Origin of the sequence: Mycoplana azooxidifex, assembly GCF_014196765.1 — a bacterium.
Lineage (GTDB): Bacteria > Pseudomonadota > Alphaproteobacteria > Rhizobiales > Rhizobiaceae > Mycoplana > Mycoplana azooxidifex.
In genome coordinates, this window is sequence record NZ_JACIEE010000005.1 from 338,286 (window position 1) to 452,036 (window position 113,751).

The following is a 113,751-nucleotide window of genomic DNA, read 5'->3' on the forward strand; positions in this document are numbered from 1 at the left end:
GTTGCCGCAGGCGCGATAGATCGCCAGGTGAAACTCCCGGTCGCAGATCAGAAACCGCATCGGATCGCTGCCGCCGAGCTTCTGCGCCTCCAGCAGGCTCTCGAGCTTGGCCAGCGTCTCGGCGTCGATATGCTCGGCCGCATCGCCAACGACCTTCAACTCGATATGCAGGCGCGCCGCATGGACCGATTCGAGGTCGTAGCTGTCGATGGCGTTGGGCGTGGCGATCGTCACGGTGAGGTTGCCGAGATCGACGTTTGCGACCCGCGTCCTGCTGCCCTGCGAAACCTCCACGATCCCCCGCGCCGCCAGCGACTGGATCGCGCCGCGCACCGTCTCCCGGCTCACATGCAGCACCTGCGCCAGCTCCCGCTCGCCGGGAAGCTCGTCGCCCGGGTGCAGCATGTTGGTGGCGATCAGGACCATCAGCTTCTCGGCGATCACGTCACGCGCGGTGCGGCGGTCGAGGCTGTGCCCGACTTTCGGCATCTGCGTGAGGATCGGACGTCCGCCCATGTACCGTACCCGCTGATAACTGACTACTGGTTGGTCCACCAGATCAGTTGCGATTGAACGGTCAAAAGTATGACTAGTCAATCCAACTTCGTCGCGGCGGCGCACCAAATAACACCGACTTGATTGTGCGCCGCGATAACAGGTGCCGAGCGCGTACCCGGCCGCCGCTGGAAACTGGAGGGTCGAGAGCATCGGCAGCCTCACTTTCGCGCCAGCGCGTCGCGTTGTTCGGCCGTGAGCGGCCTGATACGCTCGCCCCGCAGCATCAGGAACAGCTTGGCGGTCTCCTCCAACTCTTCGGTAGCGTACTGCGCCTCGCGCAACGTCGCGCCGGCCACCACGGGGCCGTGGTTGGCAAGCAGCACCGCGTGGCTGTCGCGCGCCTTCTCTGCCACTGCCCCGGCGAGTGCGGCATCGCCCGGAGGATAGTAGGGAACGAGCGGAAGCCGGCCTACGCGCATGGCGTAGTAGGCGGTCAGCGGCGGAAGCAGGTCGGCCTCGTCCAGTCCCTCGATGATGCTGACGGCGACCGCATGCGTGGAATGCAGGTGCACGACGGCGCCGGCATCCTGCCGCTCGCAGTACATGCACTGATGCAGGAACGCCTCCTTCGTGGGCTTGTCGCCCGACAGGTGCACGCCCTCTGCCGAGAATTTCGATAGTCGCCCCGGATCGAGCGCCCCGAGCGAGGCGTTCGTCGGCGTCATCAGCATCTCGCCGCTCGAGAGCCGCGCGCTGATGTTGCCGGTCGAGCCGAAGGTGAAGAGCCGGTCGAACAGCGACCTGCCGACACCTGCGATTTCGTCGCGCAGGCGCGTCTCTTCCGACAGGATCGCCGTCATGCCAGCACCTTCCAGGCCTTCGAAAAGAAATCGACGCCGCCGAAATTTCCCGACTTCAACGCAAGCGCCACCGGCCGTTCGTCGCCGAGGCTGTGGGTCCAGGGCACGCCGGGGTCGATCTCCGGGCCGATCAGAAGTGCGGAAACGCCGAGTGCGCCGACGACGGCGCCCGAGGTCTCGCCGCCGGCGACGAGGAAACGCGAAAACCCGCGGTCGCGCAGCGATACGGCGACGTCTGCGAGAAAGTGCTCCACCAGTTCGCCGGCGCGCTCGCGGCCGAGCCTTGCCTGCGCCGCGCGGACGCGGTCCGGCTCGGCGCTGGAATAGACGAGCGGCACCCGGTCGGTTTCCGACGCAACCCGATCCACGATCTCCTGCGGCGACACGTTACCGTCGGCGATCGCAAGTGGGTCGATCGTGAACGACGGCGTGCCTGCCGCAATGGCGGCTTCAATCTGGCCGCGCGTTGCAGTCGAGCAGGAGCCTGCGAGCATGACCGCCCGGCCGCCCGGCGCTTCGAACCGGCGGGAGCCGGCGTCGCTGTCGAGCAGGCCGCTGCGGCGGAAATTCTCCGGCAGGCCGAGCGCGATGCCCGAACCGCCGGTGATAAGCCTGAGGTCTGCGATCGCCTCCCCGATCACGCGCAGGTCGTCGTCGGTGATCGCATCGACCACGACCACGCTTTGGCCGCCCGCCCGCGCCCTGGCGAAAGCGTCCCGCACCGCCGCCGGCCCCTTCGCCACCGTGTCGCGGGTTACAAGGCCCACCGGGAGGCGCGTCTGCGCCTGCATCAGCCGCACGAGGCTGGAATCGGTCATCGGCGTCAGCGGATGGTCCTTCATCGGGCTTTCCGACAGGAGCTGGTCCCCGACGAACAGATGCCCGCGATAGACCGTGCGGCCGTTCGTCGGAAAGGCCGGGCAGACGATCGTCAGATCCTCCCCGAGCGCATCGATCAGCGCCTCCGTCACCGGGCCGATATTACCGGCCTGCGTCGAATCGAAGGTCGAGCAGTATTTGAAGACGATCTGTCGGGCGCCGGCGCCTACGAGACATGAAAGGGCGTCCAGCGAGAGCGCCACGGCCTCGGCGGCCGGAATGGTCCGGGACTTGAGCGCCACGACCACGGCATCGATGTCGGTGAAGTCGAAGTCCGCCGGTGGCACGCCGACCGTCTGGACCGTCCGCATCCCTTCGCGCGAAAGCGTCAGGGCGAGGTCGGTCGCACCGGTCAGATCGTCGGCAATCGCCCCTAGAAGCATGACAATCCTCCTGAAACTCCGTTCATGCCGTGGCACCTTCGACGATCTCGAAACCGGTATCGATGATCTGCGGCTCCGCCGGGCGCTCCCGCGCTTCCAGCAGCTTCTCCGCGGCCGTCCGTCCGATCAAGAACCGGTTGGAGCGGATCGTCGACAGCGGCCGCGGCAGCGCCTGGCCGATATCGAGCCCGTTGAAGCCGAACAGCGCCAGCCTTTCGGGGATCGCCAGCCCGGCGCCGAGGCAGTGCATGAAGCCGCCGACCGCCATGTCGTCGTTTGAGAACACGACGGCATCAACGTCGCCACCGCGCCCGAGCAACTGCGCCAGGGCCTCGCGCCCCGCCATCGTCGAACTCGCGCCCTCGAACCGGAACTCGGCGGCAGGCGACAGGCCGGCCTCCTGCAATCCCTGGCGAAAACCCTCGTAGCGGAAATGGGCCCGCCGGTCGGCGCTCCAGTCATGGCCAACATAGCCGATCCGTCGATAGCCGCGGGCGACGAGATGGCGCGCGCTCTCCCGGCCCGCGCCGCGGTGGGAGAGCCCGACGGCGATGTCGATCGGCCGGTCGTCGATGTCCATCAGCTCGGCAATCCGGATCCCGCTCTGCTCCAGCATCCGCCGGCTCGCATCCGTGTGGTCGAACCCGGTGGTGACAATGGCCGCGGGCTGCCAGGCGAGCAGCGAGCCGAGCAATTTCTGTTCCTGCAGGAGATCGTAGTCCGTCACCCCGATCATCGCCTGGTAGGGCGTATCGGCAAGGGCTGCATGAATGCCGCGCAGCACCTCAGGGAACACGATGTTCGACAGCGAAGGCAAGAGGACGCCGATGATGAGCGATGAGGACGAGGCGAGCGCGCCGGCCGCGCGGTTGGGCACGTAGCCGAGGCTATCGATCGCCTCGATGACCCGCTTTCGCGTCTCCTCGGCAATCGGCCCCTTGTTGCGGATGACGCGCGAGACGGTGTTCTCGCTCACCGCCGCCAGCCGCGCCACATGCGCCAGAGTGGGCGCTTCCCGTTGCATCGTCGCTCCATCCTCCCCGAAATTATCTCAGCGCTAACATAAACTCTTGAACCTGGCTAGAGGATATGGTTTGTAAAAGTGTTAGCGCTGAGATTTATCCAAAGGGAGGGAAATCCATGTCCAGCAGCCGCGCTGCCGTTGCCGTGATCGGCCTGGGCTCGATGGGGCTCGGAATGGCCCGCTCCCTCTTGCGCGGGGGCCACGAGGTGCACGGCTTCGACGTCAGCTCTACGGCGCTTGCCGCCCTCGCGGAGGTGGGCGGCAAGGCTTGCGCCAGTCCCGCCGATGCCGCCGCCGCGGCGGAAATCGCGGTGGTCGTGGTGGTCAACGCCGCCCAGACCGAGACCGTCCTGTTCGGCGAAGGCGGCATCGTCGATGCGCTGAAGCCCGGATCGGCGATCATATCCTGCGCCACCATCGCGCCGACCGAGGCAAAGGACTTCGCCCGGCGTGCGGGCGAGCGCGGCATCCACTACGTCGACGGCCCGATCAGCGGCGGCTCGGTCAAGGCCAACAGCGGCGAACTGACCTTCATGGCCTCCGGCTCGCCCGAGGCCTTCGCCGCCGCCCGGCCGGCGCTCGATGCCATGGCCGCCACCGTCTACGAACTGGGAGACCAGCCCGGCATCGGCTCCTCCTTCAAGATCGTCAACCAGTTGCTCGCGGGCGTCCATATCGCCGCCGCCTGCGAGGCGATCACCTTCGCGAGCAGCCTCGATCTCGATATCTCCCGCGTGTTCGAGGTGATCACCAAATCGGCCGGCAACAGCTGGATGTTCGAAAACCGCATCCCACATGTGCTTGCCGGCGACTACACGCCCCACAGCGCCGTATCAATCTTCACCAAGGACCTCGGCATCGTCTCCGATATCGGTCGGAGGCAGAAGTTCCCGCTGCCGATCGCAAGCGCCGCTCTCCAGCTCTTCATCATGACCGAGGCCGCGGGTATGGGGCGTGACGACGACAGTTCCGTCGCGCGCCTTCTCGCAAGGATCGCCGGCATCGATCTGCCGGGCACCGGACAGGACACCTGACATGCCGCGCTTTGCCGCCAACCTCACCATGATGTTCAACGAGCATGCCTTCCTGGATCGCTTCCAGGCCGCGGCCGATGCCGGCTTCACGGCCGTGGAATACTTGTTCCCCTATGACGATCCGGCCGAAACCGTGTCCGGGCGGCTGGAGGCCGCCGGGCTGGAACAGGCGCTCTTCAACATGCCGCCGGGCAACTGGTCCGACGGCGACCGCGGACTTGCCGCCCTGCCCGATCGAGCGCAGGAGTTCCGCGCCTCGGTCGATACCGCCATCCGCTATGCCGAAGTCATCGGCACGCCCCTCCTGCACATGATGGCAGGCCTTGCCGACGCCCGTGATCCGGAAGCGATCCGGTGCTATCGCAATTCGCTCAGATACACCGCCGAACGGACCGGGGAAGCCGGCATCGGTCTCGTGATCGAGCCGATCAACGGGCGCGACATGCCGGGCTACTTCCTCAACGATTTCGATCGTGCGCTCGGTTTCGTCAGGGAACTCGACCTGCCGCATGTCCGGTTGCAGTTCGACATCTATCACCGCCAGATCCTGCATGGCGACGTGACCATGGCGCTGCGCGCGATGATGCCGCATATCGGCCACATCCAGACGGCCTCCGTGCCGCTGCGCAACGAGCCGGGCACCGGCGAACTGGACGACGCCAGGATCTTTGCCGAAATCGATGCGCTCGGCTATGCCGGCTTCGTCGGCTGCGAATATCGCCCGAAAGCGAGCACGGTGGACGGCCTCGGCTGGCTGAAAGCCTTGGGCGGGCGCGCCGCCTGAGGCACGCCGCCTACTCCGCGGCCGCGGGCAGGTATTCGACGTTCGTCGGCACGTCTTCGGCCTCGATCCTGCGCCCGAACACCGAATAGACCATGGGCACGACGAAGAGCGTGAGCAGCGTACCGAACGACATGCCGCCGACGATGACCCAGCCGATCTGCTGGCGGCTCTCCGCACCGGCGCCTGTGGCGAGCGCCAGCGGCACCGCGCCCAGCACCATCGCGCCGGTCGTCATCAGGATCGGCCGAAGACGGAGCACGGCGGAATCGATGACGGCCGACAGCCGCTCCTCTCCCGCCTCCTGCTGCTGGTTGGCGAACTCGACGATCAGGATGCCGTGCTTGGTGATCAGGCCCACCAGCGTCACCAGGCCGATCTGCGAATAGACGTTCAGCGAACCGCCCGCGAGATAGAGCGCCGCCAACGCCCCGGTCATGGAAAGCGGCACCGAGATCATGATGATCAGCGGATCGCGGAAGCTTTCGAACTGGGCGGCGAGAACGAGATAGATGAAGCCGAGCGCCAGGACGAAGACGACGGCAAGGCTCTGGCCGGAGGCAAGGAACTCGCGGCTGGGGCCGGAGACGTCCGTCTGGACGTTCTCGGGAAGGACTTCACCGGCAATGCTCCGCATCTGGGCGAGCACCTCGCCGGTCGAATAGCCCGGCGCGAGATTGGCCGAAACCGTCACCGAACGCATCTGGTTGAAGCGCTTGAGCTCCTGCGGCGCCACTGTCTCCGTGATCTTCACGACATTCGCCAGTTGGACCATCTCGCCGCTGGCGGACCGCAGGAAGATCGTCGACAGCGTCGACGGCGAGGCCCGGTCGGCTGCGGCCAACTGCACGTAGACGTCATACTGTTCGCCGTCGATCTCGAAGCGGGTGACCTGCCGGCTGCCGAGCAGTGTCTCCAGCGTCCGGCCGACGACGGCGACGTCGATGCCCATGTCGGACGCCTTGTCGCGGTCGATCTCGATCGTCATCTCGGGCTTGTTCAGCTTCAGGTCGGTATCGACGTTGGTGACGCCGGGATAGTCGGACAGCTGTTCGAGGAAGGACTTGGTCAGCCGGTCGAGTTCCTCGTAGGTGCCCGAACTCTGCAGCACGAACTCGATCGGACGCGCATTGTTCGAGGTGCCGAGCGACGGCGGGTTGCTGGCGAAGGCGTTCACACCCGCGATGCGGCGGATCTTGGGCAGCAACTCGGCCACCAGTTCCTGCTGCGAACGGCCGCGCTCGTCCCACGCCTTCAACCGTCCCATGACCAGGAAGCGATTGACCTCCGGCATGCCGTTGATGGTCTGGATGCTGCCGACCTCGCTGATCGGCTTGAGCAGGTCTTCGACCTGCCGGGAATAGCGCTCGGTATAGGCAAGCGTCGAGCCTTCCGGCGCCGTGCCCATGACCCGGATCACGCCGCGGTCCTCCACGGGCGCCAGTTCCTGGGGCAGCTGCAGGTAGAAATAGACGCTGCCGAATGCGACGACGGCTGCCAGCATGGCAACGACGGGCCGTATCCGCAGCGATGCGGACAGCAGCCGGCGATATCCCCTCTCGAGCCCGGTCAGGCCGCGCTCGATGAAGGCCGAGACGCGCCCCGGCTTCTCCTGGTGCCTGAGCAGCTTCGAGCACATCATCGGCGTCAGCGTCAGGGCCACGAAGCCCGACACCAGGACGGCGCCCGCAAGCGTCAGCGAGAATTCGAGGAACAGCCGCCCCGTGCGGCCGGCGGCGAAGGCGACCGGCGCATAGACGGCGGCCAGTGTCAGCGTCATGGCGACGACGGCAAAGCCGATTTCGCGCGTGCCCTTGATCGCCGCCGGCACCGGCTTCATGCCGTTTTCGATGTGCCGGAAGATGTTCTCCAGCACCACAATGGCGTCGTCCACGACGAGGCCGATCGCCAGCACCATGGCCAGCAGCGTCAGCGTATTCACGCTGAAGCCGAGCGCATACATGATGGCGCAGGTCGCAATCAGCGAGATCGGGATGGTGACGATCGGGATGATCGACGCCCGGGCGGATCGCAGGAAGAGCACGATCACGATCAGCACCAGCACGATCGCTTCGACGATCGTGTGGTACACGGCGTTGATCGCCTCGTCGATGAACACGGAATTGTCGTTGCCGATGGCGCCGGTCATGCCCTCGGGGAGATTGGCATTGATGTCGGGCAGGATGGCCTGCACGCCGGCCGAGACGTCGAGTGGGTTTGCCACGGCCTGCTTGATGACGCCGACGACGATGGCGCTCTCGCCGTTGAAGCGGCCGGCGCGACGCTCGTCGGCAGCGCCAAGCTCGACACGCGCGACTTCGCCGAGCCGCACCAGCACGCCCTCGCCGCGCTTGACGACGATGTTCTCGAACTGCTCGACATTGCCGAGCGAAGTCTTGGAAAGCACCGTGAACTCCCGATCGGCACTTTCCAGCCGCCCGGCCGGGATCTCGACGTTCTGCGCCTCGAGCGAATCCTCGACGTCCTGCACGGTCAGCCCGAGCGAGGCGAGGCGCTCCCGGTCGATCCAGATGCGCATGGCATAGCGGCGCTCGCCATAGATCTGCACGTCGGCGACACCGTTCACGTTCTTGAATCGGTCGACGATGTTACGGTCGACATAGTCCGTCAGGTCCAGCGGGTTCAGCCGGTCACTGCGGAAGACGACGAACACGACGGGCTGGGCGTCGGCCTCGACCTTGGAGATGACCGGCTCGGTGATCTCGTCCGGTAGCTGCCGGCGCACGCGGCTCACCCGGTCGCGCACGTCGCTGGCCGCCACGTCCGGATCGACCTCGAGACGGAAGCGGACCGTGATGCGGCTCGATTCGGCCCGGCTCGTCGATTCCAGCACGTCGATGCCCGCAATACCGGCGATCGATCCTTCCAGCACCTGCGTCACCTGGCTTTCGATGATGCTCGCCGACGCGCCGGGATAGGAGGTGACGACGGACACGACCGGCTCGTCGATGCTCGGATATTCGCGAACCGTCAGGCGTTCATAGGAAACGACGCCGATCAGCAGCATCAGCAGGCTGAGGACCGTTGCGAAGACCGGCCGCCGGATGCAGAGCTCGGAAATTCCCATCTGCCGCCCCTTAGCCTTCGACCTGCGCGGTCTCGTTGCCGACGATCTCGACGCTCGCACCGTTGCGCAGTCGCGGCTGTCCCGCCGTCACGACGACCGTGCCTGCGGTCACCCCTTCCACTTCCGCCACGCCGATCTTGCGGCCACCGACGGTGACGCGGTTTTCCTGCGCCTTTCCGTCGACGACGGTCCAAACGAAGCGCTCCTGGCCCCGCGCCACGATGGCAGCCTCCGGAACGGTGACGACCTTGCGCTCCTCCAGGCCCCGGACGGTGATGCGCGCGAACAGGCCGGGCCGCAGCGCCAGATCCGCATTCGGCAGGCGTGCGCGAATGCTGATGGCCCGGCCGTTGACGTCCAGCATCGGGTCGATGGCGTAGACCGTGCCCGGGAACGTCCGGTCGGGAATGGCATCGACGGAAACCTCGAGGGTCTGGCCGATCTTCACCTTTTGCAGGTTTGCCTCGGGAATCTTGAAGTCGACCTTCAGGACGTCGATCTTTTCCAGATTGACCAGCGCGGTACCGATGCCGACATAACTGCCGGTCGAGACGCTGCGCAGGCCGACGACGCCGTCGAAGGGAGCGACGACGTCGTGCTTGGAAAGCTGCACGCGTTGCGAATTGAGAAGGGCGGTCGCGGTGTTGCGCTCGGCGATGGCGGAATCGAGGTCGCGCGTCGTGCCCGTGCCGTTTGCCGACATGCGCTGGGCGCGCTCGTAGTTGGTGTTGGCGAGATCGAGGCGAACCTTGACCTCCTCTTCCTCCGCCTTGGCCAACGCATTGTCGAGGCTGACCAGCACCGCGCCCGCCTTGACCGGCTGGCCCTCGTCGAAGCGGATCGCCTCGATCCGGCCGGCGACTTCCGGCGCCAGTTGCACCGACTCGTCGGATTGCAACGTGCCGATCGCGCTGATGTCGACCGTGGCGGACGTTTCCTCGGCGTCGGCGACCTCGACGGGAAAGCTCGAAGGGCCGGAGCGCTGCCGCGCCGGCTCGCTTGCGGTCGCGCTCGCGACCTGCGAGAGGGCATCGAGATCGATCCACCGCCACTGGACCGCCGCCGCCCCCGCCGCACCGGCAAAGACAACAGCCAGGATCACCGCCAACACCCTCATGAAATTCCTCGTATTGCTGCATCGCACCAAACCGCATCATTACGGAACGTTGCGCGGAACAAAAATGAAAATTCTGTAATGTAGGTCACCAACCCTCACATTGTCGTTATCCTCAATGCCCTGCGGATCAGGGCTTTCTGCACCGCGGCGACGAAAGTTCCGGATATGTTCGCAAGCTGCTATGGTCGCCTCGAATCGCACGCAAGATGGAATTCGGCATGACGGCCACCGCCTACCTCGAGAAACTCAACGACCAGCAGCGAATGGCGGTGGAGCATGGGGTCGGGCCGGCGGGCTGTGGCTCGGCCGGGCCGCTCCTGATTATCGCCGGCGCCGGCTCGGGCAAGACCAACACGCTGGCCCACCGGGTCGCCCACCTGATCGTCAACGGCGCCGATCCGCGCCGGATCCTGCTGATGACGTTTTCGCGCCGCGCCGCCTCGGAGATGTCGCGGCGCGTCGAGCGCATCTGCCGCAACGTGCTGGGTGCCAACGCCGCGCTGATGACCGATGCGCTGTCCTGGGCCGGAACCTTCCACGGCATCGGCGCACGGCTCCTGCGCATGTACGCCGAACAGATCGGCCTCAACGTCGACTTCACCATCCACGACCGCGAGGATTCCGCCGACCTGATGAACCTCGTCCGCCACGAACTCGGCTTCTCCAAGACCGAGAGCCGGTTTCCGACCAAGGGCACCTGCCTTTCGATCTATTCGCGGACGGTCAATTCCGAGACGCCGCTGAACGAGGTGCTGCGCAACTGGTATCCCTGGGTCAGCGGCTGGGAGGAGCAGTTGAGGGAGCTCTTCGCCGGCTACGTCGAAGCAAAGCAGGCGCAGAACGTCCTCGACTACGACGACCTGCTTCTCTACTGGGCGCAGATGGTCGGCGATCCGGACCTCGCCGAAGACATCGGCAACCGCTTCGACCATGTGCTCGTCGACGAATACCAGGACACCAACAAGCTGCAGTCTTCAGTGCTGATGGCGCTGAAGCCCGGCGGCCGCGGGCTGACCGTGGTTGGCGACGACGCCCAGTCGATCTATTCCTTCCGTGCGGCGACGGTGCGCAACATCCTCGATTTTCCCCGGCAGTTCACGCCGCAAGCCGACATCGTCACCCTGGACCGCAACTATCGCTCGACGCAGCCGATCCTGGCCGCCGCCAACGCGGTGATCGACCTTGCGCGCGAACGCTTCACCAAGAACCTGTGGACCGAGCGCGAGAGCGCCGAGCGCCCGAAGCTTCTGACGGTGAAGGACGAGAACGACCAGGCGAACTGCATCGTCGACCAGGTGCTGGCCAACCGCGAGGTGGGCATGACGCTGAAGCAGCAGGCCGTGCTGTTCCGGACCTCCAGTCACAGCGGCCCACTGGAAGTGGAACTCACCCGGCGCAACATTCCCTTCGTGAAATTCGGCGGCCTGAAGTTCCTCGACGCGGCCCACGTCAAGGACATGCTGGCCGTGCTCCGGTTCGCGCAGAACCCGCTCGATCGGGTCGCCGGATTCCGGCTGCTGCAGATGCTGCCCGGGGTCGGCCCGCAGACCGCAGGCCGGATCCTCGACACGATCGCCGCCGACCCCGAACCGCTCGTCGCACTCGCCGAGGTCCCGCCGCCGCCCAGGACCGGCGAGGACTGGACCGCCTTCATCGCGCTGATGGCGGGCCTGAGGCGTTCGGGCGGCGACTGGCCGTCGGATCTCGCCCAGGCCCGCACCTGGTACGAGCCGCATCTCGAACGCGTCCACGAGGATGCGGAGACGCGGAAGGCGGACCTCCTGCAACTGGAGCAGATCGCCTCCGGCTATCCGAGCCGCGAACGCTTCCTGACCGAACTGACGCTCGATCCGCCCGACGCGACCAGCGACCAGGCGGGCGTGCCGCTGCTCGACGAGGATTATCTGATCCTGTCGACGATCCACTCCGCCAAGGGCCAGGAGTGGCGTGCGGTGTTTATGCTCAACGTCGTCGACGGCTGCATTCCGTCCGATCTCGGCGTCGGCACCACGCACGAGATCGAGGAGGAGCGACGCCTGCTCTATGTCGGCATGACACGGGCCAGGGACAGCCTGACGCTGCTCACGCCGCAGCGTTTCTTCACCGGCGGCCAGCACGCCCAGGGCGACCGCCATGTCTATGCGTCGCGGACGCGGTTCATCCCGGCCACGCTGCTGCAGTTCTTCGAAACGGCCACCTGGCCGATTGTCGCCCATGCCGCAGGCGAACGAAGCGCAAGGCAGATCCGCATCGACGTCGGCGCACGCATGCGCTCCATGTGGAAATAGCCCTTAGCGGGACTCGCTGGCCAACGCAGCTTGCCGCCGCCGAAGATAGCCGTGCGTCCGTTCGACACCTGGGAGTATTTGCCGAAAGTCTACCGCGGCACGGCCATCGGCGCGCCGGTGACGGGATCGGGCATGACCAAGGCCGAGAGGCCGAATGCCTCCTTCAGATTGCTCTCCGTCAGCACCTCCTGCGGGCTTCCCGTCGAGACGAGCCCGGCGGGCCCGAGCAGCACCAGATGGTCGGAGAAGCGTGCGGCGAGATTGAGGTCGTGCAGGACCGTGATCACGGTGGCGTCGTGCCGGCGGTTGCGCTCCCGCAGCAGGCCCAGCACCTCGATCTGGTGGCTGAGGTCCAGCCACGTCGTCGGCTCGTCGAGGAGCAGGCAGGGCGTGTCCTGGGCGAGCACCAGCGCGATCCAGGCCCGCTGGCGCTGTCCCCCGGAAAGCTCGTCCAGCGGACGATCCATCTGGTCGGTGAGCCCCACCGCCTCGAGCGCTGCCGCGCAGGCGTCCGCATCGGCCTTGCTCCAGGGAGCGAGCAGCCCGCGCCATGGCGTCCGCCCGCGCCTGACCAGGTTCGGCGACGGTGATCCCCTCCGGCGCGCGCGGGGCCTGCGGCAGGATCGCCAGCCGGCGCGCCAGTGCCCGCGTATCCGTTGAAAAGACGTCCGCGCCGCCCAGTGTCACGCTGCCCTTCTGCGGCCGCACCAGCCGCGCCAGCGCCCGCAGCAGGGTCGACTTGCCGCAGCCGTTCGGCCCGAGGATGGTCGTCATCCGCCCTTCCGGAAAGACGAGCGAGAGATCACGAATGACGATGCGTTCGCCGTAGCCCAGCGTCAGCGCTTCGGTCTTGAGTTCGATGCCGGTCAAAGGTCTCCAGCCTCCATTTCACGCGCGAGCAGCCACAGCAGGTAGGGTGCGCCGAAGATGCCCGTCATGACGCCGACGGGCAGTTGCAGCCCCGGGACCAGCGACCGTGCGGCGAGATCCGCCAGCACCGTGATCGCAGCACCCGCGGCGGCGGCGGCAAGGATGCGCGCTGCAGGGCCGCGCGCTCCGGTCAGCCGGGCGCCGAGCGGCGCGGCCATCAGGGCGACGAAGGGCACCGGCCCGGCCACCGCGACGCCGGCGGCAGCAAACAGCACCCCGGTCGCCGCCAACCGCCGCCTTGCCCGGTCGACCCTGAGGCCGAGCCCGGCTGCGAGTTCGTCGCCCAGTTCCAGCAGCGCCAGGTTCCTGACCTGCAGCGCCAGTGCGAGCGACAGCAGCGCGCCGAACCCGAGCACCTGCGCGGCATGGCCCCAGTTGCGGGCGGCGAGCGAGCCGGTCAGCCAGCGCTGCGCCTCGGCCGCCTGCTCCGGCGGCAGTCGCGTCATCAGGAAGCTGCCGGCGGCGGATGCGAAGAAGGCGACGCCGATGCCGACCAGGATGAGCGTGAGCGTCGCCAGCGATCCGTCGCGGCGCATCGACAGTACCGCCACGATCACGGCGGCGGCGAGGCCGCCCGCCGCCGAAAGCAGCGGCATCGGCACAGTAACGCCCGCGGTGACGCCTAAGAGCACCGCCAGCCCGGCGCTGGAGGTGAACCCCATCACGTCCGGTGCGGCCAGCGGGTTGCGCAGGAGGATCTGGAAGATGGCGCCGGATATTCCGAGCACGGCGCCGAGCCCGAGCGCGGTCAGCGTACTCGGGCCGCGCAGCACGCGCATCGTCAGCGCGCCCGGCCCCGTCCCGCCCCACAGGCCCGCCCAGAGATCGGCGGGCGTCAGCATCACCTGGCCGACCATGAGCGAGAGCAGCACGGCGGACAACAGCACGACGCCGAGAACGAGCCTTCCTCCCTTCATGCCGAAGCTCCCGGCCGCAGGCGGCGGGCGATCAGGACGAAGACCGGCGCGCCGATCAGGGCGGTCATGATGCCGACGCGGATCTCCGCCGGCGCCAGCACCAGCCGTCCCGCCGTGTCGGCGAGAAGCAGGAGCGTCGCGCCGAGCAGGGCGGACAGGAGCAGTTCCACCCGCAGCACGTGGCCACCGATGCGGCGCGCGATCGGCGGCACGATCAGGCCGACGAACACGATCGGCCCGGCCACCGCGACCGCCGCACCCGTCATCAGCGTCACGGCGACGAGCGCGCCGAACTGGACGCGGCCCACACGCGTCCCCAGTCCGCGGGCAAGTGTCGCGCCGAGCGAGAGCGCCTCCAGCCGCGGGGCAATAGCCATCGCCAGCGCCGTACCGAGGACCACGGCCAGGCCCATGGCCGCCAGCGGCCGGGCCCCTGCCTGGGACAGCGAACCGACGACCCAGAACCGCAGAATCTCGAGCGTCTCGCCGCGGACGAGCACGACGGCCGAGACAAGCGACAGAAGCAGCGCATTGATTGCCGTGCCCGAAAGCGTCAGGCGGACGGGACCGGCGTCTCCCCGCAGGCCGCCGCCGAGCGCGAAGACGGCCATTGCGGCGAGCGCTGCTCCGGGAAAGGCCAGCGCGGCCATCAGCCCTGCATCCGAACGGCCGAAGATCAGCGCCCCGAATACGATCGCGAAGGCGGCACCGGAATTGACGCCGAGCAGCCCCGGATCGGCGAGCGGATTGCGCGTCAGCGCCTGCATCACCGTGCCGGCCATGCCGAGTGCCGCCCCGGCGATGATCCCGGCCACAAGCCGCGGCAGCCGGATCGACCCGACAGCGACATGGACGGGATCGGCCGGATCGAAAGCGGTCAGCGCCTGCCAGATCTCGGTGAGGCTCGCAGGCCGCACGCCGACGCCGAGCGTCAGGGCCGCTGCCGCCATCAGCACCAGAGCGACGCCGGCGACCGCTCTCACGGCGCCAGTCCCGCCGCGGCGGCCGATTTCACCATGGTCGCCGGATCTCCGTCGAGCGCCAGCGCGATGTCGGCTTCGAGTTGCTCCAGCGCGAACGGCAGTGACAGCACGCTGCCGAAGGACAGGGCGCCGGCGACGAGCGCCCCCGCCAGCACTTCGCGGCCCTCCTTGTGCGCCCGCAACGTGCGCCGCATCGGCAGCGCGACGATATCGGAAACGACGTCCGAGGACGAAATCCAGACCAGCAGGTCCGCATCGAGCGGCGACAGGTCTTCCGGCGAGAGCGGCGTGTAGAAGACGTTCGGGTCTGCAAGCTCGGTGAGCGCCTGCGGCGGGCGGAAGCCAAGTTCCGCAAGGAAACTGGCGCGCGTGTCGAAGCCGCTGAAGGCGCCGGTCTCGCCGCCGTAGTTGTAGGCGCAGACGGCGGTCTGCCCGGCCCACCCGGGATGGCGCGCCCGCGCATCGGCAAATTTCCGGCGGGATGCCGCGATCGCCTCCTCGGCGCGCGCGCTCCTGCCCACGGCGCGGCCGAGCGTTCGTGTCAGTTCGTCCCACGCCATGCCATAGGCCGGCAGGCCGACCGGCTGCATCAGCACCGGCGCGATCTGCGACAGAACCGCATACTCCGCTTCCGAGATGCCCGAGCCGATGCCGACGATCAGGTCGGGCGCGAGCGCGGCGACGACCTCCATCGAGACCTCGCCGGATATCATCGTCGGCTGGGCATCCCCCAGCAGCGGCTGCGCCCACGGCCACACGCCGTGGGGAAAACTGCCGAACCACTGCCGGATCGCGACCGGGCGCACGCCAAGCGCCAGAAGCGGATCCTGTGTCGTATAGCCGAGCGATACCACCCGCTCGGCCGGTTTCGGCAGCGTGGTCTCGCCGAAGGCGTGGACGAAATGCAGGCCCTCGCCCGCCGCGAAAGCCCGCGCGCCGCCCGTCCCCGAAAGGAACGCGCCCGCGGCCATGCCGGCCAGGAACCGGCGACGCGGGAGGCCCCGCCGGTCAGGACAGCTCTGTACGCGATGAACAGCGTCTTCCATGTCATTCCCTTCGTCGCGGCGGCCACTCCCGGCGGCCCGCCCAATGCATCTGCCGGCCCCGAAGGCCGGCAGGATTGCCCTCCGTTGGGGCAAGCTTCGCAAGCCTGCCCCGGTCAAGGCCTCTGTCACCACGTATAGCGCAGCGTCGCCTTCACCGTGCGGCGATCGCCGTACCAGGCGCTGTTGCTCCATGTGTCGACGTGGGTGACGTATTCCTTGTCGAACAGGTTGGTCGCGTTGACCTGAAGCGACGCGTTCTCCGTCACCTTGTAGTTGACCGCCGCATCGAAGACCGTGCGCGACGCCAGTTCGGTCGTGTTGGCGATGTCGCCATAGGTCTTGCCGACGAACCGCGCGCCGAGGCCGAGGGTCACGTCGCCGATCGTGCCGTTGCCCGGGATCGTGTAGTCGGCCCAGATCGAAGCGAGATGGTTGGGCACCCGTTCCGGACGGTTGCCGACCAGAGCCGGGTTGAGATCCTTCTCGATCTTCGGATCCCAGTAGGAATAGGCAAGCGTCAGGTTGGTGCTGTCCGTCACCGCAATCTTGCCCTCCAGCTCGACGCCGCGGACGTTGACCTGGCCGATCTGGATCTGCTCCGTGTAGGTGGGATTCCACTGCGCGACGTTGTTCTGGGTGAGATCGAAGAAGGCGAGCGTGAACAGCGCGTCGATGGCCGTCGGCTGGTACTTCACGCCAATCTCGTACTGTTCGCCTTCCTGCGGCTGCGGCGGGCTCGCAAACGAGACGCGATTGGCGCCGACGGGCTCGAAGGATTCGGAGTAGTTGGCATAGAGCGAGATTTCGCTCGTCGCCTTGTAGGTAAGGCCGACACGCTTGGTGAAGGCCTCGTCCGTTGCACTGTAGGAGCCGGCACTCGACCCGGTGGACGAGTCCACGTGGTCGTAGCGACCACCGAGCGTCAGGATCCAGCGGTCGTCGAGGGTCAGTTCCTCCTGAAGATAGACCGCCTTCGTGGTCATCCCGAAGTCGGAATTGGAGACCGACGCCCAGGTGATGCATTCCACGCCGCAGAAACTGGGATCGTAGATGTCGATGCCGGCGGCAGAGCCGTCGTACCGCGTCTCGTCCGTTGTCGTTCGCGTGTATTCCAGACCGACAAGCGTGCGGCTGTCGAAACGGCCGAAGCTGGCATCGTATTGCAACTGGTTGTCGATCGCGAAACTTTCGAGTTCGCCATAGACGGCAAAGGCAGTGCGCCGCGCCGTCGGATCGGCCGATGCGCCGTAGACCGTCTCGTAGTCGAGGTCGAGATTCGTATGGCGGGCCACCTGTCGGAACTGCAGGCCGTTGGCGAAGTCATGTTCGAACGAATAGCCGATGTTTCGCTCGATCGTGTCCATGTTGTTGAAATCGGGCTCGCCCAGGAAGGTCTTCGTATCCAGGCCCGAACCCAGCGGGATGGAGGTTCCGGGGCTTCCGTCGCGCTTGTTGTAATCGGTCAGGATCGTGAACGTGGTGGCATCCGTCGGATTCCAGGTCAGCGCGGGTGCGATGTAGATCCGGTCGTCGTCGGTGAAGTCGGCGCCATTGTTGCCGTCCTGCCATTTCGCCGTCAGGCGATAACTCCACTCGCCGTTCTCATCGAGAACACCGCCGAAATCGGTGCCGGTTTCGACATGGTCGTCGCCGAGCGTCGTGTAGACTTCGCCGAACGTCGCAGCCTGCGGCCGCTTGGTGATCGCGTTCACAATGCCGCCGGGGCCGTTCAGGCCGAACAGGGTCGATGTGGATCCCTTCAGCACCTCGATCCGCTGCATGCCATAGGGCTCCAGGCGGCTGGTCGTAAAGTTCTGGGTGCGAATCGGCAGGCCGTCGCGATACTTGCTGCCGCCGCTGTAGAAACCGCGGATCAGGTAGAAATCGTAACGGTCGTCGGAGCCATAGATGTCGGTCGAAACGCCTGCCGTGTAGGAAAGAGCCTGATCGAGCGTCTGGACGCCCCGTTCGCGCATTTCCTGTTCGGTCACGACGGACACGGAAGCCGGAAGGTCCAGAAGCGGCGTATTGGTCTTGCTGCCGGTCGAGGTGTCCTTGGCCACGATCGAGGCATCAGGCCCGATGGCGGTCTGCCCGCCGCCCTCGACCGTGATGGTCTCGAGCGTGGTGCCGGAGCCGGTTTCACCGACGGATTGCGCGATGGCCGGAAGCGGCGCCAGAAGCGCCGAACTCGACAGCAGCGCAACCCAAAAATGCCGCGTTCCGCCCGGCTTTCGCTTCGATGCGCCTTTGTCCGGGGAGACAGGAGTGGTCGATCGAAGCACCATGGCGCAATTCCTTTCATGCACGAATATAAGCAATAACGTCTCTGCTAAAATACGGATGGATATAGCATTTCCGGTGCGAGAGAAGATTGGTGACTATTTTTCTCAGGTATTAGGCATAACAAAGTTTCAAGTCAATCATCCGACATATTTTTCCACGCAACACATCACCGTGATCCGGATGACAGGTCGTGGACGGTGACAGCGTGGGGAGTGGGAGCGCGGGTCGTCGCTCAAAAAAGGCCGCGTCTGGTGGAACCCGGTCGACCCCGCCCGCGTTGCAGACCTCTTTGCAACTGCCCTTCCGGCTCTGGGAAAATAATATGCGGGAAATACTCTCCGAACAGATCTTGCGGCAAAACAGGCTCGTCTTCGACAGGATGATCGGCCACCGCTTCGTTGCCCATATCAGGGCGGACCGCCTGCCTCAGCCGGTCTTCGAGCGCTACCTCGTCTTCGAGCGCGCGTTCGCCGACACGGCGATCTCGATCTGTTCCTTTGCCACCGCCCGTGCCGAGACGATCGTGCAGAAGCGATGGCTGATCGGCGTGCTCGATTCGCTCACCAACCGGAAGATGGCCTATTTCGAAAAGGCGTTTGCGGCACGTGGCATCGACCCGGACGCCTACGACACCGATATTCACGAAGTGGGCGATTTCCGCGACGGCATGCTCGCGATCGCCCGCGACGGGGGCTATCTCGACACGATCGCGGCCATGTTTGCGGTCGACTGGATGTACTGGACCTGGTCGAAGGCAGCGTCAGTCGGGACGATCAGCGATCCGTTGCTGAAGGAATGGGTGGAACTGCACACGAGCGACGCGTTCGCCGCGCAGGCCCGCTGGCTGAAGAAAGAGCTGGACCGATTGGGCGAGACGCTGGATGCCCCCGAGCGGCAGCGGCTGAGCGCGGTCTTCGGCAAGGCGCAGGCGCTAGAGATCGCCTTTCACGACGCACCCTATCTCTGTCCTGAGAAAACCGCGATGCTGCCGGGCGGCGGTGGCGATATCCGGCAATTGGCCTGACGCGGTTGCACTGGCAAGGGTGGCCAGCCTCATTCGCGGGGATTGCACTCGTCCCTATCGCGCACTGTCATGCGATGCATATCGAGGACGGTGATCTTCGGCATGAAGGGTGCGGGGACCGGCACGGCGCACCCGGCAAGGCGGGGCCAGGACGGGAGGGGAGCCTTCGGAAACTACTTCCGCCGGCCCTTCTTCGGGGCTGCCGGGGCCTCGGGTGCGGGCTGCGCCAGGCGAAGCGCCCGAAGCTTTTCGGTCTTCTTTTCCCTAGCGACGGTTTCCGCCGCAAGAATCTCCCTTGCGGTGGCATTGGTCTGGTCGGCCTTTGCCTGGGCCGACATCTTCTGTCCCGGCTTGAAGAGGTCTTCCTTTGTGACGGTCATGCCGTTCTCCTCGTCAAAAAAATGCAGCCACGAGGGCTGCACCATCGCAGGCCGCTAAAGCATGTCGCGCAAAAGTGTGCAGTGGTTTTGCGACGACGACATGCGAAAAATCAAAGGGCTAAAGCGGGCGACGCGCTTTAGCGGGTACGCGCGACCTTCTTCTTCGGAGCGGGCAGCAGGCCTTCGCGCTGCGCCTTCTTGCGCGCCAGCTTGCGGGACCGGCGGATCGCGTCGGCCTTCTCGCGCGCACGCTTTTCCGAGGGCTTCTCATAGGCGCTGCGTGTCCGCATCTCCCGGAATAGGCCTTCGCGCTGCATCTTCTTCTTGAGTACGCGAAGCGCCTGCTCGACGTTGTTGTCCCTGACGAGTACCTGCAAAGTGTCTCCTTACGCAGCCTGCGCTGCTATTTTCTTGATCCTGATTGCGTACGAATTGCCCCGGGAAGATCTTTCCGCAGGTGCAACCGGTCGCCGTTTCCGCGACAAGGGAACGAACCCTCCCGCGACATTGGCTGGCAGAACCTGCGCGATCAGGCACATCGGAACATGCCGCACCGGAGACGACGCCTCCTGCTGATCGAAAAACAAAAGGCCGGGACTGCTCCCGACCTTCCTTAGCATTGCCGCCGGCGTGCCAGTACATCCGTGGTCACGGGGGCAATGAAGCTCGTTAGGCGGCCTGCAGGTTGTCGGCCGAGCTCTTGCCCGAACGCTTGTCCTGCACGATGTCGTAACGGATCTTCTGACCTTCGGTCAGGCCACGCATGCCGGCGCGTTCGACGGCAGAAACGTGCACGAAGACGTCCTGGCTGCCGTTATCCGGCTGGATAAAGCCAAAACCCTTGGTGCTGTTGAACCACTTTACGGTTCCAGTATTCATAACGATTCCTTTCAATCGCTTGTGGGCCCGGTCACGATGACCGATCTGAAATATCGACGATGAAGGGATATCTGAAAGCGCCGTTCGGCCGCGGACAAGAGTCGCTAGCAAGGTTCGATAAACATAGAATAGCGGAATACCGGTTCAAAACAAGGGCGGAAATGATTTATTTTCCCGCTCATGGTGCCGGGCGCCCGATGTCGACTATGCAGATCCTGCCCAGTGCAACGAAAATTGTTGTCGCCAGGGCAGAAGATCTTGCGTCGACGTTCGCGCATGCGTCCGAAAACCGCAAACAAAAAAGGTCGGGGCGAAACCGCACCGACCTTCCTCATAATCGCTCATCCACCAGTGCCAGTACATCCGTGGTCAAAGGCAGGCAGCGACTGCGGCAGTTGCGAGCGACAGATGCATTCCAGCGCTCATCAGCAATGCCGATGACCGGTATATAGGGGGCCTTTGTGTTCAAAACAAGTTGGCCCCCTGGGACGAACGAACGACCCTCGCCTGCCTCGCATTGACCTCAATTGTTCGCTTGCTAAGGGGGGTGCATGCGCGCACTGTTGGCGCCTTCGACAGATTGTCTCGGGCGCGGTTGCGTGAAAGCGATGTCTCGCCCCCGTTTGAAAGGAGGGCGCAATGTCTTCCAATGTCCATCACGTCGATTTTCGTACAGGCGACAAGAGCATTTCCGGCGAAATCAGCGCACGCGTGCTGAAGGACATGCTTCACAACGCGGGCTACACGACGGCCAACCTGAAACCGCTCGCTGGTCCCCTTCACCAGGCGTCCCAGTCCGTTCTGCGTCGTTTCCTGACGCTGACCATGCCGGAGCAGGCCCGATGACCGCCGTGGCGAGGCCCACGCCTTACGGGCACCGGCTCGAACCCAACGGAACATGGACCGTGTTCGACACCGGGTCCGGTCGCGCCGAGGGGCAGCGATCCCCCGCCGCCGTCAAACCGTCCGGACTCGACGGCACCAATCCGGCATCGACCTTGAGCAAGGACACCGCCGTCAGCCCGTCGCGCCTGCACCGATATGCCATCCAGGGCCTGCCGGGCAAGCACTGAGCGCTTTGGGGCTGCGGCCGGATGGAGTGCCGTGCCGGTCAGCCGATGCTCTTGCCATAGCGCGCGAGGCTCTCCTGAAGAACGGTCGTGCTGGCTCCGGGCTGCTCGGGCCGCCTGTAGACGCCGTCGCGAACGTCGATCGGCTCTTCGAAATGGTCCTTGATCCACGGGATGTATTCGAGGATCGTCGAGGCAGGGTGCCAGTAGCTCAGGTGCACATGCACCTGGCTCATCTCGCCCGCATGCGGCACCACCGGCAGCCGATGGGCATGGGCGAGGTCGGCGACCTGGATATACTCCGTCACGCCTCCGAGCCGGGTGACGTCGGGCTGCACATAGGCGACCGCCCCCGCTGAGATGAACGCGCTGAACGCATCCACCGTGTAGAGCTGTTCGCCGAGCGCGATCGGGATGGCCGTGCTGCGTGCAAGGGCGGCATGCCCGGCCACGTCGTCGTACCAGAGCGGCTCCTCGAACCAGTATATGTCGAGGTCGCGCGCCTGCATGCAGAATCGCTGGCAGGTCGGCAGGTCCCATTTGCCGTTGCCGTCGATAGCGATCCTGACCGAAGGTCCGACCCGCTTGCGCACGGCCGCGAGCCGCGCGATGTCCGTATTCGGATCGTCGTGCCCCACCTTGATCTTCAGGCGGGTGAACCCGTCCACCTCGACCGCCTTTGCGGCACCGCCGAGCAGGGTTTCCAGCCTGAAGGAAAGCCAGCCGATATCGGTGTTGTAGGCTTCCAGGCTGTTCGTCCGCGCGCCGCCGAGATAGGCCCAGAGCGGCTGGCCAGCCTTTTTCGCCCTCAGGTCCCACAGCGCGACGTCGACGGCTGCCAGAGCCAGCTGCGTGATGCCGGCGCGACCCACCCATTGCAGGGCAGGATGGCGCGCGAGCTTGGTCCACAGCCGCGTATGGTCGTTTGCGTCCTCGCCGATCAGGAGCGGCGCGTAGCAGTCGCGGATGCAGGCCGTGATCAGCCGGTCGGACGGCAGGTGGGCATGCGTCCCGGTGAACCCGTAGCCCACCAGCCCGTCGGTCGTCACGATCTTGGTGCCGACAACGCCCCAATGCGTGATGCTGTGCGTCGAGTCCGAAATCGACTCCGACGTCAGCGGCAAATGCAGAATGAACGGCTCGACGGACGCTATCTTCATCAGGGTTCTCCTCTTCCTCGGCATGCAGTCGTAGCGCAAAGCTCGCGTGTCGAAAAATAAAAAATTTTTTATTTTATTTCTCTTGCCAGTCGGAGGCGGCTGGCGGATTCTCCGGCCATGAACATGATCAGGACCACCCTGGCCGAGCAGGCCTACCAGGAGCTTCGCGAGCGCATCATCAGCGGGCGGCTGCCCGGCGGCCGGCGCCTGCTGCCGAACGATCTCGCCGCCGACCTCGGCATCAGCCCGACGCCGGTGAAGGAAGCGTGCCTCAGGCTGGAAGCCGACGGGCTCGTCGCCACCTCCACCCGGCGCGGCATGGTCGTCCGCAGCTACAGCGAAGAGGACGTCGAGGAACTGTACGCGGCGCGCATCCTGATCGAGAAGGGCGCCGTCGAAGCGGCCTTCGACGCCGGCCGGCTGGACGAAACCGTATGTCACGGCCTGTCGCGGAGCCTGGAGAAGCATCGGCAGTTTGCCGCAGGCACGTCGCTCGACGATCTCGCACAGGCGCTGGTCCACGACCGCGCGTTCCACAGCGCGCTGGTGGAAGCCGCCGGCATTCGCACGATCTCGGAAGCGCACGCCCGCCTCCTCGGACAGACCCATACGCTGTTCGTGTCCGTGCCCGGGGACTATGAAAGGTCCGTCGACGAGCACCGGGCCGTCCTCGACGCCATCATGGCAAGGGACAGGCAGCGGACCGTGCAGGCGCTGGTCCATCATCTGACGCGAAGCCGCGAGAATACGCTGCGGCAGGTACGCATCCTGGCAGAGCAGGCAGCCCAGTCGTAAGGCGCCGGCTACGTTGCGTCGAGGCGCTCCAGATAGGGCAGCGCGTCCGGCGAAATGACGCTCGCGACCGCCTGGATGCGCCTCATGGCCCGCTCCCGCGATATCTGCAGGTGGCGGACCAGCGCTTCCTTTGCCCCACCGATATCGTCGGCGAGAAGCCGGTCGATGACGTCCAGATGCTCCGGCAGGAAGGGTTCGGTGTCGAACAGCTCCGATGTCCACCGGTAGAGGAAGTGATGGGCAACCAGCAGCGCCTGCGGCAGGCTGATCGCCCGCATCAGCGAATCGTTGCCGCAATATCCCAGGAGCTCGACGTGAAGCTCCTGCTCGAGCGCATCCAGCGTCTCCGCCTCTGTCGGGGAAGCAGACGCGATGGCACTTTCGACATGGCTCCGCAGTCGCAGCAGGAGGCCTTCCGGCAGCAGGGGGAATGCCTTCTCCAGCGCGAGCGGTTCGAGCACCCAGCGCAGCTCGTAGAGTTCGTCGATGTGCTTTGCCGTCAGCGCCGGGGCATACCAGCGCCCGCGGTCGTCCTTCCGGGCGATCCCGCGCTGCTGAAGGCGCGCCACGACATCGCGCGCGACCGTCCGGCTGACGCCATGATGCTTGGCGAGCATCGCCTCGTTGATCCGCCAGCCGGCAAGCGAGGTTCGCGAAACGATCTCGATCTCGATCTGGGGGTAGATCAGCTCCCAGCTCGAGAGGAAATGGATCCGAGGGTCCGCCGTCTGCTGCGGGTCGGCCGGGCCTGCTTCCGGTTCCGGTCCTGGCTCAGAACCGGGCGGGCGATCGCCGGCAACCACCTCATATCCCCTCGCCCCTGCCTTGCGCACCAGGCCGAGGCGCTGCAGTTCGGCGAGCGCCTGCCGCGCCGGCGCCCGGCTGATCCCGAAGCGTCCGGCCACGCCGCTTTCGGTCAGGCGCATGCCCGCAGCAAGCGCACCCCCGGCGATCTCGGATGCCAGCGCGTCGCGGGCGCGCTGGTAGAGCTTGGGAGCGATCCCGGATGCACTGCTTCCCATTTCGTCGATCGCTCCCGATTGCGGCCAGTATTCACGAAACCCGAGCGCAGCGCCTGCGGCAGCCCCGCCTGTGCACCAGCGAACGCTCTTCGTTCACGACGGGGATTGCATGGGATCAGACGCATGTCTAGTGTGTACATAGTACATATGACGCCCGGGAGACGTTCCTCATGTTGCATGCCGATGCGCAGGCTCGCGTTTCGCTCGCCGCGCTGGACCGCTTTTGCCGTGACATCTTGAAGGCCACAGGCGCCGACGAGGCGACGGCCGATGCGGCCACGCGCGCCATGCTGCACGGCACCCGCCATGGCGTGGACAGCCATGGCGTCCGCCTGCTGGCCCATTATGCCGCCGGCCTGACCGGCGGGCGGATCAACAGGACGCCCAAGGTGCGCACACTCGGCGGCTTCGGCGCCGTCGAAACACTGGACGCGGATGATGGGCACGGCGCTCTCGCCGCCTATCGGGCGATGGAACGCGCCGTCGACCTTGCCGGCCGTTTCGGCATCGGCGCCGTCGCGATCCGCAACACCTCGCACTTCGGACCCGCCGGCGCCTATGCGCTGGAAGCGGCGCGGCAGGGCTTCATCGGCCTTGCCGTCTGCAATTCCGACAGCATCGTGCGCCTGCATGACGGCGCGACGCGCTTCCACGGAACGAACCCGATATCGGTTGGCGTCCCGGCCCCGGGACAGGATCCATGGCTGCTCGACATGGCGACCAGCGCCGTCCCCTACAACCGCGTCCTGCTCTACCGCAGCCTCGGTACGCCGTTGCCGGATGCCGTCGCGTCGGACCTGAATGGCATCGACACGCCGGACGCCGCAAAGGCCGAGATGCTGGCGCCGCTCGGCGGAGAATTCGGGTTCAAGGGCGCCGGACTGGCGGGGCTCGTCGAGATCCTGAGCGCCGTCCTGACCGGCATGAGGCTGAGCGCCGACATCGCCTCCATGCAGGGGCCCGATTTCTCGACGCCGCGCTGCATGGGCGCCTTTGTGCTGGCGATCAGGCCGGAGGCCTTCGTTGCACGCGAGACCTTCGAGGCGGGCATGACCCGCTACCTGGAGGTCCTGCGCGGATCCGCGGTGCGGGAACAGTGCACGGTCATGGCACCGGGCGACCGGGAGTGGCGGGAAGCCGCACACCGGGAAGCCCATGGGGTCAGCCTCGATCCCGCAACGTTTGCGGCGTTCGGCGAGCTCGCCAGCCGATACGGCGTGGAACTGCCGCATGCAGTGGAAAACGGCGGTTGACTTCAACCGACAATGCTATCTAATGGGAGAAATTGGTAAGGCCACCTTACCAAATACGTGTGCGGGAGGACGCGCACGTCGGGAGGACCAGAATGTTCATGGCATTGGAGCCGCGCCGCCTCTACAGGCAGGTCGCGGACCAGATTCGCACGCTCATCGGAACCGGCGAACTCGTCGTCGGCGAACGGCTGCCGGCCGAGCGCGAGCTTGCGGAACGCTTCGGCATTTCACGTCCGACCGTGCGCGAGGCCCTGATCGTCCTCGAACTGGAGGGCCTGGTCCAGATCCGTATGGGTTCCGGCGTCTACATCATGCGCAAACCGGCCGCCGGCCCTGCCGTGCTGCCGGCCGACGACAGCGACGGCCCGTTCGAGATCCTGCAGGCCCGCTGCATCGTCGAGAGTGCGATTGCCGAGGAAGCCGCCCGGTGTGCCGGCCCGGAATGCATCGCCGCGCTCGACGCGAACCTGGACCTGATGCAGGACGCGCTTGGCGATCCGGATCGTGCCGTCGCCTTGGACTGCGCCTTTCATGGCGCCATCATCGATATCATCGGAAACTCGGCGCTGAAGCGTTTCACCGGTCTCGTCTACGACCGGCGCTCGTCACCCTATTTCGAGAGGCTCGCGAGCTATTTCGAAGGACCGCACACGTGGAAGCTGGCGCTGGACGAGCATCGGGTCATCCGCGACGCCATTGCCGCGGCCGATCCGTCCGCCGCGCGCGAGGCGATGCGGGCGCATCTGACGCTGGCGCAGAAGAGATTCTCTGAAAGCTTCGGGGAGGAGCAGGCAAGGGAAGACTGATCCTGCCGCACGGGATGCGCAGGAGAGGGAAAGAGGAAACTGAGATCAATTCGGGAGGAAAGAATGACATTCAGTTTGAAAGCAGTCCTGGGCGCAACCGCCCTCGTCATGGTGTCCGCCTTCGCGGCCCAGGCAGAGACCGTCCTGAAATGGGCGCATGTCTACGAGACGTCCGAGCCGTTCCACACCGAATCCGTCTGGGCGGCCGAGGAAATCGCCAAGCGGACCGACGGCCGCTACAAGATCGAGGTGTATCCCGCCTCGCAGCTCGGCAAGGAAGCCGACATCAATCAGGGACTGAAGCTCGGCACGGTCGACATCATCATCTCCGGCTCGAGCTTCGCCGCGCGCGACTTCAAGCCGATCGGCGTCACCTATTTCCCCTATATCTTCCGCGATCCGGGCCACCTGATCGCCTACACGAAGAGCGACGTCTTCAAGCGTCTCGCCAAGGGCTATGAGGACAAGACCGGAAACGTCATCGCAGCCGTCAGCTACTACGGCACGCGCCAGACGACGTCGAACACGGCGGTCGAAAAGTGTGCCGACATGGCGGGCGTCAAGATGCGCGTTCCGGACGTGCCGGCCTATCTCGCCATGCCGCGCGCCTGCGGGGCCAACACCGCGCCGATCGCCTTCGCGGAAGTCTACCTCGCCCTGCAGAACGGCACGGTGGATGCGCAGGAAAACCCGCTGACGACCATCGAAGCCAAGAAGTTCTTCGAGGTGCAGAAGAACATCATCCTGACCGGCCACATCGTCGATCACCTCAATACCCTGATCTCCAAGAGCCGTTGGGAGAGCCTGTCGGAAGAGGACAGGAAGATCTTCATCGAGGTCATGCAGGAAGCCGCGGCCCGCACGACGAAGATCATCGAGGAGCGCGAGGTCGCTCTCGTCGAAGACTTCAAGAAGCGCGGTCTCAACGTCGTCGAGGTCGACAAGGCCGATTTCGAGAAGAACGTGCTCGAAAAGGTGACCTTCGAGGAATTCGGCTACGAAAAGGCCGACTGGGAAGCCATCCGCGCCATCAAGTGATTTCGGTAACGGCGCGGCCCGGAGCGGTCGCGCCGTCCACACTTTCGAGACGGGATATTCTTTATGTCTGTGACGCAGGAAATTCACACTCAGGTCACGCCTGAGGAACTTGCCCATACCTTCGACGAAGCACCGGCAGACGTCGACCTGAAGGTGTATGCCTTCGAGGACTGGGTCACGCTGGGGATCTTCTGGCTGATGACGGGCTGCGTATTCCTCCAGTTCTTCACGCGCTACGTGCTGAACAACAGCTATGCCTGGACGGAGGAAATCGCGGTCAACTGCCTGATCGGCGTGGTGTTCCTCGGATCGGTGATGTGCGTGCGCATGTCGCGCCATATCCAGGTGGACGTTCTCTACCATTACCTGCCGGCCAGGGTGACGCGCGTCATGGCGACGATCGTCGACCTCGTGAGGATCGGATTCTTCGCATACGGTTCGTGGCTGATGTGGCGCTACATGGAGATCGTCGCCGACGAGGAAATGGTGACCGTGGCGCTGCCGCGCAACATCGTCTTCTACACCGTGCTCGCAGCCTTCGTCCTGATGTTCCTGCGCTCCATCCAGGTCTTCGTCGCCAACATGCGCCGCGGCTATTCCGTGCTCGAGCGCCCGGAAGCGTTCCAGAACGCAGAGGATTGATCACATGCTGGTTCTGATTGGCTCTTTTCTTCTTTTGATGATCATCGGCCTGCCCGTCGCGATATCGATGGCCGTCTCGTCCGTGCTCTACATCGTCCTCTATGGCGTCGCGCCCGACATCATTGCCGCACAGCGGCTGATCGCCGGCGTCGAGAGCTTCCCGCTGCTCGCCGTTCCCTTCTTCATCCTCGCCGGCAACCTGATGAACGTCGCCGGCGTCACCGGCCGCATCTATTCCTTCGCCGTCGCGCTGGTCGGCTGGATGAAGGGCGGTCTGGCGCAGGTGAACATCATCGGCTCGGTGGTCTTTTCCGGAATGTCCGGCACGGCACTTGCCGATGCGGCCGGCATCGGCACCATCGAGATCAAGGCGATGAAGGATCACGGCTATCCGGTCGAGGCCGCCGTCGGCGTCACCGCAGCCTCGGCCACGCTCGGCCCGATCTTCCCGCCGTCGCTGCCCTTCGTCATCTACGGCATGATGGCCAACGTCTCGATCGGCGCCCTGTTCATGGCCGGCATCGTTCCCGGCGTCGTCATGACCGTCCTGATGATGGTCACGGTCGCGATCTTCGCCTACATCAAGCGCTGGGGTTCGGATACGCCCTTCAGCCTGCGCATGATCTTCGGCGCATCGCTGGAAGTCCTCGTGGTGATGATGGTGCCGATCGGCATCTATCTACTGACCGCCATGGGCCTTTCGCTCAATTACGCCATCCTGGTCGCGCTCATCGTCCTGCTCGCCTGCGACTGGTATTTCGACTTTTCCGCCGTCATGGCGCTGATGACCCCGGTCATCCTGATCGGCGGCATGACCATGGGCTGGTTCACGCCCACCGAAGCCGCCGTCGCTGCGGTCCTCTGGTCGCTCTTCCTGGGCCTCGTGCGCTATCGCACGATGACCTTCCGCTCGCTTGCCAAGGCAACGATGGACACGATCGAAACGACCGCCTCGGTGCTCTTCATCGTCGCGGCGGCCTCGGTCTTCGCCTGGCTGCTCACCGTCAGCCAGACGGCGCAGCTGCTCTCGACGGCCATTACCGGCCTGACGGACAGCAAATGGGTGTTCCTCATCCTGGTCAACCTGCTGATGCTCTTCGTCGGCTGCTTCCTGGATACGATCGCGGCGATCACCATTCTCGTTCCGATCCTGCTGCCGCTGGTGCTGCAGTTCGACATCGACCCGGTGCATTTCGGCCTGATCATGACGCTGAACCTGATGATCGGCCTCCTGCATCCGCCGCTCGGCATGGTGCTGTTCGTGCTCTCGCGTGTCGCCAAACTCTCGGTCGAGCGCACGACGATGGCCATCGTGCCCTGGCTGGTGCCGCTGTTCGTCGCGCTGATCATCATTACCTTCATCCCGGCCGTCACGCTGTGGCTACCGACAGAGATGGGCCTGATCCGCTGATGCAGCCTGCCCGCGCGGGTACATCCGGCGCGGGCTTCCTCCCCAACGAGACCAAGGAAGAAGAGGCATGCTGACACGGGTGGCACGTCTTCACGGAACACGCGATCTGCGGGTCGAGACACAGGAGGTCCGCCAGCCGGGGCCTGGCGAGGTGCTGCTGCGCATGGCCGCCGGCGGCATCTGCGGCTCCGACCTCCACTACTACCAGGATGGCGGCTTCGGCCCCGTGCGGGTCCGCGAGCCGATCATTTCCGGACATGAGGCATCGGGCTATGTCGAAGCGCTGGGCGACGGTGCGGAAACAGGTGCCGGTTCGCTGAGGATCGGCATGCTCGTCGCCGTCAACCCGTCGCAGCCCTGCGGAAAATGCCGCTACTGCGCCATCGACCAGCCTATCCACTGCCTCGAAATGCGCTTCATGGGCAGCGCCATGCGCCTGCCGCACGAGCAGGGCATGTTCCGCGACCGGCTGCTCGTGCCGGCCATCCAGTGCCACCCGGTTGCCGAGGATCTGACGCCGGCGGAAGCCGCCTGCGCCGAGCCGCTCGCCGTCTGCCTGCATGCGGCAGCTCAGGCGGGCCACCTTGAAGGGGCAAGAGTGCTCGTCACCGGTGCAGGCCCGATCGGCCTCCTGACGACCGCCGCTGCGCGCCACGCCGGGGCTTCCGAAATCGTCGTCACCGACCTGACCGATGCCGCCCTTTCGCGCGCGCCGGCGATGGGGGCGACGACGACCGTCAATGTCGCGCAGAACCCCGAGGGGCTGGCGCCCTGGCAGAAGGACAAGGGGACCTTCGACGTCGTCTTCGACTGCTCGGCCGCCGGACCGGCGCTGCGCACGGCCTTCGCCGCCATCAGGCCGCGCGGCACCATCGTCCAGGTCGGGGTCACCGGCGATATCACCATTCCGCTCAATGCGCTGGTCGGCAAGGAAATCGTCTGGCGCGGCTCGCAACGGTTCCACCACGAGTTCGCCCAGGCGGTCGACCTCCTGTCGCGGCGCGTCATCGACGTGCGGCCGATCATTTCCCACGCATTTCCGCTCGAAAAGGCGGTGGAGGCCTTGGAACAGGCCGGCGACCGCACGGTCGCCTGCAAGGTGCAACTTACCTTCGACGGCTCCAACTAAAGCTCAAGGACAAGACGATGAGACACACATGGCGTTGGTTCGGCCCGGTCGACAAGGTGACGGTGCGCGACGCGGCGCAGGCCGGCGCCGAAGGGATCGTCAGCGCCCTGCACCACGTTCCGACGGGGACGGCCTGGACGATCGACGAAATCCGCAAGCGGCAGGATGAGATCGCAGCAGGCGGCCTCGTCTGGGACGTGGTCGAGAGCATCCCCGTTTCCGAAGACATCAAGACGCAGAAGGGCGACTGGCGCGCCCATGTCGCCAACTGGCAGGAAACGCTGCGGCGCCTGTCGGCCTGCGGCATCCGCACCGTTTGCTACAACTTCATGCCGGTGCTCGACTGGACCCGCACCGACCTGCGCTGGGACACGCGCCACGGCGCAAAGGCCATGCGCTTCGATCTCGTCGATTTCGCCGCCTTCGACATCCACATCCTCAAGCGGCCCGAGGCGAAGGCCGACTACCCCGGTTGGCTGATCGAGGACGCCGCCAGGCGACATGCCGAAATGCCGGGCGAGAGGATCGCAGGGCTTGGGCGCAACATCGGCGCCGGCCTGCCGGGCTCGGCCGACGGCTACACGCTCGACCAGCTTCTGGAGAAGCTGCGCTCCTACCAGGGCGTCGACCGGGCAAGGCTGCAGTCGAACCTCGTCGATTTTCTCACCGAGGTGACGCCAGTGGCAGAGGACGTCGGCATCAACATCTGCGCCCATGGCGACGACCCGCCGTGGCCGCTGCTCGGCCTGCCGCGCATTCTTTCGACGGAAGCCGACTACGCGCACATGCTCTCGCAGGTCGACAGCCGGGCGAACGGCGTCACCCTGTGCACCGGCTCGCTCGGCGCGCGCGCCGACAACGACCTGCCCTTCATCGCAAGGCGCTTCGCGGACCGGATCCATTTCGTGCATCTGCGCAACGTCACGCGCGATACCGACACCGTTCCCTGCTCCTTTTTCGAGGACGAGCACCTGGAAGGCGGCACCGACATGATCGCCGTCATCGCAGCCCTGCTGGAAGAGGAAAAGCGGCGGCGCGAACAGGGCCGGGAAGACCACCGCATTCCGATGCGGCCCGACCACGGCCAGGAAATCCTCGACGACCTGACGCGCGGCGCCCAGCCGGGCTATCCCGCCATCGGCCGCCTGAAGGGCCTGGCCGAACTGCGCGGCATCGAACGCACCCTCCTTCACGCCCGCTACGGACTGGCCTGACGCATGGAACGCCTCTCCGCCTCGACCGACCTCCCGCCGTCCGTGGCCCGGCCGGCCTATGACCGGGCAGCACTTCGCCCGGGCATCGTCCACATCGGGCTTGGCGCCTTCCACCGGGCACATCAGGCGGTCTATACGCAACGCGCCCTCTCCGCGAGCTTCGGCCCCTGGGGCATCGTCGCGGTCAACCTGCGCTCGTCCGAGCCGGTCGAGGCATTGCAGAGCCAGGACGGCCTGCACTCCATCGTGGTCCGGGCACCGGAGAAAGACATAGCCGAGGTGATCGGCGCCGCGGTCGACTGGCTCTGCGCGGCACGGGATTGCGAAAAGGTGCTCGCCTATCTCGCAGATCCCGGCGTCCGCGTCGTGACGCTCACGGTTTCCGAAAAGGCCTATGGCCTGCATCCTGCGACAGGAGGCCTCGACACGACCCATCCCGCGGTGGCCGCCGACCTTGCCAATCCGCATGCCCCGACGGGCGTGCTCGGCTTCCTGGTCGAGGGGCTGGCGCTCCGCCGCGCAAGGGGCATCGCGCCCTACACCGTACTGTGCTGCGACAATCTCCCCTCCAACGGCAGGATCCTGCGCCGCCTGGTGCTCGAAATGGCCGAACGCCGCGACCAGGGTCTGACAGACTGGATCGCCGCCAACTGCACCTTTCCCTGCAGCATGGTCGATCGCATCGTTCCCGCGGCCACGGAAGAGACACGATCGATCGCCAAACGCCTGCTCGGCGTCGAAGACAGCCTTGCGCTCGAGACGGAACCTTTCCTGCAATGGGTGATCGAGGACGACTTCGTCTGCGGGCGTCCGGCATGGGAGGCCGGCGGCGCCATCTTCGCCGCCCAGGTCGAACCCTATGAGAAGATGAAGCTCAGGCTCCTCAACGGCTCGCACACCCTGATCGCCCATCTCGGCCTCCTGCACGGGCTGGAATGCGTGCGCGACGTGATGGCCGTGCCGGAGCTCGTCCGCCAGGTGCACCGGCACATGGAAGCCGTCGTCCCGACGCTCGACCCGGTGCCGGGCGTCGATCTCGACGAATACCAGGCCCAACTCCTCGCCCGCTTCGCCAACAAGGCGATCGCCCATCGCAACGTCCAGATCGCCATGGACTGCACGCAGAAGCTGCCACAGCGCATCTTCGCGCCGGCAGTCGAGGCGTTGAGGTCCGACAGCGATGCGGCCGCCTTCGCCCATGTCGTGGCGCTCTGGATCACGGCCGTCCGCAAGCGCATGGAAGCGGACGATCCGCGCCGGGACGAGATTCTGGAGGCCGCCCGGAACCTCGACACCGCGGACCCGTCCGCATCCTTCCTTGCGATCGGCGGACTGTTTCCCCCCGAGCTCGTTGCAGCCCGCGGCTGGCGCGACGCGATCAACGCCGAACTGCAGGCGGCAGCGCCCGGCGCCCTTTAGGCCGAGGCCTGCGGGCCGGCCATGGCCTCAACGGCCCGGCATCGGCGCACCGTTGCGCGGATATTCGATGTTGCCGGAGATCGCCGGACTGGCGTTCTCGACGGAATAATATCCGTATCCGCCGATCTCCACGTGGTTGTTGCTGATCGTCACGCCGGTGATCGGCCCGCCATTGGCGCGACCGTCGACATAGACCGGATAGCCGCTGTCGCCGAGCAGCAGGTTGCCGATCACCTTGACGTTGGCGATCGGGCCGAAGTCGTTCTTGATGAAGACGTCGGAGGTGTCGCGACCGATGACGGTGTTACCTTCGATCAGCACGCCGTTCTGGCCGCCCTGCACCGAGATGCCGTCATAGTGCGGGTCGGAGCCGGCCACCTCGAGGTCGTGGATATAGTTGCCCTTCACCGTACTGGCGCCGCCCTGCAGGACGATGCCGTTCTCCGACTTGGAGATGTCGTTGCCGCTGAAGTTGCCGCTGCCGAGGATGGCGGCGTTGGCGGTGCCGGAATAGCCCGGACCGGTGATGTCGTTGTTCTGGATGGTGACGTTCTTGGCACCTTCGGCATCGATGCCCCAGCTGCCGCTGTACTTGATCACGCTGTTCTTGACCACGACGTTGTCGGCGGTGATGCGCAGCGTGCCGTTGATGATCGCGTTCTCGATCACCGTGCCGGCCTCCGTTATCTCCATCGGGCCGGTGTATTCCTCAAGGTTGATGCCTGGCGGAACGCCGGCGGTCGAGGCGTCCGGGAAGCCGGATGCGACAGCGTCTCTCACCAGGACGATCCCGCTACGTGCGCGTCCGTCTCCTGCGCCACTGGCCTGCGCAACCGAAAGCCAGGGCTCCGCATGCGGCGGCAGTTGATGACTGCCGGCCGGGCCCGGCGCCGCTACGATCAAGGCCACGGCCCCGAAGGATTTCGCAAGGCGCATCGCGGCAAGGCTGCATGACATGGGCATGATCTTCACCCTCCCCCGAAAAGCCCGATTGTGTCGTATCTCTGCCCCGGAGGAAAGTTCGTAAAACACACCGTCGGTTGCGCCTAGCCTTTCAGAACCGGACCGGCTAGCCGGCAAGCCAGCCGGTCACCTGTTCCAGGGTCCTCCGCTCCTGATCCGCTTCCATCGAGAACACCGGGCGAATGTCGGCCTGGGGGGCAAGCGATCCGATGATGTCGAGGCTGTCACCCAATCCGTAGCCGCCATGAGTGATGAACGGATGGACGACCTTGCCGGAAAGGTCGTGTGCCCGCAGGAAGGACCGGATGACGGGCGGCGCCGTCATGCCCCAGATCGGAAAGCCCAGATAGATCGTGTCGTACCGGCGAACGTCGGCCACGAAGTGGGAGAGCCCGGGCAAGGTACCGGCCGCGGTTTCCCGCCGGGCCTGGGCGACGGTCTCTTCGTAGTCCTCGGGATAAAGCGTGGCGGCCTCGATCTCGAAGAGGTCCGCCTCCCTCGCCCTCCGTATCTGGCGGGCAATGACCCGCGTGTTCCCGGTTCGCGAGAAACAGGCGACCAGCGTTCGGTTGGAACCCGTCCGCTCCTCGGATGCCGCGTTGCCTGCAGCGGCCATCAGGCCGGCCGCGGCGAGAGGCACGGCCTTCAGGAGACCACGCCTTGCAATGCCGTTCTGCATTCGGTGGCTCCCTTTGGTTCCGCCAGACGCTTCAATCGGCACCTCAGTCAAGCTGGGAACCCTGATTGTAGTCTTCGTCGGCAACCTTCTCCATCCAGGTCACCACGCTGCCGTTCAGGGCTTCGGCGACGGCGAAATGCGTCATCGGTTCATTGGCCGAAGCGCCATGCCAGTGCTTCACGTGCGGCGGAATCCACACGACATCGCCCGGGCCGACCTTCTCGACCGGCCCGCCCTCCTTCTGGACCCAGCCGCTGCCGGAGACGATGAAGAGCGTTTGCCCCAGCGGGTGCGTGTGCCAGGCCGTACGCGCGCCCGGCGAAAACGAAACCGTCGCCCCGCCGATCCGTGCCGGCGCATCGCCCTTGTAGAAACCGGAGGTCTCCACCCGGCCGGTGAAATACTGCTCCGGGGCGCTCGCCCGGCCTTCATTGGCGCGGATGACCTTCACGTCGCCCGCAGTCGGCTGCGCCGCCGAAGGTTCGGAGGAGGCAGCGCGGGTCTCGAACACGCGCTGCAGTACCGGCACTGCGGACATGGCCCTTGGCCAGCCCGCATAGAAGGCAACATGGGTGACGACCTCGGATGCCTCCGCGCGGCCAAGGCCATTGTCCATGGCGCGATTGGCATGGAAGGGCAGTTGCTCCGGCTGGCCGATGGCGATCAGCGCCGACATCGTCACCAGGCTGCGATCGCGCGCACTGAGATCGGGGCGCTGCCAGAGGTCGCCGAACAGGACGCGGTTGGTGAGGTCTGCAAGCGCCGGAGCCGTGGGCGCCACTGCGGTATCGACCGTTGCCGCACGAGCCGCTTCGGCGGCAGCCTCGAGCTCGATCCGTGCGGCCGCGCTGTCCGTCACCGCGGCGATGCCGCGCTCGTCGAAGACCTTCTTCGTCTCGCTCACCGCCGAGATGGCGTTCGGCCAGCCCGAATAGAAGGCGAGCTGGGTGATCAGTTCGCCGATCTCCGCCGGCTGGACGCCGTTGTCGAGTGCCCTGCGGACATGGCCGCCGATCTGTGCCGTCCTGCCGGTCGAGACGATGGCCGCGACCGTGACGAGGCTGCGGTCGCGCGGGGCGAGCTCCGCCCGCTCCCACACCTCCTCGAAGAGGACGCCGTCGGTGAAATGGCCGAACCCCGGGGCGACGTCATAGACGGCCGGCGGGGCGACACGGGCCCGCCGGTCCTCCGCTTCCGCCACCGTCGCGGCGAGTGCGGAGATGGCGATGCCTGCGGCAATGTTCTTCATGGGACTATCCTCTTTTTCTCAGCTGCTCTTGTCGCGCGGCAGGCCGCAATCCGGGAAAGCGCCTAACCATGCGTCATAAGGTGGGCATTCCGGTTCGCCCGATTAGATGGCGAATTCCGAATGAGCCTATCTTTTCGGTTCATGAAATCGCGCCGCGGCCCGGCCCGCAGCAGGGCGCCTGAACGCGGATGAAAGCGACATCCTGCGAACCTTCGCACAGGATGCCGCCAATCACCTTCAGAGGCGCAGGAGCGTCTTGACCGCGCGCCGTTCATCCATTGCCCGGTAGCCTTCGGCGACATCGGCCAGCGGGAGTTCCAGGTCGAAGACCTTGCCGGGATTGATGGTGCGGTCGAGCACGAGGTCCATCAGGTAGGGCAGGAAGCGGCGAACCGGTGCCGGGCCGCCAAGCAGGCTCTTCTGCTGGAAGAACAGGCTCTGGCCGTCGAACTGGACGCCGTGCGGCACGCCGACGAAGCCGATCTTGCCGCCGGGACGTGCACAATTGATCGCCTGCGTCATCGATTCCTGCGTGCCGACGCATTCGAGCACGGATTCGGCGCCGACGCCGCCGGTCAGGTCCTTGATGCGGGCCACGCCTTCGTCCCCGCGTTCGGAAATGATGTCGGTCGCGCCGAATTCGAGCGCGAGGTCCTGGCGCGTCTTGTGGCGGCTCATGGCGATGATCCGCGCAGCACCCATCTGCTTCGCCGCCAGCACGCCCATCAGGCCCACAGCGCCGTCACCGACGACCACAGCGGTCGAGCCTTCCTGCACGCCGGCCGCATCGGCTGCGTACCAGCCCGTGCCGAGAACGTCCGACGTCGCCAGCAGGCTGGGGATCAGGTCGTCGGACGGAATTTCGTCAGTAGCGACAAGTGTGCCGTCGGCGAGCGGAACGCGGGCAAGCGGCGCCTGCGCGCCGGTCATGAATTCGCGCTGCTCGCAGGAGGACTGGAAGCCGAAGCGGCAGTGCGGGCAGGTGTTGTCGGAAAGGCAGAACGAGCCGACGACGAACTGCCCGGGACGCACGGTCCTGACCGCGCTGCCGACCTCGACGACGATGCCGCAATATTCGTGGCCCATCGCCATCGGCGCCGTCACTTCGTTTGCGCCGCGGAACGGCCACAGGTCGGAACCGCAGATGCAGGTGGCCGACAGCCGGATGATCACGTCGGTCGGTTTCAGGATCTTCGGCTCGTCGACCTCTTCGCATCTGACGTCGCCCGGAGCGTAAAGCATGGTGGCCAACATGGACGTTACCCTTTCATGTCTGGACGTGGAGCCGCAGTGCGGCGGAAAACTGCGCGTCGTGCCGGGGTTCAAAGACCCGTGGTCTTCAGCAGTTGCTCGGGATAGCGCTCGCCCTCGATCCGGATCTCCGCTGCCGCACGCTCGATCTCCGCAAGATCTGCGGCGGTGAGTTCGACGTCGGCGGCTCCCAGATTCTCCTCCAGGCGATGCAGCTTGGTCGTGCCGGGGATCGGGACGATCCATGGCTTTTGCGCCAGAAGCCAGGCAAGCGCGATCTGCGCGGGCGTAGCACGCTTCTCCCCGGCGATGCGCTTGAGGAGATCGATGAGCGCCTGGTTCTTCTCCATGGCTTCGGGGGTGAAGCGCGGCAGGATCTTGCGAAAGTCGTTCTCGCCGATCTTCGTGTCCTTGCCGAAAGTGCCGGTCAGGAACCCCTTGCCGAGCGGACTGTAGGGGACGAGCCCGATGCCGAGTTCCTCGCAGGCGGCGATGATGCCGTTGGTTTCCGGGCCGCGGGTCCACAGCGAGTATTCGTTCTGAAGCGCGCTGACGGGCTGCACCGCATGGGCGCGGCGAACGGTCTGCGCGCCCGGCTCCGAGAGGCCGAAATGCCTGACCTTGCCCTCGGCGATCAGGTCCTTGACCGCACCGGCCACATCCTCGATCGGCACATTGGGGTCGACGCGGTGCTGATAGAAGAGGTCGATGACCTCGACGCCGAGCCGCTTGAGGGAGGCGTCGCAGACGTCGCGGATACGGTCCGGCCGGCTGTCCGGGCCCGCCGTCCTGCCGTCCTCGATCCTGAAGCCGAACTTGGTGGCGATCACCACCTGATCGCGAACCGGTGCCAGGGCCGCACCGACGATCTCCTCGTTGGTGAAGGGGCCATAGACTTCCGCTGTGTCGAAAAAGGTCACGCCGCGATCGACGGCCGCCCGGATGAGGTTGATGCTTTCCTCGTTGCTGAGCGCCTGACCATAGCCGAAGTTCAGCCCCATGCAGCCGAATCCGAGGGCCGAGACTTCCAGGCCGCTCTTTCCAAGTGTGCGCTTTTGCATGTCATTTCTCCATCTTCGGTCGGCGATTGCGACAATCCGCATCCGCCAACGCTCAAGGCGGCAAGCTGGTTTGCGTGCCGGGCGGAACTTAACGCTGGCGAAGGCCATCTTTTAGGTGCTAAATTGCGCATGAACATATCCTCTGGATTCATGAATGAAGCGGGATGAACTTGGCGACCTCGTCGCGTTCCTGGCGGTGGCGGAGGAGCGCAGCTTCACCCGCGCGGCGGCCCAACTCGGCACGTCGCAGTCGGCGCTCAGTCACACCGTGCGCCGGCTTGAGGAGCGCATGGGCGTCCGGCTTCTCACCAGGACGACGCGGAACGTCGTTGCGACGGAAGCCGGAGAGCAACTGGCCGAAACCCTGCGTCCGGCCTTCAACGACATAAGAAGCCGGATCGACTCCCTGAGCGCCATGCGCCAGAGGCCGGGTGGCACGATCCGCATCACCTCCAGCCGCCACGCCGCCGAAACGATCCTGATGCCTGCGGTCAAGGGACTGATGGTGGAGTATCCCGAGATCAATGTCGAGGTCTCGATCGAGCAAAGGCTCGTCGACCTCGTTGCCGAGCGTTTCGACGCGGGCGTGCGGCTGGGCGAGCGTGTCGAAAAGGACATGATCGCCGTCAGGATCGGCCCGGAGTTGCGGATGGTCGTCGCCGGCTCCCCGGGCTACTTCGAGAGGCATCCGAAACCCGTCACCCCGCACGACCTGACGCAGCACAGCTGCATCAACCTGCGCCTGCCGACGCTGGGCGGCCTCTATGCCTGGGAATTCGAGCGTGACGGCCGCCCCCTGAACGTGAGGGTCGAGGGGCAGTTCGTCTGCAACGACGTCCCGATGATCATAGACGCAGCCGTCGGCGGGCTGGGTCTCACCTGCCTGCCGGACGACCATCTCCAGCCGCTGATAGACGAGGGCAAGCTGATCCCGGTCCTTCAGGACTGGTCACCACCCTTTCCCGGCTACCACCTCTACTACCCCAGCCGAAGACTGGCATCGCCGGCATTCGCGCTGCTGGTTGACGCACTGCGCTATCGGTAGGCCGACGGGTCCCGGCTATCGCGTTCCTAGAATGGCCTCGGAAGCTTTTTCCGCGATCATGATCACGGGGGAATTGGTGTTGCCGGAGACGATCTTGGGCATGATCGAGGCGTCGACGACGCGCAGTTTGCCGATCCCGTGCACGCGCAGCTTCGAATCCACGACCGCCATCGGATCGCTGCCCATCTTGCAGGTGCCGACGGGGTGGAAGATCGTCGTGGCGATGTCGCCGGCGCGGCGGATCAGTTCCTCGTCGCTTTCGTATTCCCGGCCGGGCAGCATCTCCTGCGGGCGAAAACGGACGATCGCCCTGGTCTGCATGAGGCTGCGGGCGTGGCGGATGGATTTGGCCGCCAGCAGCCGGTCGCCGGCCGTCGAAAGGTAGTTCGGGCGGATCTCCGGCGCCAGCGCCGCATCGCGCGCGGTGACATGCACCGTGCCGCGGCTTTCCGGCCGCAGGTTGCAGACCGAGACGGTGACCGCCGGATAGCGGTGCAGCGGTTCGCCGAGCCGATCGGTGCTGAGCGGCTGGACATGGTACTCGAGGTCGGCGGTCGCGACCGCCGGATCACTCTTGGCAAAGATGCCGAGCTGGCTGGGGGCCATGGAGAGCGGGCCAGATCGGTTGAGCGCATATTGCAGCCCCATGCCGGCGCGGCTGAAGAGGTTGTGGTAGAGCTGGTTCAGCGTGCACGCGCCTTCGATCCTGAAGACCGTGCGGATCTGCAGGTGATCCTGGAGGTTTTCGCCGACGCCCTGAAGCGCATGACGGACGGGAAGATCGAGCCCGGAGAGAACCTCCGGCCGGCCGATGCCCGACAGCTCCAGGATCTTCGGCGAGTTGATGGCGCCCGCAGACAGCACGACCTCGCGGGACGCACGCGCGATGCAGACCCGCCCGCCGATGCGGAAACGCACGCCGGAGACCGCCTTGCCGTCGAACTCCAGCCTTTCGGTCTCGGCACCGGTCAGCACGCGCAGGTTCCTGCGCTTCATCGCGGGCCGCAGGAAGGCTTTCGTCGTGTTCCAGCGCAGGCCGCCCTTCTGGTTGACCTCGAAGTAACCCGAGCCCTCGTTGTCCCCGCCGTTGAAATCGTCGGTCTTCGCAATGCCGATCTCCTCGGCGGCGTCGCGGAAGGCGTCGAGGATCGGCCAGGAGAGGCGCTGGCGCTCGACGCGCCACTCGCCACCCGTCCCGTGCATGCCGGACTTGCCGCGGTAGTTGTCCTCCGACTTCAGGAAATAGGGCAGAACGTCGTCCCAGCCCCAACCCTCGTTACCGGCCTGCCGCCAGCCGTCATAGTCTGCTGCCTGGCCGCGCATGTAGATCATGCCGTTGATCGACGAGCAGCCGCCGAGCAGTTTTCCGCGCGGATAGTTCAGCGCACGACCGTTGAGCCCCGCCTCGGCCGCCGTCTTCATCATCCAGTCGGTGCGCGGATTGCCCATGCAGTAGAGATAGCCGATCGGCACATGGACCCAGTGGTAGCGGTCCGTGCCGCCGGCCTCGAGCAATAGAACCCGGTTCTTCGGGTCGGCCGACAGACGGTTTGCAAGGACGCAGCCGGCAGAGCCGGCGCCGACGACGATGAAATCATAGCTGCCTTCGTCGTGAGGCGTGTCATTCACATGCCTGCTCACGCCGCAACTCCCGTTGCCGTAGGTCCGGTGGCCGCAAGCCGCCGCCAGAGCGGCGTCATGGCTTCCGTGATGTCCTTGTAGAGCGCGTAGCGCCGGTCGTAGTGCCCCGCGAGTGCGCCGTTCGGCTTGTAGTGCCGGTCGACCCGCACCATGGCATTCGCCCCTTGCGTGAAATCGGCAAACAGGCCGACGCCCGTTCCCGCCGCGATCGCCGCGCCGAGCGCGCCGGTTTCCCGCGAGACGGCGACGGAGACGGGGACGCCGAGCACATCGGCAAAGATCTGTGGCCAGAGGCGGCTGCGCGACCCGCCACCGGAGAGCACTGCCTCATCGAAGGTGGCGCCCGCCTTGCGGATCGTCTCGATATGGTGGCGGTGGCCAAAGGCCACGCCTTCCAGTAGTGCGTGGATCAGGTGTCCCTTGCCGTGCCAGCCGGCGATTCCGTAGAAGCCGGCTCGTGCGTGGCCGTCCTGCTGCGCGCCGTAGAGATAGGGGTGGTAGAGCGGGTCGTCCGCCGTGGGCTCAACCGCCTCTGCGAGCGCGCAGCAGGCATCGAACGGTGAGACGCCCTCCTCATGCGCGCCTTCGAAAAATTCCCGCACCAGCCATTCCAGGTTGGCAGCCGAGGTGGCGCTGTTTTCCATCGCCATGTAGCGGGTGCGGTCGAAGGTCGAGGACATGAAGACCGGCGCGTCGAGATCGGGACCGTCGACGATCACCTGGTTGATGCTCCAGGTGCCGACAATGATCGAGGCGCTGCCGGTGCGCGACACGCCCGAACCGAGCGCCGAGGCGACGACATCGAACAGTCCACCGATGACCGGCGTTCCGGCGGCAAGCCCTGTCTCGTTCGCCACTGCCTCCGTAACAGTTCCAGCAATATCAGCGCTTTCGATCAGCGGCGGCAGCAGATCCATGCAATCGCCGAGGCCATAGGCCTCCATCAGCGCCTTGTCGTAGCGGCGCGCGGCGAGATCGAGCAGGCCGGCGCCGGACATGTCCGAGACTTCGCTGACGCGCCTGCCGGTCAGGCGGTTGACGACGAAATCCTTGGAGACGAACACCGTGCCGATACGCTTGAACAGCTCCGGCCGGTGGCGTTTCAGCCAGGCGAGCAGCGTCGGCGTCTGCGAGGGCCAGGGCCGCTGGCGGGCGATCGGATAGGTCCGCTCTCCGACCCCTTCGGCCAGCCATTCCTCGACGAGCCCGGTCGCCCGCGTGTCGAGCGACTGGATGCCGAGCAGCGGCTCGCCGTCCCGGTCGAGGGCGTAGAGCCCGTTGCCGTGGCCGGCGCAGCCGATCGCGACGATGTCGCTCGCAGCGATGCCGGCCTTGTCGAGGCAGGCGCGGATGACGCGCTTCGCGTTTGCCCAAAGCTCGCCGAGATCGCGCTCGACATGGCCGGGGCATGGCATGCGGCTATGGCCTTCCTCCCCCGCATAGGCGAGCTCCCTGCCCGTCGGATCGAAGATCACCGCCTTGATCACGGTGTTGCCGGCGTCGAGCCCCAACAGATATTTTTGCATACTGAACCCCTCCCAAGGCTCTGACCGTTTTGTGCGGTTCCCGGCGAAATCCGTATCCCTCTTCTCCCCTTGCTCCCTCTTCTCCCCAGCGGGGAGAAGGTGGCCCGAAGGGCCGGATGAGGGGCTTCGCCGCAATCACCCCAGCTGATAGACCGCGAAGGCCTCCTCGCCGCTCGCGTCCTCGTGGATGATCGCCATCAGCCCGCGCACGACCGCGCCCGGATTGGCATGCTGGTAGATGTTGCGCCCGTAGACCATGCCCATTGCGCCCTGTCGCATCAAGGCTGCGGATTTTTCGAAGACGGCGCGAAGGTCTTCCTTGCCGCCGCCCCGCACGAGGACCGGGCAGCGGGCCGCCTCGACCACCCGGTGGAAATCCTCGGCATTCGTCGTCGGATCGGCCTTGACGATATCGGCGCCCATCTCGCGGGCGAGCCGGGTCAAGGTGACGATCTTGTCGGCATCGCCATCCACCATGTAGCCGCCGCGCTCCGTGACAGGCTGCATGACGAGCGGTTCGATCATCAGCGGCATGCCGTATTTTTCGCAATCGGCCCGCACGCGGGCGATGTTCTGCACGCACTCGCGGAAGAGGTCCGGCTCGTCCGGCAGCATGAAGAGGTTGACCACCACGCAGGCCGCATCCATCTGCAACGCCCCGACCAGCGGCTCGGCCTCGTTCTGCAAGACCGCCCACATGTCGCGATGGCGGATGCGGTTATAGGGATTGCCCATGTCGATGCGCATCACGAGCGCCGGCTTGTCCTTGCCGGCAATGTCCTGCAACAGGTCGGCCTGGCCGTAGTTCATCTGGATCGCATCGGGCCTGGCATCGACCAAGGCCTTCACGACCGCCGGCATGTTCTCCAGCCCGTCGAGGAAGGACGGCTCGTTGCACACGCCGTGATCGATCGCCACGTCCAGGCAACGGCCGTCGCCGAACAGCCGGTTCATCCGGACCTTGCGGTTGTCTCGCATATTTCGCTCCTTTGTTCGTTCCTTGCGGAAAGGGTTGCCTCCGCGACGCCGTGGCGCTCGCGCATGAGGGTGAGAAATCGGGTGCGCTCCTCGGCGGCGCGCTGGACCGGCCAGCCCTTTTCCGTGACCAGCAGGTCCAACGCGGCATCGGTCATGTCGAGGGAGAGCTCACCGGAAATCGCGAGCGTCGTGCGGCGCAGCAGCAGGTCGTCCAGGTGCTCGACCGCCTCGGAGCGGATCAGGTACAGGAGTTCGCGGGCGCTGTAGGCGGGATGCGGAAGGCGTTGATCGGCTCCCGCCGCGATGAAGCGGGCGACATCGTCCCCATCCGTGCCGTAGCGCTCGAAGAGCGATGCGGCGCGATCGGCGGAAATGCCCGTCGATGCCGCGAGCTCTTCAACCCAGCCGCCCCTGTCTTTTGGGAATGCCCGGCCGCCACCGAACGCGCGCTCTGCCGTATCGACGCGACGCGGCCGGCCGAGCCGTTCCAGCGCCATGTCGGCGGCCATTTCGCCGAAGGAGCGGAATGTCGTCCATTTGCCGCCGATCATGCAGAGCACCGGCGGCCCGCCGTCCTGGCCTTCGAGCACGGTACAAAAGTGGTCACGTGGGATGCGACCGGTAAAACTGTCGTTGCTGGCGGGAAGCGGGCGCACGCCGGCGAACTGGAAGACGATCTCTTCCGGCCAGATATGGACGCCCGGCAGCACGAAGGCGAGCGATTGCAGGATGTAGTCCCGCTCGTCCGCCTCGCAGCGCACCGTGCCGGGATCGTCGACGCGGATATCCGTTGAGCCGACCAGCACCTTGCCGAGATAGGGGAACAGGATGCAGATCCGCCCGTCCTCGTTCTCGTAGTAGATCATGTGCCCGTCGAGCATGTCGCGCAGGCCGGCATTGGCGATGATGAGGTGCGAGCCCTTGGTCCCGCCCATCAGCGGTGCGGGTCGTGCGTTCTTGGGAAAGAGCGAGCCGTTGGCAATGTCGATCCAGCCGCCAGTCGCGTTGATGACCAATGCCGGCTGGATAAGCAACGTCTCTCCGGAAACGCCGTCGCGCAGCAGGAAGTCGCCGACCCCGGCCTGTTCGACCGTCGCATGGTTCAACGCCTTGGCATTCGGCCCGGCCGACAATCCGTCGCGCAAGAGCTCGATGCCGATGCGCTCCGGGTGGCTCACCCAGGCGTCGTAATAGGTCGCAGAATTGCGGATCGCCGGATTGAGCGCCGGCCACTTTGCAAGCGTCGCCTTGCGGCCGCGGAACTGGTGTTTTGGCATCAGGGCCCGTTTGCGCGTCAGAAAATCGTATATGCCGAGGCCCGCCTTGATCGCGACCGCACCGCGCCGGCTCGGGCGCCGGGTGAGGCCGAGGAACCGCACGATGCCGTTGGCGAGACCGGAGAAAGTATCGAAGATCGGCACCGTGGTCGGTAGCGGCGCGACATAATGCGACGCGTTGCGCAGCAGCCGGTCGCGCTCGACGAGCGACTCCTTCACCAGGCTGAACTCGCCGTTCTCCAGATAGCGCAAGCCGCCATGGACCATCCGCGACAGCGCCGCACTTGCACCAGAGCAATAGTCGCCCTTCTCGACGAGGAGCACGCTTACGCCCTGCAACGCCAGCTCGCGGAAGACGCTGAGGCCGTTGATGCCGCCGCCGAGGACGCACACGTCCACGTTCGGGCTCCGGCGAAGCCCGTCCATTGTCTCTGCACGGTTCATGATGGCAGCCCGTTATCCGTCCATGGTGGCGAGTTGCGCCGATATGGCCACGTCGATGGCCGCAAGATCGTCTGTCGAAAGCCGGAGCGTTCCGGCCCGCGCATTGTCGAGCGCCTGCGCCGGGTTTCGCGCGCCGCAGAGCGCGAAAGTCACGCCCGGCTGCGCCAGCGTCCAGGCGATCACGACTTGCGCGATGCTGGCGTTATGGCGGTCGGCGACGGACCGGATCGTCTCGGAAAAGGTCTTGGCCTTTTGGCGGTTGGCGACGGAGAAGCGGGGATTGTCCTTGCGCTGGTCGTCGCCGGAAAAGACGCGGTCCGGCCCGATCGTTCCGGACAAGAGGCCGAGCGCCAGCGAGGAATAGCTGAGCGTGGAACCCCCGCTGGCAAGAGTGAGCGGCAGCAGGTCCGCCTCGATCTCGCGATCGATCATGCTGAACCGCTCCTGGATCGCATCGAGCGACCCGGTCCTGATATACTGCTCCAGCTCCGTCCGGTTGACGTTGCTGGCGCCGATCGCACGGATCTTCCCCGCCCGTTTCAGCGCTTCCAGCGCTGCGACCGTCTCCTCGATCGGCGTCGTCGGATCCTGCCAGTGGGTAATGTAGAGGTCGATATAGTCCGTGCCGAGCCGGCGCAGGCTTTCCTCCACCTCGTGGATGATCGAATCCCGGCCGAGATAGCGGTGAACCGGCTTGCCGTCCTGGTCGAAGAAGTGGTTGCCCTTCTGCGTATGCCAGACGAGGCCGCATTTCGTGGCGATCACTGCCTTGTCGCGCCGGCCGGCCAGCGCCTTGCCGACGATCTCTTCCGAGCGGCCGAGGCCATAGGCTGGCGCGGTGTCGATGAGCGTCACCCCGGCGTCGAGCGAGGCCTGGATGGCGGCGATGGACTCCGCCTCGTCCGTGCCGCCCCACATCCAGCCGCCGATCGCCCATGTCCCGAGGCCGACGGCGGAGGCCTTGACGCCGGAGCGTCCGATTTCGCGGATCGACTGTTCGCCGCTCATGCAGGAAATCCTTCCTGGGATGCCATATCGAGAATGCGGGCACCCGTCGCCTCGTCGGTAACGAGCGTGTCGAGATGGTTGCCGCGAAGCACGCTGAGGATCGGGCCGGCCTTGTTGGGGCCGCTCGCAACACCGATCTTCATCGGGATCGAGGCAAATTCCGGCAGCGTCAGTGAGACCAGAGAGCGGTTGAGGCTGTAGTCGCAGACCCGGCCGTGATCGTCGAGCAGGTGGGCCAGCAGTTCGCAGCTCGCACCCGATCGTTCGATCGCCGCGCGGTCGGTGCTGGAGGACGGGTGCAGGTCGTAATAGCTCGAATCGTCCGTCAGGATCGAGCCGATGCCGACCACTGCGACCTTGGCCTCGCGCGCCCGCTGGAAGACATCGGCGACGGAGCGCATGTTCATCAGCATCGCCCGCTGTCCGGCATCGTCGGCAAAGAGCGGCGCATGGATCTGGTAGGAGCGCCCGCCAAGCCGGTCGGCCATCAGCGTCGAGACGTGGTTGACGTCGGTATAGTGCTTGCCCTGCACGCAGCCTGTCGCCGGGATGACCTCGACATCGAAGCGGTGCGGCACCTGTAGGCCGGCGACGACGGCGCTGACGCCTTTGCCGCCGGTGATGCAGATCGTGTCGCCGTCGGCGATCTCCTCGAGAAGCAGCCGAGCCGCCGCCTCTCCGACCGCCTGAAGGGCTGTCTGCGGATTGTCCGAGACCGTCGGCACCACGACCGCGCGGCTGATCCCGCCGATCGCCAGGAGCCGCTCCTCCATGTCCACCAGCGGCTCTATCGGTGATTTGATCTTGATCTCGACGAGGCCGAGTTGGCGGCCGCGCTTGATGAGGCGGTTGATCGTGGCGTGCGAGAGCCCGAGCTGGTCGGCGATCTGCGCCTGCGTCAACCCCTCCAGGAAGTGCAGCACGAGCGCCTGGTGCATCTGGCGGGCGATCACGATCTCCTCGCGGGGTGCGGTCGTCCTGGGTTTCTGTTTGACGATCGGCATGTCAGGCGGCCTTCCGCTGGTGCAGGAAATGGTCGATGGAAACGGCGGCGAGCAGAATGCACCCCTTGATCATGTCCTGCCAATAGACCGAGACGTTGAGCAGGATCAGCGACGAGGTGACCACCGACAGCAGCGCGATGCCGAGGATGGCGCCGAGAATGGTGCCCGAGCCGCCGTTGAGCGAGGCCCCGCCGATGACGGCGGCGGCGATGATGTTCAACTCCATGCCGACGCCGAAGGTGGGGGTCGCCGCACCGAAGCGGGACATGTAGATGACCCCTGCGACACCAGCGAGCGTCGAGCACAGCACCGTCACCCAGAACTTCACCTGGTTGGTCTTGATGCCGGAATAGAGCGCAGCCTTCTCGTTGCTGCCCGTGTAGAAGACCTTGCGGAAGGCGGTCGCCCGGCGCAGCAGGAAGTCGAACAGGATGACGACGGCGACGAAGATCAGGATGACGTAGGGAACGCCGTGGAACGTGCCCTGCCCCACCGCCTTGAAGCCCGCCGGCAGCGTGAACAGCGACAGCGGCGTGCCCTTGGTGACGATGAGGCAGAGGCCGCGCACGATCACCATGGCCGCCAGTGACGTGATGAAGTGATTGAGGCCGACGACGGTCACGAAGAAGCCCATGATGCCGCCGATGGCGCTGCTGGCCAGGATGCCTATAAGCGAGGCCGACCAGGGGTCGAGCCCGGCAAGGAACAGCGAACCTGAGAGAACCATCGCGAAGCAGACGACCGAGCCGACCGCAAGATCGATGCCGCCGACGATGAGCAGGATCGTCATGCCGACGACGACGATCCCTTCGACCGAAAAGCTCATCAGCATGGCGCGGAAATTGCCGAGCGTGAGGAAGTGCGGCGAGGCGAAGCTCATGATCACGCAGAGTGCGAGGATGATCGCGATCAGCCCCGCCTCGCGCATCGTGCCGATGCGCTTGAAGGACGATGCCCTCGGCGCAACGGCCGTCATCGTGTCGATTGCCATTCCCGTTTCTCCCAGTTTTTCGTCACGCGGCATGGTTTGCCGCCCTTGCCGTACCCAGCCCCGAGGCGAGGCGGATCACGGCCTCCTCCGTCATCTCCTCTTCGCCGAGTTCCCCCGCGATGCGTCCTTCGCGCACGACGAGCACGCGGTCGCAAAGCCCGAGCAGCTCCGACATTTCCGACGAGATGACGACGATGCCGATGCCCGAGCGCGCAAGTTCGCGCAGCAGGCGGTGAATTTCCGCTTTCGCGCCGACGTCGATGCCGCGCGTCGGCTCGTCCATCAGGATGACCTTCGGCCCGACGGCAAGTTGCTTGGCGATCGCAACCTTCTGCTGGTTGCCGCCGGACAGCGACTTGACCGGCGCGTCGACGCCGCTCATGCGCACCGCAAGCCGCCGCGCGAACTCCTCTGCAAGTGCGGCTTCCGCACGGCGGTTCAACAGGCCGGCCGGATTGGTCAACGCCTTCAGGTCCAGCACGGAGATGTTCTGGGCGATGGACAATTCGAGAAAGACGCCGGAGCCCTTGCGGTCCTCGGATAGGTAGACGATGCCGGCTTTCACGGCATCCGAATAGGATCTGATCTTCTGCGTGTCGCCATGCAGACGCACCGTACCCGCGGTGTGCGACCGCAGCCCGCAGATACCCTCGGCGATTTCGGTGCGGCCGGAACCGATCAGGCCGCCGATGCCGAGGATTTCGCCCTTGCGCAATGTGAAGCTGACATCCTGGAAGCGTGCACCGTCACCGATGCGATCGACTTCAAGGATTTTTTCGCCGGATGCTTCGTCCGCACCAAGCTTGTCCGGATAGAGCTGCGTGATCTCGCGACCGACCATGCGGCGCACCACGTCGTCCGGCGTCACATCGGAAATGCGGTCGGTGCAGACATAGCGGCCGTCGCGGAACACGGTGACCCGATCGCAGAGGCTGAAGATCTCGGCCATGCGGTGGCTGATATAGATGATCGAGATGCCGTTCGCCTTGAGGTCACGGATGATCGAGAACAGCTGCTGCGCCTCGGTTTCGGTCAGCGCCGCGGTCGGCTCGTCCAGGATCAGCACGCGGCAGTCGAGCGTCAGCGCCTTGGCGATCTCGACGAGTTGCTGGCTGGAAATCGGCAGGTCCGCCACCTTGCGGCGGACGTCGATGGCGGCGAGCCGGTTCATCACGGCCTGCGCATCGCGCTCCAGCGCGCGGTAATTCATGAAGGGCGTGCGGCGGCGATTGGTCGCCGCCATGAACATGTTTTCGGCAACCGTCGCATCCGGGCAGAGTGCGATCTCCTGGTGCACGAGGCCGATACCGAGCGACTGGGCGGCAGCAGGCGAGGCAATGCGCACGGCCTTGCCGTCGATGCGGATTTCGCCTTCCGAAGGCTGCAGCACGCCGGCGATGATGTTCATCAGCGTCGACTTGCCGGCACCGTTCTCGCCGCAGAGCGCATGGACCTCGCCGCGTTCGAGCGTGAAATCGACGTCGGTCAACGCCTTCACCGCCCCGAAATGCTTGGTCACGCCATGAATGGTGAGCACCGGCTCCGCCATCGTCATTTTTCCCTTTCCATAGCCGGCAATCGTACTGAGATCGAAGGCGGCGGCGACAGGTTCCCTCTTCTCCCCAGCGGGGAGAAGTGCCGCGCGTATGCGAGGTGATGAGGGGGTCTTTGCCGCAAACTCGGAGCCAGCCGTCCCCCTCATCCGGCCCTTCGGGCCACCTTCTCCCCGCCGGGGAGAAGAGGGAGCAAGCCGCGACTTTCTGCGGTCCCCCTCTTCCAACTGCGCCCTTATTCCTCGATGCCCTTGGTGCCGCGACGCTTCAGGTACTTGTCCCAGTAGAAGTCGTCGGCATTGTCCGCCGTCACGATGGAGAGGCCATTGTCGACCACCGGGATGCTCATCGGGTTGAAGCCGGAGCGCGTGGCGTCGTTCATCGGGTCGATCAGTTCGGGATGCTTGGCCAGCCACAGCAGCATGAAGCCCATGTAGCCCTGCATGCCCTGGTTCGGGTTGATCGAACCGAAGACTTCGCCGGCCTTGATCATGTCGAGGATGTTGGCGTTGACGTCCGCACACATGACGAGGACCTTGCCGCCGCTTTCCTTGTTGGCCTGCGCGGCGCCGATCGCCGAGTTCGCTTCCGGCATGAAGACCGCGCCGAGGTTCGGATTGGCCTGGATCAGGCTCGAAAGCCCCTGATAGGCCTTGGTCGGATCCTGGTTGGAGGCGGCGCGGCCGACGAGCTTCATGTCGGGCCACTTCTCTTCCATCCGGCCGACGAAGGCCGCGATGCGCTTGTCGTGATTGTCCTGGCCGGGGTTTTCCAGCACCGCATATTCGCCCTTGCCGCCCATCTTCTCGGCGATCGCATCGGCGGCATAGGTGCCTTCGCGGGTGTTGTCCGAGGTAATGAAGGATACGCGCTTGGACAGCGGCGAGTCGGCCGCAAAGGTCACGACGGCCGTGCCCTGGTCGATGGCGCGGTTGATCGGCTCGATGAACGGATCGGAGTTCATCGGATGAACGAGAATGCCGGCCGGGTTCTGCGCCAGCGCCTGGTCGAACGTGGCGATCTGCTTGTTGACGTCATATTCCGGCGTGCCGGTATATTCCGTCTCGCAGCCGAGCTGCTGGCCCGCCTGCTTGAACATCTCATAGACCGGGAACCAGTATTCCACGCCCGAGACCATGACGTTCATGACGTATTTCTCGCCCGGCTTGCAGCGGAACGGATTCTCCGTCTCGGCGGCCGCGGAACCGGCAAAAAACGTTGTTGCAAGGACCGCCATCGCGGTCGTGCTCAAAAAAGTGCGCAAGTGTCCTCCTCGAGGCCGAAGCCCCTCCCAAAAAGCCCGAGGGCGTCGAGCCGACGCCGCTGATCCCAGTGAAAACCGAACCTCCTCCTCGAAGTCCGATATCGCCACTAGAGGGCAAGAGGAAATTGATGTCAATATAATTCAATGCAAGAAATATATTTCACGACCTACCGATCCGATGGGATGGAAGGTTCAGAGGCTGCGACTGGGCGGAACAGAAGTCTCCAAGTGTCCGGGACGTCCGCGCAATGACCGAAGCAGCCGACATCCGACGAACAGGCGCCCCGATCGTCGCGCCGCGCACAATGTAATTCTGGTCCGCAGGGGCAACCGCGCTCCTTGACCGGGTGGGACAGTCGCGCAGTACCGCGATCCTCCGGAGCCGGACCACCAGCCGGCAATGCTCGCGGCTCACGGCCGGATGGCCTCGATCCTTGCGGCGATGGCGACGACGTGGATTCCGGCGGAGCACACACGTCCGGCTCCTAGGCACGGGGCCGTGCAGCAACGGTTCCGCTTGGGGCGGCCCGCCTCAGAGAATGAAATCCCCCTTGGTCAGGCCGATGATGCCGGCGAGCTCGATCTGGAAATCGGCGCGGTGGTCGCGGTCGGTGTCGCCATAGACGATGGTGCGGTCGTTGGCGGTGCCCTTTTCGTCGAAGGTGCGGAAGATCAACTCGCCGGCCTTGCCGGTGAAGTCGTTCTTGCCGCGCCAGACGAAGTCCTGGTCGCCGGAGCGCGTGCTGTCGGCGTCGATCTGCGACACGTCCAGCTTGTCCTGGGCGTGGACGAAGTCGGTGATGATGTCACGCTTGTCGTTGCCCGAAAGCGGGTTGTAGCCGCCGTTGTTGACGATGCCGGACTGGCCGGGGGCCGAATCCTTGAAAGAGGCGAAGACGAAGGTGTCGCGGCCGGAACCGCCGGTCAGGGTATCCACGCCGGTGCCGCCGACCAGCCGGTCGTTGCCGGCGCCGCCCGAGATGATGTCGTTGCCGCCCTTGCCGTCGAGCACGTCGTTGCCCGTGGTGCCGGTCAGCTTGTCGGTGCCCGAGGTTCCCGGCTTCGTCTCGGCCACGTCGAGCACAGTGACCTTGAAGGTCTTCCACGCCTCGTGCTTCGTGCCGATCGAGGGATCGTCGAGGCGCACGGTGACGTCCAGCGACCGGTTGGTCTCGTAGTCGAGGCTGATGCCCTTCTTCAGCCAGAGCGCGCCGTTCTTGATCTCGAACAGCTTCGCGTCGCTGCCGGCGAGAGACAGCTTGTTGTTGCCGCCGTCGGGATCGGAGATCGACAGCGTCGCTACCTTGCGCGCCGATGCGGTCGAGGCGTCCTCGGCGATCTGCAGCAAGGTTTGCGTGGCGACCAGCTTCGGCGCGTCGTTGACCGGGGTCACGCCAAAGTTGAAGGTCTTCGGGACCGGCGCCGAGCGGTCCTCGTTGCCGTCCTCGACGGAGACCTTGAACGAGGCCTTGGTCGATTCGGCGCCGGAGTGGACGAAACTGACCTTGCCGCCGGCAAGCTCGGTGCCGGTGAAGCTCGTCGCAGCCTTGCCGTTGACATAGACCTTGCCGTTCGACGGCGCGGAGACGGTGAAGCGGACGCCCGCGGCGCTGTCGTCGGGATCGGAGAAGTTCAGGTCGGCGGTGGTCAGCTTGTAGCTGCCGCCCTCCTTCACCGTGGCCTTGAGGTCGCCCGTCAGCTTCGGCGCGTCGTTAACCGGGGTCACGCCGAGGTTGAAGGTCTTGCCGACCGGCGTCGAGCCGTCCTCGTTGCCGTCCTCGACGGAGACCTTGAAGGAGGCCTTGGTGGTCTCCGAACCGTTGTGGACGAAGGTGACCTTGCCGCCGGCAAGCTCGGTGCCGGTGAAGCTGGTTGCGGCCTTGCCGTTGACATGGACCTTGCCGTTCGCGGCGGCGGAGATGGTGAAGCGGACGCCCGCTGCACTGTCGTCGGGGTCGGAGAAGTTCAGGTCGGCGGTGGTCAGCTTGTAGCTGCCGCCCTCCTTGACGGTGGCTTTCAGGTCGCCGGTCAGATTCGGCGCATCGTTGACCGGGGTGACGGTGAAATTGAAAGTGGAATTGACCGGTGACGTCCCGTCCTCGTTGCCGTCCTCGACGGAGACCTTGAACGAGGCTTTATTCGTCTCCGACCCGTCGTGCAGGAATGTGACCTTACCGGCGGTGAGCTCGGCGGCGGTGAAGGTCGAGGCTGCTGTGCCGTTGACATGGACCTTGCCGTTCGCGGCGGCGGAGATGGTGAAGCGGACGCCCGCTGCACTGTCGTCGGGGTCAGAGAAGTCCAGGTCGGTGGTGGTGAGCTTGTAGCTGCCGCCTTCCTTTACCGTGGCCTCGAGGTCGCCGGTGAGCGTCGGCGGGACATTCGGCGGCGGGCCGGCGTCGATGGCGTAGTTGTTCGAAATGGCGATGGCGGATCCTGTGTTGCCTGCAGCGTCCATCACCAGGGACGTATTGAGAATGACAAGATTGGTCGCGTCCGAAATGCCTGCGGTGGGCGTGAGCGTCGCCGTCCACGTCACGCCGCCGTCGACGGATGCGAGATCGCTCAGCGTTCCGTTTGCAACCGACAAGTCCGACAGGTCGAACCCGGTGACGGCCTCGCTGAACGTTATCGTGACGGTGCTGGTCTCGCCGGCCGCCAGCAGCGTATCGGCAACGTCGATGGTGGCCGTGGGGCGGACGGCATCGACCAGCACGCTGGTGGTGGGAGCGACGGAATTCAACGCCGGCTCGACGTCGTTGCCGGCGACGTCCCGCATCGTCCCGCCGTTCGGCTCAAGCTGGCCGCCAACAGCGATGCCGTCGGCGTCTTGCAGGCCTTCGGTCAGCGTCAGCCTGAATACCAGGGCCGAAGAGCCGCTGCCGGAGACATAGGTCGCATAGACCGTGTCCGTGCCGACCGTCACGGCAATCCGTGGCGTGCCGCCCGAAGTGTCGACGGTTGTGGCTTCGGAGAGGTTGACGGTGAAGTCGAGGTTCTGGCCGGCCCTGTAGGTGCCGTTGGCAGGGGTGAGCACGCTCGCCACCGTCGGCGCGACGGTGTCGACGCTGTAAACCAGTGGTGCTGTCACCGAACTCGGATTGCCGGCACCGTCCACAGCGGCTCCGGGTACAAGAACAATCAGGTTTGTCGGACTATCAACGCCAGCCGAAGGCGTGAAGGTGGCCGTGTAGGTTATGTTGTCAGACGTCGTGAAATTGGTGACGTCACCGTTCTGGACTATCAAATCGGTCTCAACGAATCCCGTTACGGCCTCGCTGAAGGTGATGGTTATTGTCGTGCTTTCCCCCGCAATGAGCGCTACGTCTGCCATCGTGATCACCGCCGTTGGCGCCGAAGTGTCGATGACGAGGCCCTTGTTGCTGCCCAGGGAACCGGCCGCTCCCGGTGACGGCAAGGTGATAGTCGCATCCGTGCCGTCGGCATTGCGGATCGTTCCACCATTCAGGGTGAGAGCGGCAGTCGAGATATAGTCCAGGTCAGCCGACGTATCGCCTGACTGAACGGTATAGCTGAACGTCAGCGTATTTGTGCCACTGCCGGACGAATAGTTGATGACGCGATCCGTACCGCCGGTCTCCAGCGCCAATTGCGGCGTGCCGGTGATGTTGACATCCTGGTCGAAGGAAACCGTTATGGCGATCGTATCGCCAGCTTTGTAGTGGCCGTCCGGTGTTGACGAGGTGACGGAAGAAACCCGGGGAGCGGGCAGCGCATAGTCAAAAGTTATGTTGTCGAGCCACATCGTGATCCGGCCGGACGTCTCCGTCTGGTAGATCTGCATGTCAGCGATCGATAGCGAGGTGCCTCGACTGATAGCGGGAATTGTCGATGGGTCCATGAACATGGATCTGTAGTAGTAAGGCCCGATGCCATTGCCGTGCAGGTTATCATCCGACCAAGTCGTTCCATCGATTGCAACACCAGCCGGCCAGCCGTTTTCATGAATGGGATTGGCATCGACGCTGATCTGGTAGTCGTAGAAATCGATCAGCGCACCGGAGGCGCTGGTAATGGTAATATCGAACAATGCGCCGCCAAAGGCGGCGTCTTCCTGAAAGTTGAATCTCCCGCTGCTGAAATCGGCCGTCCAGTTTCCCTGGGCCGTGATGGTGAAGACGAAATCACCGATCTGGAGGGAATTGTCCCCGGACGCTCCGCCCGCAGTTCCGTCGGTAATACCGGAAGAAAAATCGATCGTCGTCTGTGCCATGCTGCTAATCCCCTCACGCGCCTCTTGGCGCCCCGCACGCGATGCCGCTGGCCGAAATCACGCTTACCTTGCCCATTGCATTCCTGTCGGCGGATCACATCCGCCACTTGATCCCGATGCGGATCGTGTCGAAGCTCACGTCGTTGTCGAAGCGCGGATAGGCTTCGGACGGGAAGCTCGCCTGTCCCGTGGCCGTCACCGTGCCGAAATCGTAGTGCAGGTATTCCAGGCCGACCGACCAGTCGGGCTTGAAGCGCCATTCGACGCCGCCGCCGGCGACCCAGCCGTTCTCCGTGCCGCCGCCCTTGACGTCCATCAGGGTCGGCCCCGTACGGTCGTAGGCACGCACGTCGACATCGGCGAGCGCATAGCCGCCGGTAACGTAGAAGAGCACGTCGGAGGCGGCGATGCCCGCGCGCAGGCGGGCGCTCGCGGCCCAGTCGACGTCGAAGCTGGTGTGGGTGTCGGCGCTGATCGCCGAGGTGCCGGTCGCGCCGAGGTTCATCAGCGAGAAATCGGCAACCCCGCCCAGCACGAAGGCCGTCCCGCCGAGATCGAACTGGTAGTCACAGCCCGCCTCGAGACCGCCGGAAATGCCTGCGTCATCCGTGCCGATCGTCTCGTAGGGCGCGCCGGCAGTGTTCCAGGAAATGCCGCTGCCGCCGAAGGGGCCGTCACGGAAAGGAGCGTCGGTCGCGTCCACGTCGGCGCGGGTGTAGCCGGCATTGGCGCCGACATAGCAGCCGGTCCACGAAGGGGTGGCAGCCGGTTGGAACGGATCGGCCGCTGCAGCGGGCTGCAGGCCAAACAGCAGGGATGCAGCCATGACGGTGTAATGAACGTAGTGCTTCAAGACATGCCCCCCAGCATTGGATGTGCGACACGGCGTGCCTGGAAGCCGGTCGAAACAGCGGTATAGAGGCTTGGCCCGGCATTCGCGAGGACGTTCTGTCCGCTATGGTTGCGTCGAAGCGCAGACACCTTCCAACTGAGGTAGAAACGACACACCGATCGGCCCGGCCCGCTTGCATCGTTCGCGTTCACAGACACATACACGTCGGCGCACCATCCACTGGTTGTCAGATTGCGTCCCGTCAACCGCGCGAATGGGCTTGCGTCAAGCAGCGAAAGCCTGCGCCGGGATGGTTTTCCGGCAGGCGGTCGCCGGCGTCAAAGAGGCGGTTGCGCAGGCTGCTCCCCCCATAGGCGGTCTTGTAGCGGCCACGCTCCTGCAGCACAGGAACGACAAGGTCGACGAAATCCTCGAAGCATTCGGGCGTGACCGTCCGGGCCAGGTTGAAGCCGTCGATTTCCCCCTCGTCGATCCAGCTCTCCAGCTCCGCAGCGATCGCATCCGGCGTGCCCGTGACCAGCGGATAGCGGCCACCGAGCGCGAGTTCGTCGAGGAGGTTGCGCTTGGTCCAGCGCTTCTTTTGCGCCAGTTCAGTCGCCGACTGGATCGCGTTCGACGTTCCGTACTCGATCGGATCGTCGAGGCCGTAGCGGGAAAAATCGATGCCGGTGCTCGCCGAGAAATGGGCGAGCCCCGCCTCGGGGCTGGCATAGGCGAGGTATTCCAGGCGCTTGTCCTGCGCCTCGCGGTCGCTGCGTCCGGGGATGATGGAGATGCCGACGAAGATCTTGATGTCGTCCGGCCTGCGCCCTGCCGCGACAGCCTCTTCCCGGAGCGCCCGCGCGATGGCGCGCGCCGCCGCCTTGTCCGTGGCGGAGACGAAGACGCACTCGGCATGGCGCGCGGCAAACCGGCGGCCGCGGCCCGACGTCCCAGCCTGGTAGAGCACCGGGGTACGCTGGATCGACGGCTCGGACAGGTGATAGCCGTCGACGCGATAGAACGGCCCTTCGTGACGGACCGGCCTGACCTTGGCAGGGTCGGCATAGACCCGTGCCGCCCTGTCGGCGCGCACGGCGTCGTCGTCCCAGCTGCCCTCCCAGAGCTTGTAGAGGACCTCGAGATAGTCCTCCGCGCGGTCGTAGCGCGTGTCGTGCGCCGAAAGCCCGTCCTGCCCGACCGCCCGCGCCGCGCTGTCGAGATAGCCGGTGACGATGTTCCAGCCGATGCGCCCCCGTGTGAGGTGATCCAGCGTGGAGATCCGGCGCGCGAACGTATGGGGCGGTTCGGCATTGGCATTGATGGTGATGCCGAACCCGAGATTGCGCGTCACCGCCGCCATCGCCGAGACCAGCAGCAGGGGATCGTTGACCGGAAGCTGGATGGATTCCTTCAGCGTCAGGTTCACCGAGCTCTGGTAGACGTCGTAGACGCCGAGGATGTCGGCGATGAAGATGCCGTCGAAGAGGCCGCGCTCCAGGGTCCTCGCAAGCGAGGTCCAGTAGTCGATCGTGTTGTATTCGACCGACCTGTCGCGCGGATGCGCCCAGAGGCCATGGTTGATGTGGCCCACGCTGTTCATGTTGAACGCGTTGAGAAGGATCTGCTTTTTCGTCACTGACTGCTGTCCGCTAGATTGCGCCGTGTCGCGGCGGGCGTTTGCCGTTGAGATGGAAATTCCCGACCGCCTGATATTTCCAGCGGACCGGATCGTGCAGCGTGTGCGTGCGCACATTGCGCCAGTAGCGGTCGAGATTGTCTTCCGACTGGGTCGCGGAGGTGCCGGAGAGCTCGAACAGCTTGTCGGCCGCGAGCAGGCCCGCCTTCGTGGTCAGGATGCGCGCCTTTGCCACCGCGATCGAGGCGCGCGCCACGCTGTCCTCGTCGGGTGCGCGCTGGGCGGCGTCCACCTCCGCCGCCGCGCGTTCGACCAGCGCTTCGGCGGCGCGCAGCCGCAGGCGCACATGGCCGACCTGATGCAGCGTCAGCGGATCGTCGGACGCCCGTTCCACCCCGGAATCCAGCCAGGGGCGCGAACGTTCGCGGACGAAACGCAGCATTTCCTCGAAAGCGCCCAAGCCGATGCCGAGATCGATCGCAGCATGCATGATCTGCGCATGCGGACCGATCGTCGTCGGGCGGTCGAACGAGGCCTTGAAGGGAACGACCCACTCCGGCTCGACGCGAACGCGCTCGAACCGGACGGACCCGCTGCCGGTCACCCGCTGGCCGAAACCATCCCAGTCGTCGATCACGGTCACGCCCTGCGCATCGCGCGGCACGAAGGCGAGATAGCTCACCTCCTCGCCGGCCTCCTCCGCCACGACCAGCGTCGGAATCCAGTGCGCATAGATCGCGCCGGTGCAGTAGAACTTCTCGCCATCGACATGCCAGCCGCCCGGCTCGCGGACCAGGCGCGTGCGGCGCCGGAAGTCGCGTTGGCCGACCTCGGCGAGCGCGTTGCCGAGACGGTCGCCCGCAAGCACGCGCTCGAAGAAGAAGCGCTTCTGTTCCTCCGAGCCCCCGACCCGGAGCACTTCCAGCGCATAGAAATGGTTCTGCGGGATCTGCGCCAGCGAGCCGTCGGCAGCGGCAACTGTCGCAATCACGCGCGCCAGCGTGACGGTGGAGATTTCGGCGCCGCCATGGGCGCGCGGCACCGTAGCGCCCCAGAGGCCGCTGGCGCTGTAGCGCTCCAGCTCGCTCCACGGCAGCAGGCGATCGGCATCGCGCGCTCCTGAACCGCGGGCGAAATCGACAGCGAGCCTGTAGGCCGCTTCCAGCGCTTGCGCATCGTCTGCGACCAGGGCGGGCCTTGCGGCTGATATCGGTGCAGGCTGAGCCTTGGTATGGGATACGGCGTTCATGCGTTCACCCGCCTGTTCAGTTCCATTGATGGCGTGCCGGATAGGCACCGTTCAGGTAATAGTTTCCGAGAAGGTGATATTTCCAGCGGACGGGATCGTGAAGCGTATGGACGCGGGCGTTGCGCCAGTGCCGGTCGAGCGCGTGTGTCGCGCGCGTGGCGCTCGACCCGGCGAGGTCGAACAACTTCTCGCTCGCCTCCAGCGCGATCTCGGTCGTCAGGATCTTCGCCTCGGCCACGGCGACCGATGCCAGCGCGCTGGTCTCCAGCGTCACCGGCCTGGCACTGAGTTCGTCCAGGACGCCCGCCGCATGATGCAGCAGCGCCTGGGCTGCCGAGAACTCGGCCTCCAGATGGCCAATTTCATGAATGATCGTCGGATCGTCGCTCGCCCGCTCCAGGCCGGAATCCATCCACGGCCGGGCCCGGTCGCGAACGAACGCCGCGGCATCGTCGATGGCCGCCCGCGCGATGCCGGCGTCGATGGCGGCCTGGATGATTTGCGAGATCGGCCCCCATAGGCCGGGCATATCCGCCGCCGACCAGACCGGCAGGACCTGGATCGGTGCGACCGGCACGCCGTCGAATTCCACCGTTCCGCTGGCAGTCGTGCGCTGGCCGAACGCGGACCAGTCATCGAGGACCGTCACGCCCGGTGCGTCGAACCGCGCCCAGACCTGCACCGCGCGCCCCTCGTCATCGATCGCCCGCGTCGGAATCCAGTGGGCGAACAGGGCGCCGGTCGAGTAGAAGCGGCGGCCGGTGAGCCGCAGCCCGTCCGGCCGGGCGGTAATGCGTGTCGTGACGTGGTTGATCATGTTGCGCCCGCGCTCGGGCCCGGCATTGCCGATGCGCTCCCCCTTCAGGATATCGGCGTAGAAACGCGCCTTCTGCTCGTCCGAACCGAGGTCGCGCAACAGCGCCAGCACGCCGAAATGGTTCTGCGGGATCTGTCCGAGCGAAGGATCGGCAGCGCAAAGGATCTCGAACACGCGCACCAGCGTGACGAGCGAGAGGTCGGGGCCGCCGAATGCCTTGGGCACGGTGATCGCGCCGAGCCCACTTGCGCTGTAGGCCTCGATCTCATCCCATGGCAGGAGCCGCTCCCTGTCGCGCCGGGCCGCCTCGACGGAGAACCGCGACGCCAATGCGGTGGCCACGGCGATGGCTTCTTCGTCCGTCGCAATGCGATGGGCCGCAAGCGCCGGCGCCGGGCGCCTGCCGTGGCCGGAACGGCTCTCGCGGTCGATCTTCGTTTCACTCATCGTCGTCTTCTTTCAAATTCAACGGTTGCGCAGGCGCCGCACCGTATAGTCGCCCGCGAACTGCACGATCGTGACCATGGCGATCAGCACGACGATCACCGCTATCATCACCGCCGTATCGAAGCGCTGGTAGCCGTAACGGATCGCCATGTCGCCGAGCCCGCCGGCGCCGACCGCGCCCGCCATAGCCGAGGCGCCGATCATCGTAACGACTGTAATGGTGAAGCCGCCGACGATGCCGGGGAGCGCTTCGGGCAGGAGCACATGGCGCACGATATGCCACTTGCGGCAGCCCATCGCCTGGGCCGCCTCGATCAAACCCTTGTCGACCTCGCGCAGGCTGACTTCGGCAATCCGGGCAAAGAAGGGGGTGGCGCTGATGGACAGCGGCACGATCGCCGCCCAGACGCCGATCGTCGTCCCCGTGAGGAAACGGGTGAGCGGCAGCAGCGCCACGAGCAGGACGATGAACGGCGTGGCCCGGAAGCCGTTGACCACCGCGGCCACCGCACGATTGAGCCGCGGCGCCTCGAAGAAACCGCCCGGAGCCGAGACGACGAGGAAAACCGCGACGGGAATGCCGATCATGAGCGCGATCAGGGCGGACATGCCGACCATCTGGATCGTATCCAGGAGAGCCAGCCAGAGGCGGTTATACATCGCGGCGGACATAGCCCAGTATCCTTGTGCTGCCGACCTGGCCCTTCAGGGCGTCGAGGTTCTTTTCCGTCACGTCCCTTGCGGCGAGAAGCAGGGTTCCATGCGCATGGCCCTGGATGCGGTCGACGGTGCCGTGCAGCAACCGCACCGATCCGCCGAGCAGGCCCGTCAGCCGCGACAGATCGGGCCCCGCGCCGCCCTCCCCGCCCGTGTAGCGGACTTCCAGGACGGCCTCCCCGCCGGCGACAGGCGATGGCTCCAGCCGCGCGGCGACGTCTTCGGGAATTTCCCGGCTGAGGGGCTGCAGCAGGGCGCGGGTCGCGGCGTGTTTCGGCGCGCCGAAGACCTGCCACACCGGCCCCTGCTCGGCGATGCGCCCCTGCTCCAGCACCAGCACGTTCTCGCAGATCTCGCGGATGACGCTCATTTCGTGGGTGATGAGGATGATGGTGAGGCCGAGCCTGCGGTTGATGTCCCTCAGGAGCCCGAGGATCGAAAGCGTCGTCTCCGGGTCGAGGGCCGAAGTCGCCTCGTCGCACAGGAGGATTTCCGGCCGGTGGACGAGCGCACGCGCGATCCCCACGCGCTGCTTCTGGCCGCCGGAAAGCCGCGAAGGATAGACGTTGTGCTTGCCCTCCAGGCCGACCAGCGCCAGCACCTCGTCCACGCGCTCGTCGATCTGCCGCTTCGCAACGCCGGCGACGACCAGCGGCAGCGCCACGTTCTGTCGCACCGTCTTGGCCGACAGGAGATTGAAGTGCTGGAAGATCATGCCGACGCGCCGCCGCAGCGCGACCAGCCCGCCCTCGTCCAGGTGCCCGACGTCCCGCCCGTCGACCAGGACCCGGCCCTCCGTCGGCTGCTCGAGCCGGTTGATCGTCCGCAGCAGGCTCGACTTGCCGGCGCCGCTCCGTCCGATGATGCCGAAGATCCCGCCGGCGGGGATGGCGAGGTCGATCGCCTCGAGCGCCCTCACCGTCCCTGTGGAGGAGACATAGGTCTTGCCGAGCCCCTGGAAGGCCACCGAGCCGGCGCGCGGCGCCGTTGCTGCGGCGGCGGGCAACGTCCCCGCCGCGGCCCTGGCGCGCGCGGGCTTTCGACCTGCCGCGACGATGTCCTCGGTCAACGCTGCCATGAGAGCGTGTAGAGCTTGTCGTTGGAATGATAGGCCTTGTCGGCTGCCTGCCGGACCGCATCGGAATGCTGGTAGAGTTCCACCAGCTTCTTCAGCAGCGGGTCGTCCTTGCGATCCTCCTTGACGGTAAAGAGGATGGCGAAGCGGAGATCGTCGATGCCTGAATAGAGCAGCCCCGAGCCGGGATCGAAGAGACCCGACGCCGCTATGAAATGCGGATAGCCGAGCGCCAGGTCGACATCGCCGGTGACGCGGGCCAGTTGCGGCCCCTCCACCTCGGTAAAGCTCAGGTTCCTGGGGTTCTCGACGATGTCGTCGAGCGTGCCCTGGAAGCCGACGCCCTCGCGCAGCTTGATCAGCCCGGCCTTCTCGATCAGAAGCAGTCCGCGGCCCTGGTTCACCGGATCGTTGGCGATCGCGACGGTTCCGTCCTGCGGGATTTCGTCGAAGCTCTTGTGCTTCTGGGAATAGAGACCGATGTTTGCGAGAATCCCCGCCCCGACATCGGTGAGCTTGTAGCCGCGATCCTTGATCGCATTGTCGAGGAACGGCCGGTGCTGGAAATAGTTGACGTCGATGTCGCCGGCATCCAGCGCGACGTTCGGCGTGGTCCAGTCGGTGAACTCCACCGCCTCGATATCGATGCCTGCCGCCTTCGCTTCGGGGACAAGCGCCTCGATGGTCTCGGCATAGGCGCCGGGCACCACGCCGACCTTGATGGTCTCGGCATGAGCGGCGGTCGTGAAGGACGTTGTCAAGGTCAGGGCCAATGCCGCAACGGCACTGAGGGTGGCTCGTTTCATGTCAGTTTCCCGCAAGAAGAGTTGATGTGAAGGGGCGAGGGGACAGGCGCGTCAGTTGACCGACGCGCCCTCCGTCCACGGAAGGCTGTAGAGCTTGTTGTCGTCGGCAAAGGACTTGTGGATCTGGGCCTTCACCGCGTCGGAGCCCTGGTAGATCTCGACGAAACGGCGGACGAGCGGATCGTCCGCATTGTCCTCGCGCGTGACGAAACGGATCGCGAACTTGAGGTCGTCGATCCCCGAATAGAGGAGGGCCTGGCCGGCCACGTCCGGCTTGCCGGCATTGACGTAGTGCGCCGGATACCCTTGCGCGAGATCGACGTCGTCCAGCGCCCGCACCAACTGCGGCCCCTCGATCTCGACGAATTGCAGCTCGCGTTGGTTCTCGGCGATGTCGTCGAGCGTCCCCTGCGAGCCCACGCCGTCGCGGAGCTTGATGAGCCCTGCGCGTTCGAGAAGCAGCAATCCCCGCCCCTGGTTGACGGGATCGCTCGCCACGCCGACGCGGCCGCCTTGCGGCAGGTCGCCGAAGCTCTTGAACTTCGAGGAGTAGAGACCGAGGTTTGGAAGAAGGCCGACGGCAACGCTCTTCAGCTTGTAGCCGGTCTCGGCAACGGCATTGTCGAGGAAGGCCTGGTGCTGGAAGTAGTTGACGTCGAGGTCGCCGGCATTGAGCGCGACATTCGGCGTCGTCCAGTCCGTGAACTCGATGACCTTCACGTCGAGGCCCTGGCTGCGGGCTTCCGTGGCTGCGACCTCGATCGAATCCGCCAGCGATCCCGGCGTCACGCCGATCGTCAGGGTTTCGGCCAAGGCGACCCCCGCGGTCAGCGAAAGCGCCAGTGCGATCGTACCGATGCCCGAAATCCGCTTCGCCATCCTGGCGGCAAGTGTTGTGCGAGCCATTTGATCGTCTCCGTGGTTGTCGGGCGAGGTCGGCGCCCAAGGTTGAACGGGATATTAATTGATATAATCCATAAAAACAGTGTTCTTCTTTTCGAAATTCCGCCCCGGAGTGGAATTCCGTTTCCGGAATGTCCGGCCGGAAGTGCCTGTAACCGCCGCGGGCCTCCGCCGTTCCCGACACCGCAGTGACGTCGACTGCGCGCCGATCGGATGCGATCGAAAGCAGGGCAGATCCCGTTCCCACCCCGCTCGCGTTCTGCTTCCGACGATGGAGTACGCAAAATCAATCGCAGCCAGCCCGCGATATTGAGACGAAATTTTCTCTACTAATTTTATGGATTATATAGCTTCATTGTCGACCCGAGGGCAATCGTCGGGCAACGGATCAGATTGAGGAGAGGAACATGAACATCACCCGCAGGACCCTGTTGGCGGCAACGGCCGCCCTTGCCCTGACCGCCCATATCCAGCCGGCAACCGCCGAAGACGTGACGCTCAACATCGGCTACCAGCCGATCGTCGAGCCCTCGCGCGTCCCCCAGGCCGACGGCACCTATGAGAAGGTCACCGGCGCAAAGATCAACTGGCAGAAGTTCGATGGCGGCGCGGACGTGATCGCGGCGATCGCATCCGGCTCGCTCGACATCGGCTATGTCGGCTCCTCGCCGCTCGCCGCCGCTGCGAGCCGCGAACTGCCGGTCGAAACCATCTTCGTCGTCGGCCTGATCAGCGAGGCCGAGGCGCTGGCGGTCAAATCGGTCGCAAAGCCGGAGGAACTCGCCGGCAAGAAGATCGCAACCCCCTTCGTCTCCACGGCCCACTACAGCCTGCTCACCGCGCTCAAGCACTGGAAGGTCGATCCGAAATCCGTCGAAATCCTCAACCTGCGCCCGCCGGAGATCGCAGCCGCCTGGGAACGCGGCGACATTGACGGCGCCTATGTCTGGGATCCCGTCCTGGCCCAGTTGAAGAAGTCGGGCACGGTGCTTGCGACCTCGGCAGACGTCGCCGACTGGGGCGGCCCGACCTTCGATGCCTGGATCGTCAGCAAGACGTTCGCGGAGGAGCATCCGGACGTGGTCACCGCCTTCGTCAAGGTGACCGGCGACGCCACCGCCGCCTATCGCGCCAACCCGGACGCCTGGAATGCAGGCTCGCCGGAGGCCGAGAAAATTGCCCGCCTGACCGGCGCCAAGCAGGAAGAGGTCCCTGCCCTGCTCAAGGGTTACATCTTCCCGACGCTGGAGGAGCAGGCCGGCGAAGCCCTCCTCGGCGGCGGCACCGCCAAGGCTGTCTCGGACACGTCAGCGTTCCTGCTCGAGCAGGGCAAGATCCCCGCAGCCCTCTCCGACTATTCGCCTTACATCTCCGCCCGGTGGGTCACCGATGCGGCCAAGCTTGCCTACTGAGGCACCACCCGTCCTGCGGCGGACCGGCGACCCGGGCGTGCGAAAGCGCGATCGGGTCGCCATTTCCGCCGGGGTGCGCAACCGCCAGAACGAGCCCGCATAAGGAAGACCGCCATGAGCATCCTGTCGTTTCGAGACGTGTCTCTCCGCTATCCGCAGCGGCCGGGGCTTCGTTCTGCCGCCGGCGACAATCTTGTGCTGGACAGCATCAACCTGCAGGTCTCCTCGCACGAACTCGTAGCGATCATCGGCCGGTCCGGATCCGGCAAGACGAGCCTCTTGAACCTTGCAGCCGGCTTCATCCTTCCGACGTCCGGCACGATTGCCGTCGACGGCGAACCGATCAGGGGCCCCGGCGCCGACCGCGCGGTCGTGTTCCAGGACGACGCGCTCTACCCTTGGCTCGACGCGCGCGACAACGTCGGCTTTCCGTTGAAACTGAAGGGCGTGCCGCGCGCCGAACGCCACGAGCGGGCGCGACAACTGCTGGAACTGGTCGGGCTCGGCGAAGCCGGCGACCGCCACATCTGGGAACTGTCGGGCGGCATGCGCCAGCGTGTCGGCATCGCCCGGGCACTGGCCGCCGAACCGCGCTTCCTCCTGCTCGACGAACCGCTGGGGGCGCTCGACGCGCTGACCCGTTCGCGCATGCAGGAGTTCCTGCTGCGCATCCAGAGCCGCAGCGGCGCCGGCGCAGTCCTCATCACCCACAGCATCGACGAGGCCCTGATCCTTGCCTCGCGCGTGCTGGTGCTCTCGCCCAATCCCGGCCGGCTGACCGCCGAGATCGAGGCCGGTTTCAGCAGCGAGATCCTGGCAGGCACACCGATCGAGCGCATCAAGGCGTCGCCCTTGTTCAAGCGCCTGCATGACGGCCTGACGAGCCTGATCCATTCGCTCCCCAACGAGGAGGCCGCCGCATGACGCTCTTTACCGAACTTCGCCCCCTGTCACGGCTGTCCGACGGGGACGAGGACGGACGCGCCGGCGACGAAGCGCCCCTTCGCGCCAGGGCAGCGCCCGCGACCGCCTCCACGGCAAGGCCCGTCCCGACCGCAGTAATCTCCGCGATCACCGTCCTCGTCATCCTCGGGCTCTGGAGCCTCGCCTCGGCCCATGCGCTGGTGTCGCCCGTCTTTCTTCCCTCGCCCCGTCAGGTGCTGGTCGCAGCATACGGCCTGGTCGTCACCGGCTTTGTCGACGCGACGCTTGCCGAACACGTGGGCGCGAGCCTCTACCGCATCTTCGGCGCCCTGATCGCATCGATCCTGATCGGCATTCCGGCGGGGCTGGCGATCGCGACGAGCCGCGTCGGTCGCGGCATACTCGACCCGATCGTCGAGTTCCTGCGCCCCCTGCCGCCGCTGGCCTATCTGCCGCTGGTCATCATCTGGGTCGGCATCGGCGAGGCCTCGAAGATCACCGTCATCGCGCTCGCCATGCTGCCCTCGATCATCCTTTCGACGTCGGCGGGCGTGCGGTCCGTCTCGAAGGACCACGTCAACGCGGCGCGATCGCTCGGCGCGACCCCGCGTCAGGTGCTCGGCCAGGTCGTCCTGCCGAGCGCCGTCCCGTCGATCCTCACCGGCATCCGTATCGCCCTCGGCGCCGGCTGGACGACGTTGGTCGCTGCCGAACTGGTCGCGGCGACGAGCGGCATCGGCTTCATGATCCAGTCGGCCGCCCAGTTCCTGGTTACCGATATCGTCATCGCCGGCATCGTCGTGATCGCGCTGATTGCGATCGTCTTCGAATATGTCGCCCGCCTGATAGAGCGACGCCTCGTTCCCTGGGCGTCGCATCGCTGAGGCGTGCGCGGGCTCGCTAGAGGGCCGCGACCAGGTGAGGCCATACCTCGATCGAGCCCCGGTAGATCATGTGCAGGGCGACGTAGAGGATGAGTGCCAGACCGATATAGGCGATCCAGTGGTAGCGGTTGAGGAGCCGCGCAATGTAGTTTGCCGCAATGCCCATCATCGCGATCGAAAGGATCAGCCCGATGACGAGAACGGTGGGATGTTCGCGGGCCGCACCGGCAACCGCCAGCACGTTGTCGAGAGACATCGATACGTCCGCGATGACGATCTGGGTGGCAGCCTGGAGAAACGTCTTCTTGTGTGTGACGATGCCGTTGCCTTCCTGCTCGTCCATTCCCGCGGCAGCACGCAGCTCGCGCCACATCTTCCAGCACACCCAAAGCAGGAGAATACCGCCGGCCAGCAGCAGGCCGATGATGTCGAGCAATTGAACGGTGACGCTCGCGAGCGCGATGCGCAGAACGGTCGCGGCCAGGATACCGACGAGTATGGCCTTCCGTCGCTGCTCCAGCGGCAGGCCGGCAGCCGCCAGGCCGATGACGACCGCGTTGTCGCCGGCGAGCACCAGGTCGATCATGATGACCTGAAGGAGAGCCAGGAACCCGGCCGATGTGAAAATTTCCATGATTTGCGCCTCAAGGTGAAATGCCGGGAGGGAGCAGTAACGGCGCTGCCGGGCTCGCACAAGTGAGGTTCTGCCACACTCTGCCGCAATGTGACCGGTGCGAGCCGGTGACCGCCGCGATCATCACGTAAGCAACGGTAGCCGGGTAATCGCCTCCGACCGGGGCGAGCCGCGACCGGGAGCGCGACAGCAATTCCCCCTCAGTGCCGGGAGAAACGCATCAGGCTCCTGCAACCAATCCGCGCAAACTGGCGCCGCGAACCACCATGTCGGTCTCAGTACCGAATGAATCGGAGCGCGCCGGTATCGTTGCCTATCTCCAGAGCCTGGCCGCGTCCGTTTGATGCGACGGCACGGGGCGTTGCCCTGTCACTCTGGCGACTTGGCCCTCGGGCGGGCGATATCGTTGGAGCCTTCGGCCTCCGGCCCATGGCCGTAGCTCATGCGCTTCATCTGCGCGATCACCCGCTCCATCTCGTCGTCCGGCAGGATCGGCGGCTCGCCGAGGGTCAGCGCCTGCACGTACATGCGCGACAGCGTCTCCACCTCGATCGCAAGCCACAGCGCGTGCTCCAGCGTGTTGCCGAGCGAAATCTGGCCATGCTGGCCGAGCAGGCAGGCGAGCCGCCCGTCGAGCGCCTTCAATGCTGCATCGGAAAGTGCCTGCGTACCGAAGGTCGCATATTCGGCGCAGCGGATCGTCGTGCCGCCGGCGACGCCGGTCATGTAGTGGAAGCTCGGGATCGTCTTGTGATGACAGGCGAGCGTCGTCGCATAGATCGAGTGGCAGTGCAGCACGACGTCGATATCGGTCCGGTTCTTCAGGATATCGCGGTGGAAGCGCCATTCCGACGAGGGGCGATGGCCGGCATAGGAGCCGTCGAAATCCATCTCCACCAGATCCTCCGGCGTCATCGTGTCATAGGGCATCGAGGACGGCGTGACGAGGAAGCCATTGCCGGTGCGCACGGAAAGATTGCCGGCGGTGCCCTGGTTGATGCCGCTCGAATTCATGCGGCGGCAGGTTTCCAGCATCTGGCGACGCAGGGTGGCGATATCGGTCGTGTCGGTCATGTCCTTGCCTTTCGGGACGGTACGGATGAGGGGAACTGGCAGTGGACCGCCTCGCGCCAGCGTGCGCGATAGGCGCCGAGCAAGGCCGCAGCACCGGGAAGCGGATCAGGACGCTCCAGCGCGAGGCTGTCGCGCGCCCGGCTGGAACCATGGGAGGCAAGCAGCGCCGTGCCGGTCGCCACGCCATAGGCGTCGAGATTGAAGAGCGTTTCGCCGCCGCCCCGGAACGCCGAGACCAATCGCGCGTAGAGCGGCTCGCGCAGGTAGCTGCCGTCGAGCACGGCGCGGTCCTTCGCCTGAAGCGCATCGAGGCACTCCACAGTCAGGAGCGCCATATAGAGGGTCGCGAGCGCCTTGCGCTGGGCAGCCGTTTCCGGCGGCGGCCCGACGATCTTGCCGCGTCCGGCGCTGCCTGGAAAGAAGCCGTCATCGGCGCCGAAGGTCGGCAGCGCCATCGTGCCGCGCTCAACGAGGCGAAGCGCCAGGGCGAGGTCGACCGGTTCCCTGTCCGTCTCGCCCGCCACATGGGAGAATTCCCGCCCCCCCATGGTCAGCGCGCCGGCGACGGGATTGCGGAATACATCGCTGTTGATCGTCATACCGCTTTCTTCCCTCACGCTGTCGAGCGGCGTGGCGGCGCTCATGCCGACGATCCAGGTTCCGGTGGAAACCACCGCCGCATCGGCAAGGCCCGCGGCCTGGTAGCGGTAGAAGTTGGCGCTGCTGTCGTGGATGCCGGTCAGCACCCGCAAGCCGCTCGGCAGGCCGAAACGCGCGGCGAGCACAGGGCGTACCGTGCCGAGGCTCGCCCAGGCGGGAACGAATTCCGGCATCAGCCGCTGCCAGCCGCGCGCGGTGACGATCGGTGCGGGGCGGGCATCCGGCGTGTTCCAGAGATGGGATTGCGCACCGCGGCTCGTCGCCTCCGCCGCTGCAACGCCCGTCAGCCTGAAGGCCCAGTACTGCGGCGAGCAGAGGAACCAGCGGGCGCGGGCGAAGCGCTCCGGCTCAGCGGTCTCCATCCAGAGCAACTGCCGGGCCTGATGGGTCGCCCCGTGCATGATCATGCTGCCGCGGTCGCGGAAGGAGCCGGCCAGTGGCCGATAGGCGCGATCGATCGCGTCGGGCAACGGCTGTTCGTAGTCGATCATCGGCAAGGCCACGCCACAGCCGTCATCCGGGTCCGGCCCGACGAGCACGGCGCCGGATCCATGGCCGGTGGCGACGAAGGTATCGAGCGGATGGCGGCGGGAAAGGGGTGCTAGGCCACTGAACACCCAGTCGCCGATCCCTTCGAGATCATGGTGGCGCCAGGGCGGACCGGACCGGACGGCATTGGCGACCGAGAGCGTCTCCGCGATCACGCCGTCGCGGGTGACAGCACTGAGCTTGATATTGGTCTTGCCGATATCGAGCACGGCAACAGTTGCGGCGAACGCATCAGCGGGCAAGATGCACTCCCTTCCTATGCCCACATTCCCGGCTCGCCGGGAATGTGGGCTTTTTGCTCCCGGATCAGATCAGGCCGTATTGCTCGGCCTTGTTGCGCAGGAAGGGCAGGCCCTTGCCCATCACCTCCTCCATGTCGCGGGCGACCGGACGCCAGACAGCGAGGCCATAGGCCACTTCCGGCGGCATGTTGATGAAGCTTTCCATAGCAAGCCCTCCCTTGAAGCCGATGGCGGCGAGCGCGGCATAGATCGCATCCCAGGGAATGTTGCCGTAGCCCGGCGTGCCCCGATCGCTTTCGGAGAGGTGGATGTACTTCAGGTGATCGCGGGCGATCAGGATACCGTTGGCAGCGCCCTTTTCCTCGATGTTCATGTGATACGTGTCGAGATGGACGAAGACGTTGTCGGCACCGACGCGCTCCACCATGTCGACCGCCTGCTGCGCCGAATTGATCAGGTGGTTCTCGTAGCGGTTCACGGCCTCGACGCCGAGCTCGATGTTGTACTTCCTGGCGTGCCTGGAGGCGGCCTCGATCACCCTGGCGATGTTGTCGTATTCGCCTTGCGTCGGCGGAACGCCGGTGCGCTCGCCGATGCCGCCGAAGATGACGCCGGAAAGCGCCTCCCCGCTCATCTCCGCCGTCTTTTCGATCGCCACCTTCAGATACTCGAGCGCCGCATCCGGACGCACGGAGGCCCAGGCATGCTCCGGCAAACCGAGCGAGCAGACGGCGCGCAGCTTGTTCTTTTCCAGGAGGTCGCGGGTATGCTTGGCGTCGACGGCCGGCGCATTGAGCAGCGCGATCTCGACGAAGTCCATCTTGTAGTGCACGGCACCGGCAATCGCCTTCTCGGCGCCTGCGCGGTCCCAGTTCATGGTCCACATGCTGGTGTGAACGCCGAAACCTTCCATGGTCGTCTCTCCTATTTCACGAATTTGATGAATGTTGCCGAGAACCACCGGAGCACCATCACGACGATGAGAAGGATGCCCCAGACGGCGGTGGTCAGGTGCTGGTTGGCGCCGAGCAGGTTGAGCCCCGAGGACAGGAGCTGCAGCACGACGAGCGCCACGAAGACGGGCAGGACGCGGCCGAAGCCGCCGAAGGGGTTGATGCCGCCGAGAAAGCAGGCGAGCACGGTGATCAGCAGGTAGGACTCGCCGTGTCCCACCCGCACCGAATTGAAGCGGGCGAGCATGATGATGCCGGCGATCGCCGCCATCACGCCGGACAGCACATAGACCAGCACCAGCACCTTGCGCGTGTTGATGCCGGAATAGCGGGCCGACTCGATGTTGGAGCCGATCATGTAGGTGGAAAAGCCGAGCTTCGAGCGCGACAGCAGGATGTGGCTGACGATCACGCAGGCGATCAGGATCAACAGCGGCACGGGGATGCCGAGGATGCTGCCGTGGCCGATCGGCGCGACGAAGGCGGGGAAGCCCGAGATGTCGCCGCCGCGCGTCAGGAATTCGCCGAGGCCGCGCAGGAAGATCATCATCGACAGGGAGACGAGGATCGGATGCGCGCGGGTGAAGGCGATGACGAGGCCCATCACGAGGCCGCTCGCAGCCCCCACGGCCAGCGCCAGCACCGAGCCGAACAGGAAGGCGGCAGGGCCGGCATCGACGCCGCCATTCGCCTGCAGGGTCCAGGCGAGCGTCAGGCCGGCGATATTGGCAGTAAAGGTGATCGCGAGGTTGAGGCCGCCGGTCAGGATCGGCAGCAGCATCGCAAGCGTCAGGATGCCGAGCTCCGGCAGCTGGAACGCGACCGAGCCGAAGGTCGCGCCCGTCAGGAACTGCGGCGAGGCGAAGCCGAAGAAGATGAGCACGGCGGCGAGGGCTGCGAAGGGACCGGCCATGTCGGGCCCGAAGACGGCATTGAAGCGGGCGGCGAGCGCGTTCATCGGCCCGCTCCCTTTGCTGTGTCGTCGCCGGGCTTGGCGGTGGCAAACAACGGGATCAGTTTTTCGATGCGGGCGCTCGACAGCGTGATCGCGGCGAGGATGATGGCACCGACGATCATCTTGAAGGCGAAGGGCGACACGCCCATCAGGTTGAGCCCGTTCTGGGTGATGGAGACGAGCAGCACGCCGAGCACGCAGCCAAGAACCGAGCCCTTGCCGCCGCCGAGGCGCGCACCGCCGAGCACCACGGCGGCGAGCACGTCGAGCTCGCGGCCATAGAGCGCGTTCGGCACGACCTCCTGGGCATAGTGCGCCTGCATGAGCCCGGCGATGCCCGCCATCAGGCCGAGCCAGCCGAAGGCGATGAACGGCATGGCGCCGATATTGATGCCGAAGCGGCGGGCCCCTTCCGGATTGTCGCCGAAGGCATAGAGCTGCCGGCCGGTGGTCGTGCGGCTGATGAGAAGCCAGGTGGCGAACACGCAGATGGCCATGACGACGACGGGAAGCGTGATCTCGGCCCAGCTGCCATCGGCCATTTCGCGCTCGTAGATGATGACGCGGGTCGTCAGCCAGTCGGGCAGGTTGTAGATCGACACGCCCCTGGTGAAGAACATGAGCAGGCCGAAATAGACGTTGAAGGTGGCGATCGTCGCGACGATCGAGATGATGCGGAAGCGATGGATCAGGAAGGCATTGATCATGCCGAGCAGGATGCCGGCGCTGCCCGCGATGAGGAGGCCCGAGACCCAGCCGCCGCCCCCGATCCGCTCCAGCGCCAGCGCCGTGACATATTGCACGACGGAGGCCGCGACCGCGAAGGAGATGTCGATGCCGCCGGCGATCAGCACCACCAGCAGGCCGACGGCGAAGATGATGTTGACGGCGCTGATGTTCAGGAGGTCGAAGGCATTGCCGAGCGTGAAGAAGCGATCGGTGGCAAACGCAAGGAAGATGCTCATCGCCACGATGACGCCGATCAGCACGAATTCGGTGGTGTGGGACAGGAACAGCTTACGCATAGACCGCAGCCTCCAGGTCCTTCAGCGTGGTGGCGTGGGGATCGTACACGTCGGCGATCCGGCCCTTTTCCATGTGGATGACCCTGTCGGCGTTGAAATAGACTTCCGGCACCTCGTCCGAGATCAGGATGATGGCGAGCCCCGCCTCGGCAAGCCGCGCGACGATCTCGAAGATGCCGGCGCGGGCACCGACGTCCACGCCGACGGTCGGGGAATCGAGGATCAGCACCTTGGGATCGGTGGCGAGCCATTTGGCGATCGCGACGCGCTGCTGGTTGCCACCGGAAAGGGTCGAGATCGCATCGTCCTGCCTGCCGATCTTGACGCTGAGATCGGCGATCCAGCGGGCAACGAGCGAGCGCTTCTTTTCCGGCGAGATCAGCCGGCCGCTCAGGATGCGGTTGAGCGAGGCCATGACGAGATTGTCGGCGATGGACTGCGGCTGGTTGAGGCCGAGCGCAAGCCGGTCTTCCGAGAGATAGGCCACGCCGGCGGCAATCGCCTCGCGGTTGGAGGCGAAGCGCACCGGCTTGCCGGAAAGCGTGATGGTGCCGGAAGCTGGCCGGCGCATGCCGAACAGCGTCAGCGCAAGTTCGGTGCGTCCAGACCCCAGAAGCCCGGTGATGCCGAGCGTTTCGCCGCGGCGCAACTCGAACGAGATGTCGCTGAACTCTCCCGACCGGGAAAGATTGTTGACAGAAAGCATGACCGGATTGTGCGAGACGTCGCGGGCTCGGGTGCCCTGGTCGAAGGTGCGGCCGGTCATCAGCTCTGTGATCTTCGACTGGGTCATCCCTTCCACCGGATAGACGCCGACCAGTGCGCCGTCGCGCAGGACGGTGATGCGCGCCGAAATCTCCAGCACCTCGGCGAGGCGATGGCTGACGAAGACGACCGCGACGCCGGACGCCGAGAGGTTATGCACGATCGCCAGCAGATGATCGGTCTCCGACTGGGTCAGCGAGGCCGTCGGCTCGTCCATGAAGACGATGCGCGCCTCGCCGACCAGTGCCCGCGCGATCGCCACGATCTGGCGCTGGGCGATGGCGTAGTCCTTGAGCGGCCTGTCGACATCGAGGCTGACGCCGAGCCGGGCCAGCGCTTCCTCGGCGATGCGGCGAATGGCGGCATAGTTGACAAGGCGCGGACGCGCGCCCGAGAGGGTCTGGAAGGCGATGTTCTCGGCGACGCTCATTTCCGCAAACAGCGCGAGGTCCTGCCAGATGATCTGAATGCCCCTCGCCTGCGCCATGCCGGGCGTCATGTGGGGTATGGCCTCGCCGTCGAAGACGATCTCGGCACCGGCCGCGGGCTTGTAGACACCGGAAATCACCTTGATCAGCGTGCTCTTGCCGCTGCCGTTCTCGCCGGCCAGGCAATGGACTTCACCGGGCATCACCTCGAAGGAGACGTTCTTCAGCGCCCTCACCCCGCCGAATGTCATGTTGATGCCGCGCAGCGAAAGGAGCGGCCGGGCCCTTTCGCCTTCATCCGATGCGGTACTCATGCCGGTTGCCTGTCCAGTCGAAGGTTATGGGACGTCGTTGGTTCCGGCGCCGGCCGGAAGCCTCGAATGTCGCGAGTGGCAGGCCGGTCGCATGGACCGGCCCGTCACCCGGGAGGGGGCCTCTTGTCAGAGGCCCATGGCGGCCAGTTCGTCGACCGTATCCTTGTTGATGGGGAGCAACTGATCGACGATGATGTCGTTGCCGACCGGCTTGATCACGCCCAGGCCCGCAATGTCGTCGCCCTCCTTGACGCTCTCTCCCTTGACCAGGCGATCGGCGAGCGTGACGAAGACCTCGCCGGCCTGCTTCGGATTCCACATGAAGCCGCCGGAAATCGCATCCGACTTGATGAGCTTCTGGCCCTGTCCGGGCGAGAACGGCCCGAGCACGAAAATCTCGCCGGTCTTGCGGCGCTCCTCGACGGCACGGCCGGCGCCGATCGGGCCCTGGCTGCCGAAGGCGAGGAAGCCCTTGAGGTCCGGATGGGCGGCGATCAGGTCCAGCGCGGTGGAGCGGCTCTTGTCCACGTCCTCGGCAACGCCGTAGCGCTCGCCGACCAGCTTCATGTCCGGATGGTTCGCCTTGAGATATTCGATGGCGGCATCGGCCCAGGCATTGTGCAGCGGCACGGTCAGCGAGCCGACGAAGACGGCATATTCGCCCTTGCCGCCCGTCTTCTCGGCCAGCAACTTGGCGTGGGCTTCGCCGAAGCCGCTGGACGAGGCGAGCTCGAAGTTCCAGTCGGCGCCCTTCTGGGCGGGCGATTCATGGGTGATGACCTTGATGCCGGCGGCCTGCGCCTTGGAAAGCACGGGCTCGAGCACCTTGGCGTCGTTCGGCACCACGCCGATGACCTTCACACCTTGCGCGATCAGGTCCTCGATGGCGCGCACCTGCAGCGCCGGGTCGGCGCTGGTCGGACCGATCATGAAGGCGTCGACGCCCAGCTTCTGGCCCTGTTCCTTGATGCCGGCTTCCATCGCGTTGAACCACGGAATGCCGCCGATCTTGACGACCACGCCGACCTTCGGCGCATCCTGTGCGAACGCAACCACCGCGCCGGCGAGCGACAGCGATGCGGCTAGTGCCGCAGCAATAAGCTTCCTCATGTTCACTCCTCCTCCAAGCTCGCATCGGCGAGCGACCGGCCGGCAAAGCGGCAGGTTCTTTTGGTTGCTCCTTGGCCAGGGATGTCCCCCGCCTCCCATCTCGCCTCCTCCGGCGAACCATCTTGCACAATCGTTCTTTCTTTTTTGCACAATCGATGGTGCAATGACTATCGACCAAGCCGGGGCTTTTCGTCAAGGGGGATTTGTCCCTAAGGAAGCACGGATCGAAGGGGCAGATATGACAGGCATAGGAAAGAAGAAGGCGACGATCTACGATCTGTCGGTTTTGTCCGGCAGTTCGCCATCCACCGTCAGCGCCGTTTTGAACGGAAGCTGGCGCAAGCGGCGCATCAAGGAAGCGACGGCCAAGCTGATCCAGAACCTTGCCGACGCACACGGCTATACGGCAAACCTGCAGGCGCGGGGCCTGCGCTCCTCGCGTTCGGGCCTCGTCGGCCTGTTGCTGCCGGTGTATGACAACCGCTATTTCTCATCGATGGCGCAAACCTTCGAGGCCCTGGTGAGAAGCCGCGGCCAGTGCCCCGTCGTCGTCAGTGCCTGTCGCGATCCCGAGGAAGAGCGCCAGGTCGTCGAAACCCTGATCTCCTATTCGATCGACGAGCTCTTCATCGCCGGCGCGACCGATCCGGACGGCGTGCACACAGTCTGCGAAAAGGCGGGGCTCAGGCATGTGAACATCGACCTCCCCGGCACGAAGGCGTCGTCGGTCATCAGCGACAATTTCGAGGGCGCGCGCCTGCTGACGCAGGCGATCATCGAACATGCGAGGAGGGATGGTCCGGTCGCGCCGGAGGACATCTATCTGTTCGGTGGTCGCAACGACCACGCCAGCCGCGAACGTATCCGTGGATTTCGCGAGGTGAAGCGATCGATGCTGGGCGCGGATCCGGATGCCTGCATCCAGCCCACGGGCTACTCCCCCGCCATGACCGCCCGCGCCTTCGAGGCCTTTTACCAGAGCCATGGAAAGCTGCCCCGCGCATTCTTCGTCAATTCGTCGATCAACCTGGAAGGCCTGCTGCGTTTTCTGGCGCAACACCCGCACGAGACCTTCGCCGACATCATCGTCGGCTGCTACGACTACGACCCCTTCGGTTCCTTCCTGCCGTTCCCGGTCTTCATGATCCGGCAGGACAGCGAGGCGATGATTGCCAAGGGCTTTGCCATCCTGGAGGCAAAGCGCGAGCCCGCGGTCACACATCTCATCCAGCCTATGCTGGTACCACCCCGCACGGCGCTCAGCGGTCCGCTGGACACCTTGAAGGACGTGGACGGCGGCTGACCGTCAGCCGACGTGATACCCGCCATCGACCGGCAGGGTCACGCCCGTGACGAAGGCAGCGGCAGGCGAGCACAGGAACAGGATGGGGCCGACCAGATCCTCCGTCGTGCCCCAGCGCTTCAGGGCGGAGCGCTCAGCGATCTTTTGCGCGCTCTCGTGCACCGACCAGAGCGGCTTCGTCATCTCGGTCCTGTGGTAGCCGGGCGCGACCGCGTTCACGCGCACCCCGTCGCGCCCGTATTTGTGCGCAAGGGCCCTCGTCAACCCGACGATGCCGGTCTTGCTCGCCGTGTAGGACGGCACGCTCTCGTCGGCGAGATAGCTGAGCATCGAGGCGAAGTTGACGATGCTGCCGCAGCTCTCCTTGAGCAGCGGAAAAGCGGCACGCGACAGACGCATGGCGCTGTTGAGATTGACGTCCATGACGTCGAGGAAAACGTCCTCCTGCCACTCGCTGTCCGGCCGCGCAATGCCCTGGCAATTGACCAGCACGTCGAGCCGATCGAGCGAGCCGAAGAAGCGTTCCACGGCCGCACCGTCGCGAACGTCCAGACGTTCGAAGCGAAGGCCATCACCAACGGCTTCTGACCGCGCGGTCTCCAGCCTGCTTTCGGAACTCCCCGTCGCAATGACCGTCGCGCCGGCTGCTGCAAAGCCCTCGGCGACACTCAGGCCAATTCCGCTCGTCCCGCCCGAAACGACGATCGTCTTGCCGCGAAAGGCTGAATCAAACATGCTTCTGTCCATCTCTCTTCTCCTACCGGTCCTCAGATCAGCGCCTTCAAGGCGGCGACGACCATCTCCTCCGTGACGCGCATGGGCTCGTTGTGAATGATCTCGCCGGGCCGGCAGGCGCGCCGGGCAACGGTCGCTAGCTTCTCGTCGGTCGCATCGACAATGCCGATGTCGGCAAGCCTTGTGGGCAGACGAACGGACGCGCAGAAGTCGCGGACCTTGGCGAATTCGTCTTCCGCACCGTGGAGCTTGAGCCCGGCCAGAACGCCGATCGCGACTTTTTCGCCATGCAGATGATGGTGGACGTCGTCGAGTTCGCAGAGCCCGTGATGGATCGCGTGCGCCGCAGCCACGCCACCGGACTCGAAACCGATGCCGGAGAGCAGGATATTCGCCTCGACCACGCGCTCCAGCGCGGGGCCGGCGTGTTTCGCGTCGCATTCGGCAAGAGCTGTGACGCCGAACTCGAAGATCGTGTCGCGGCAACTGCGCGCGATCTCGAAGGCAAGGCTGACGCCCGGCATCTTCATGCAGTTGAAGGCGCCGCTGCGCCGGCAGGACTCTGCCTCGTACCAGGTCGCGAGCGCGTCGCCGATGCCGGCGGCGAGAAACCGCGCCGGTGCCTTCGCGATCAGCGCGGTGTCGACCAGCACGAGATCCGGGTTCCTCGGCAGGAATGTGTCATAGGCAACCGTGCCGTCATCGTTATAGACGACGGCAAGTGCGCTGCAGGGCGCATCGGAAGCCGCGATCGTCGGGAAGACGATGACCGGCTTGCCGAGGTCGCGCGCGGCAGCCTTTGCCGTGTCGAGCGCCTTGCCGCCACCGACGCCGACGATCACGTCGGCATTGATGGCTTGCGCCGCCGCGACAAGCGCGGCGATCTGGGTTTCCGAACATTCGCCGCCATGACGGATCAGTTGCGCTTCGACTTGGCCGGAGAAAGCGGCAACGAGGTCGTTCTTGACGAGATCATAGATCCCGCGGTCAACCAGCACAGCCGACCGCCTGCCGAAAGCGGCCGCTTCGACGCCCAGCGACTGAATGGCGCCAGCCTGCTGTATGTAGCGGCCGGGAAAGCGCGCGCCCCTGGCGGTTCCGACTTCGCCCTTCACCAGCATACGTAGCCTCCGTCAGCGAGAACGATCGATCCCGTCATCAGGCTGGAGGCCTCGCTTGCGAGGAACAGGATGACCGAAGCCACCTCGTCGGTGCGGCCGAGCCGGTTCATCGGCGTGCCGCCGACCCAGTGGCGATACATCTCCTCGTCCTCGTAGACGTACTTGTTCATTTCGGTGTCGATATAGGTCGGCGCCACCGAATTGACGCGAACGCCGCGCGCGCCCCACTCGGCCGCCAGGGATTTCGTCAGGTGATGCACCGCAGCCTTGGAGGCATTGTAATTCGCCTGTTCCTGCGGCCGGTTGACGATGAAGCCCGACATGGAGCCGACGTTGACGATACTGCCGGCGCCGCGTTCCAGCATGGTCTTGCCGAAGGCGCGGCAGCACCAGAAGACGCCGTTGAGATTGACGTCGATCACCTTGTTCCAGACCTCGTCCGCCATGGTTTCGGCCGGATGGTTGCTGATCGCGATCCCGGCATTGTTGACGAGCACGTCGACCGGGCCATGCCTGGCAACGATCGCATCGTGCACGGCCTGCACCCTTTCGGCATCGGTCACGTCCAGCACCTCGCTGTCGACCTTGTAGCCCTTGGCGCTCAGGTCCCTGACGGCCCCGGCCAGAAGATCGGCGTTCATGTCCGTCAGGACGACCGTCGCCCCCGCCTCGGCCAGCGCCTCGACGGCCGCGTAGCCGATGCCGCGCGCAGCCCCCGTTACGACGCCGACCTTGTCGGTGAGCTTGAACCTATCGAGATACATGAAGCGTTTCCTTTGCAAATCGTCTCCGCAATCCGGCAAGACAATCGGAAAGCGTCGTCAGGAGGTCGTGCGGGTCCGCGAGAACGGTGCCCGCTGGAAAGACCAGATCGTTTCGATGCGGCTCCGGCCAGCCGATCACCGTCATGCCCGCAGCCAGTCCGGCGATCGCGCCGGGCACGCTGTCCTCGACGACGATGCAGTCGGAGGGCGCCTTTCCGAGCAGGTAGGCCGCACGAAGGTAGGGTTCGGCCTGAGGCTTGCCGTCGCGCACGTCATTGCGCGAGACCGAGACAAGGCCCGGCCGCTGCAACCCGACAGCCCTCAGGTTGGCATCGACCAGCATGCGGTCCGAGTTCGACACGATGGCCCAGGGGATCGCTCCGTCCTGCAGCGCGTCGAGCACGGATTGTGCACCCGGCCGCATCGCCAGCCCGGAAGCCATGGCCAGGTAAAAGCCGTACTTGTCGCGAACATAGGCCTCGAACGAGGGCTTGAAGCCGGTAAGCTCTCCAAGCAGCGCGTGGCAGTCGGCGCCTGTCATGCCTGTCACCATGCCGGCAAGAGCAGCCGGTACGGCATGACCGTGCAGGCGCAGCACCTCGGCCATCGCCTCGAAATGCGCCGGCTCGCTGTCCACCAGCGTGCCGTCCATGTCGAAAAGCACGGCGAAGCGGGTCATTGCGGCAACCTGTCGAGGTCGTCATAGAGCGACTGACTATGCGCATAGAGCCGTTCGAAGAAGGCCTGCATAGGCCGGTAGATGTCGGCCCAGCGCGGGTCCGGCCTGATCTCCTCGTCGTAGGAGACATATCGATCGGCGCCTTCCTCTACGCTGCCGAAGCGCCCGGTCGCCGTCGCGGCCATGATAGCGCAACCGACGAGGCCGCATTCCGGCTCGCTCGGCACCAGGATCGGGATGTCGTAGACGCTCGCCTTGATCGTCATCCAGAGCTTCGTCCTGGCGCCACCGCCTGACGCGATCACGCGCTCCAGCGGCGCACCGGAAATGCCGTCGAGAATGTTGATGTGGCGCTTGACGGCAAAGGCGACGCCTTCGAGCACGGCGCGGTGCATATGCGCCAGGCCATGGCCGGCGCCGATACCGAAATATTGCGCCCGTGCATTGCGATGATCGCCAAGCCGCTCTCCGGCGAGATAGGGCATGAAGAACAGTCGCTCCGAACCCGCCGGCGCTTCGGCAGCCTTGGCGACGATATCCTCATAGGAAAATTGCTTCTCGTGGAAGGCGCGTCGGGCCCAGCGCATCGAGTCGCCGCCGGATTCCAGCAGCATGAATGCGCCCCAGTTGCCTTCGACCGTACCGACATTGCAAACGGCGGGGTCGAGCAACGGCTGGCGCGCGATCGCCGTGATGATCGCCGAGGTTCCCATGACCTCCGATCCGACGCCGGGCCGGCAGACGCCGGATCCGAGCAATGCCACCGGATAGTCCGCCCCGCCGACCAGAACCGGCGTGCCCTCGCGCAAGCCGGTTTCCAGCGCAGCCTTCGCCGTGACGCGCCCCAGGATCTCGACGGGATTGCGCAGCGGGGCGAGCTTTTTCGCATCGAGATCCAGGAGCCTGACCATCTTCTCCGACCATTGGCCGGTGCCGGGGTCCATCAGGAAGCTCGCACCGCCATCATTGCGGTCCATCGCCATTTCGCCGGTTAGCCGTAGGTTGATGTAGTCCTTCGGCATCAGCACCGCAGCGGCTGCCCGGTAGGCTGCGGCATCGTTGTCGCGCAGCCATTGCAGCTTGAAGCCCGGCCAGGCCGGCGTCGGCGGGTTGGCGCTGTCGCCGAGATAGGAATGCGGAGGGTGCGCCGCCTCGAAGGCCGTCACATAGTCGACGGTACGCTTGTCGTTCCACAACGGAGCGGTTTCCCGCACCAGTTCGCCGCGATCGTCGACCAGCACAGTTCCATGCATCTGGCCGCAGCCTGCAACGGCCGCGACACGGCTTGCGGCGGACGGCACCTGGTCCAGCACCGCGCGAGTGGCCGCGACGACACCGTCCCACCAGTCGCGGGGACGCTGCTCCGACCATCCGAATTGCGGAACGATCTGCTCGTGTTCCCGGCTCGCCACGGCGAGGATCTTGCCCCGGGTGTCGAGCAGCGCCGCGCGGACACTGCCCGTCCCGACATCAATTGCGAGAAAAAGCTCTTGTGACATGTCGATCTGTTCTGAATGGCCCGCCGCTTACCTGCGGAACCAGTTGGAGGCGTATTGCAGCAGCATGGCCCCGATGATGATGCACCCCATGAACACCTGCTGATGGTAGCCGGGCACGCGGGCCAGGTTCATCATATTGGCAATGATGCCGAGTACAATGACCCCGATGAACGTGTTGAACACGCCGCCGCGGCCACCCATCAGGCTGGCGCCGCCGATGACGACCGCGGCGATCGCGTCCAGTTCCGCACCGACGCCGATATTGGCGGAACCGATACCGGTGCGGCTAGTGGAGACGATGCCGGCTGCCGCGGCGAGAACGCCGGAAATCACGTAGACGGAGGTCGTGTAGAAGGCGACCGGGATGCCCGAGAGGCGCACGGCCTCGATATTGGAGCCGATCGCCTTCACCAGGCGGCCGAAGCGCGTGAACGTCAGCACGATCCCGGCGATGACGAAGACGACGGCCATCAGCCAGACCGGATAGGGGATGCCGGCAAACGAAAGAGATCCGAAATCAACGATCAGCATGCCCGCATCGCCCATCTGGATGGGCTGCCCGGCGGACACGATCAGCGACAGCCCCCGGGCCACGGTCATCATCGCCAGCGTCGTGACGAACGGGGGCAGCTTCAGGAAGGCGATGAGAACGCCGGAAACCAGCCCGCATGCACCGCCTGCCGCGAGTGCCGCACCGATGGAGAGACCGGCTCCGTATTGCTGGATCAGGATCGCGCAGACGATACTTCCGAGCGCCGCGATCGATCCGACGGACAGGTCGATCCCGCGCGTCAGGATGACGAACAGCATGCCGACCGCCATCAGGCTGGTGCCGGCGCTCTGGCGCAGGACGTTGATGAGATTGCGCTCCGTCAGGAAAACGTCCGACATCGACGTCGCCACGATCAGCAGCGCGACCAGGATCGCCACGGTGCCGTATCGGTGCATGATGTTGCCGATGTTGAACTGGCTGGAGCGGGGAGCGGTTTCGGTGATGTCTGCCACGGCGTTACCCATTCAATGAATTGCGGCGGCTTCGGCGGTGGCGGAATTGACCATCGCGAGCCGCAGCAGCTTCTCTTCGGTGTAGTCGGCGGGCTCGAGCGATCCCGTCAGCTGGCCTTCGCGCATCACGAGGATGCGGTCGCACAGGCCGAAAAGTTCGATATGTTCGGACGAGATCACCAGCACCGCGCGTCCCTCGGCGGCGAGAGACTTGATCAGCGAGTAGATCTCCGTCTTGGCGCCGACATCGACGCCGCGGGTGGGTTCGTCGAAGATCAACAGGTCCCCGTCGGCATGAAACCATTTCGCCAGCACCACCTTCTGCTGGTTTCCGCCCGAGAGGCTGGAAGCCGGATCGTTGAGGCTGCCGGCCTTGAGCCGCAGCCGCGTGGCCAGTTTCTCGACGGCCGACATTTCCTTTGAACGGCGCACGAATCCGAGGGCGTTGACGAGCGGGGACAGCCGCGCCATCGTCGCATTCACCCGGATCGGAAAATCGAGCACGAGCCCCTGCTCCTTGCGGCTTTCGGGCACGAGACCGATGCCCGCCTTAACCGCATGGCGGGGGCTCCTGATCTTCACCTCACGGCCACGAAGGAAGATCTTTCCCGACAGCGCCCGCTCGGCGCCGAAGATCATTCGCACGAGTTCGGTGCGGCCGGCACCGACAAGGCCGCCGAGCCCCACGATTTCGCCGGCCCGGATGCTGAGCGACGCGCCTTTGATGCGGGCGCCGTCCGACAGGTTTTCGATGCGCAGCACTTCGTCGCCCGCCTTGCGCTCGACGTCCTCGCCGAACAGCGCCTTCAGCGACCGGCCGACCATCATGCGGATGACGTCGTCGATCTCGACGTCCATGCGTTCGACCGTCGCGACGGACGATCCGTCCTTCATCACCGTGATGCGATCGGCGATGCGGAAGACCTCGTCGAGCCGGTGCGAGATGTAGATGATGCCGACGCCGCGCTCGCGCAGCGTGGCGATGATGTCCAGCAGTCGCTCGGCGTCACGGGCCGAAAGCACTGCGGTCGGCTCGTCGAACACCATGACGGCGGCATTGCGCGAAAGGGCCTTGGCGATTTCGACGACCTGCTGGTGCGCGACCGACAGGTCGCCCACCGTAGCGGAAGGCGAGATGGCGAAGCCGAGGCTGGAAATCAGCTCCCTCGCCCTTCGGTTCAGATCGCTCCAGGAAATGAGAGAGGGGATTTTTGCCAGAAAGATGTTCTCGGCGACGGTGAGATCGGTGGCGAGCGCCATCTCCTGGTGGATGATCGCAATGCCCTTTTCCAGCGCATCCATCGGACCGCGGAACTGCTGCTGCTCGCCTGAGACCGTCACCGTTCCGGCATCGGCAACATATTCGCCGCCCAAAACCCTCATCAGCGTCGACTTGCCCGCGCCGTTCTCTCCGAGCAAGGCATGGACCTCGCCGGGACGAAGCGAGAAGTCCACCCCCTGCAGGGCACGGACGCCGCCGAACGATTTGCGAATGCCGCTCAGTTCTACCAGGTTTTCCATAGCCGAGTTCTGATCATTGCCTGTCGACCGGCGACCGCCGACAGGGCCGCGGCAGGCATGCCCGCCGCTTCACTGCAAGGATGCAGCCGACGCCTGTCCGGCGCCGGCTGCCCGGGAGGATGCCAGCCTAGAATACGGCGTCCTGCTTGAGATAGTTGTCGACGTTCTCCTTGGTGATGGCCGTCGGCGTCGTGTAGGTGATCTTGGAGATGTCAGACGGAAGATCGCCGTCGATCGCCTTCTTGGCCAGTTCGACGGCCGTCGATGCGACAAGGGCCGGATCGTTCAGGCCGGTGGCGCCGTACTTGCCGTCCTTGATCGCCTGAAGCGCCTCCTTCTGGCCATCAGCGGCCGCCAGAAGCAGGACGTCCGAGGAACCACCGAGCGCCTTCTGGGCGCCCAGAACCATCGAATCGTTCTCGCCGAGCACGACGTTGACGTCCGGATTGGCCGTCAGGAGGTCTTCCATGGCCTTGAGGCCGCCCTCGTTGGTCCAGCCGCCCCAGCCCTGGCCGACGACTTCGAAGCGTGCGCGGCCCTCGTTGCGAAGCTGGCCCTCGAGCAGTCCGGCAAGCACGCCGAGACGGCGCTCCTGGCCGACCTCGTTGCCCTTGTCGCCGGAGATCAGCGCGATCTTCAGGTCCTTGCCCTTGGTGTTGTCGGCCAGCCATTGACCAACGAGCAGGCCGTTCTGGCTATTGGACGACTGAACGAGCGTCACGAAATTGGCCTGCGGGTCGATCGTAGAGTCGATTACGAACACGTGGACACCGGCTGCGGTCGCGGCATTCACCGCGGGAACCAGGCCCTTGCTGTCGCGCGGATTGATGATCAAGGCGCCTATGCCCTGCGCGACCATGTCTTCGACGTCGGCCACCTGCTTGTTCAGGTCGTTCTGGCCATCGACGGAGATCACCTCGCAACCCAGTTCTTCGGCTTTCTTCTTCGCCGACACGTCCTGGGCCGCGAAATAGGGAGCGTCCAGCGTCTTCATCGAGATGCCGATCTTGCAATCGGCAGCCTGGGCTGCGGACATTGCCACGAGCGATGTGGCAGCAGCCAATGCGAGCCGCATGGCGGCAGTTTTGACAGTTTTCATGATTTCTCCTCCTCCAGTAGACAACTCTTTTGAGCTCCCGAAGCCCCCGGTTAGGGGTCCGCATGCCCATCGATTAAATGTATCATAATTACAAAATTTATCCTCGTCAATCATAACCAGGCCCAAAATCCGCACAATCTATGCTGCGTCGCAACGAAAAATGGGGGTTGCGTGTCTCAGTCGATCATTTTATGTATTTTTACTACCAAATGGAGGATTCACATATGTTACGAGAACCTGTCGCCAGCGTTGTCGATCCGCGCGCAGGCGGGTTGAGCGGAAATACCGGCCGCTATGAAAAACGGCTGAGCGACCTGGCGGGACTTTATGCCGATGCCGAGGCGCACGCCGCTCTTGTCGCCTCGCTCAACGATCCGGTCGTCTATGCCGTGGAGGACTTCCGGCCGGGATCCCATTCCGGCGACCTGATCTACGGCGTCACGCACATGAGCCCGGGACGCATCGGCCGCGAATATTTCCTCACCCGCGGCCATATCCACGCGAAGGCGGACCGCCCGGAAATCTACTACGGACAGAAGGGCTACGGCCTGATGCAGCTGGAATCACCGGAAGGCGAGACGCGCATCGTCGAGGTCCGGCCGCAGACGATCTGCTACGTCCCACCCTTCTGGATCCACCGCTCGATCAATGTCGGCGACGAGGATCTCGTCATGGTCTTCGCCTACCCCTCCGACAGCGGGCAGGACTACGGCATCATCGAAAACTCGAACGGCATGCGCCACCGCGTCCTCGCGACCGACGAGGGCGGATGGGAACTCGTCGAGAATTCCGCCTACGCGCCCCGGAGCAGCGAGACGGTCCGGCAACTGATGAAGACATATGCCTGAAGGCAGCAGCGAGGAATTCCCTATGAGTAATCCGATCGACATCATTGCGGGACTGGGCGTGGTTCCGGTCATCGCCATCGAGCGGGCCAGCGATGCCGTGGCACTTGCCGATGCGCTGCTCGAGGGCGGCCTTCCGGTCGCCGAAATCACCTTCCGCACCGAAGCGGCCGCCGACGTGCTCGCCGCCATGCGCGACGCGCGGCCGGAACTGTGCATCGGCGCCGGCACGATTCTCGATAAGGGGAGTCTCGATCGGGCGATCGCCGCCGGGGCCCGCTTCGGCCTGGCGCCGGGCTACGATCCCGACATCGTCGATGCGGCGAAGGCAGCGGATCTGCCGTTCTGCCCCGGCATCATGACGCCCACCGACCTGACGCTCGCAGCAGCGCGTGGCGTGCGGCTGGCCAAGTTCTTTCCCGCCGGCGTGGCAGGTGGCCCGAAAGCCCTTTCCGGCATCTCCGCCCCCTTCGCCCATCTCGGTATCCGCTTCATCCCGACCGGCGGCGTCACGGAGGCTACGATCGGGGACTGGCTCGCCATCCGGCAGGTCATTGCGGTGGGCGGCACATGGATCGCCAAGACGGAAGACATCCGTGAGGGCCGCTTCGCCGACATCGCGAAGAACGCCAGGGCCGCAGTCGGCATCGCCAAGGAAGCACTGGAGCGCCGCCGGTGAGCTACCAACCCGCCACGCAACCCACGCTCTACTTCATCGGCGTGACCACCACCAAAAGCTCGATCATGAAGGTCTTTCCCGCCTGGGCCGAATATCTCGGCCTGAAGGGCGCGGTCATCAAGGGCATCGACTTCAAGCTGCACGACGACCCCGCCGCCTACCGGGCAGCCGTCGAGTTCATCCGCGACGACCCGCTCTCGCTCGGCGCGCTGGTCACAACCCACAAGATCGACCTCTTCCACGCCTGCCGCGACCTGTTCGACACCGTCGACGAGCATGCGCTCCTCATGGACGAGACGAGCTGCATTTCGAAACGCGGCGGCAGGCTGGTCTGCCATGCCAAGGACCCGATCTCGTCGGGCCTGGCGATCGACGGCTTTCTCGGGGAAGACTACTTCGCAAGGACCAGCGCCGACCTGTTTTCGATGGGCGCCGGCGGCTCCACCATTGCCCTGAGCTGGCACCTGATGCGCAAGAGCCGCGGCGGCAACGTCCCGGCCAGGATCGTCGTTACCAACCGCAGCCAGCATCGGCTGGACGAGATCAGGCGCATTCATCAGCAGGTCGAAAGCGACGTGCCGGTCGAATATCTGCTGGCCGAGACCCCGGAAGCGAACGACGCCGTCCTGAAGACGCTGAAGCCCGGCTCGCTGGTGATCAACGCCACCGGCCTCGGCAAGGACGCGCCCGGTTCGCCGCTGACCGATGCGGCGGAGTTCCCGCAACATGCCGTCGCCTGGGACCTCAACTACCGGGGCGATCTCGTCTTCCTCGATCAGGCGCGACGCCAGCAGGCCGGGAAGTCCCTTCGGATCGAAGACGGCTGGACCTATTTCCTCCATGGCTGGACGCAGGTCATCGCCGAAGTCTTCGATGTGACGATCCCGACCTCCGGTCCGTCCTTCGACGAGATCTCCAGGATCGCCATCCAGGCGGCGGGGCGATGAGCATGGGCCAGAGAATCCTCGTCACCCCGCGTTCGTTGACGGCAGAGCCGCATCCCGAAGTCGAGCGGCTGAGACAACTCGGCTTCGACATCGTCTATTCGACCGCCGGCGCCATGCCGACCGAGCAGGAACTCATCACGCTCGTGCCGGACTGCGTCGGCTGGCTGGCCGGCGTCGAACCGGTCACCCCCAGGATCATCGCTGCCGCCGACAAGCTGAAGGTCATCAGCCGCAACGGCGTCGGCGTCGACAACCTGCCGATCGAAACGCTCAACGAACGCGGCGTCCAGGTGATGATCGCCGAGGGCGCCAATGCGATGGGCGTGGCCGAACTGACCATCGGCCTGATGTTCAGCGCCCTGCGCTCCATCCCGCTCGCCGATGCCGGCATCAAGGCGGGAGGCTGGCCGCGCGTCCGCGGGCTGGAAATCCGGGGACGCACGATCGGTATCATCGGCTGCGGCGCCATCGGCCGTGAAGTCGCCCGCATGGTCATTGCGCTTGGCGCGAAGGTGCTCGCCTTCGACCCCATGCGCCCGAACCTCGACCTGCCATCCGCTTCCTTCGCCTATGCGGAGGTAGACGAGATCATTGCCGCGGCGGATGTGCTGACCCTCCACTGCCCCCTGCCCCGCGACGGCTCCGCGCTGTTGACGGCGGAAAGGCTGGCAAACAGCCGGCCGGGCCAGGTCATCGTAAATACCGCCCGATCGAAACTGATCGAGGAGGCAGCCTTGCTCGATGCTCTCGATGACGGCCGGATCTCGACCTATGCCACCGACGTGTTCGACGAGGAGCCGCCGACCTCGCTGGCGCTCGCGTCGCATCCCAGGGTGATCGCGACCAGCCATATCGGCGGGTTCACGGCCGAGAGCGTCGAACGGGCGACGAGGATTGCCGCGGACAACCTTCTCGCCGCGCTGAGGGCATGACGATGGCCGGCCGTCTGGTGGAAAGGAAACTCGACGGTAGGCTCTCCACCCAGATGACGTCGCCACCGGCCGATGGCATCCGGTTCTACTGGCTTGGCCAGGCGGGATTCATCCTGGAGATGGCCGGCCGCCGGCTCGTTGTCGACCCGTATCTGTCGGACTCGCTTTTCGAGAAATACCGGGATACGCCGCGCCCGCATGTGCGGATGATGCCCCCGCCGATCGAGCCAGGCGAATGCGGATCGGTCGACCTCGTTCTCAGCACCCACGCCCATACGGACCACATGGATCCCGGCACACTGCCGGCGCTCTTCGCGACCAACCCGGCTGCCGTCTTCGTTGCACCCCGCGCCGCGCGTCAGCAGGCGCTGGATCGGTCCGGTCTGTCCGAAGACCGAATGGCACTTGTCGACGCCGGCGAGATTATCCACCCCTTCGCGGGACTGACGATCACCGCAACCCGCGCCGCCCACGAGACCCTGGAAACGGACCGGGCCGGCAATCATCGCTTTCTCGGCTACGTCATCGAGGCCGGCGGATTGCGCATCTGGCATTCTGGCGATTGCGTCCCGTTCGAAGGGCTCTGGGATGAGATCGCAGCCCAGGCTCCCGGCATTGTGCTTCTGCCGGTCAACGGCCGCCGGCCTGACCTCAGCGACAACGGCGTGCCGGGCAACTTCACCCTGGAGGAGGCCATCGAAACCGCACACGGTGTCGGCGCCGCCCACCTGGTGGCGCATCACTACGGATTGTTCGACTTCAACACCGAGGATCCGGCCGTGATCGATCAGGCCGCGGCCTCATCGCGAGACCTGGACATTCGGCGTGCACAAACCGGTGTCTGCTACGAATGGCAGCGGGACTAGGCATCGCTCCGGTTTCATTTTCCCGACGCCGGATTTAACATATGAGCGGGCCGGCACGAAAAGGCAAAGTAGTCGATGGATTCGGAAGTCAGAAGCAATAGCGGCCGCAACATGATCGAGATCATCAGGACGATGCGCCCGGACCTGCGCAAGTCGGACCGCAAGGTTGCCGATATCGTTCTTGAAGATCCCCACCGCATCATGAATGCCACTGTGGGCGAAACCGCGCAATTGGCCGACGTCAGCCAGCCGACCGTCCTTCGCTTTGCCACCGCAATCGGCTGTAGCGGCTTCCAGGATTTCAAGATCAAGCTGGCGCAAAGCCTCGCCTTCGGCACGCCGGCGACGCATTCGGTCCTTCTCGACACGGACACGCCCGAAGCCGTCACCGAGAAGATTTTCGACTATACGATGACGAGCCTGGATTGGGCTCGCTCCAAGCTAGACAAGGCGGCTCTGCACAAGGCGATCGATGCCCTGGCCGCGGCCCGTTCCATCGTGTTTTTCGGGTTCGGCGCGTCGGGCATCGTCGCACGCGACGCGCAGCAGAAATTTCCGCTCTTCGGCGTGCCCTGCGTTGCAGAGCTCGATTCCCATCAACAGTTGATGGTCGCATCGATGATGAAGCCGGGCGACGTGGCCTTCGTCATTTCCAACACGGGAACGACCCGTTCGATCATCGAGATCGCCCGGATTGCGCGGGAAAATGGCGCGACCGTCATCTGTCTCACCGGATCGGAATCGCCCCTGACGCATTATTGCGATGTCGTCCTGATCGTCGAGACGCTGGAAAACACCAACATGTACACGCCGACGATCTCCCGCATCGCAGCCCTGGTCGTCATCGACATCCTGTCGACCAGCGTCGCGATGCGCCGCCCCGCCGACGACCATACGAGGATCCACCAGATGAAACGCCAGTTGAGCGACATGCGGAAGATGCAGCCGATCTAGCAGCAAGACGCCAACGCAACATGCGGCATTGCGCATGTCGGCGGCCGCCGAAGACGACCGCCCATCGCTACCCCCGGAACGGTCCGGCCCCAGCCTGCTCCACCTAAGTGCAGGCCTCTTTCAAGGCGGTTATCGGTCCGAAGGTTCGCGGCGCCGCGCACATCATGAAGCGGAATCCCTGTTCCATCAGCCGCGGAGCATTGGCGGCACTGGCATGGGGATGGCCGACAATGACGCCATGCTCGTTGCAGATCCGCGCGACGGCCTCGATCGCCTCCAGAACCGCGGGATGTTCGGTCTGTCGGGGGTAGCCCAGTTCCTGGCTGAGATCCCCTTCGCCGACGAGAATGACGCCGATGCCGGGAACGTTCCGGAGAATGTCGCGCAGGTTGTCGATGCCCTGCATGTCCTCGATCTGCAGGATCGCCAGGATATCTCCGCGCGGGGCAAGCGGCCAGACATCGGCGCGCTCGTAATATTCCTGCTGCGAAACCCCCCAATACCGCGCAGCAACTACCGGCCCGTCGCCGCGAATTCCGGCGGGCTCGTAGAGCGGCTTGTCCTTCAGGCGCGGATAACGGCAGGCGGCCACCGCGTTATAGGCTTCCTCGACCGTGCTGATATGCGGCCAGACGACGCCGTAGCAGCCGATATCCAGCGCCTGCTTGGCCAGGAACTGGTTGAGCTCGGCCCCATTGGCTGGAATGCGCGCGAGCGGCGTCACCGCCGGCGCAAGCGAGCCGTGCTCGGCGACCTGGCGGCGGTTGAGAAGGTATTGCAGGCTGTCGCGCAGGCCGTTGATATCCCACCCGCGATGTTCGCCCTCGAAGACGACACCGTCATAGGGAGACGCCTGCAATTCCACCGCCACCTCGATGTTCGTCGGTGCGAACATGGAAAACACCGGCTGCCCGGCTTCGAGCCTGGCAATCATGCCATTCAAATGCTGGAAGGCACTCATGCGACCATTCCTGCCTTGGCGGCACTGGCGGCACCGCCGGCCGCGAGTTTGGAAAGGCGCTTGTCGAGCCGCGGATACACCCGTCGCGCATTGCCTTCGAAAATCTTGTGACGTTGCTCCGCGTCGAGGAAGTCCAGCGCGTCGATGTAGCGCTTGGTGTCGTCGTAGTAGTGGCCCGTCTCCGGGTCGATGCCTTTGACGGCGCCGAGCATTTCCGAGGCGAACAGGATGTTGTCGGTCGGAATGACCTTCGCCAGCAATTCCATTCCCGGAAGATGGTAGACGCAAGTGTCGAAGAACACGTTGCCAAGGAGATGGTCGGACAGCAGTGGGCGCTTCAACTCCTGTGCCAGTCCCCTGTAGCGTCCCCAATGATAGGGAACGGCGCCGCCGCCGTGCGGTATGACGAATTTGAGCTCCGGGAAATCCTTGAAGAGGTCGCCCTGCACAAGCTGCATGAAGGCGGTCGTGTCGGCGTTGATGTAATGCGCGCCGGTGGCATGGAAGTTGTGGTTGCAGGACGATGACACGTGAATCATCGCCGGCACCTCCAGTTCGCACATCACCTCGTAAAGCGGATACCAGGACCGGTCCGTGATCGGCTCGCCGGACCAGTGGCCACCCGAGGGATCGGGATTGAGGTTCACGCCGACGAAGCCGAGTTCCTCGACGATCCGCCGCAACTCCGCAATGCACTCCGAAGGCGCCCGACCCGGAAATTGCGGAAGCTGGCCGACAGGCGCGAAGTTCTGCGGCAGCAATTCGCAGACGCGATGAACCAGATCGTTGCAGATAGACGTCCACTCGGCGGAAACCTCGGCCGATCCGACGTGATGGGCCATTCCGGAAGCACGCGGGGAAAAGATCGTCAGGTCGCCGCCGCGCTCCTGCTGTTTCTTGATCTGCGGCTGCACGCTTGCGATCAGTTCCTCGTCGCTGATCGTCAGGGAGGCGGGCGATGGCCGCCTCCCTGCATCGGCCAGGGCCGCCAGTTGCCTGTCGCGAAACAGTCCGAGCGCGGCAGGTTCGGTCGTATAGTGTCCATGGATATCGATAATCATCATGCAATCTCCTGGCCGGATTGGAAACCGGCTTACTCGTCGTCCGTGAAGCGCCACGGCGCGACCCAGTGTTCAAAGCGAAGAGCGATCGTGGTGTAGACGACGCCCATCAGCATCAGGCAGAGGATCGGCACGAACATCGCGGCCGTCTCGAACTGGTTGCCGTACTTGATGATCAGGGCGCCGAGGCCGTTGATCGCGGTAAAGAACTCTGCCACGACCATGCCGATGATGGCCCGGCCGATGCCGAGGCGAATGCCCGTCATCATGAAGGGAAGTGCCGCCGGCAGGATGATCTTGCCGAAAATCTGGCGCTCGGTGGCGGCGAACGCGGTGCCGACATCGATGAGTTGGCCTGCCACGTTGCGGACGCCGCTTGCCGTGTTGATGAGGACCGGGAACACCGCCAGGATGAAGACGATGAACAGCTTTGCGGGAAAGCCGAGGCCGAACCAGAGGATGACGAGCGGGGTGATTGCAACCAGCGGCGTCGCATAGAGCGCGTTCACCAGCCAGTCCGTCGCCGCATCGACATACCGGTAGCGACCGATCAGCAATCCGAGAACGACGCCTGCGATGCTGGCAAGAATGAAGCCGAGCGTCAGTGTCTTCATGCTGTCCAGAAAGGCGGCCAGCAGTTCGCCGCTGGCGATCATCCGGTAGGCTGCATGGACGATGTCGCTGGGATAGGCCATGAACAAGGGGTTGACCTGCCGCCCTGCAACCTCCCAGATCGCCAGTACGGCGACGATCGACACAAGCCGGACAAGCCAGTAGCGCTTCACCGGCGCGGCGGGCTCGAGATCCTCGATGAGATCGTCGGCCGCGCCTATGAATGTGGTGCTGGTCATCTATTCAATCCTCCCGTTTGATTTCGTCAGCTGTTCGCAGGCGTGCTGCGGATCAGGTCCCATATGCGCGTGCGGATTGCCTGGAATTCAGGATCGCCGCGCATGACCGGCAATTCCGGTCGCTCGCCGGAGAAAGGCAACGTGATGACCTCCTTCACCCTGCCCGGCTTTGCCCCCAGGACGATGATCCGGTTCGACAGGTAGATCGCCTCATCGAGATCGTGGGTCACAAAGAGGATGGTCTTGCGCGTCTCCGCCTGGATGCGCAGCAACTCCTTCTGGAGAACCTCCCGTGTCTGTGCGTCGAGGGCGCTGAAGGGCTCGTCCATCAGCAGGATCGTCGGATCGATGGCCAAGGCCCGCGCGAGGCCGATGCGTTGCTGCATGCCGCCGGAGAGCTGATGCGGGAACTGTTCAGCAGCATGCCCGAGGCCGACGAGGGCAAGCAGCCTCTTGGCGCGCTCCGCCCGTTCGCCCGCCGCCATGCCCTGGAGCTCCAGCCCGAATTCGACATTTTCCCGGGCCGTTCGCCATGGCAGGAGGCTCGGCTGCTGGAACACGAAGCCGCGGTCACGGCCGGCACCCTTGACCTCCTTGCCATCGACGCTGATGGTCCCGGAATCGTGACGGACAAGCCCCTGGATCGTCCGGAGCAACGTCGTCTTGCCACAACCGCTTTCGCCGATCAGCGAGACGACTTCATTCTCGTAGACGTCGAATCTGATGTCGCGCAGGACGGGCAGGAGCGAACTGGGTTGCCCGTTGGCATTGCGAATACGGAACGTCTTGTTGATTCCGGAGACGCCGAGCTTGACCTTCCGGGCAGGGTTGGCGGTCATCACATCCTCTTTCAGAACTATCTGGTTCATGTTCCGAGTTCCCTTGTTTTATCGTGAAACAGTTCGTCTACGGAGAGACGGCGATCGATCAGCTTCTGTTCCAGGCAATGGTCGATGACCGTTTCCAGCGAGTGACGCAGGGCGTCGATGCCGATGGGATTGATATCGACCCCGGCCTCGATCGTGCCGTTGCCGGCCGCCTTGCTCGCCACGAGCATGTCGAAGAATTGCCGGACGAGGTCGGGCCGCCGCTCGATCATGTCCTGCGACGCGACGACCATGTGATTGATCGGAATGACCTTGTTGCGCCGGTAGCCCAGCCCGGCATCGCCTTTGGGATCCTCGATCACGGTGATCAGCCGGGGATCGTCCTTCGGCAGGTCGTTGCCCATGATACCCGCATCGATCTCGCCCGCCTGCAACATTTCGGCAACCTTGCGGCCCTCGGGTGCGCGGCGTGCATTCGACGGGGCGGAGTATTCCGCAAGGTGCCCATCCTCGAACGTCACCCAGTCGATCTTGCTCAGGTCGACGCCATACTCGGCGGAAAGGATTCCGCGCGCCCACATGACCGTCGTCTGCGAGTAGGAGCGGACACCCACCGTCTTGCCTTCGAGGTCTTTCGGCCGGAGCCTCGAATAGTCGGAATTGCAGACGATGGTCCTGTGCTGGAAGCGCGCCAGGAGAGCTACCGGCAGAAGCCAGATCGGCTTGTTGTAGGCGCGCGCCTGCACGTAGGTCACGATCGCCATTTCCGAAATATCGTAGGCGCCTCGCCTGACCATCGGCTTGAACGCCTTGGTGATCGGCACGATGTCCTCGAACTGGAAACGCCCGCCGGTCTCGACCGCGGCGTTCTTCTTGATCGGCGCGGTGATCGGATAGTCGCCGAGCGCGATGTGGACGCTGTCGGTCAAAATCGTGTCAGCCATGACGCGCCTCCGCCCGGGAAACATCGGCAAGCGCCGGGTAGATCCGCTGCGCGGTGCCGCCGAATATCCAGGCCTGGTCTTCGGAGCTCACGTCGGAAAGGGCCGCCCTGGCGCGGTCGAAAAGCGATTTCAGCCCACCGGGCGATGCCGGATGGTTCGAGCCCCAGGCGATCTGCGACGCGCCGACGCGTGACACCAGCAGAGGAAAGAAGTCGGATGCCGCCGCATTCGCCTTCTCCAGCGCCTCCAGGGCACGAACCGTCAGCTTGAAGTAGATGTTCGGATTTTCCGCCAGTTCGAACAGCCGCGCCGTATTGGGGAAAACCTTGCCGCCCGAAAGATCGGGCCGGGCGAGGTGATCGAGGACGATGCGGATCTTCGGAAAGCGCTTGATGATGGCCTGCAGGTCGTCGATGCCGTCCTGGGTCATCTGCATGCAGACCGGAACGCCGATCTGCTCCGCATGGGCCCAGGCGGGATAGGTCTTCGGATCGGTGAACCACGTCGCCTGCCCGGGCATGGTGCTGCCCGTCGTAAACAACCGCAGCCCCGTCAATCCTTTGGCCATCCACGCATCGATTTTCTGCACGGCGTCGTCGGCGAGGATGTCGACCGATCCGACGGCGGTGAACTTGTCCGGCCGGGCAGCGACAGCGTCGATGACATAGCCGTTGTCATGGCCGTAGCAAGTGGACGCTTGGACGATGGCGGCCTTGTCGACACCGGCCTCGGCCATGTCGGCCAGAAGCCGTTCCCAGGATACCGGACGCTGAGCCGACCAGTCCGACTGATGCCCGCCGAGCGGCGCCCGCGGATACCGCGCGGTGTCCGTCGAGATGATATGGGGATGGATATCAATGACGTGGGGACGCATTGTTTCAACTTTCCTGAAATGTCTGTGATGCTGATCGTGCCGCCTCAGGCGGCGCGCGCCTTGCGAACGTCGACAAAAAGCTCCTCGATCGGCACGCGGCGCGGAATGAGCTTCTGCTGGAAGGCATAGGTCACCAGTGCCTCGATCGTTGCACGATTGGCTTCCAGTCCATTCGACAACGGGTCGTCACCCACGAACGGCATGATGTCGGCATACTTGTCGTAATCGGGCACGTCGGTGGCGCCGCCCTGCAGTTTCTCCAGCCATTGCTGCTTGGCCTGCTCGAACGCATCGAACAGGGAGGCGGCCAGGAACGGATATCTGCCGAGCACGTCGTTGCGTACGACGATGCAGCCATGGACAGGATAGATGCCGGTCCTGCGATACCACGCAGCCTCAAGCTCCAGGGCGTTGTCGAAAAGCTCCCGATAGACCGGCGTATCCTTGTTTGCCGCTTCCCAGCCGGCGGTCGGAGCGCCGGAGCGGCCGATACCGGCACGGCTGGCAAAACCTGCCTGGATCTCGCCGCTTGCCATCATCGCGGCCAGGGACTTTCCGTCCGGCGCATGGGTGACGTTGGCAGGCAGCTTGAGGGAGGTGACGTGTTCCTCGTCGTCGACGATCCACTGGATCTTGTCGTTATCGACGCCGTATTCGTTCATCAGCACGCCGCGCGTCCACACACCGGTGGTCACCGAATAGGCCCGCACACCGACCTTCTTGCCTTCCAGGTCCTTCGGCGTCGCGATGCCGGCATCTTCCCGCACCTGGAAACCGGAATGATGGAAGCGGCGGCTGAGAAAGATCGGCAGTGCCGTTATCGGCACGCCCGCCGCCTTGGCGATGACGTAGGTCGTCGGCGCCAGTTCGCAGATGTCGAACGCGAGATCCCGGACCATGCGGCGGAAGGCAGCGATGATCGGGGAGACCTCGATCTGGTTTATGGTGACGCCATCGACGGGAATTTCGCCGCTCTTGACTGCCGCCGTGCATCCATAAGTGGCGACGGCCATGGAAAGTGTGGGAATGCTCATCAATTTGCCTCAAGCAGTTTGGTTGCTTCCTTCGCGAGAGAAAGGTCGACGACCGTGTCGAAAGGCAGCTTCTCCTTCTGAATCTCGAACTCGAGGTTCAGATCCTGCATGTAGTCGATCTGCTTTTCGGTCAGGATCAGGTCGCGGCTGTAGGTCTTGTTCTCGCGGGTGAACTTGATCATCATTCGGCCCTGCGCCTCGTCGGAAGCGCCGATTGCGGTCTTGTAGGCCTGCATGAACGCTTCCTCGGCATTCGGGTCGTCCATCATGAAACGGTACATCTTGCAGTAGGCCGCCAGGACGCGGATCAGGCCCTCGCGCTTCTCGTCGATTGCCGTCTGCGAGGCATAGGATCCCTGGTAGGGATACTCGGGAAGGTCCGACCAGAAATCGGCGACCGCATGCACGCCGTATTTCTCCTGCTGGTCGTAGACGTCCGTCATGGCAGGACCCGCATCCACCTTGCCGGCCACCACCGACTTGAAGACCGCAGCACTGCTGCCGATGTTGACGAACTGCACCTCGGTCGGATCGACGCCATGCTTGCGCAAGAGGGCCACAACCATCTGGTGCAGCAGCGCGCCAAGCGCCCCGGTCCCGATCGTCTTGCCTTTCAGGTCCGCCACCGTCTTGATCTCGGGATTGCTGCTGTAGAGCGCCTGCGCAATGAGCTGGTTGGCAGCGGCAACGATCTTGAGCTCCGCGCCTTTTTCGATGGCCGGCAGGACCTGTGAAAAACCGGACAGGAGGCAGATGTCGCTCTGCGTGCTGATCAGGCTGCCCATCAGCTTCGTGCCGTCCCCCACATTCGTCGTCGTCGTGTTTACGTTGAATTCCTGGAGGTAACCGAGTTGATCGAGCAATGCCTGCTGGACCAGGGTGGCGTTGGAACTCGTGTTGACGATATTGACCGTATAGGGCAGGTCGGGAAGCTTCGCCTGCGCGGCCATCAGCTCCGAAAAAGGCGCGGCCGTTGCCAGCGCCATGATGCCGCCGCCGAGACGCAAGATATTTCTGCGCGAGATGTTCAGGCCATCAGTTTTCATATCGTTCCTCCCGATAGATAATTTGACCGGAGGCATGTGCCTCCATTTTTCATTCGATCCTAGGATGATCTCTCAACCCGCCATTGTGGCCCTCCTCAAAGCCCACGAACGGCGATTTGCGCAGCCAGGCTGCCGCTCCTCGTCGGGAAATGTGGACGAAAAAGGTGGGCTTGCAAAATTAAATGGTCGACCACAGTTATAAGTTTTGGTTACACCCAGGATTTGAGCGATGCCCTCGTCGGAACCAAATATTCGCCAGTTGCGCGCCTTCGGAGCGGCTGCGGAGCATCAAGGCATCAGCCGTGCCGCAGACCGGCTGAACCTCTCCCAATCGGCGGTCAGCCAGTCGATCGCCCACCTCGAAGCGACGCTCGGCACGACGCTCTTCCATCGTCGCGCGAACGGCAGCTTCCTCACCCGCGAAGGCGAGACGTTCCGCATTCGCGTTGCCCGCGCGCTGAGACGCATCGAACTGGCCCTGGTCAATGCCGCCGAGATCAACCGGGCAGCCAGGGGAACCGGCGAGCCGATGCCGGGCAACGTCACCTCCGTGCAGATCTCCGCGCTGCTCGCGATCGACGAGCACGGCTCCTATTCCGCAGCGGCGACCGCACTCGGCATTTCCCAGCCGGCGCTGAACAGGCATGCACGCGATATCGAAACGATCCTGCGGCGGACGCTGTTTTCGCGAACGCCACGCGGCAAGGCGACGACGCGGGCAGGACACGAACTCGCCCGCGAACTGCGGCTGGCGATGAAAGAGGTTCAATACGGAATGGAGGAACTCGCCGCGATCAAGGGCGAGAGCCATGGCACGATCGTCATCGGAATTCTCCCGCTCGGCGCATCGTTGCTGGTTTCGCAGGCCCTGGGCCAGTTATCCCGCGAATTTCCCAGGATGAAGGCGAGGATCGTCGAAAGTCCCTTCGAGGCACTGCTCAACTGGCTGCAGACGGGCATGATCGATATCATCATCGGCACCCTGCGACCAAACCCGCTGACCGGGGACGTGTGCGAAAGCCCGTTGTTTCCGGACCCCTACTGCCTCGTTGCCCGGAAGGATCATCCCCTCTGCGGCCTGAAGCAGGTCCGGGAGGATGATCTGGTCAAGTACGAGTGGATACTGCCTCGCCAGGACACGCCGAGACGCGTCGCGGTCGATTCGCTTTTCCAGAGTTTTGCGATACCGCCTTCGACCGTCGTCGAGACGAGCTCGATGGCGCTGACCCGCGATCTCCTGATCTCCGGCGACCGGCTGACCCTTCTTTCCCGCGATCAGATCGTGTTCGAGGATCAGCTCGGACTTCTGGCGGTCGTCCCCTTCCCGCTCCCCAGCCCGACGCGCATCCTGGGCACGATCACCCGTTCCGACTGGTTGCCCACCGACCTGCAGAAGAAATTCCTGTCGATCATGGATGCCCTGGCGGAAGAAACCGCGTCTGCGAGGACCTGAGCCCCTTTCCCCGCTAGCGGATTTCGCGAGCCAGTGCCTGAAGCCTTGTGAAGGCATCATATCGCTTGGCATGGAGGGCGGCCGTTGCACCGCCGGCCGGCTGGTAAGTGCGATCGGTCGCCGAAAGGGCCGCCATCGCCGAGCCGACATCCGGGAAGGCACCGGCGGCGACGCTGCCGAGAATGGCGGCGCCGAGCAGGACGGGTTCCTCCGCCTTCGTTGCCATGAGTTGCTTGCCCGTTGCATCGGCGAGAAGCTGCCGCACCAGATCAAGCTGGCCGGCGCCACCGCTGATGACGATCTTGTCGATCGGCGCGCCGGCCGCCGCCTGCGTTTCGATGATCTGGCGCAGGCCGTAGCCGATGCCGCAGAGGCCGGCAATGTAGAGCGCAACGAGATTGTCGAGATCACGCTCCATGCCGAGGCCGACGATGGCCGCGCGGGCATGCGGATCGGCAAAGGGCGCGCGGTTGCCGAGGAATTCCGGAACGACATGCAGGCCATCCGCGAGCCTTGCCACGCCGGAGAGCGTCTTCGCCTTCTCCGCAGCCAGGTCCGCCAGCAGCACCGGCAGGGACAGGCCACGCTCCTTCGCCAACGCCGCCGCCTCGCCGGCAGCGGGATGGAACGACAGAAGCTGATCGATGGCGGCACCCGCCGCCGACTGACCGCCCTCGTTGAGCCACATGCCCGGCACCATGGCCGAAAAATACGGACCCCAGACGCCGGGCACGAACACCGGTTCGCGGGTCGAGGTCATCGTGCAGGAGGATGTGCCGAAGACATAACCGAGATTGCTTTCCGGCGATCCATCTACGCCCACCGTGCCGATCCCGCCGGCATGGGCATCGATCATGCCGGCTGCGACCGGCGTGCCGACGACAAGGCCGAGGTCGGACGCCGCGCGCGCTATCAGACCGCTGCCGAGCGGCGTGCCGGGCTCGACAACGCGCTGGCCGATGCGGGCAAAATCCTCGTCCGCCAGAGTGCCGAGGCCGATCTCGTGGAAATAGCTCGGATCCCAGCGCTTCTCGTGCGCCAGATAGGTCCATTTGCAGGTGACCGTGCAGGTGGAGCGCGCAAGATCGCCGGTCGCCCGCCAGGTCAGGAAATCTGCGAGATCGAAGAACTGCCATGCCGCGTCGAAGACCTGCGGACGGCTTTCCTTGAGCCACAGAAGCTTGGGCGTCTCCATCTCCGGAGATATGCGGCCGCCGACATAGCGCAGCACCTCATGCCCCAGCGCGTTGATGCGCTCCACCTGATCTACCGCGCGGTGGTCCATCCAGACGATGATGTCGCGCTGCGGATCCTCGGATGGCCCGACGGGCAGCGACGCGCCATCCTCGCCGAGCACGACCAAAGAGCAGGTAGCGTCGAAGCCGATGCCGGTGATCTTCTCGGGCGAAACGCCTGCCTTCTCGACGGCCTCGCGCACCGAAGCACAAACGGCGGTCCAGATTTCCGTACTCGACTGCTCGACCATTGCGCCCGGCTCGCGAAACACGGAAATGTCGCGCTTGCCGGAGGCGAGCATGCGGCCGGTGAGGTCGAAGAGGCCGGCTCTGGCGCTACCGGTGCCGACATCGACGCCGATCAGGTAGCGTTCGCCGCCCGCGGGACGTGCGGAGGAAGGGGTGGTCATGGTTCTACCGCCTGCAATCAGGATTGGTGCTGGCGGGCGGCGTCATGCCACCCGCGGTTTTCGCTTCAGAGGTCGACGCTGTTCGGCAGGATCACGAGGTCACGGACGGTGACGTTGCGCGGCCGCGTCAGCATGAAGAGCACGGCATCGGCAACCTCCTTCGGCTGCATCAGGCTGCCGTTGGCCAGCGCCTCGTCCATCTTCTCCTTCGGCCAGTCGTCGAGCAGCGCCGTCACGACCGGCCCCGGCAGGACCGCGCCGACGCGCACGCCATGTTGCGCCACCTGGCGACGCGTCGAGTGCACGAAGGCCTGCACCGCGAATTTCGAGGCCGTGTAGATCGGTTCCCAGACGACGGGAACGACGCCGGCGATCGAGCTGGTGAACAGGATGTCGCCCCTCTTCTTCTCGATCATGTAGGGCAGGACCGCATGGACCGAGCGGAACGCCGCGTTGATGTTGAGGTTCAGCATGCGATCCCAGGCATCCGGATCGCCCTCCGCCACCGGCCCGCCGATATAGGCGCCGGCATTGGCGTGAAAGACGTCCAGCCCTCCGGCGATCTCGAGGATGCGCGGCAGCATGCCGGAAACATCGGATGGCTTCAGCAGGTCGACGACGAGCGGCAGGGCATTGGGCCCCAGCTCCTTGCAGAGCTGTTCCAGCTTGTCCTGCGCGCGGTCGACGAGCACCACCTTCGCACCTTCGGCAAGGAGGGTCCGGGCGCATTCGAGGCCGATACCGGATGCGGCACCGGTGATGGCGGCAATCTTGCCCTTCATGAGGTCAGCCATGATCTAAAACTCCATTCCAGTATTGTTAGGCGCGGCCGTGGCTGACACGGGAGCGACGGGCAAGCGAATCGACGATAACCGCGATGGCGAGGACGCCGCCGGTGATCATGTAGCGCAGCGAGGACGAGAGGTTGAGCAGCGTCAGGCCGTTCGAGATCGCCTGGATGACGATGATGCCGAGCAGGGCCGAATAGGCGCTGCCGCGTCCGCCGAAGAGGCTGGTGCCGCCGATGACCGCAGCCGCGATCGCGTTGAGGTTGACGTCGCCCGTGCCGGCCTGCTGGCTGGACGAGGCAAGGCGCGAGGCCGAGAGGATGCCGCCAAGCGCCGCAAGCGTCGAGCACAGCATGAAGGCGCTCATGTAGATGCGGCGGACATTGATGCCGGAGCGGCGCGCTGCCTCCTTGTTGCCGCCGACGGCGAACATGGAGCGGCCCCACTTGGTGCGCGTCAGCGCGTAGTTGAGGATCACCGCAAGCGCGACGAACAGCGCGAACATCCAGGGAATGCCGCGACCGAGATTGAGATAGAAGACGGCGGCTTCCAGCGCGACCGTCAGCACGACGGCCTTGAGGATCAGCGCCCGCATCGGCTGGGCGGAAAGGTTTGCCGAAAGACGCTGGCTCCGGGTGCGCAATCCCCTGCCGATCATGACGAGACCCGGCACGAGCGCCAGCGCGTAGGATAGCCAGTCGGGCATGATCAGGATCTGGCCGAAGCGCACCAGCGGCGAGGCATAGGGCAGGTTGATCGACCCGGTCGGCCCGAGGATGTAGAGCTGCAGCCCGAGCAGGGCGAGCAGGCCGGCGAGCGTTGCGACGAAGCTCGGCATGCCGAGGCGGTTGTAGAGCGTGGCGTACAGCAGCCCGACGCCCGCGCCGACCACCAGCGCTGCGATGATGGCGCCTGCGACCGGCCAGCCCATGTTGACCCAGATGACGCCCACCATGGCCGAGGCAAGCCCGCTCATCGAGCCGACGGAGAGATCGATTTCGCCGAGCACCAGCACGCAGACGATGCCGAGCGAGATGACGCCGACCGTGGCGCAATCGAACAGCAGGTTCACCAGGTTGTTGGGCGCGAGGAAGATGGGGTTGAGCGCCGAGAATACAATGGAGATGACGACGAGGCCGACGGCGACCGGCAGCATGCCGAGGTCGCCGGAGCGCACGCGGTCGACGAAGCCCTTCGCCATCGCGGCAAGGCTGTCGTCATGGCGCACGCGCTCGTCGCTGCGATCCAGCGTCGGCTGGGCGTTATTGGAAGGGTTCTGGCTCATGCGGCTCCCCCGGTGCTTTCCTGGACGTGGCCTGCCTTGCGGTCGAGGCGGCGCGAGACGGAGTTGTCCGTCGCACCCGTGATGGCGGAGACGAGCTCCTGGCTGGAGGCGTCCGGCGTGAAGATGCCGTTGTTGCGTCCGAGCCGGAGCACGACGACACGGTCGGCAACGGCGCGCACGTCTTCCATGTTGTGGCTGATGATGATGACGCCGAGACCGCGGTCGCGCACGCGCTCGATGAGGTTCAGCACCTCGGCCGTCTGCGCGACGCCGAGGGCCGCCGTCGGCTCGTCCAGCATGATGAGCCTGGGATTGAGCAGCAACGAGCGCGCGATGGCGACGGTCTGCCGCTGGCCACCGGAGAGCGAAGCGATCGGCTCGCGGACGGAGGGAATGCGCGCCGCGAGTTCGCGCAGGAGCGTCCAGGCGCGGACTTCCATTGCGACTTCGTCCAGCGCCCAGGGCGACATTTCATGGCCCAGGAACAGGTTCGCCACGACGTCGAGGTTTTCGCAGAGCGCGAGATCCTGGAAGACGGTGGCAATGCCAAGGTCGAGCGCCTTGGCGGGGCTGTCGAGCGTCACCTGCTGGCCGCAGAATTCGATCGTGCCGGAGGATGCCTGATGCACCCCGGCGAGCACCTTGACCAGCGTCGACTTGCCGGCGCCGTTGTCGCCGACGAGGGCGACGACTTCGCCGGCCTTCACGTCCAGATCGATATCCGTCAATGCGGACACGGCCCCGAAATTCTTGGATATGCCGCTAAGGCGCAGCACCGTTTCCCCCTTGGCGGGGATGTTTTGAAGCGTGGCTGTCATGGCCCCTGGAACCTTTGGACTGTCCTTTTCGACGGATCGAGATGTCCGGCCGCATGATGCGGCCGGACACGATGGGCAACGTCTACTGGATGATGCCGAGTTTGCGGCAACCTTCAACATACTCGCCGGTGCAGATCTCCTCCGGCTTGTTGATGCCCTTGTCGAAGATCTCAGCCTTGATGTTCTCTGCCGTCACCACTGCCGGCACGAAAAGCTGCGAGGGCGTCTCGTAGAGCTTCTGGGTCGCTTCCGGCGTTTCGCCCTTCAAAAGCTTGACGGCGACGTTTGCCGCAGCGGCCGCCACGATTTCGGAGGGCTTCGAGATCGTGTTGTACTGGTCGCCCGAGATGATGAGCTGGAGCGCAGCGATCGTCGCGTCGTTGCCGGTGACCGGCGGCATTTCCTTGACGCCGGCGGCCTTCAGCGCTGCGATCGCGCCACCGCCCGTGCCGTCGTTCGCCGCGACGATACCCTTGATGTCGTCGCCGAAGCGGGTGATCTGGCCGGCGGCCCATTCCTGTGCCTTCGGCGGCGCCCAATCCGGCGTGTCGAATTCGGCGAGCGTCTTGTAGGGCGAGGCGTCGAGCGCGGAGTCGATGCCGTCGCGGATGAGGCCGGCGGCCGCATCGGTCGGCGAGCCGTTGATCTGCAGCACGCCGGCACCGTCGGGAACGCCCTTGGCCTTCAGGTGGTCGACGAGCGACTGCGCGATGGCCTGGCCGATGCCCTGGTTGTCGAAGGAGACGTAGTAGTCGGCCGGCTTGTCCGGGATCGGGCGGTCATAGGCAATGACCTTGACGTCCTGCGACTGGGCGATCTCGACGAGGGCGGCGGCCGCGGCGGAATCAACCGGGTCGAGCACGATGACCTTGGCACCCTGCGCGATCACCGAGTTGAACTGCTGCTGCTGGAGGGCGACGTCCGCATTGGCGTTCTGGTAGATCACCGTACAGCTCGGGCAAAGCTTTTCCATCTCGGCCTTGAAGCCAGGATAGTCGTGCTGCTCGTAACGGGTCGAAGCCTGGTCGGGCATCAGGAAGGCGACGGTCGCATTTTCCTGGGCAAAGGCGGCGCTGCCGAGCGACAGGACGATGCCGGTCGATGCGAGCAGATGGGAAAGCGTCTTCATTGGGTTCCTCCACGGTTGATTTTCAGTTCGTGTTCGCCGGCGACCTCAAGCCTCCAAAGGCGACGGTCTCGACAGCTCCCCGCGCTCCGATCGGCGCGCAGGCGGGCCTCGTCGCGGCTTGCGCCACGACGCCCGACTCGTCGGTGTTCCGTCTGACTCCTCCCTTGGGTCGGCCTTGCTGTTTAGGCGACTTCATCGATTGAGCACGTGTGCTCAATCGATGAAGCAAGAATTGCCACCAATCCCCATTGGTGTCAAGGTGACCGCGAAACGGAGATGAAATGTGAACCGGACGACGCAGACGAAAAGGACGACCATCTACGATCTGGCGGAGCTGGCGGGCACCTCTGCCAGCGCCGTCAGCGCCGTGTTGAACGGCAACTGGAAGAAGCGCCGCATCAGCGCAAGGCTCGCCGAAAAGATCACCAAGCTCGCCGAGGAACAGGGCTATGCGCTCAACATGCAGGCGAGCGTGCTGCGCCGGGACCGCTCGAAGATCATCGGCATGATCGTTCCGAAGTACGACAACCGCTATTTCGGCTCGATCGTCGAACAGTTCGAGACGCTGGCGCGCGAGCGCGGCCTCTTTCCGATCATCACCTGCACGAGGCGCGATCCGGCGCTTGAGCTGGAAGCGGCGCGCGCCATGCTGTCCTATCAGGTCGATTGCCTGATCGCGACCGGCGCCACCGATCCGGACCGCGTCATGGCGCTTTGCGCCGCCGCCGGTGTCAGAACCATCAATCTCGACCTGCCCGGCGCCCGCGCTCCCTCCGTCATCTCCGACAACTATGGCGGCGCACTGGAGCTGACACGCCGCGTCCTCGCCAATTGCGAGAAGGAGTACGGCCAGAAGACCCCCCTCCTCTTCGTCGGCGGTCGCGGCACGGATCACAACACGCTGGAACGCGTGCGGGGGTTTCGTGATGCCCATGCCGAGGCGGGTGTCGCCATCGACGAGACACTTGTGCTCACCTGCGGCTACGCCCCCGAAAAGGCCGAAAATGCCATGAAGCAACTGGCCGAACAGACAAGCGACCTGCCGCGCGGCATGTTCGTCAACTCGACGATTTCGCTGGAAGGCGTGATGCGCTGGATCCGCCGTTCCGGCCGCTACGCCGACCGTGTGCCCCAGCTCGGATGCTTCGACTGGGATCCCTTCGTCGCCATGCTCGGCGACCATATCGAGATGGTCCGCCAGGACGTACCCAAAATGCTGGAGGCGGTGTTCGACATTATCGAATCCGGCGCAACCGGCCCAACCGTCGTGCAGATTCCGCCGATCGTCGAGAACACCGGCTGAGCGTCGGGGGTTACGCCTTCATCGAAAACTTCAACCATCGCTCGAGCTAGAAAGGCATTTCCAACCTGACGGTCAGTCCCCCGAGACTGCTATCGAGAAACGCCAGCTTTCCGTTATGCGCCTGGATGATTTCGGCGACGATCGAGAGGCCCAGGCCAAAGCCGGCATCCGCGCCTCCGCGCGCCGCATCGACCTTGAAGAAGGGCTCGAGAACACGGCTTCGATACTCCTCGGGTATACCGGGTCCGTCGTCCATGACATCGATGATCGTCATGCCGTCGCCAATGCGGAGCTCGACCTCGACATGGGTGCCGAACTTCACCGCGTTTTCGCACAGATTGGTCACGGCCCGCGTCAGCGCCAGCGGCTTGAAGCTCGTGACCATGCGCGCCGGCCCGCGATAGCGCACATCATGCCCCATGTCGGCAAACTCGTCGCAGACCGTCTGCAGGACCGAGGCCAGGTCGACGCGCTGCCGCGCTTCGCGCTGATGATTGTCACGAAGATAGCTGAGGCTCTCCTTGAGCAGGTGGTCGATCCGCTCGATATCCGTCAGCAAGGCATCGCGGACGTCTTCTTCGCCGACACGCTCGGCCCGAAGCCGCAAGCGCGTCAGTGGCGTCCGCAAGTCATGGCTGATGCCGCGCAGCATCCGGGTGCGGGATTCGACCATGGTCGAGATGCGGCGCTGCATGCCGTTCAGCGCCCGCGCAAGCGCCACGATCTCGACGCTGCCGCGCTCCTCGAAGAGGGCCGGTCCGACCGAGATGTCGGCCTTCATCGCCGCTGATGCGATGCCGCGCAGCGGCCGCGTTATTGCCCAGACGGCGAAGACGGAAAACAGGATGACAAGCGTGACCGTCGCCACCAGGTAGTTCGAGCCGAATCTCAGCGCGTCGTTGCGCAGAAAGCTCTCCGGTAGCAGCTCCATGACCAGGAGCGTGTCGTCATCGACCTTCGCGGCGAGGACGCGCTTGCCATCGACGAAGGTTCTCCATCCTCCGACCGGGACCGGGCGGTCTTCCGGAGGAAGGAGCCGATCAATCGCAACCTGGATGAACGGTTCGTCCGGCGACGATGTGGTGAAACGCTCGGAATAGGAGGACGGGCGCAAGACGAGACGGTAGGCGCCGCGATTGGCAGCCGCCAGGACCGTACTTCTCTCCGCAGGCGTTGCGGTCGCAAGGACGGAAGCGATCGTCGAGACACGGCTGGACATGCCCTCCAGGTCGGGTGTGCTGTAGTCGTCGCTCACCCAGCTTTCCAGCGTCGAACCGATGATGAAGGCGATGACCAGGCAGGCGAAAATGACTGCGGTAATCTGGCCGTGAATGGTCGAGATCAACCGGGATACCCGAAACCCCAAAGCGCCTCCCTGGGCTCTCGCCCCCCTGCATGAAACGAGCTGGCAAACGACGATGGCCACAAGGTGGCCATCACGCAAGATAGAGACGTTGCGCAAAATTGGACATTAAGTTTTGTGTCGACCCTGCGGAATCTCCAGCCGAAACGACCGCGGAAGGCGACCCGCAACAAAGCGCAACACAAAGACATGCCGTGCCGGTGCCGTTCGTGACAGGACGGATGCGTTGCAAACACGGCCCGCCTCCTACCGGCGACGCCCGTGTCAAATCACTGGAGCACTCATGTCTTTAATCCAACGGACCGACCGGCGACTTCCAGCAAGCGCCTTATACGTCACGCTCGCGCTGGCCGGCACGGGCTCGAACACGCTTGCCGCCGATGCGAGCCTGTCGGGACAGTCCCCGGAGCCTTTCGACCAGGAACGGTTCAACGGCGAGGAGCCCAAGCGGAACTGGAACCTGATCCTTGGCGCCGGCGCAATCTATGAGCCGGAATATGAAGGCGGCGACGAGTTCAAGGTGCAGCCCATACCGGTCGTGATCTTCACCTATGGCGAATGGCTGGAGATCGACCCGACAGGGGTGACGATCACCCCCTTTCGACACGACGGTTTCGCGCTGGCGGCCAAGGTCGGTTACGAAGGTGGGCGCGACGAGGATGATGCAGACCGCCTCAATGGATTGGGCGATATCGACTTCGCTGCAACCGTCGGCGCCAAGGCGTCCTATAACTGGAACGGTCTCGAACTCTATGCCAGCGTCGACCAGACGATCGACGGCAGCGAGAGCCTGATCGGCACCTTCGGCGCCGAATATCAGGCGCCCGTCACCGAACAGCTGATCCTCGGCGCCGGTGCCGAGGCGGTGGTCGCCAACGACAAGCACATGGAAGCCTATTTCGGCGTCGATGCCGAACAGGCGGCCCGATCCGGTCTCTCCGAATACAAGGCGGAAGCCGGCCTGAAGCGCGTCAATGTCTCGGCATCGGCAACCTACCTGCTGAGCGAGAACTGGATGGTGCGCGGCGAAGCGAGCCTCGGCATCCTGACCGGAGACGCGGCCGACAGCCCGATCGTGGAGGAAAAGTTGCAGCCTTCGACGTCGCTGTTCGTCGGCTACAAGTTCTGAGCCAGCAGACATAGGAGCAAAAGGCCGGGTCATCGCCCGGCTTTTTTGTTGGAAAGATCAGGCCTGCTCGACGCTGGCGGTAAACATGTAGCCGCCGAGCCTGACCGTCTGCAGCAGGACCGGGTTCTTGGGGTCGGCCTCGATCTTCTGGCGCAGACGGCTGATGTGCACGTCGACGCTGCGCTCGATCGGACCTGCGAGACCCGTATGAGTGAGCGACAGAAGCTCCTCGCGGGTGATGACGCGGCCGGGATTGCGGCAGAAGGCAAGCAGCAGGTCGAATTCCGTCGTCGTCACGGCAATTCGGGCGTTGCTCGGATCGTGGAGTTGCCTCCGCAGCGGATCGATCTGCCAGCCTTCGAAACGCAGTTTGCGCTGCACCGTCGCATTCGCCAGGCCATAGGATGCGCGCCTGAGCAGGCTGCGGATGCGGGCCACGACCTCGCGCGGGCTGAACGGCTTGGTGACGTAGTCGTCGGCGCCGACTTCCAGCCCGACGATGCGATCAACCTCCTCGCCGAGGGCGGTCAGGAGGATGATCGGCGTGGTCTTCTCCGAGCGGATGCGCCGGCAGATGCTCAGGCCGTCTTCGCCAGGCAGCATCACATCCAGAATGATCAGATCGAATTCATTGTTCCGCAGCAGGGCGTTCATCACCTGCCCGTCTTCGGCTACGGTCGGGATCATGCCGTTTTCGTGGACCGCAAGCGCCAGCAGCTTGCCGATTTCGGGATCGTCCTCGACGATCAGGATTTTCGCATTGGCGGAGTTCGGTTGCACTGCGGACTTCCTCGCTGGAGCATGTCGCGCAAGAGTCTGCAGAGGTTTTGCGGCAACGACATGCGAAAATACAAAAACTTAAGGCGCGTGAAGCGAACCCGAAGGATCGCGACGCGCTTGAAAGCACGCATGTCGCACGCTGCCCGGATCGCAGATGTTTCGCTTTATTAAGATTTGTTGCGAGGCTTGGGAAGGCCATGAGGCCACAGGCGTCAGATCGGCAGGATCCAGACAACCGGCAGGAGGCCGGCTGCCTGCCCAAGCCTGATGAGTTCGACAGTGATCCAGGCACCGAGAAAGACGATCCCGTCCCTGAGGCTGCCGATCGCCCGCGCGGAGCGAAGCGGCACGTCTTCGCATTCCCGCCACAGCGAAAAATCCGGCCAGAGACGCGGCACCGCCTCCTTGTACTTGTCGAAGCCTCTGCCGTAACGGCTGCCGAGGTAGGCTTCCTCGCCGCGCATCGCCATGTCGAAGGCGAGATAGGCGGCTATGACCAGCAACATCATCGATAGCAGGCTGCCGGTCTGCGCGCCCACGCCCAGGATACCGATCAGGCTGAATAAATAGAGCGGATTGCGGGTGACCGAATAAGGGCCGGTCGTCACCAGCTCGGCGTTCTTGCGCCCGCCGATATAGAACAGCGACCAGCCGCGCCCGGCAATGGCGATGAAGATCGCGAGTGTCCCCATGGCCTTAAGGACGAAGTCGGCCAAGGGAGGCGACGGCGGCGCCGAGGTGATGGCGAGCAGGCAGAAGGCGGCGGCGCCAAGCGCCCGAAGCGCGTTGATGCGGTAGATCTGCAGGAAGGGAACCCGGATATCGTTCATGATGCTTTCGAAGCCTCGTGAGGAAAGAAACTCAGTGGTTTTTCCACGCCGGGTGCGGCTTCGGCTTAACGATATGTTGCCGTCTGTTAAGAGCTGCTGAGAAAGATGACGAGGCCGGTCGGCGGTCTGACCGGCCCCGTCCTTGCGCGCCGTTCGGGGCATGGACGCGCTATTGTCGGATCCCACCGGGACCCGCTTCGGCCGACTGGAGGAGAGGCCGGAAGACCAGGTTCAAGCGATCACCGATGCCCGACAGGATGAGATGGAAGGAGGGGATCACGATCAGCGACAGAACGGTGGAGACCAGCAAGCCGCCGATCACCGCGATCGCCATCGGAGCCCGGAACTCGCCGCCGTCACCCACCCCGAAGGCAGATGGCAACATGCCGCCGACCATGGCGAGCGTGGTCATCACGATCGGCCGCACTCGCTCCAGGCAGGCCTCGACGACTGCCTCCGGACGGGAAAGACCATGCGCCTCCCGCTCGATGGCGAAATCGACCAGCATGATGGCGTTCTTCGTGACGATGCCCATCAACATCAGGATGCCGATGACGACGGGCAGCGAGATCGTCTGCCCGCTCACGAGAAGGGCCGCCGCGACGCCACCGATCGAAAGCGGCAGGGAGGCCAGGATCGTCCATGGCGAAAGCATGCTCTTGAACAACAGGATCAGGACGATGAGCACGAGCATGATGCCCGCCCCCATGGCGACGGCGAAGCTTTCGAAGATCTCGCCTTCCGTATCGGAATCGCCGGTGGCCTGAACACGCACGCCCTCCGGCAGGTTCCTGACGCTGTCGAGCCGGAACAGACGCTCCAGCCCCTGCCCCGAGGTGAGGCCGGCGGCCATATCCGCGCTGATTTCTATCCGGCGCTGCCGATCGAAGCGATCGATCGAGGCGACCGTCTCGTCGAAGCTGCTCGCAGCCACGGCCGACAGTGGCACCTGTCCTCCCGCCGCGGTCGGTACGCTGAGGGTTTCGAAGATTGGCAGGCGGCTGCGGGCGGCACGGTCGAGCACGACCCGGATCGGGATCTGGCGTGAGCCTTCGACGAAGTTGGCGAGCCTCGAATCCACGTCACCGATCGTCGAGATGCGCATCGTGCTGGCGATCGCCGCGGTCGATACGCCCAGCGTCGCCGCCTTGTCGGCGTCCACGGTCACCTTCAGTTCCGGGCGCATGGCGACGTTGTCGCTCGCCGGGCCGATGAAACTCCCCTCCGCGGCCATCTCGCGCAGGATCCGATCGGTCGCCTGCTGGACGGCGTCGCCATCGCTGCCCAGCACGGAAAAGGATAGATCGCGGCCACCACGATCGTTGAGAAAACGCAGCCGGACATCAGGAATTCCGGCGAGCGTCTTTTCCAGCTCCGCCTCGATGGCAAAGGAAGACCGATCGCGCTCCGTCTTGTGCTTGAGCTCGATCGAGACGACGGCATAACGTACATCCTGCTGGCCGACCATGCTCGATCCCGCCCGCACCAATACACCTTCGACTTCGCCGAGCCTTCCGACTTCCGCCGAGATCCCGTCCGTTACCTTGCGGGTTTCATCGAGCGTGGCGCCGGGCGGCAGTTCGACGGTGAGGGTCAGGCGTCCGGTGTCCTCTTCCGGCAGGAAGGTGGTCGGCACCGACATCAGCGAGACAATCGACAGGCCGAAGAGCCCGACCGCGGATGCTACCGTCGCCCATTTCCAGCGCAATGTCAGGCGCAGCATGGCTTCGTAGGCGACTGACAGCCGCCCCTTGTGTTCCTCCGACGGCGGAGCGCCGGTCATGACATAGGCCGCCATGATGGGCGTGATCAGGCGCGCCACCAGCAACGAGAAGAACACCGCGATGGCCACCGTCAGGCCGAACTCGCGAAAGTAAAGGCCTACGACACCGCTCATCAGCCCGACCGGCGCGAAGACCGCGATAATGGTTGCTGAAATCGCGATGACGGCAAGTCCGATCTCGTCGGACGCGTCGAGCGCCGCGCGATAGGCGGACTTGCCCATGTTGCGGTGGCGCACGACATTTTCAATCTCGACGATCGCATCGTCGACCAGAATGCCCGTCACCAGCGTGATCGCCAGAAGGCTGAGGATGTTGAGGGAAAAGCCCAGCAAATCGAGCGCGAAGAAGGTCGGAATGATAGACAGCGGCAGCGCCACCGCTGCAACCAGCGTCGCGCGCCAGTCGCGCAGGAACAGGAAGACGACGACGATCGAGAGTGCCGCTCCTTCCAGCAGCGTGTTCATCGCCGAATGGTAGTTTCCGGCCGTATAGGAGACATTGTCGTTGACGAGACCGAACCGCAGATCGGGATGGGCCGTGCCCAGTTTCTCCACGGATCCGGCGACCGCGGCGGCCACGGCCACGTCGCTTGCCCCCTGCGAGCGGTAGATGGCAAAGCCGACGATATCGGCGCCGTTCAGGCTCGCAAAGGCGCGAGGCTCGGCGACGGTATCGCGGACCGCGGCGACGTCCGCCAGCCGCACGGAATTTTCGCCCGAGAGCGAAAGGCGCTCTTCGGCAAGATCCGCCACCGTTTTTGCGGCCCCCGTGGTCGTCAAGACCTGCTCGCTACCCTCCATGTCGCCGCGCCCGCCGGACCGGTCGAGCTGGCTCTCCACGATCGTCTCGTTGATCGAACTGACGGAAAGCGAGAGCGCCTGCAGCCGGTCGGCATCAAGTTCGACATGGATTTCCCGCTCTGCGCCGCCGATCCGTTCGACACGTCCGACGCCGGACAGGCC

The 113,751-nt window shown here is 64.9% G+C and carries 102 protein-coding genes and 1 pseudogene (2 of these 103 running past the window's edge); 30 read left to right on the forward strand and 73 right to left on the reverse strand.

Annotated features, from left to right (window positions below):
* The 4 genes from GGQ64_RS13485 to GGQ64_RS13500 form a co-directional block, all read right to left on the reverse strand.
* A protein-coding gene (locus GGQ64_RS13485) for a FadR/GntR family transcriptional regulator (RefSeq protein WP_183805043.1) crosses the window boundary here: on the reverse strand, positions 1-516 show its 5' portion. The gene continues 261 nt to the left of window position 1, outside the view; 516 of the gene's 777 nt are visible here — the first part of the coding sequence; its start codon is at positions 514-516; its stop codon lies off the left edge, out of view.
* A gap of 200 nt (positions 517-716) precedes the next feature.
* Positions 717-1,358: a 3-oxo-tetronate 4-phosphate decarboxylase gene (gene otnC / locus GGQ64_RS13490; RefSeq protein WP_183805045.1), complete on the reverse strand. Its 642-nt coding sequence runs from the start codon at positions 1,356-1,358 to the stop codon at positions 717-719.
* Positions 1,355-2,620 carry a 3-oxo-tetronate kinase gene (otnK, locus tag GGQ64_RS13495; RefSeq protein WP_183805047.1) on the reverse strand — a complete coding sequence of 422 codons (1,266 nt, stop codon included), beginning with the start codon at positions 2,618-2,620 and terminating at the stop codon, positions 1,355-1,357. The genes otnC and otnK overlap by 4 nt, the downstream gene beginning before the upstream one ends.
* A gap of 22 nt (positions 2,621-2,642) precedes the next feature.
* Positions 2,643-3,644: a LacI family DNA-binding transcriptional regulator gene (locus GGQ64_RS13500; RefSeq protein WP_183805049.1), complete on the reverse strand. Its 1,002-nt coding sequence runs from the start codon at positions 3,642-3,644 to the stop codon at positions 2,643-2,645.
* A 116-nt stretch (positions 3,645-3,760) separates the two neighbouring features.
* Between GGQ64_RS13500 and ltnD the strand changes: the two genes are divergently transcribed.
* Together ltnD and otnI are read left to right on the forward strand one after the other, a co-directional pair.
* Entirely contained in the window at positions 3,761-4,678 is a 918-nt protein-coding gene (gene ltnD, locus GGQ64_RS13505) for an L-threonate dehydrogenase (protein ID WP_183805051.1), read from the forward strand.
* 1 nt (position 4,679) lies between these two features.
* The gene (gene otnI, locus GGQ64_RS13510) at positions 4,680-5,462 is read left to right on the forward strand and encodes a 2-oxo-tetronate isomerase (protein ID WP_183805053.1); all 783 of its coding nucleotides are present in this window, start codon (positions 4,680-4,682) and stop codon (positions 5,460-5,462) included.
* Between the two features lie 10 nt (positions 5,463-5,472).
* Here otnI and GGQ64_RS13515 read toward each other — a convergent pair whose 3' ends face one another.
* Together GGQ64_RS13515 and GGQ64_RS13520 are read right to left on the reverse strand one after the other, a co-directional pair.
* On the reverse strand, positions 5,473-8,547 hold the full coding sequence (locus GGQ64_RS13515) for an efflux RND transporter permease subunit (protein ID WP_183805055.1): 3,075 nt from the start codon (positions 8,545-8,547) through the stop codon (positions 5,473-5,475).
* Positions 8,548-8,557: 10 nt separating this feature from the next.
* A complete protein-coding gene (locus tag GGQ64_RS13520; RefSeq protein ID WP_183805057.1) occupies positions 8,558-9,664 on the reverse strand; it encodes an efflux RND transporter periplasmic adaptor subunit in 1,107 nt (368 codons plus the stop codon).
* Between the two features lie 218 nt (positions 9,665-9,882).
* Between GGQ64_RS13520 and GGQ64_RS13525 the strand changes: the two genes are divergently transcribed.
* Positions 9,883-11,952 carry an ATP-dependent helicase gene (locus tag GGQ64_RS13525; protein WP_183805059.1) on the forward strand — a complete coding sequence of 690 codons (2,070 nt, stop codon included), beginning with the start codon at positions 9,883-9,885 and terminating at the stop codon, positions 11,950-11,952.
* Between the two features lie 89 nt (positions 11,953-12,041).
* Here GGQ64_RS13525 and GGQ64_RS28200 read toward each other — a convergent pair whose 3' ends face one another.
* The 6 genes and pseudogenes from GGQ64_RS28200 to GGQ64_RS13550 all read right to left on the reverse strand — a co-directional run bounded on the left by GGQ64_RS28200 (position 12,042) and on the right by GGQ64_RS13550 (position 18,116).
* Positions 12,042-12,419 (reverse strand): ABC transporter ATP-binding protein, encoded by a 378-nt coding sequence (locus GGQ64_RS28200; protein ID WP_343059471.1) that lies wholly within the window; start codon positions 12,417-12,419, stop codon positions 12,042-12,044.
* Positions 12,420-12,537: 118 nt separating this feature from the next.
* Positions 12,538-12,726: pseudogene (locus tag GGQ64_RS28205) on the reverse strand (ATP-binding cassette domain-containing protein); the annotation flags it as partial.
* Positions 12,727-12,818: 92 nt separating this feature from the next.
* Complete coding sequence (locus GGQ64_RS13535; RefSeq protein WP_183805061.1) at positions 12,819-13,799, reverse strand: FecCD family ABC transporter permease; 981 nt, start codon at positions 13,797-13,799, stop codon at positions 12,819-12,821.
* Positions 13,796-14,782 carry an iron chelate uptake ABC transporter family permease subunit gene (locus GGQ64_RS13540; protein WP_183805063.1) on the reverse strand — a complete coding sequence of 329 codons (987 nt, stop codon included), beginning with the start codon at positions 14,780-14,782 and terminating at the stop codon, positions 13,796-13,798. Before GGQ64_RS13540 ends, GGQ64_RS13535 begins: the two co-directional genes overlap by 4 nt.
* On the reverse strand, positions 14,779-15,828 hold the full coding sequence (locus GGQ64_RS13545; RefSeq protein WP_183805065.1) for an ABC transporter substrate-binding protein: 1,050 nt from the start codon (positions 15,826-15,828) through the stop codon (positions 14,779-14,781). Before GGQ64_RS13545 ends, GGQ64_RS13540 begins: the two co-directional genes overlap by 4 nt.
* Before the next feature lie 125 nt (positions 15,829-15,953).
* On the reverse strand, positions 15,954-18,116 hold the full coding sequence (locus GGQ64_RS13550; protein WP_183805067.1) for a TonB-dependent siderophore receptor: 2,163 nt from the start codon (positions 18,114-18,116) through the stop codon (positions 15,954-15,956).
* 320 nt (positions 18,117-18,436) lie between these two features.
* Here GGQ64_RS13550 and GGQ64_RS13555 point away from each other — a divergent pair, with 320 nt between their 5' ends.
* Positions 18,437-19,138 carry a TenA family protein gene (locus GGQ64_RS13555; protein WP_183805069.1) on the forward strand — a complete coding sequence of 234 codons (702 nt, stop codon included), beginning with the start codon at positions 18,437-18,439 and terminating at the stop codon, positions 19,136-19,138.
* A gap of 173 nt (positions 19,139-19,311) precedes the next feature.
* Here GGQ64_RS13555 and GGQ64_RS13560 read toward each other — a convergent pair whose 3' ends face one another.
* From GGQ64_RS13560 to GGQ64_RS13570, 3 genes are all read right to left on the reverse strand, one after another.
* Positions 19,312-19,518 (reverse strand): hypothetical protein, encoded by a 207-nt coding sequence (locus GGQ64_RS13560; protein ID WP_183805070.1) that lies wholly within the window; start codon positions 19,516-19,518, stop codon positions 19,312-19,314.
* 137 nt (positions 19,519-19,655) lie between these two features.
* Positions 19,656-19,895 (reverse strand): 30S ribosomal protein S21, encoded by a 240-nt coding sequence (rpsU, locus tag GGQ64_RS13565; RefSeq protein WP_112600385.1) that lies wholly within the window; start codon positions 19,893-19,895, stop codon positions 19,656-19,658.
* A 292-nt stretch (positions 19,896-20,187) separates the two neighbouring features.
* Complete coding sequence (locus tag GGQ64_RS13570; protein WP_183805073.1) at positions 20,188-20,397, reverse strand: cold-shock protein; 210 nt, start codon at positions 20,395-20,397, stop codon at positions 20,188-20,190.
* Between the two features lie 59 nt (positions 20,398-20,456).
* On the opposite strand from GGQ64_RS13570, the gene GGQ64_RS13575 reads away from it, so the two are divergent.
* The 3 genes from GGQ64_RS13575 to GGQ64_RS13585 all read left to right on the forward strand — a co-directional run bounded on the left by GGQ64_RS13575 (position 20,457) and on the right by GGQ64_RS13585 (position 21,470).
* The gene (locus GGQ64_RS13575) at positions 20,457-20,849 is read left to right on the forward strand and encodes a hypothetical protein (RefSeq protein WP_183805075.1); all 393 of its coding nucleotides are present in this window, start codon (positions 20,457-20,459) and stop codon (positions 20,847-20,849) included.
* Between the two features lie 187 nt (positions 20,850-21,036).
* Positions 21,037-21,243, forward strand: a complete 207-nt coding sequence (locus GGQ64_RS13580; RefSeq protein WP_183805077.1) for a hypothetical protein — start codon at positions 21,037-21,039, stop codon at positions 21,241-21,243.
* Positions 21,240-21,470 (forward strand): hypothetical protein, encoded by a 231-nt coding sequence (locus GGQ64_RS13585; RefSeq protein WP_183805079.1) that lies wholly within the window; start codon positions 21,240-21,242, stop codon positions 21,468-21,470. Before GGQ64_RS13580 ends, GGQ64_RS13585 begins: the two co-directional genes overlap by 4 nt.
* Positions 21,471-21,508: 38 nt before the next feature.
* Here GGQ64_RS13585 and GGQ64_RS13590 read toward each other — a convergent pair whose 3' ends face one another.
* Positions 21,509-22,627, reverse strand: a complete 1,119-nt coding sequence (locus GGQ64_RS13590; RefSeq protein ID WP_183805081.1) for a mandelate racemase/muconate lactonizing enzyme family protein — start codon at positions 22,625-22,627, stop codon at positions 21,509-21,511.
* Positions 22,628-22,744: 117 nt separating this feature from the next.
* Here GGQ64_RS13590 and GGQ64_RS13595 point away from each other — a divergent pair, with 117 nt between their 5' ends.
* Positions 22,745-23,422 (forward strand): GntR family transcriptional regulator, encoded by a 678-nt coding sequence (locus GGQ64_RS13595; RefSeq protein ID WP_183805083.1) that lies wholly within the window; start codon positions 22,745-22,747, stop codon positions 23,420-23,422.
* Positions 23,423-23,430: 8 nt separating this feature from the next.
* On the opposite strand, the gene GGQ64_RS13600 is transcribed toward GGQ64_RS13595, so the two are convergent.
* Positions 23,431-24,444, reverse strand: a complete 1,014-nt coding sequence (locus GGQ64_RS13600; RefSeq protein ID WP_183805085.1) for a GntR family transcriptional regulator — start codon at positions 24,442-24,444, stop codon at positions 23,431-23,433.
* 170 nt (positions 24,445-24,614) lie between these two features.
* Between GGQ64_RS13600 and GGQ64_RS13605 the strand changes: the two genes are divergently transcribed.
* From GGQ64_RS13605 to GGQ64_RS13640, 8 genes are all read left to right on the forward strand, one after another.
* On the forward strand, positions 24,615-25,697 hold the full coding sequence (locus GGQ64_RS13605; protein ID WP_183805087.1) for an Ldh family oxidoreductase: 1,083 nt from the start codon (positions 24,615-24,617) through the stop codon (positions 25,695-25,697).
* A gap of 92 nt (positions 25,698-25,789) precedes the next feature.
* On the forward strand, positions 25,790-26,503 hold the full coding sequence (locus tag GGQ64_RS13610; protein WP_183805089.1) for a FadR/GntR family transcriptional regulator: 714 nt from the start codon (positions 25,790-25,792) through the stop codon (positions 26,501-26,503).
* A gap of 108 nt (positions 26,504-26,611) precedes the next feature.
* Positions 26,612-27,541: a sialic acid TRAP transporter substrate-binding protein SiaP gene (locus GGQ64_RS13615; protein WP_246422657.1), complete on the forward strand. Its 930-nt coding sequence runs from the start codon at positions 26,612-26,614 to the stop codon at positions 27,539-27,541.
* A gap of 69 nt (positions 27,542-27,610) precedes the next feature.
* Positions 27,611-28,183 carry a TRAP transporter small permease subunit gene (locus tag GGQ64_RS13620; RefSeq protein ID WP_183805452.1) on the forward strand — a complete coding sequence of 191 codons (573 nt, stop codon included), beginning with the start codon at positions 27,611-27,613 and terminating at the stop codon, positions 28,181-28,183.
* 4 nt (positions 28,184-28,187) lie between these two features.
* Positions 28,188-29,594, forward strand: coding sequence for a TRAP transporter large permease (locus tag GGQ64_RS13625; RefSeq protein ID WP_183805093.1), 1,407 nt, complete (start codon positions 28,188-28,190; stop codon positions 29,592-29,594).
* A gap of 67 nt (positions 29,595-29,661) precedes the next feature.
* A complete protein-coding gene (locus tag GGQ64_RS13630) occupies positions 29,662-30,723 on the forward strand; it encodes an L-idonate 5-dehydrogenase (protein WP_183805094.1) in 1,062 nt (353 codons plus the stop codon).
* Positions 30,724-30,740: 17 nt separating this feature from the next.
* Entirely contained in the window at positions 30,741-31,937 is a 1,197-nt protein-coding gene (gene uxuA, locus GGQ64_RS13635) for a mannonate dehydratase (protein WP_183805096.1), read from the forward strand.
* A gap of 3 nt (positions 31,938-31,940) precedes the next feature.
* A complete protein-coding gene (locus GGQ64_RS13640) occupies positions 31,941-33,356 on the forward strand; it encodes a mannitol dehydrogenase family protein (RefSeq protein ID WP_183805098.1) in 1,416 nt (471 codons plus the stop codon).
* Positions 33,357-33,383: 27 nt separating this feature from the next.
* Here the strand turns inward: GGQ64_RS13640 and GGQ64_RS13645 are convergent, their stop codons facing one another.
* The 5 genes from GGQ64_RS13645 to GGQ64_RS13665 form a co-directional block, all read right to left on the reverse strand.
* On the reverse strand, positions 33,384-34,319 hold the full coding sequence (locus GGQ64_RS13645) for a right-handed parallel beta-helix repeat-containing protein (RefSeq protein ID WP_246422627.1): 936 nt from the start codon (positions 34,317-34,319) through the stop codon (positions 33,384-33,386).
* Between the two features lie 106 nt (positions 34,320-34,425).
* Positions 34,426-34,998: a flavodoxin gene (locus GGQ64_RS13650; protein ID WP_183805100.1), complete on the reverse strand. Its 573-nt coding sequence runs from the start codon at positions 34,996-34,998 to the stop codon at positions 34,426-34,428.
* Positions 34,999-35,041: 43 nt separating this feature from the next.
* Complete coding sequence (locus tag GGQ64_RS13655; protein ID WP_183805102.1) at positions 35,042-36,247, reverse strand: (R)-mandelonitrile lyase; 1,206 nt, start codon at positions 36,245-36,247, stop codon at positions 35,042-35,044.
* A 237-nt stretch (positions 36,248-36,484) separates the two neighbouring features.
* Positions 36,485-37,501, reverse strand: coding sequence for a zinc-dependent alcohol dehydrogenase family protein (locus tag GGQ64_RS13660; protein ID WP_183805104.1), 1,017 nt, complete (start codon positions 37,499-37,501; stop codon positions 36,485-36,487).
* Positions 37,502-37,569: 68 nt separating this feature from the next.
* Positions 37,570-38,559: an aldo/keto reductase gene (locus tag GGQ64_RS13665; RefSeq protein WP_183805106.1), complete on the reverse strand. Its 990-nt coding sequence runs from the start codon at positions 38,557-38,559 to the stop codon at positions 37,570-37,572.
* Positions 38,560-38,713: 154 nt separating this feature from the next.
* Here GGQ64_RS13665 and GGQ64_RS13670 point away from each other — a divergent pair, with 154 nt between their 5' ends.
* Positions 38,714-39,604 carry a LysR family transcriptional regulator gene (locus GGQ64_RS13670; RefSeq protein ID WP_183805109.1) on the forward strand — a complete coding sequence of 297 codons (891 nt, stop codon included), beginning with the start codon at positions 38,714-38,716 and terminating at the stop codon, positions 39,602-39,604.
* Positions 39,605-39,619: 15 nt separating this feature from the next.
* On the opposite strand, the gene GGQ64_RS13675 is transcribed toward GGQ64_RS13670, so the two are convergent.
* From GGQ64_RS13675 to GGQ64_RS13760, 18 genes are all read right to left on the reverse strand, one after another.
* Entirely contained in the window at positions 39,620-41,245 is a 1,626-nt protein-coding gene (locus tag GGQ64_RS13675) for a GMC family oxidoreductase N-terminal domain-containing protein (RefSeq protein ID WP_183805111.1), read from the reverse strand.
* Positions 41,242-42,771, reverse strand: a complete 1,530-nt coding sequence (locus GGQ64_RS13680) for an FGGY-family carbohydrate kinase (protein ID WP_183805113.1) — start codon at positions 42,769-42,771, stop codon at positions 41,242-41,244. Before GGQ64_RS13680 ends, GGQ64_RS13675 begins: the two co-directional genes overlap by 4 nt.
* Before the next feature lie 135 nt (positions 42,772-42,906).
* Positions 42,907-43,749, reverse strand: a complete 843-nt coding sequence (locus GGQ64_RS13685) for a class I fructose-bisphosphate aldolase (RefSeq protein ID WP_183805115.1) — start codon at positions 43,747-43,749, stop codon at positions 42,907-42,909.
* A complete protein-coding gene (locus GGQ64_RS13690) occupies positions 43,722-45,470 on the reverse strand; it encodes a glycerol-3-phosphate dehydrogenase/oxidase (RefSeq protein WP_183805117.1) in 1,749 nt (582 codons plus the stop codon). Before GGQ64_RS13690 ends, GGQ64_RS13685 begins: the two co-directional genes overlap by 28 nt.
* A 12-nt stretch (positions 45,471-45,482) precedes the next feature.
* Complete coding sequence (locus tag GGQ64_RS13695; protein WP_183805119.1) at positions 45,483-46,478, reverse strand: aldo/keto reductase; 996 nt, start codon at positions 46,476-46,478, stop codon at positions 45,483-45,485.
* Positions 46,475-47,482, reverse strand: coding sequence for a sugar-binding transcriptional regulator (locus tag GGQ64_RS13700; RefSeq protein ID WP_183805122.1), 1,008 nt, complete (start codon positions 47,480-47,482; stop codon positions 46,475-46,477). Before GGQ64_RS13700 ends, GGQ64_RS13695 begins: the two co-directional genes overlap by 4 nt.
* 1 nt (position 47,483) lies before the next feature.
* Positions 47,484-48,473: an ABC transporter permease gene (locus GGQ64_RS13705; RefSeq protein ID WP_183805123.1), complete on the reverse strand. Its 990-nt coding sequence runs from the start codon at positions 48,471-48,473 to the stop codon at positions 47,484-47,486.
* Between the two features lie 22 nt (positions 48,474-48,495).
* A complete protein-coding gene (locus GGQ64_RS13710; protein ID WP_183805456.1) occupies positions 48,496-50,022 on the reverse strand; it encodes a sugar ABC transporter ATP-binding protein in 1,527 nt (508 codons plus the stop codon).
* A 239-nt stretch (positions 50,023-50,261) separates the two neighbouring features.
* Positions 50,262-51,290, reverse strand: a complete 1,029-nt coding sequence (locus GGQ64_RS13715) for a substrate-binding domain-containing protein (RefSeq protein ID WP_183805125.1) — start codon at positions 51,288-51,290, stop codon at positions 50,262-50,264.
* Between the two features lie 532 nt (positions 51,291-51,822).
* Positions 51,823-55,521, reverse strand: coding sequence for an Ig-like domain-containing protein (locus GGQ64_RS28085; protein WP_183805127.1), 3,699 nt, complete (start codon positions 55,519-55,521; stop codon positions 51,823-51,825).
* 94 nt (positions 55,522-55,615) lie between these two features.
* On the reverse strand, positions 55,616-56,374 hold the full coding sequence (locus tag GGQ64_RS13725) for an outer membrane protein (RefSeq protein ID WP_183805129.1): 759 nt from the start codon (positions 56,372-56,374) through the stop codon (positions 55,616-55,618).
* A gap of 241 nt (positions 56,375-56,615) precedes the next feature.
* On the reverse strand, positions 56,616-57,992 hold the full coding sequence (locus tag GGQ64_RS13730; protein ID WP_343059474.1) for an LLM class flavin-dependent oxidoreductase: 1,377 nt from the start codon (positions 57,990-57,992) through the stop codon (positions 56,616-56,618).
* 13 nt (positions 57,993-58,005) lie between these two features.
* The gene (locus tag GGQ64_RS13735) at positions 58,006-59,241 is read right to left on the reverse strand and encodes an SfnB family sulfur acquisition oxidoreductase (RefSeq protein ID WP_183805133.1); all 1,236 of its coding nucleotides are present in this window, start codon (positions 59,239-59,241) and stop codon (positions 58,006-58,008) included.
* Between the two features lie 16 nt (positions 59,242-59,257).
* Complete coding sequence (locus tag GGQ64_RS13740) at positions 59,258-60,505, reverse strand: SfnB family sulfur acquisition oxidoreductase (RefSeq protein ID WP_183805135.1); 1,248 nt, start codon at positions 60,503-60,505, stop codon at positions 59,258-59,260.
* An 18-nt stretch (positions 60,506-60,523) separates the two neighbouring features.
* The gene (locus GGQ64_RS13745) at positions 60,524-61,177 is read right to left on the reverse strand and encodes a methionine ABC transporter permease (RefSeq protein ID WP_183805137.1); all 654 of its coding nucleotides are present in this window, start codon (positions 61,175-61,177) and stop codon (positions 60,524-60,526) included.
* Positions 61,158-62,300 (reverse strand): methionine ABC transporter ATP-binding protein, encoded by a 1,143-nt coding sequence (locus tag GGQ64_RS13750; protein WP_183805147.1) that lies wholly within the window; start codon positions 62,298-62,300, stop codon positions 61,158-61,160. Before GGQ64_RS13750 ends, GGQ64_RS13745 begins: the two co-directional genes overlap by 20 nt.
* Positions 62,288-63,103, reverse strand: coding sequence for a MetQ/NlpA family ABC transporter substrate-binding protein (locus tag GGQ64_RS13755; RefSeq protein ID WP_183805149.1), 816 nt, complete (start codon positions 63,101-63,103; stop codon positions 62,288-62,290). Before GGQ64_RS13755 ends, GGQ64_RS13750 begins: the two co-directional genes overlap by 13 nt.
* A 51-nt stretch (positions 63,104-63,154) precedes the next feature.
* Positions 63,155-64,009: a MetQ/NlpA family ABC transporter substrate-binding protein gene (locus GGQ64_RS13760; RefSeq protein ID WP_246422628.1), complete on the reverse strand. Its 855-nt coding sequence runs from the start codon at positions 64,007-64,009 to the stop codon at positions 63,155-63,157.
* 404 nt (positions 64,010-64,413) lie between these two features.
* Here GGQ64_RS13760 and tauA point away from each other — a divergent pair, with 404 nt between their 5' ends.
* From tauA to GGQ64_RS13775, 3 genes are all read left to right on the forward strand, one after another.
* Positions 64,414-65,418: a taurine ABC transporter substrate-binding protein gene (tauA, locus tag GGQ64_RS13765; RefSeq protein WP_183805151.1), complete on the forward strand. Its 1,005-nt coding sequence runs from the start codon at positions 64,414-64,416 to the stop codon at positions 65,416-65,418.
* 114 nt (positions 65,419-65,532) lie between these two features.
* On the forward strand, positions 65,533-66,342 hold the full coding sequence (locus GGQ64_RS13770) for a taurine ABC transporter ATP-binding protein (protein WP_183805153.1): 810 nt from the start codon (positions 65,533-65,535) through the stop codon (positions 66,340-66,342).
* The gene (locus tag GGQ64_RS13775) at positions 66,339-67,226 is read left to right on the forward strand and encodes an ABC transporter permease subunit (RefSeq protein ID WP_183805155.1); all 888 of its coding nucleotides are present in this window, start codon (positions 66,339-66,341) and stop codon (positions 67,224-67,226) included. Before GGQ64_RS13770 ends, GGQ64_RS13775 begins: the two co-directional genes overlap by 4 nt.
* 16 nt (positions 67,227-67,242) lie before the next feature.
* Here GGQ64_RS13775 and GGQ64_RS13780 read toward each other — a convergent pair whose 3' ends face one another.
* The 8 genes from GGQ64_RS13780 to GGQ64_RS13815 form a co-directional block, all read right to left on the reverse strand.
* The gene (locus tag GGQ64_RS13780; protein ID WP_183805157.1) at positions 67,243-67,860 is read right to left on the reverse strand and encodes a TerC family protein; all 618 of its coding nucleotides are present in this window, start codon (positions 67,858-67,860) and stop codon (positions 67,243-67,245) included.
* Positions 67,861-68,229: 369 nt separating this feature from the next.
* Complete coding sequence (locus GGQ64_RS13785) at positions 68,230-68,934, reverse strand: class II aldolase/adducin family protein (RefSeq protein WP_183805159.1); 705 nt, start codon at positions 68,932-68,934, stop codon at positions 68,230-68,232.
* Positions 68,931-70,385 (reverse strand): FGGY family carbohydrate kinase, encoded by a 1,455-nt coding sequence (locus GGQ64_RS13790; RefSeq protein ID WP_210300251.1) that lies wholly within the window; start codon positions 70,383-70,385, stop codon positions 68,931-68,933. Before GGQ64_RS13790 ends, GGQ64_RS13785 begins: the two co-directional genes overlap by 4 nt.
* Positions 70,386-70,449: 64 nt before the next feature.
* Entirely contained in the window at positions 70,450-71,298 is an 849-nt protein-coding gene (locus tag GGQ64_RS13795; protein WP_183805161.1) for a sugar phosphate isomerase/epimerase family protein, read from the reverse strand.
* Between the two features lie 11 nt (positions 71,299-71,309).
* Entirely contained in the window at positions 71,310-72,296 is a 987-nt protein-coding gene (locus GGQ64_RS13800; protein ID WP_183805163.1) for an ABC transporter permease, read from the reverse strand.
* Positions 72,293-73,318, reverse strand: coding sequence for an ABC transporter permease (locus GGQ64_RS13805; RefSeq protein WP_183805165.1), 1,026 nt, complete (start codon positions 73,316-73,318; stop codon positions 72,293-72,295). The genes GGQ64_RS13800 and GGQ64_RS13805 overlap by 4 nt, the downstream gene beginning before the upstream one ends.
* Positions 73,311-74,825: a sugar ABC transporter ATP-binding protein gene (locus GGQ64_RS13810; protein WP_183805167.1), complete on the reverse strand. Its 1,515-nt coding sequence runs from the start codon at positions 74,823-74,825 to the stop codon at positions 73,311-73,313. Before GGQ64_RS13810 ends, GGQ64_RS13805 begins: the two co-directional genes overlap by 8 nt.
* Before the next feature lie 126 nt (positions 74,826-74,951).
* Positions 74,952-75,935, reverse strand: coding sequence for a substrate-binding domain-containing protein (locus GGQ64_RS13815; RefSeq protein ID WP_183805169.1), 984 nt, complete (start codon positions 75,933-75,935; stop codon positions 74,952-74,954).
* 238 nt (positions 75,936-76,173) lie between these two features.
* Between GGQ64_RS13815 and GGQ64_RS13820 the strand changes: the two genes are divergently transcribed.
* Positions 76,174-77,238, forward strand: coding sequence for a LacI family DNA-binding transcriptional regulator (locus GGQ64_RS13820; RefSeq protein ID WP_183805171.1), 1,065 nt, complete (start codon positions 76,174-76,176; stop codon positions 77,236-77,238).
* Positions 77,239-77,241: 3 nt separating this feature from the next.
* Here GGQ64_RS13820 and GGQ64_RS13825 read toward each other — a convergent pair whose 3' ends face one another.
* The 8 genes from GGQ64_RS13825 to GGQ64_RS13860 form a co-directional block, all read right to left on the reverse strand.
* Positions 77,242-77,973: an SDR family NAD(P)-dependent oxidoreductase gene (locus GGQ64_RS13825; protein ID WP_246422630.1), complete on the reverse strand. Its 732-nt coding sequence runs from the start codon at positions 77,971-77,973 to the stop codon at positions 77,242-77,244.
* A gap of 32 nt (positions 77,974-78,005) precedes the next feature.
* A complete protein-coding gene (locus GGQ64_RS13830; protein ID WP_183805175.1) occupies positions 78,006-79,094 on the reverse strand; it encodes a glycerol dehydrogenase in 1,089 nt (362 codons plus the stop codon).
* Positions 79,085-79,858 carry an SDR family NAD(P)-dependent oxidoreductase gene (locus tag GGQ64_RS13835; protein ID WP_183805176.1) on the reverse strand — a complete coding sequence of 258 codons (774 nt, stop codon included), beginning with the start codon at positions 79,856-79,858 and terminating at the stop codon, positions 79,085-79,087. The genes GGQ64_RS13830 and GGQ64_RS13835 overlap by 10 nt, the downstream gene beginning before the upstream one ends.
* Positions 79,845-80,537: an HAD family hydrolase gene (locus GGQ64_RS13840; RefSeq protein ID WP_183805178.1), complete on the reverse strand. Its 693-nt coding sequence runs from the start codon at positions 80,535-80,537 to the stop codon at positions 79,845-79,847. Before GGQ64_RS13840 ends, GGQ64_RS13835 begins: the two co-directional genes overlap by 14 nt.
* The gene (locus GGQ64_RS13845; protein WP_183805180.1) at positions 80,534-82,036 is read right to left on the reverse strand and encodes a xylulokinase; all 1,503 of its coding nucleotides are present in this window, start codon (positions 82,034-82,036) and stop codon (positions 80,534-80,536) included. The genes GGQ64_RS13840 and GGQ64_RS13845 overlap by 4 nt, the downstream gene beginning before the upstream one ends.
* 27 nt (positions 82,037-82,063) lie before the next feature.
* Positions 82,064-82,984 (reverse strand): ABC transporter permease, encoded by a 921-nt coding sequence (locus GGQ64_RS13850; RefSeq protein WP_246422661.1) that lies wholly within the window; start codon positions 82,982-82,984, stop codon positions 82,064-82,066.
* A gap of 69 nt (positions 82,985-83,053) precedes the next feature.
* A complete protein-coding gene (locus GGQ64_RS13855) occupies positions 83,054-84,562 on the reverse strand; it encodes a sugar ABC transporter ATP-binding protein (protein WP_183805184.1) in 1,509 nt (502 codons plus the stop codon).
* A 127-nt stretch (positions 84,563-84,689) separates the two neighbouring features.
* A complete protein-coding gene (locus tag GGQ64_RS13860) occupies positions 84,690-85,661 on the reverse strand; it encodes a substrate-binding domain-containing protein (protein ID WP_183805186.1) in 972 nt (323 codons plus the stop codon).
* 224 nt (positions 85,662-85,885) lie between these two features.
* Here GGQ64_RS13860 and GGQ64_RS13865 point away from each other — a divergent pair, with 224 nt between their 5' ends.
* The 6 genes from GGQ64_RS13865 to GGQ64_RS13890 all read left to right on the forward strand — a co-directional run bounded on the left by GGQ64_RS13865 (position 85,886) and on the right by GGQ64_RS13890 (position 90,884).
* A complete protein-coding gene (locus tag GGQ64_RS13865; RefSeq protein WP_183805188.1) occupies positions 85,886-86,509 on the forward strand; it encodes a glucose-6-phosphate isomerase in 624 nt (207 codons plus the stop codon).
* A gap of 22 nt (positions 86,510-86,531) precedes the next feature.
* On the forward strand, positions 86,532-87,185 hold the full coding sequence (eda, locus tag GGQ64_RS13870) for a bifunctional 4-hydroxy-2-oxoglutarate aldolase/2-dehydro-3-deoxy-phosphogluconate aldolase (RefSeq protein ID WP_183805190.1): 654 nt from the start codon (positions 86,532-86,534) through the stop codon (positions 87,183-87,185).
* On the forward strand, positions 87,182-88,132 hold the full coding sequence (locus tag GGQ64_RS13875; RefSeq protein WP_183805192.1) for a shikimate dehydrogenase: 951 nt from the start codon (positions 87,182-87,184) through the stop codon (positions 88,130-88,132). Before eda ends, GGQ64_RS13875 begins: the two co-directional genes overlap by 4 nt.
* A 2-nt stretch (positions 88,133-88,134) precedes the next feature.
* Positions 88,135-89,064, forward strand: coding sequence for an NAD(P)-dependent oxidoreductase (locus GGQ64_RS13880; protein ID WP_210300252.1), 930 nt, complete (start codon positions 88,135-88,137; stop codon positions 89,062-89,064).
* A gap of 2 nt (positions 89,065-89,066) precedes the next feature.
* Positions 89,067-89,930, forward strand: a complete 864-nt coding sequence (locus tag GGQ64_RS13885; protein ID WP_183805196.1) for an MBL fold metallo-hydrolase — start codon at positions 89,067-89,069, stop codon at positions 89,928-89,930.
* A 75-nt stretch (positions 89,931-90,005) separates the two neighbouring features.
* Positions 90,006-90,884, forward strand: coding sequence for an SIS domain-containing protein (locus tag GGQ64_RS13890; protein ID WP_183805198.1), 879 nt, complete (start codon positions 90,006-90,008; stop codon positions 90,882-90,884).
* A gap of 103 nt (positions 90,885-90,987) precedes the next feature.
* Here the strand turns inward: GGQ64_RS13890 and GGQ64_RS13895 are convergent, their stop codons facing one another.
* From GGQ64_RS13895 to GGQ64_RS13930, 8 genes are read right to left on the reverse strand one after another with little or no spacing between them, the layout of a single operon-like run.
* The gene (locus GGQ64_RS13895; RefSeq protein ID WP_183805200.1) at positions 90,988-91,845 is read right to left on the reverse strand and encodes an HpcH/HpaI aldolase family protein; all 858 of its coding nucleotides are present in this window, start codon (positions 91,843-91,845) and stop codon (positions 90,988-90,990) included.
* A complete protein-coding gene (locus GGQ64_RS13900) occupies positions 91,842-92,906 on the reverse strand; it encodes an amidohydrolase family protein (protein WP_183805462.1) in 1,065 nt (354 codons plus the stop codon). Before GGQ64_RS13900 ends, GGQ64_RS13895 begins: the two co-directional genes overlap by 4 nt.
* Before the next feature lie 32 nt (positions 92,907-92,938).
* Complete coding sequence (locus GGQ64_RS13905; RefSeq protein ID WP_183805202.1) at positions 92,939-93,757, reverse strand: ABC transporter permease; 819 nt, start codon at positions 93,755-93,757, stop codon at positions 92,939-92,941.
* 26 nt (positions 93,758-93,783) lie between these two features.
* Complete coding sequence (locus GGQ64_RS13910) at positions 93,784-94,626, reverse strand: ABC transporter ATP-binding protein (RefSeq protein WP_246422632.1); 843 nt, start codon at positions 94,624-94,626, stop codon at positions 93,784-93,786.
* Positions 94,623-95,528 (reverse strand): substrate-binding domain-containing protein, encoded by a 906-nt coding sequence (locus GGQ64_RS13915; protein WP_183805204.1) that lies wholly within the window; start codon positions 95,526-95,528, stop codon positions 94,623-94,625. Before GGQ64_RS13915 ends, GGQ64_RS13910 begins: the two co-directional genes overlap by 4 nt.
* Complete coding sequence (locus GGQ64_RS13920; protein ID WP_183805206.1) at positions 95,521-96,402, reverse strand: amidohydrolase family protein; 882 nt, start codon at positions 96,400-96,402, stop codon at positions 95,521-95,523. Before GGQ64_RS13920 ends, GGQ64_RS13915 begins: the two co-directional genes overlap by 8 nt.
* Before the next feature lie 44 nt (positions 96,403-96,446).
* Positions 96,447-97,436, reverse strand: coding sequence for an ABC transporter substrate-binding protein (locus GGQ64_RS13925; protein WP_183805208.1), 990 nt, complete (start codon positions 97,434-97,436; stop codon positions 96,447-96,449).
* Complete coding sequence (locus GGQ64_RS13930; RefSeq protein WP_183805210.1) at positions 97,436-98,482, reverse strand: ABC transporter substrate-binding protein; 1,047 nt, start codon at positions 98,480-98,482, stop codon at positions 97,436-97,438. The genes GGQ64_RS13925 and GGQ64_RS13930 overlap by 1 nt, the downstream gene beginning before the upstream one ends.
* A gap of 229 nt (positions 98,483-98,711) precedes the next feature.
* Here GGQ64_RS13930 and GGQ64_RS13935 point away from each other — a divergent pair, with 229 nt between their 5' ends.
* On the forward strand, positions 98,712-99,935 hold the full coding sequence (locus tag GGQ64_RS13935) for a LysR family transcriptional regulator (protein WP_183805212.1): 1,224 nt from the start codon (positions 98,712-98,714) through the stop codon (positions 99,933-99,935).
* Positions 99,936-99,948: 13 nt separating this feature from the next.
* Here the strand turns inward: GGQ64_RS13935 and GGQ64_RS13940 are convergent, their stop codons facing one another.
* From GGQ64_RS13940 to GGQ64_RS13960, 5 genes are all read right to left on the reverse strand, one after another.
* Positions 99,949-101,580 carry an FGGY-family carbohydrate kinase gene (locus GGQ64_RS13940; RefSeq protein WP_183805214.1) on the reverse strand — a complete coding sequence of 544 codons (1,632 nt, stop codon included), beginning with the start codon at positions 101,578-101,580 and terminating at the stop codon, positions 99,949-99,951.
* A 65-nt stretch (positions 101,581-101,645) separates the two neighbouring features.
* Positions 101,646-102,374, reverse strand: a complete 729-nt coding sequence (locus GGQ64_RS13945; protein ID WP_183805216.1) for an SDR family oxidoreductase — start codon at positions 102,372-102,374, stop codon at positions 101,646-101,648.
* A gap of 25 nt (positions 102,375-102,399) precedes the next feature.
* Positions 102,400-103,653 carry a sugar ABC transporter permease gene (locus tag GGQ64_RS13950; RefSeq protein WP_183805218.1) on the reverse strand — a complete coding sequence of 418 codons (1,254 nt, stop codon included), beginning with the start codon at positions 103,651-103,653 and terminating at the stop codon, positions 102,400-102,402.
* Positions 103,650-104,471 (reverse strand): ATP-binding cassette domain-containing protein, encoded by an 822-nt coding sequence (locus tag GGQ64_RS13955; RefSeq protein WP_183805220.1) that lies wholly within the window; start codon positions 104,469-104,471, stop codon positions 103,650-103,652. Before GGQ64_RS13955 ends, GGQ64_RS13950 begins: the two co-directional genes overlap by 4 nt.
* An 82-nt stretch (positions 104,472-104,553) precedes the next feature.
* Positions 104,554-105,600 (reverse strand): ABC transporter substrate-binding protein, encoded by a 1,047-nt coding sequence (locus GGQ64_RS13960; RefSeq protein WP_183805222.1) that lies wholly within the window; start codon positions 105,598-105,600, stop codon positions 104,554-104,556.
* Between the two features lie 283 nt (positions 105,601-105,883).
* Between GGQ64_RS13960 and GGQ64_RS13965 the strand changes: the two genes are divergently transcribed.
* Positions 105,884-106,903 carry a substrate-binding domain-containing protein gene (locus GGQ64_RS13965; RefSeq protein WP_183805224.1) on the forward strand — a complete coding sequence of 340 codons (1,020 nt, stop codon included), beginning with the start codon at positions 105,884-105,886 and terminating at the stop codon, positions 106,901-106,903.
* A gap of 46 nt (positions 106,904-106,949) precedes the next feature.
* Here GGQ64_RS13965 and GGQ64_RS13970 read toward each other — a convergent pair whose 3' ends face one another.
* The gene (locus GGQ64_RS13970) at positions 106,950-108,248 is read right to left on the reverse strand and encodes an ATP-binding protein (RefSeq protein ID WP_246422636.1); all 1,299 of its coding nucleotides are present in this window, start codon (positions 108,246-108,248) and stop codon (positions 106,950-106,952) included.
* Positions 108,249-108,549: 301 nt separating this feature from the next.
* Here GGQ64_RS13970 and GGQ64_RS13975 point away from each other — a divergent pair, with 301 nt between their 5' ends.
* Positions 108,550-109,395, forward strand: coding sequence for a MipA/OmpV family protein (locus GGQ64_RS13975; RefSeq protein ID WP_183805228.1), 846 nt, complete (start codon positions 108,550-108,552; stop codon positions 109,393-109,395).
* A gap of 57 nt (positions 109,396-109,452) precedes the next feature.
* Here the strand turns inward: GGQ64_RS13975 and GGQ64_RS13980 are convergent, their stop codons facing one another.
* The 3 genes from GGQ64_RS13980 to GGQ64_RS13990 form a co-directional block, all read right to left on the reverse strand.
* The gene (locus GGQ64_RS13980) at positions 109,453-110,175 is read right to left on the reverse strand and encodes a response regulator (RefSeq protein WP_183805230.1); all 723 of its coding nucleotides are present in this window, start codon (positions 110,173-110,175) and stop codon (positions 109,453-109,455) included.
* A gap of 212 nt (positions 110,176-110,387) precedes the next feature.
* Positions 110,388-111,005: a methyltransferase family protein gene (locus GGQ64_RS13985; protein ID WP_183805232.1), complete on the reverse strand. Its 618-nt coding sequence runs from the start codon at positions 111,003-111,005 to the stop codon at positions 110,388-110,390.
* 169 nt (positions 111,006-111,174) lie between these two features.
* On the reverse strand, positions 111,175-113,751 hold the 3' portion of the coding sequence (locus GGQ64_RS13990) for an efflux RND transporter permease subunit (RefSeq protein ID WP_183805234.1). The gene runs 507 nt beyond the window's last position; 2,577 of the gene's 3,084 nt are visible here — the last part of the coding sequence; its start codon lies beyond the right edge, outside the window; it ends in the stop codon at positions 111,175-111,177.

Bases quoted from the DNA above. Each gene is read 5' to 3' on its own strand.
- otnC (WP_183805045.1), bottom strand. From the start codon at position 1,358: ATGACGGCGATCCTGTCGGAAGAGACGCGCCTGCGCGACGAAATCGCA.
- otnK (WP_183805047.1), bottom strand. From the start codon at position 2,620: ATGCTTCTAGGGGCGATTGCCGACGATCTGACCGGTGCGACCGACCTC.
- GGQ64_RS13500 (WP_183805049.1), bottom strand. From the start codon at position 3,644: ATGCAACGGGAAGCGCCCACTCTGGCGCATGTGGCGCGGCTGGCGGCG.
- ltnD (WP_183805051.1), top strand. From the start codon at position 3,761: ATGTCCAGCAGCCGCGCTGCCGTTGCCGTGATCGGCCTGGGCTCGATG.
- otnI (WP_183805053.1), top strand. From the start codon at position 4,680: ATGCCGCGCTTTGCCGCCAACCTCACCATGATGTTCAACGAGCATGCC.
- GGQ64_RS13515 (WP_183805055.1), bottom strand. From the start codon at position 8,547: ATGGGAATTTCCGAGCTCTGCATCCGGCGGCCGGTCTTCGCAACGGTC.
- GGQ64_RS13520 (WP_183805057.1), bottom strand. From the start codon at position 9,664: ATGAGGGTGTTGGCGGTGATCCTGGCTGTTGTCTTTGCCGGTGCGGCG.
- GGQ64_RS13525 (WP_183805059.1), top strand. From the start codon at position 9,883: ATGACGGCCACCGCCTACCTCGAGAAACTCAACGACCAGCAGCGAATG.
- GGQ64_RS28200 (WP_343059471.1), bottom strand. From the start codon at position 12,419: ATGGATCGTCCGCTGGACGAGCTTTCCGGGGGACAGCGCCAGCGGGCC.
- GGQ64_RS13535 (WP_183805061.1), bottom strand. From the start codon at position 13,799: ATGAAGGGAGGAAGGCTCGTTCTCGGCGTCGTGCTGTTGTCCGCCGTG.
- GGQ64_RS13545 (WP_183805065.1), bottom strand. From the start codon at position 15,828: ATGGAAGACGCTGTTCATCGCGTACAGAGCTGTCCTGACCGGCGGGGC.
- GGQ64_RS13550 (WP_183805067.1), bottom strand. From the start codon at position 18,116: ATGGTGCTTCGATCGACCACTCCTGTCTCCCCGGACAAAGGCGCATCG.
- GGQ64_RS13555 (WP_183805069.1), top strand. From the start codon at position 18,437: ATGCGGGAAATACTCTCCGAACAGATCTTGCGGCAAAACAGGCTCGTC.
- GGQ64_RS13560 (WP_183805070.1), bottom strand. From the start codon at position 19,518: ATGACCGTCACAAAGGAAGACCTCTTCAAGCCGGGACAGAAGATGTCG.
- GGQ64_RS13570 (WP_183805073.1), bottom strand. From the start codon at position 20,397: ATGAATACTGGAACCGTAAAGTGGTTCAACAGCACCAAGGGTTTTGGC.
- GGQ64_RS13575 (WP_183805075.1), top strand. From the start codon at position 20,457: ATGAAGGGATATCTGAAAGCGCCGTTCGGCCGCGGACAAGAGTCGCTA.
- GGQ64_RS13580 (WP_183805077.1), top strand. From the start codon at position 21,037: ATGTCTTCCAATGTCCATCACGTCGATTTTCGTACAGGCGACAAGAGC.
- GGQ64_RS13585 (WP_183805079.1), top strand. From the start codon at position 21,240: ATGACCGCCGTGGCGAGGCCCACGCCTTACGGGCACCGGCTCGAACCC.
- GGQ64_RS13590 (WP_183805081.1), bottom strand. From the start codon at position 22,627: ATGAAGATAGCGTCCGTCGAGCCGTTCATTCTGCATTTGCCGCTGACG.
- GGQ64_RS13595 (WP_183805083.1), top strand. From the start codon at position 22,745: ATGAACATGATCAGGACCACCCTGGCCGAGCAGGCCTACCAGGAGCTT.
- GGQ64_RS13600 (WP_183805085.1), bottom strand. From the start codon at position 24,444: ATGGGAAGCAGTGCATCCGGGATCGCTCCCAAGCTCTACCAGCGCGCC.
- GGQ64_RS13605 (WP_183805087.1), top strand. From the start codon at position 24,615: ATGTTGCATGCCGATGCGCAGGCTCGCGTTTCGCTCGCCGCGCTGGAC.
- GGQ64_RS13610 (WP_183805089.1), top strand. From the start codon at position 25,790: ATGTTCATGGCATTGGAGCCGCGCCGCCTCTACAGGCAGGTCGCGGAC.
- GGQ64_RS13615 (WP_246422657.1), top strand. From the start codon at position 26,612: ATGGTGTCCGCCTTCGCGGCCCAGGCAGAGACCGTCCTGAAATGGGCG.
- GGQ64_RS13625 (WP_183805093.1), top strand. From the start codon at position 28,188: ATGCTGGTTCTGATTGGCTCTTTTCTTCTTTTGATGATCATCGGCCTG.
- GGQ64_RS13630 (WP_183805094.1), top strand. From the start codon at position 29,662: ATGCTGACACGGGTGGCACGTCTTCACGGAACACGCGATCTGCGGGTC.
- uxuA (WP_183805096.1), top strand. From the start codon at position 30,741: ATGAGACACACATGGCGTTGGTTCGGCCCGGTCGACAAGGTGACGGTG.
- GGQ64_RS13640 (WP_183805098.1), top strand. From the start codon at position 31,941: ATGGAACGCCTCTCCGCCTCGACCGACCTCCCGCCGTCCGTGGCCCGG.
- GGQ64_RS13645 (WP_246422627.1), bottom strand. From the start codon at position 34,319: ATGCCCATGTCATGCAGCCTTGCCGCGATGCGCCTTGCGAAATCCTTC.
- GGQ64_RS13650 (WP_183805100.1), bottom strand. From the start codon at position 34,998: ATGCAGAACGGCATTGCAAGGCGTGGTCTCCTGAAGGCCGTGCCTCTC.
- GGQ64_RS13655 (WP_183805102.1), bottom strand. From the start codon at position 36,247: ATGAAGAACATTGCCGCAGGCATCGCCATCTCCGCACTCGCCGCGACG.
- GGQ64_RS13660 (WP_183805104.1), bottom strand. From the start codon at position 37,501: ATGTTGGCCACCATGCTTTACGCTCCGGGCGACGTCAGATGCGAAGAG.
- GGQ64_RS13665 (WP_183805106.1), bottom strand. From the start codon at position 38,559: ATGCAAAAGCGCACACTTGGAAAGAGCGGCCTGGAAGTCTCGGCCCTC.
- GGQ64_RS13670 (WP_183805109.1), top strand. From the start codon at position 38,714: ATGAAGCGGGATGAACTTGGCGACCTCGTCGCGTTCCTGGCGGTGGCG.
- GGQ64_RS13680 (WP_183805113.1), bottom strand. From the start codon at position 42,771: ATGCAAAAATATCTGTTGGGGCTCGACGCCGGCAACACCGTGATCAAG.
- GGQ64_RS13685 (WP_183805115.1), bottom strand. From the start codon at position 43,749: ATGCGAGACAACCGCAAGGTCCGGATGAACCGGCTGTTCGGCGACGGC.
- GGQ64_RS13690 (WP_183805117.1), bottom strand. From the start codon at position 45,470: ATGAACCGTGCAGAGACAATGGACGGGCTTCGCCGGAGCCCGAACGTG.
- GGQ64_RS13695 (WP_183805119.1), bottom strand. From the start codon at position 46,478: ATGAGCGGCGAACAGTCGATCCGCGAAATCGGACGCTCCGGCGTCAAG.
- GGQ64_RS13700 (WP_183805122.1), bottom strand. From the start codon at position 47,482: ATGCCGATCGTCAAACAGAAACCCAGGACGACCGCACCCCGCGAGGAG.
- GGQ64_RS13705 (WP_183805123.1), bottom strand. From the start codon at position 48,473: ATGGCAATCGACACGATGACGGCCGTTGCGCCGAGGGCATCGTCCTTC.
- GGQ64_RS13710 (WP_183805456.1), bottom strand. From the start codon at position 50,022: ATGGCGGAGCCGGTGCTCACCATTCATGGCGTGACCAAGCATTTCGGG.
- GGQ64_RS28085 (WP_183805127.1), bottom strand. From the start codon at position 55,521: ATGGCACAGACGACGATCGATTTTTCTTCCGGTATTACCGACGGAACT.
- GGQ64_RS13735 (WP_183805133.1), bottom strand. From the start codon at position 59,241: ATGAACGCCGTATCCCATACCAAGGCTCAGCCTGCACCGATATCAGCC.
- GGQ64_RS13740 (WP_183805135.1), bottom strand. From the start codon at position 60,505: ATGAGTGAAACGAAGATCGACCGCGAGAGCCGTTCCGGCCACGGCAGG.
- GGQ64_RS13745 (WP_183805137.1), bottom strand. From the start codon at position 61,177: ATGTCCGCCGCGATGTATAACCGCCTCTGGCTGGCTCTCCTGGATACG.
- GGQ64_RS13750 (WP_183805147.1), bottom strand. From the start codon at position 62,300: ATGGCAGCGTTGACCGAGGACATCGTCGCGGCAGGTCGAAAGCCCGCG.
- GGQ64_RS13755 (WP_183805149.1), bottom strand. From the start codon at position 63,103: ATGAAACGAGCCACCCTCAGTGCCGTTGCGGCATTGGCCCTGACCTTG.
- GGQ64_RS13760 (WP_246422628.1), bottom strand. From the start codon at position 64,009: ATGGCTCGCACAACACTTGCCGCCAGGATGGCGAAGCGGATTTCGGGC.
- tauA (WP_183805151.1), top strand. From the start codon at position 64,414: ATGAACATCACCCGCAGGACCCTGTTGGCGGCAACGGCCGCCCTTGCC.
- GGQ64_RS13770 (WP_183805153.1), top strand. From the start codon at position 65,533: ATGAGCATCCTGTCGTTTCGAGACGTGTCTCTCCGCTATCCGCAGCGG.
- GGQ64_RS13775 (WP_183805155.1), top strand. From the start codon at position 66,339: ATGACGCTCTTTACCGAACTTCGCCCCCTGTCACGGCTGTCCGACGGG.
- GGQ64_RS13780 (WP_183805157.1), bottom strand. From the start codon at position 67,860: ATGGAAATTTTCACATCGGCCGGGTTCCTGGCTCTCCTTCAGGTCATC.
- GGQ64_RS13785 (WP_183805159.1), bottom strand. From the start codon at position 68,934: ATGACCGACACGACCGATATCGCCACCCTGCGTCGCCAGATGCTGGAA.
- GGQ64_RS13795 (WP_183805161.1), bottom strand. From the start codon at position 71,298: ATGGAAGGTTTCGGCGTTCACACCAGCATGTGGACCATGAACTGGGAC.
- GGQ64_RS13800 (WP_183805163.1), bottom strand. From the start codon at position 72,296: ATGAACGCGCTCGCCGCCCGCTTCAATGCCGTCTTCGGGCCCGACATG.
- GGQ64_RS13805 (WP_183805165.1), bottom strand. From the start codon at position 73,318: ATGCGTAAGCTGTTCCTGTCCCACACCACCGAATTCGTGCTGATCGGC.
- GGQ64_RS13810 (WP_183805167.1), bottom strand. From the start codon at position 74,825: ATGAGTACCGCATCGGATGAAGGCGAAAGGGCCCGGCCGCTCCTTTCG.
- GGQ64_RS13815 (WP_183805169.1), bottom strand. From the start codon at position 75,935: ATGAGGAAGCTTATTGCTGCGGCACTAGCCGCATCGCTGTCGCTCGCC.
- GGQ64_RS13820 (WP_183805171.1), top strand. From the start codon at position 76,174: ATGACAGGCATAGGAAAGAAGAAGGCGACGATCTACGATCTGTCGGTT.
- GGQ64_RS13825 (WP_246422630.1), bottom strand. From the start codon at position 77,973: ATGTTTGATTCAGCCTTTCGCGGCAAGACGATCGTCGTTTCGGGCGGG.
- GGQ64_RS13830 (WP_183805175.1), bottom strand. From the start codon at position 79,094: ATGCTGGTGAAGGGCGAAGTCGGAACCGCCAGGGGCGCGCGCTTTCCC.
- GGQ64_RS13835 (WP_183805176.1), bottom strand. From the start codon at position 79,858: ATGTATCTCGATAGGTTCAAGCTCACCGACAAGGTCGGCGTCGTAACG.
- GGQ64_RS13840 (WP_183805178.1), bottom strand. From the start codon at position 80,537: ATGACCCGCTTCGCCGTGCTTTTCGACATGGACGGCACGCTGGTGGAC.
- GGQ64_RS13845 (WP_183805180.1), bottom strand. From the start codon at position 82,036: ATGTCACAAGAGCTTTTTCTCGCAATTGATGTCGGGACGGGCAGTGTC.
- GGQ64_RS13850 (WP_246422661.1), bottom strand. From the start codon at position 82,984: ATGCACCGATACGGCACCGTGGCGATCCTGGTCGCGCTGCTGATCGTG.
- GGQ64_RS13855 (WP_183805184.1), bottom strand. From the start codon at position 84,562: ATGGAAAACCTGGTAGAACTGAGCGGCATTCGCAAATCGTTCGGCGGC.
- GGQ64_RS13860 (WP_183805186.1), bottom strand. From the start codon at position 85,661: ATGAAAACTGTCAAAACTGCCGCCATGCGGCTCGCATTGGCTGCTGCC.
- GGQ64_RS13865 (WP_183805188.1), top strand. From the start codon at position 85,886: ATGTTACGAGAACCTGTCGCCAGCGTTGTCGATCCGCGCGCAGGCGGG.
- eda (WP_183805190.1), top strand. From the start codon at position 86,532: ATGAGTAATCCGATCGACATCATTGCGGGACTGGGCGTGGTTCCGGTC.
- GGQ64_RS13880 (WP_210300252.1), top strand. From the start codon at position 88,135: ATGGGCCAGAGAATCCTCGTCACCCCGCGTTCGTTGACGGCAGAGCCG.
- GGQ64_RS13885 (WP_183805196.1), top strand. From the start codon at position 89,067: ATGGCCGGCCGTCTGGTGGAAAGGAAACTCGACGGTAGGCTCTCCACC.
- GGQ64_RS13890 (WP_183805198.1), top strand. From the start codon at position 90,006: ATGGATTCGGAAGTCAGAAGCAATAGCGGCCGCAACATGATCGAGATC.
- GGQ64_RS13895 (WP_183805200.1), bottom strand. From the start codon at position 91,845: ATGAGTGCCTTCCAGCATTTGAATGGCATGATTGCCAGGCTCGAAGCC.
- GGQ64_RS13900 (WP_183805462.1), bottom strand. From the start codon at position 92,906: ATGATTATCGATATCCATGGACACTATACGACCGAACCTGCCGCGCTC.
- GGQ64_RS13905 (WP_183805202.1), bottom strand. From the start codon at position 93,757: ATGACCAGCACCACATTCATAGGCGCGGCCGACGATCTCATCGAGGAT.
- GGQ64_RS13910 (WP_246422632.1), bottom strand. From the start codon at position 94,626: ATGAACCAGATAGTTCTGAAAGAGGATGTGATGACCGCCAACCCTGCC.
- GGQ64_RS13915 (WP_183805204.1), bottom strand. From the start codon at position 95,528: ATGGCTGACACGATTTTGACCGACAGCGTCCACATCGCGCTCGGCGAC.
- GGQ64_RS13920 (WP_183805206.1), bottom strand. From the start codon at position 96,402: ATGCGTCCCCACGTCATTGATATCCATCCCCATATCATCTCGACGGAC.
- GGQ64_RS13925 (WP_183805208.1), bottom strand. From the start codon at position 97,436: ATGAGCATTCCCACACTTTCCATGGCCGTCGCCACTTATGGATGCACG.
- GGQ64_RS13930 (WP_183805210.1), bottom strand. From the start codon at position 98,482: ATGAAAACTGATGGCCTGAACATCTCGCGCAGAAATATCTTGCGTCTC.
- GGQ64_RS13935 (WP_183805212.1), top strand. From the start codon at position 98,712: ATGCCCTCGTCGGAACCAAATATTCGCCAGTTGCGCGCCTTCGGAGCG.
- GGQ64_RS13940 (WP_183805214.1), bottom strand. From the start codon at position 101,580: ATGACCACCCCTTCCTCCGCACGTCCCGCGGGCGGCGAACGCTACCTG.
- GGQ64_RS13945 (WP_183805216.1), bottom strand. From the start codon at position 102,374: ATGGCTGACCTCATGAAGGGCAAGATTGCCGCCATCACCGGTGCCGCA.
- GGQ64_RS13950 (WP_183805218.1), bottom strand. From the start codon at position 103,653: ATGAGCCAGAACCCTTCCAATAACGCCCAGCCGACGCTGGATCGCAGC.
- GGQ64_RS13955 (WP_183805220.1), bottom strand. From the start codon at position 104,471: ATGACAGCCACGCTTCAAAACATCCCCGCCAAGGGGGAAACGGTGCTG.
- GGQ64_RS13960 (WP_183805222.1), bottom strand. From the start codon at position 105,600: ATGAAGACGCTTTCCCATCTGCTCGCATCGACCGGCATCGTCCTGTCG.
- GGQ64_RS13975 (WP_183805228.1), top strand. From the start codon at position 108,550: ATGTCTTTAATCCAACGGACCGACCGGCGACTTCCAGCAAGCGCCTTA.
- GGQ64_RS13985 (WP_183805232.1), bottom strand. From the start codon at position 111,005: ATGAACGATATCCGGGTTCCCTTCCTGCAGATCTACCGCATCAACGCG.